Source organism: Sporosarcina jeotgali, assembly GCF_033304595.1.
Lineage (GTDB): Bacteria > Bacillota > Bacilli > Bacillales_A > Planococcaceae > Sporosarcina > Sporosarcina jeotgali.
In genome coordinates, this window is the sequence record NZ_CP116341.1 from 739384 (window position 1) to 854726 (window position 115343).

Annotated in this window: 110 protein-coding genes, 2 pseudogenes and 1 other annotated feature (2 of these 113 only partly in view); of the genes and pseudogenes, 90 read left to right on the forward strand and 22 right to left on the reverse strand. The window is 44.4% G+C overall.

The window, feature by feature from the left end; all coding sequences use genetic code 11:
* The 3 genes in view from hemE to hemY are tightly spaced (at most 25 nt apart) and all read left to right on the forward strand, a layout consistent with a single transcriptional unit that may run on beyond the window.
* Positions 1-247, forward strand: the final stretch of a protein-coding gene (gene hemE, locus PGH26_RS03345; RefSeq protein ID WP_323692616.1) for a uroporphyrinogen decarboxylase. It extends 803 nt beyond the left edge of the window; 247 of the gene's 1050 nt are visible here — the last part of the coding sequence; the start codon falls outside the window, past its left edge; it ends in the stop codon at positions 245-247.
* Between the two features lie 16 nt (positions 248-263).
* Complete coding sequence (gene hemH, locus PGH26_RS03350) at positions 264-1193, forward strand: ferrochelatase (protein WP_323692617.1); 930 nt, start codon at positions 264-266, stop codon at positions 1191-1193.
* Between the two features lie 25 nt (positions 1194-1218).
* Entirely contained in the window at positions 1219-2640 is a 1422-nt protein-coding gene (gene hemY / locus PGH26_RS03355; protein WP_323692618.1) for a protoporphyrinogen oxidase, read from the forward strand.
* Between the two features lie 808 nt (positions 2641-3448).
* Here hemY and yhfH read toward each other — a convergent pair.
* Positions 3449-3571 carry a protein YhfH gene (yhfH, locus tag PGH26_RS03360; RefSeq protein WP_323692619.1) on the reverse strand — a complete coding sequence of 41 codons (123 nt, stop codon included), beginning with the start codon at positions 3569-3571 and terminating at the stop codon, positions 3449-3451.
* 308 nt (positions 3572-3879) lie between these two features.
* Here yhfH and lplA point away from each other — a divergent pair, with 308 nt between their 5' ends.
* The 8 genes from lplA to PGH26_RS03400 all read left to right on the forward strand — a co-directional run bounded on the left by lplA (position 3880) and on the right by PGH26_RS03400 (position 15598).
* Complete coding sequence (gene lplA, locus PGH26_RS03365; protein ID WP_323692620.1) at positions 3880-4872, forward strand: lipoate--protein ligase; 993 nt, start codon at positions 3880-3882, stop codon at positions 4870-4872.
* A gap of 118 nt (positions 4873-4990) precedes the next feature.
* Positions 4991-5695: a response regulator transcription factor gene (locus PGH26_RS03370; protein WP_323692621.1), complete on the forward strand. Its 705-nt coding sequence runs from the start codon at positions 4991-4993 to the stop codon at positions 5693-5695.
* Entirely contained in the window at positions 5692-6738 is a 1047-nt protein-coding gene (locus PGH26_RS03375) for a sensor histidine kinase (RefSeq protein ID WP_323692622.1), read from the forward strand. Before PGH26_RS03370 ends, PGH26_RS03375 begins: the two co-directional genes overlap by 4 nt.
* Positions 6692-7471 (forward strand): ABC transporter ATP-binding protein, encoded by a 780-nt coding sequence (locus tag PGH26_RS03380; protein WP_323692623.1) that lies wholly within the window; start codon positions 6692-6694, stop codon positions 7469-7471. Before PGH26_RS03375 ends, PGH26_RS03380 begins: the two co-directional genes overlap by 47 nt.
* The gene (locus PGH26_RS03385; protein WP_323692624.1) at positions 7443-9377 is read left to right on the forward strand and encodes an ABC transporter permease; all 1935 of its coding nucleotides are present in this window, start codon (positions 7443-7445) and stop codon (positions 9375-9377) included. Before PGH26_RS03380 ends, PGH26_RS03385 begins: the two co-directional genes overlap by 29 nt.
* A gap of 148 nt (positions 9378-9525) precedes the next feature.
* Positions 9526-11079: a fatty acid--CoA ligase family protein gene (locus PGH26_RS03390; RefSeq protein ID WP_323692625.1), complete on the forward strand. Its 1554-nt coding sequence runs from the start codon at positions 9526-9528 to the stop codon at positions 11077-11079.
* A gap of 493 nt (positions 11080-11572) precedes the next feature.
* On the forward strand, positions 11573-13288 hold the full coding sequence (locus tag PGH26_RS03395) for a methyl-accepting chemotaxis protein (protein WP_323692626.1): 1716 nt from the start codon (positions 11573-11575) through the stop codon (positions 13286-13288).
* A 330-nt stretch (positions 13289-13618) separates the two neighbouring features.
* A complete protein-coding gene (locus tag PGH26_RS03400) occupies positions 13619-15598 on the forward strand; it encodes a S9 family peptidase (RefSeq protein WP_323692627.1) in 1980 nt (659 codons plus the stop codon).
* Between the two features lie 61 nt (positions 15599-15659).
* Here the strand turns inward: PGH26_RS03400 and PGH26_RS03405 are convergent, their stop codons facing one another.
* Positions 15660-16013, reverse strand: a complete 354-nt coding sequence (locus tag PGH26_RS03405) for a hypothetical protein (protein ID WP_323692628.1) — start codon at positions 16011-16013, stop codon at positions 15660-15662.
* 732 nt (positions 16014-16745) lie between these two features.
* Between PGH26_RS03405 and PGH26_RS03410 the strand changes: the two genes are divergently transcribed.
* Positions 16746-17039 carry a late competence development ComFB family protein gene (locus tag PGH26_RS03410; protein ID WP_323692629.1) on the forward strand — a complete coding sequence of 98 codons (294 nt, stop codon included), beginning with the start codon at positions 16746-16748 and terminating at the stop codon, positions 17037-17039.
* Positions 17040-17073: 34 nt separating this feature from the next.
* Here PGH26_RS03410 and PGH26_RS03415 read toward each other — a convergent pair whose 3' ends face one another.
* Entirely contained in the window at positions 17074-17883 is an 810-nt protein-coding gene (locus PGH26_RS03415) for a flagellin (RefSeq protein ID WP_323692630.1), read from the reverse strand.
* A 121-nt stretch (positions 17884-18004) separates the two neighbouring features.
* Here PGH26_RS03415 and PGH26_RS03420 point away from each other — a divergent pair, with 121 nt between their 5' ends.
* Together PGH26_RS03420 and PGH26_RS03425 are read left to right on the forward strand one after the other, a co-directional pair.
* Positions 18005-18391 carry a flagellar protein FliS gene (locus PGH26_RS03420; protein ID WP_323692631.1) on the forward strand — a complete coding sequence of 129 codons (387 nt, stop codon included), beginning with the start codon at positions 18005-18007 and terminating at the stop codon, positions 18389-18391.
* Positions 18392-18467: 76 nt separating this feature from the next.
* Positions 18468-18845: a hypothetical protein gene (locus tag PGH26_RS03425; RefSeq protein WP_323692632.1), complete on the forward strand. Its 378-nt coding sequence runs from the start codon at positions 18468-18470 to the stop codon at positions 18843-18845.
* Here PGH26_RS03425 and PGH26_RS03430 read toward each other — a convergent pair.
* Positions 18832-19608, reverse strand: a complete 777-nt coding sequence (locus PGH26_RS03430) for an enoyl-CoA hydratase-related protein (RefSeq protein ID WP_323692633.1) — start codon at positions 19606-19608, stop codon at positions 18832-18834. The two genes, PGH26_RS03425 and PGH26_RS03430, sit on opposite strands and share 14 nt — an antisense overlap.
* A 153-nt stretch (positions 19609-19761) precedes the next feature.
* On the opposite strand from PGH26_RS03430, the gene PGH26_RS03435 reads away from it, so the two are divergent.
* The 15 genes and pseudogenes from PGH26_RS03435 (at position 19762) to PGH26_RS03505 (ending at position 31889) form a co-directional block, all read left to right on the forward strand.
* On the forward strand, positions 19762-20994 hold the full coding sequence (locus PGH26_RS03435; RefSeq protein ID WP_323692634.1) for an EAL and HDOD domain-containing protein: 1233 nt from the start codon (positions 19762-19764) through the stop codon (positions 20992-20994).
* A gap of 77 nt (positions 20995-21071) precedes the next feature.
* Positions 21072-21926 (forward strand): DegV family protein, encoded by an 855-nt coding sequence (locus PGH26_RS03440; RefSeq protein WP_323692635.1) that lies wholly within the window; start codon positions 21072-21074, stop codon positions 21924-21926.
* Between the two features lie 18 nt (positions 21927-21944).
* A complete protein-coding gene (locus tag PGH26_RS03445; RefSeq protein WP_323692636.1) occupies positions 21945-23324 on the forward strand; it encodes an ATP-dependent helicase ComFA in 1380 nt (459 codons plus the stop codon).
* Positions 23321-23932, forward strand: coding sequence for a ComF family protein (locus PGH26_RS03450; RefSeq protein ID WP_323692637.1), 612 nt, complete (start codon positions 23321-23323; stop codon positions 23930-23932). The genes PGH26_RS03445 and PGH26_RS03450 overlap by 4 nt, the downstream gene beginning before the upstream one ends.
* An 18-nt stretch (positions 23933-23950) precedes the next feature.
* Positions 23951-24364: a TIGR03826 family flagellar region protein gene (locus tag PGH26_RS03455; RefSeq protein ID WP_323692638.1), complete on the forward strand. Its 414-nt coding sequence runs from the start codon at positions 23951-23953 to the stop codon at positions 24362-24364.
* A gap of 415 nt (positions 24365-24779) precedes the next feature.
* Positions 24780-25049, forward strand: a complete 270-nt coding sequence (flgM, locus tag PGH26_RS03460) for a flagellar biosynthesis anti-sigma factor FlgM (RefSeq protein ID WP_323692639.1) — start codon at positions 24780-24782, stop codon at positions 25047-25049.
* A gap of 35 nt (positions 25050-25084) precedes the next feature.
* Positions 25085-25582: a flagellar protein FlgN gene (locus PGH26_RS03465; RefSeq protein ID WP_323692640.1), complete on the forward strand. Its 498-nt coding sequence runs from the start codon at positions 25085-25087 to the stop codon at positions 25580-25582.
* 13 nt (positions 25583-25595) lie between these two features.
* Positions 25596-27170 (forward strand): flagellar hook-associated protein FlgK, encoded by a 1575-nt coding sequence (flgK, locus tag PGH26_RS03470; RefSeq protein WP_323692641.1) that lies wholly within the window; start codon positions 25596-25598, stop codon positions 27168-27170.
* An 18-nt stretch (positions 27171-27188) separates the two neighbouring features.
* Positions 27189-28118, forward strand: coding sequence for a flagellar hook-associated protein FlgL (flgL, locus tag PGH26_RS03475; protein WP_323692642.1), 930 nt, complete (start codon positions 27189-27191; stop codon positions 28116-28118).
* A gap of 74 nt (positions 28119-28192) precedes the next feature.
* Positions 28193-28747, forward strand: coding sequence for a DUF6470 family protein (locus PGH26_RS03480; protein WP_323692643.1), 555 nt, complete (start codon positions 28193-28195; stop codon positions 28745-28747).
* Between the two features lie 26 nt (positions 28748-28773).
* Complete coding sequence (gene fliW / locus PGH26_RS03485) at positions 28774-29217, forward strand: flagellar assembly protein FliW (protein WP_323692644.1); 444 nt, start codon at positions 28774-28776, stop codon at positions 29215-29217.
* 1 nt (position 29218) lies between these two features.
* Positions 29219-29440: a carbon storage regulator CsrA gene (gene csrA, locus PGH26_RS03490; RefSeq protein ID WP_323692645.1), complete on the forward strand. Its 222-nt coding sequence runs from the start codon at positions 29219-29221 to the stop codon at positions 29438-29440.
* Positions 29441-29642: 202 nt separating this feature from the next.
* Complete coding sequence (locus PGH26_RS03495; RefSeq protein WP_323692646.1) at positions 29643-30374, forward strand: flagellin N-terminal helical domain-containing protein; 732 nt, start codon at positions 29643-29645, stop codon at positions 30372-30374.
* Positions 30375-30717: 343 nt separating this feature from the next.
* Positions 30718-30831 (forward strand): annotated as a pseudogene (locus PGH26_RS03500) (flagellin); the annotation flags it as partial.
* 548 nt (positions 30832-31379) lie between these two features.
* Complete coding sequence (locus PGH26_RS03505; RefSeq protein ID WP_323692648.1) at positions 31380-31889, forward strand: ParA family protein; 510 nt, start codon at positions 31380-31382, stop codon at positions 31887-31889.
* 82 nt (positions 31890-31971) lie between these two features.
* Here the strand turns inward: PGH26_RS03505 and PGH26_RS03510 are convergent, their stop codons facing one another.
* The 4 genes from PGH26_RS03510 to PGH26_RS03525 form a co-directional block, all read right to left on the reverse strand.
* Positions 31972-32229, reverse strand: coding sequence for a DUF5348 domain-containing protein (locus tag PGH26_RS03510; protein ID WP_323690947.1), 258 nt, complete (start codon positions 32227-32229; stop codon positions 31972-31974).
* Positions 32226-33029, reverse strand: coding sequence for an ExeA family protein (locus PGH26_RS03515; protein WP_323690948.1), 804 nt, complete (start codon positions 33027-33029; stop codon positions 32226-32228). Before PGH26_RS03515 ends, PGH26_RS03510 begins: the two co-directional genes overlap by 4 nt.
* The gene (locus PGH26_RS03520; protein ID WP_323690949.1) at positions 33022-34284 is read right to left on the reverse strand and encodes a DDE-type integrase/transposase/recombinase; all 1263 of its coding nucleotides are present in this window, start codon (positions 34282-34284) and stop codon (positions 33022-33024) included. The genes PGH26_RS03515 and PGH26_RS03520 overlap by 8 nt, the downstream gene beginning before the upstream one ends.
* Before the next feature lie 134 nt (positions 34285-34418).
* Entirely contained in the window at positions 34419-34949 is a 531-nt protein-coding gene (locus PGH26_RS03525; protein WP_323690950.1) for a DUF6431 domain-containing protein, read from the reverse strand.
* A 111-nt stretch (positions 34950-35060) separates the two neighbouring features.
* Here PGH26_RS03525 and PGH26_RS03530 point away from each other — a divergent pair, with 111 nt between their 5' ends.
* The 14 genes from PGH26_RS03530 to PGH26_RS03595 all read left to right on the forward strand — a co-directional run bounded on the left by PGH26_RS03530 (position 35061) and on the right by PGH26_RS03595 (position 47905).
* Positions 35061-35702 carry a ParA family protein gene (locus PGH26_RS03530; RefSeq protein ID WP_323692649.1) on the forward strand — a complete coding sequence of 214 codons (642 nt, stop codon included), beginning with the start codon at positions 35061-35063 and terminating at the stop codon, positions 35700-35702.
* Positions 35689-36111, forward strand: coding sequence for a hypothetical protein (locus PGH26_RS03535; RefSeq protein WP_323692650.1), 423 nt, complete (start codon positions 35689-35691; stop codon positions 36109-36111). Before PGH26_RS03530 ends, PGH26_RS03535 begins: the two co-directional genes overlap by 14 nt.
* A gap of 2 nt (positions 36112-36113) precedes the next feature.
* The gene (locus PGH26_RS03540; RefSeq protein WP_323692651.1) at positions 36114-36632 is read left to right on the forward strand and encodes a hypothetical protein; all 519 of its coding nucleotides are present in this window, start codon (positions 36114-36116) and stop codon (positions 36630-36632) included.
* Positions 36633-36877: 245 nt separating this feature from the next.
* On the forward strand, positions 36878-37990 hold the full coding sequence (locus PGH26_RS03545; protein ID WP_323692652.1) for an S-layer homology domain-containing protein: 1113 nt from the start codon (positions 36878-36880) through the stop codon (positions 37988-37990).
* A 739-nt stretch (positions 37991-38729) separates the two neighbouring features.
* Positions 38730-38954, forward strand: a complete 225-nt coding sequence (locus tag PGH26_RS03550) for a hypothetical protein (RefSeq protein WP_323692653.1) — start codon at positions 38730-38732, stop codon at positions 38952-38954.
* A gap of 371 nt (positions 38955-39325) precedes the next feature.
* Positions 39326-39619, forward strand: coding sequence for a hypothetical protein (locus PGH26_RS03555; protein ID WP_323692654.1), 294 nt, complete (start codon positions 39326-39328; stop codon positions 39617-39619).
* Positions 39620-39673: 54 nt separating this feature from the next.
* On the forward strand, positions 39674-39829 hold the full coding sequence (locus tag PGH26_RS03560) for a hypothetical protein (protein ID WP_323692655.1): 156 nt from the start codon (positions 39674-39676) through the stop codon (positions 39827-39829).
* A gap of 568 nt (positions 39830-40397) precedes the next feature.
* On the forward strand, positions 40398-41312 hold the full coding sequence (locus PGH26_RS03565) for an ABC-three component system protein (RefSeq protein WP_323692656.1): 915 nt from the start codon (positions 40398-40400) through the stop codon (positions 41310-41312).
* A gap of 52 nt (positions 41313-41364) precedes the next feature.
* The gene (locus tag PGH26_RS03570; protein WP_323692657.1) at positions 41365-41622 is read left to right on the forward strand and encodes an ABC-three component system middle component 6; all 258 of its coding nucleotides are present in this window, start codon (positions 41365-41367) and stop codon (positions 41620-41622) included.
* Positions 41603-43309, forward strand: a complete 1707-nt coding sequence (locus PGH26_RS03575; protein WP_323692658.1) for a DUF2326 domain-containing protein — start codon at positions 41603-41605, stop codon at positions 43307-43309. The genes PGH26_RS03570 and PGH26_RS03575 overlap by 20 nt, the downstream gene beginning before the upstream one ends.
* Positions 43310-43823: 514 nt before the next feature.
* Complete coding sequence (locus PGH26_RS03580) at positions 43824-44345, forward strand: hypothetical protein (RefSeq protein WP_323692659.1); 522 nt, start codon at positions 43824-43826, stop codon at positions 44343-44345.
* 396 nt (positions 44346-44741) lie between these two features.
* Positions 44742-45008: a hypothetical protein gene (locus tag PGH26_RS03585; RefSeq protein WP_323692660.1), complete on the forward strand. Its 267-nt coding sequence runs from the start codon at positions 44742-44744 to the stop codon at positions 45006-45008.
* Between the two features lie 760 nt (positions 45009-45768).
* On the forward strand, positions 45769-47424 hold the full coding sequence (locus tag PGH26_RS03590; RefSeq protein WP_323692661.1) for an SWIM zinc finger family protein: 1656 nt from the start codon (positions 45769-45771) through the stop codon (positions 47422-47424).
* A gap of 34 nt (positions 47425-47458) precedes the next feature.
* Positions 47459-47905 carry a GNAT family N-acetyltransferase gene (locus tag PGH26_RS03595; RefSeq protein WP_323692662.1) on the forward strand — a complete coding sequence of 149 codons (447 nt, stop codon included), beginning with the start codon at positions 47459-47461 and terminating at the stop codon, positions 47903-47905.
* A 28-nt stretch (positions 47906-47933) separates the two neighbouring features.
* On the opposite strand, the pseudogene PGH26_RS03600 reads toward PGH26_RS03595, so the two are convergent.
* Positions 47934-48396 (reverse strand): annotated as a pseudogene (locus PGH26_RS03600) (DUF4188 domain-containing protein).
* Between the two features lie 403 nt (positions 48397-48799).
* On the opposite strand from PGH26_RS03600, the gene PGH26_RS03605 reads away from it, so the two are divergent.
* From PGH26_RS03605 to PGH26_RS03635, 7 genes are all read left to right on the forward strand, one after another.
* Entirely contained in the window at positions 48800-49918 is a 1119-nt protein-coding gene (locus PGH26_RS03605; RefSeq protein WP_323692663.1) for an AAA family ATPase, read from the forward strand.
* Positions 49919-50677: a DUF3226 domain-containing protein gene (locus PGH26_RS03610; RefSeq protein WP_323692664.1), complete on the forward strand. Its 759-nt coding sequence runs from the start codon at positions 49919-49921 to the stop codon at positions 50675-50677. It abuts the gene before it with no gap.
* A gap of 566 nt (positions 50678-51243) precedes the next feature.
* The gene (locus PGH26_RS03615; RefSeq protein WP_323692665.1) at positions 51244-51999 is read left to right on the forward strand and encodes a gluconate 2-dehydrogenase subunit 3 family protein; all 756 of its coding nucleotides are present in this window, start codon (positions 51244-51246) and stop codon (positions 51997-51999) included.
* A gap of 15 nt (positions 52000-52014) precedes the next feature.
* Complete coding sequence (locus PGH26_RS03620) at positions 52015-53727, forward strand: GMC family oxidoreductase (RefSeq protein ID WP_323692666.1); 1713 nt, start codon at positions 52015-52017, stop codon at positions 53725-53727.
* Between the two features lie 25 nt (positions 53728-53752).
* Positions 53753-53953, forward strand: a complete 201-nt coding sequence (gene tatA / locus PGH26_RS03625; protein ID WP_125103486.1) for a twin-arginine translocase TatA/TatE family subunit — start codon at positions 53753-53755, stop codon at positions 53951-53953.
* An 8-nt stretch (positions 53954-53961) separates the two neighbouring features.
* Positions 53962-54846 carry a twin-arginine translocase subunit TatC gene (tatC, locus tag PGH26_RS03630; protein WP_323692667.1) on the forward strand — a complete coding sequence of 295 codons (885 nt, stop codon included), beginning with the start codon at positions 53962-53964 and terminating at the stop codon, positions 54844-54846.
* A gap of 258 nt (positions 54847-55104) precedes the next feature.
* Entirely contained in the window at positions 55105-55809 is a 705-nt protein-coding gene (locus PGH26_RS03635) for a gamma-glutamyl-gamma-aminobutyrate hydrolase family protein (protein WP_323692668.1), read from the forward strand.
* A gap of 62 nt (positions 55810-55871) precedes the next feature.
* On the opposite strand, the gene PGH26_RS03640 is transcribed toward PGH26_RS03635, so the two are convergent.
* The 3 genes from PGH26_RS03640 to PGH26_RS03650 all read right to left on the reverse strand — a co-directional run bounded on the left by PGH26_RS03640 (position 55872) and on the right by PGH26_RS03650 (position 59969).
* Positions 55872-57854, reverse strand: a complete 1983-nt coding sequence (locus PGH26_RS03640; RefSeq protein ID WP_323692669.1) for a methyl-accepting chemotaxis protein — start codon at positions 57852-57854, stop codon at positions 55872-55874.
* 132 nt (positions 57855-57986) lie between these two features.
* Positions 57987-58241 (reverse strand): hypothetical protein, encoded by a 255-nt coding sequence (locus tag PGH26_RS03645; protein ID WP_323692670.1) that lies wholly within the window; start codon positions 58239-58241, stop codon positions 57987-57989.
* Between the two features lie 48 nt (positions 58242-58289).
* Positions 58290-59969, reverse strand: a complete 1680-nt coding sequence (locus PGH26_RS03650; protein WP_323692671.1) for a methyl-accepting chemotaxis protein — start codon at positions 59967-59969, stop codon at positions 58290-58292.
* A 154-nt stretch (positions 59970-60123) separates the two neighbouring features.
* Here PGH26_RS03650 and flaG point away from each other — a divergent pair, with 154 nt between their 5' ends.
* The 18 genes from flaG to PGH26_RS03740 all read left to right on the forward strand — a co-directional run bounded on the left by flaG (position 60124) and on the right by PGH26_RS03740 (position 78562).
* On the forward strand, positions 60124-60486 hold the full coding sequence (flaG, locus tag PGH26_RS03655; RefSeq protein WP_323692672.1) for a flagellar protein FlaG: 363 nt from the start codon (positions 60124-60126) through the stop codon (positions 60484-60486).
* A 13-nt stretch (positions 60487-60499) separates the two neighbouring features.
* The gene (locus PGH26_RS03660; protein ID WP_323692673.1) at positions 60500-61969 is read left to right on the forward strand and encodes a flagellar hook-associated protein 2; all 1470 of its coding nucleotides are present in this window, start codon (positions 60500-60502) and stop codon (positions 61967-61969) included.
* Between the two features lie 34 nt (positions 61970-62003).
* The gene (gene fliS, locus PGH26_RS03665; RefSeq protein ID WP_323692674.1) at positions 62004-62408 is read left to right on the forward strand and encodes a flagellar export chaperone FliS; all 405 of its coding nucleotides are present in this window, start codon (positions 62004-62006) and stop codon (positions 62406-62408) included.
* On the forward strand, positions 62405-62758 hold the full coding sequence (gene fliT / locus PGH26_RS03670) for a flagellar protein FliT (RefSeq protein WP_323692675.1): 354 nt from the start codon (positions 62405-62407) through the stop codon (positions 62756-62758). The genes fliS and fliT overlap by 4 nt, the downstream gene beginning before the upstream one ends.
* A gap of 129 nt (positions 62759-62887) precedes the next feature.
* Positions 62888-64360, forward strand: a complete 1473-nt coding sequence (locus PGH26_RS03675) for a methyl-accepting chemotaxis protein (protein WP_323692676.1) — start codon at positions 62888-62890, stop codon at positions 64358-64360.
* Between the two features lie 225 nt (positions 64361-64585).
* Entirely contained in the window at positions 64586-64948 is a 363-nt protein-coding gene (locus PGH26_RS03680) for a PilZ domain-containing protein (protein WP_323692677.1), read from the forward strand.
* Between the two features lie 123 nt (positions 64949-65071).
* Positions 65072-65641 carry a ribosome hibernation-promoting factor, HPF/YfiA family gene (gene hpf / locus PGH26_RS03685; RefSeq protein WP_323692678.1) on the forward strand — a complete coding sequence of 190 codons (570 nt, stop codon included), beginning with the start codon at positions 65072-65074 and terminating at the stop codon, positions 65639-65641.
* A 669-nt stretch (positions 65642-66310) separates the two neighbouring features.
* Entirely contained in the window at positions 66311-68818 is a 2508-nt protein-coding gene (gene secA / locus PGH26_RS03690; protein WP_323692679.1) for a preprotein translocase subunit SecA, read from the forward strand.
* 39 nt (positions 68819-68857) lie between these two features.
* Positions 68858-69959, forward strand: a protein-coding gene (prfB, locus tag PGH26_RS03695) for a peptide chain release factor 2 (RefSeq protein WP_323693458.1) whose coding sequence is annotated in 2 segments (ribosomal slippage) — positions 68858-68929 and positions 68931-69959 — 1101 coding nt in all. Because the reading frame shifts where the segments join, the coding sequence is not laid out codon by codon here.
* A gap of 374 nt (positions 69960-70333) precedes the next feature.
* The gene (cccB, locus tag PGH26_RS03700; RefSeq protein WP_431312517.1) at positions 70334-70666 is read left to right on the forward strand and encodes a cytochrome c551; all 333 of its coding nucleotides are present in this window, start codon (positions 70334-70336) and stop codon (positions 70664-70666) included.
* A 263-nt stretch (positions 70667-70929) separates the two neighbouring features.
* On the forward strand, positions 70930-71616 hold the full coding sequence (gene ftsE, locus PGH26_RS03705; protein WP_323692680.1) for a cell division ATP-binding protein FtsE: 687 nt from the start codon (positions 70930-70932) through the stop codon (positions 71614-71616).
* Complete coding sequence (ftsX, locus tag PGH26_RS03710; protein WP_323692681.1) at positions 71606-72490, forward strand: permease-like cell division protein FtsX; 885 nt, start codon at positions 71606-71608, stop codon at positions 72488-72490. The genes ftsE and ftsX overlap by 11 nt, the downstream gene beginning before the upstream one ends.
* A 37-nt stretch (positions 72491-72527) precedes the next feature.
* Positions 72528-73865 (forward strand): murein hydrolase activator EnvC family protein, encoded by a 1338-nt coding sequence (locus tag PGH26_RS03715; RefSeq protein WP_323692682.1) that lies wholly within the window; start codon positions 72528-72530, stop codon positions 73863-73865.
* 186 nt (positions 73866-74051) lie between these two features.
* Positions 74052-74702 carry a hypothetical protein gene (locus tag PGH26_RS03720; protein WP_323692683.1) on the forward strand — a complete coding sequence of 217 codons (651 nt, stop codon included), beginning with the start codon at positions 74052-74054 and terminating at the stop codon, positions 74700-74702.
* Positions 74699-75277, forward strand: a complete 579-nt coding sequence (locus PGH26_RS03725; protein WP_323692684.1) for a peroxiredoxin family protein — start codon at positions 74699-74701, stop codon at positions 75275-75277. The genes PGH26_RS03720 and PGH26_RS03725 overlap by 4 nt, the downstream gene beginning before the upstream one ends.
* A 283-nt stretch (positions 75278-75560) precedes the next feature.
* Entirely contained in the window at positions 75561-77000 is a 1440-nt protein-coding gene (locus PGH26_RS03730) for a S41 family peptidase (RefSeq protein ID WP_323693460.1), read from the forward strand.
* A gap of 107 nt (positions 77001-77107) precedes the next feature.
* Positions 77108-78277, forward strand: coding sequence for a PDZ domain-containing protein (locus PGH26_RS03735; RefSeq protein ID WP_323692685.1), 1170 nt, complete (start codon positions 77108-77110; stop codon positions 78275-78277).
* A gap of 24 nt (positions 78278-78301) precedes the next feature.
* The gene (locus PGH26_RS03740) at positions 78302-78562 is read left to right on the forward strand and encodes a CsbA family protein (protein WP_323692686.1); all 261 of its coding nucleotides are present in this window, start codon (positions 78302-78304) and stop codon (positions 78560-78562) included.
* 94 nt (positions 78563-78656) lie between these two features.
* On the opposite strand, the gene PGH26_RS03745 is transcribed toward PGH26_RS03740, so the two are convergent.
* Both PGH26_RS03745 and PGH26_RS03750 read right to left on the reverse strand, forming a co-directional pair.
* Positions 78657-78965, reverse strand: a complete 309-nt coding sequence (locus PGH26_RS03745) for an AzlD domain-containing protein (protein ID WP_323692687.1) — start codon at positions 78963-78965, stop codon at positions 78657-78659.
* On the reverse strand, positions 78965-79687 hold the full coding sequence (locus PGH26_RS03750; RefSeq protein WP_323692688.1) for an AzlC family ABC transporter permease: 723 nt from the start codon (positions 79685-79687) through the stop codon (positions 78965-78967). The genes PGH26_RS03745 and PGH26_RS03750 overlap by 1 nt, the downstream gene beginning before the upstream one ends.
* 119 nt (positions 79688-79806) lie before the next feature.
* On the opposite strand from PGH26_RS03750, the gene PGH26_RS03755 reads away from it, so the two are divergent.
* From PGH26_RS03755 to PGH26_RS03785, 7 genes are all read left to right on the forward strand, one after another.
* Positions 79807-80436 (forward strand): TVP38/TMEM64 family protein, encoded by a 630-nt coding sequence (locus PGH26_RS03755; protein ID WP_323692689.1) that lies wholly within the window; start codon positions 79807-79809, stop codon positions 80434-80436.
* A gap of 405 nt (positions 80437-80841) precedes the next feature.
* Positions 80842-84342, forward strand: a complete 3501-nt coding sequence (addB, locus tag PGH26_RS03760) for a helicase-exonuclease AddAB subunit AddB (RefSeq protein WP_323692690.1) — start codon at positions 80842-80844, stop codon at positions 84340-84342.
* The gene (gene addA, locus PGH26_RS03765) at positions 84317-88027 is read left to right on the forward strand and encodes a helicase-exonuclease AddAB subunit AddA (RefSeq protein WP_323692691.1); all 3711 of its coding nucleotides are present in this window, start codon (positions 84317-84319) and stop codon (positions 88025-88027) included. The genes addB and addA overlap by 26 nt, the downstream gene beginning before the upstream one ends.
* Positions 88024-89220: a DUF418 domain-containing protein gene (locus tag PGH26_RS03770; protein WP_323692692.1), complete on the forward strand. Its 1197-nt coding sequence runs from the start codon at positions 88024-88026 to the stop codon at positions 89218-89220. The genes addA and PGH26_RS03770 overlap by 4 nt, the downstream gene beginning before the upstream one ends.
* Positions 89221-89263: 43 nt before the next feature.
* Positions 89264-90163: a fumarylacetoacetate hydrolase family protein gene (locus PGH26_RS03775; RefSeq protein WP_323692693.1), complete on the forward strand. Its 900-nt coding sequence runs from the start codon at positions 89264-89266 to the stop codon at positions 90161-90163.
* A 78-nt stretch (positions 90164-90241) separates the two neighbouring features.
* Entirely contained in the window at positions 90242-90613 is a 372-nt protein-coding gene (locus tag PGH26_RS03780; RefSeq protein WP_323692694.1) for a YisL family protein, read from the forward strand.
* A gap of 822 nt (positions 90614-91435) precedes the next feature.
* Positions 91436-92887: an alpha-amylase family glycosyl hydrolase gene (locus PGH26_RS03785; protein WP_323692695.1), complete on the forward strand. Its 1452-nt coding sequence runs from the start codon at positions 91436-91438 to the stop codon at positions 92885-92887.
* 102 nt (positions 92888-92989) lie between these two features.
* Here the strand turns inward: PGH26_RS03785 and PGH26_RS03790 are convergent, their stop codons facing one another.
* Positions 92990-93838, reverse strand: a complete 849-nt coding sequence (locus tag PGH26_RS03790) for a DegV family protein (RefSeq protein WP_323692696.1) — start codon at positions 93836-93838, stop codon at positions 92990-92992.
* Between the two features lie 18 nt (positions 93839-93856).
* Positions 93857-94672: a Cof-type HAD-IIB family hydrolase gene (locus PGH26_RS03795; RefSeq protein WP_323692697.1), complete on the reverse strand. Its 816-nt coding sequence runs from the start codon at positions 94670-94672 to the stop codon at positions 93857-93859.
* 137 nt (positions 94673-94809) lie between these two features.
* Between PGH26_RS03795 and PGH26_RS03800 the strand changes: the two genes are divergently transcribed.
* From PGH26_RS03800 to PGH26_RS03810, 3 genes are all read left to right on the forward strand, one after another.
* Positions 94810-95595 carry a prolyl oligopeptidase family serine peptidase gene (locus PGH26_RS03800; RefSeq protein ID WP_323692698.1) on the forward strand — a complete coding sequence of 262 codons (786 nt, stop codon included), beginning with the start codon at positions 94810-94812 and terminating at the stop codon, positions 95593-95595.
* A gap of 52 nt (positions 95596-95647) precedes the next feature.
* The gene (locus PGH26_RS03805) at positions 95648-95956 is read left to right on the forward strand and encodes a metal-sulfur cluster assembly factor (RefSeq protein ID WP_323692699.1); all 309 of its coding nucleotides are present in this window, start codon (positions 95648-95650) and stop codon (positions 95954-95956) included.
* Positions 95957-96159: 203 nt separating this feature from the next.
* Complete coding sequence (locus tag PGH26_RS03810; RefSeq protein ID WP_323692700.1) at positions 96160-98295, forward strand: ATP-dependent Clp protease ATP-binding subunit; 2136 nt, start codon at positions 96160-96162, stop codon at positions 98293-98295.
* A 741-nt stretch (positions 98296-99036) separates the two neighbouring features.
* On the opposite strand, the gene PGH26_RS03815 is transcribed toward PGH26_RS03810, so the two are convergent.
* The gene (locus PGH26_RS03815; RefSeq protein WP_323692701.1) at positions 99037-99222 is read right to left on the reverse strand and encodes a DUF2929 family protein; all 186 of its coding nucleotides are present in this window, start codon (positions 99220-99222) and stop codon (positions 99037-99039) included.
* A 187-nt stretch (positions 99223-99409) separates the two neighbouring features.
* Here PGH26_RS03815 and PGH26_RS03820 point away from each other — a divergent pair, with 187 nt between their 5' ends.
* The 3 genes from PGH26_RS03820 to PGH26_RS16195 all read left to right on the forward strand — a co-directional run bounded on the left by PGH26_RS03820 (position 99410) and on the right by PGH26_RS16195 (position 102006).
* On the forward strand, positions 99410-100342 hold the full coding sequence (locus PGH26_RS03820) for a beta-ketoacyl-ACP synthase III (protein WP_323692702.1): 933 nt from the start codon (positions 99410-99412) through the stop codon (positions 100340-100342).
* Between the two features lie 79 nt (positions 100343-100421).
* Entirely contained in the window at positions 100422-101660 is a 1239-nt protein-coding gene (gene fabF, locus PGH26_RS03825; RefSeq protein WP_323692703.1) for a beta-ketoacyl-ACP synthase II, read from the forward strand.
* Between the two features lie 127 nt (positions 101661-101787).
* The gene (locus tag PGH26_RS16195) at positions 101788-102006 is read left to right on the forward strand and encodes a YuzI family membrane protein (RefSeq protein WP_488803655.1); all 219 of its coding nucleotides are present in this window, start codon (positions 101788-101790) and stop codon (positions 102004-102006) included.
* Here the strand turns inward: PGH26_RS16195 and trpS are convergent.
* On the reverse strand, positions 101963-102949 hold the full coding sequence (gene trpS, locus PGH26_RS03830; protein ID WP_323692704.1) for a tryptophan--tRNA ligase: 987 nt from the start codon (positions 102947-102949) through the stop codon (positions 101963-101965). The genes PGH26_RS16195 and trpS overlap by 44 nt on opposite strands.
* Positions 102950-103002: 53 nt before the next feature.
* Positions 103003-103223: a binding site (T-box leader), on the reverse strand.
* Between the two features lie 440 nt (positions 103224-103663).
* On the opposite strand from trpS, the gene spxA reads away from it, so the two are divergent.
* The 4 genes from spxA to pepF all read left to right on the forward strand — a co-directional run bounded on the left by spxA (position 103664) and on the right by pepF (position 108188).
* Positions 103664-104062 carry a transcriptional regulator SpxA gene (gene spxA, locus PGH26_RS03835; protein ID WP_025786060.1) on the forward strand — a complete coding sequence of 133 codons (399 nt, stop codon included), beginning with the start codon at positions 103664-103666 and terminating at the stop codon, positions 104060-104062.
* A gap of 282 nt (positions 104063-104344) precedes the next feature.
* On the forward strand, positions 104345-105007 hold the full coding sequence (gene mecA, locus PGH26_RS03840; protein ID WP_323692705.1) for an adaptor protein MecA: 663 nt from the start codon (positions 104345-104347) through the stop codon (positions 105005-105007).
* 161 nt (positions 105008-105168) lie between these two features.
* Positions 105169-106326 carry a competence protein CoiA gene (locus PGH26_RS03845; protein ID WP_323692706.1) on the forward strand — a complete coding sequence of 386 codons (1158 nt, stop codon included), beginning with the start codon at positions 105169-105171 and terminating at the stop codon, positions 106324-106326.
* Between the two features lie 53 nt (positions 106327-106379).
* Entirely contained in the window at positions 106380-108188 is a 1809-nt protein-coding gene (gene pepF, locus PGH26_RS03850; protein WP_323692707.1) for an oligoendopeptidase F, read from the forward strand.
* A gap of 820 nt (positions 108189-109008) precedes the next feature.
* Here the strand turns inward: pepF and PGH26_RS03855 are convergent.
* The 3 genes from PGH26_RS03855 to PGH26_RS03865 form a co-directional block, all read right to left on the reverse strand.
* Complete coding sequence (locus PGH26_RS03855) at positions 109009-109821, reverse strand: DsbA family protein (protein WP_323692708.1); 813 nt, start codon at positions 109819-109821, stop codon at positions 109009-109011.
* Positions 109818-110210 carry a globin domain-containing protein gene (locus PGH26_RS03860; RefSeq protein WP_323692709.1) on the reverse strand — a complete coding sequence of 131 codons (393 nt, stop codon included), beginning with the start codon at positions 110208-110210 and terminating at the stop codon, positions 109818-109820. The genes PGH26_RS03855 and PGH26_RS03860 overlap by 4 nt, the downstream gene beginning before the upstream one ends.
* A gap of 95 nt (positions 110211-110305) precedes the next feature.
* Positions 110306-111013 carry a lytic transglycosylase domain-containing protein gene (locus PGH26_RS03865; protein ID WP_323692710.1) on the reverse strand — a complete coding sequence of 236 codons (708 nt, stop codon included), beginning with the start codon at positions 111011-111013 and terminating at the stop codon, positions 110306-110308.
* A gap of 156 nt (positions 111014-111169) precedes the next feature.
* Here PGH26_RS03865 and PGH26_RS03870 point away from each other — a divergent pair, with 156 nt between their 5' ends.
* Genes PGH26_RS03870 through PGH26_RS03885 form a run of 4 tightly spaced genes read left to right on the forward strand, consistent with a single transcriptional unit; the run spans position 111170 to position 114007 of the window.
* Entirely contained in the window at positions 111170-111562 is a 393-nt protein-coding gene (locus tag PGH26_RS03870; protein WP_323692711.1) for a UPF0738 family protein, read from the forward strand.
* Between the two features lie 27 nt (positions 111563-111589).
* Positions 111590-112264, forward strand: a complete 675-nt coding sequence (gene yjbM / locus PGH26_RS03875) for a GTP diphosphokinase (RefSeq protein ID WP_323692712.1) — start codon at positions 111590-111592, stop codon at positions 112262-112264.
* The gene (locus tag PGH26_RS03880; protein WP_323693461.1) at positions 112264-113070 is read left to right on the forward strand and encodes an NAD kinase; all 807 of its coding nucleotides are present in this window, start codon (positions 112264-112266) and stop codon (positions 113068-113070) included. Before yjbM ends, PGH26_RS03880 begins: the two co-directional genes overlap by 1 nt.
* Positions 113057-114007 (forward strand): RluA family pseudouridine synthase, encoded by a 951-nt coding sequence (locus PGH26_RS03885; RefSeq protein WP_323692713.1) that lies wholly within the window; start codon positions 113057-113059, stop codon positions 114005-114007. Before PGH26_RS03880 ends, PGH26_RS03885 begins: the two co-directional genes overlap by 14 nt.
* On the opposite strand, the gene prpE is transcribed toward PGH26_RS03885, so the two are convergent.
* A complete protein-coding gene (prpE, locus tag PGH26_RS03890; protein ID WP_323692714.1) occupies positions 113974-114714 on the reverse strand; it encodes a bis(5'-nucleosyl)-tetraphosphatase PrpE in 741 nt (246 codons plus the stop codon). The genes PGH26_RS03885 and prpE overlap by 34 nt on opposite strands.
* Before the next feature lie 92 nt (positions 114715-114806).
* Here prpE and mgtE point away from each other — a divergent pair, with 92 nt between their 5' ends.
* A protein-coding gene (gene mgtE, locus PGH26_RS03895; RefSeq protein WP_323693462.1) for a magnesium transporter crosses the window boundary here: on the forward strand, positions 114807-115343 show its beginning. It continues 837 nt past the right edge of the window; only the first 537 of its 1374 coding nucleotides appear in the window; it begins with the start codon at positions 114807-114809; the stop codon falls past the right edge of the window.

Sequence of the window (115343 nt, forward strand, 5' to 3'; positions counted from 1 at the left end):
TGAAGAAGCAGGGCAGCGCGGATTAACAAAGCCGCTCCAAGGGAATCTTGATCCTACATTGCTGCTCGCGGATTGGTCCGTCATTGAAGAGCGTGCAAAAGTGATAATTGAACAAGGGGTTGCACACGGCAGCCACATCTTTAACTTAGGACATGGGGTATTCCCGGAAATCGAACCTGCCAAGCTGAAGAAACTGACAGAACTCATCCACACATACAGCGCGGAACTCCGCGCAACTAAAAACTAATCTTGAGGTGAACAATATGGGAAAACGCACAATGGGACTTTTAGTAATGGCTTACGGAACACCTTACAAAGAAGAGGATATCGAGCCGTATTACACACATATCCGCCGCGGACGTAAACCTGCACCGGAACAACTAGAAGATTTGAAAAACCGTTATGAAGCAATTGGCGGTATATCACCGCTTGCACATATTACAGATGGTCAGGCACAAGCACTTTGTGATGCATTGAACCAATCACAAGATGAGATTGAGTTCAAGCTCTACATTGGTTTAAAGCACATTACACCATTCATCGAAGATGCAGTAGAACAGATGGATAAGGACGGAATCAAAGAAGCAGTGACTGTTGTGCTTGCTCCTCACTATTCAACGTTCTCAGTGAAATCATACAATACACGTGCGAAAGAAGAAGCGGACAAATACGGAATTTCCATCACTTCTGTTGAAAGCTGGTACAAGCAGCCGAAATTCTTGAAGTATTGGGAAGAAAAGATTCGTGAAACCTTCGACGGTATGAGCGATGCAGAACGCGAGAAGTCAGTTCTGGTAGTATCCGCTCACTCCCTTCCGCAAAAAATCCGTGAAGCAGGCGATCCATATCCGGATCAGCTTGAAGAAACGGCTAAACTTCTTGCAGAAGCAGCTGACGTGAAGGAATACGCGGTTGGCTGGCAAAGTGAAGGACAGACTGGCGAGCCTTGGCTTGGACCTGATGTACAAGATTTAACACGCGAACTCAACGAGAAAAAAGGGTATACATCATTTGTCTATACGCCGGTAGGATTCGTTTCGGATCACCTTGAAGTACTTTTTGACAATGACTACGAATGTAAAGTGGTTTGCGACGAGATCGGCGCTGCCTATCACCGTCCTGCAATGCCGAATACAGATCCGCTCTTTATCGGCGCAGTTGCGGACGCAGTAATGGAGAAAGTAAACAAGTAAGCAGTGAAAAGGACGTGTGAAGGAAATGGACGAACAGCGTAAAAAGATTGTCATTGCGGGGGGCGGCATCACGGGTCTTTCTGCTGCATTTTACATGCAGAAACAAATCCGTGAGCAGAATCTTCCCATCGATGTTATTCTCGTGGAAGCAACCAACCGGCTGGGTGGTAAGATCCAGACTGTCCGACGCAACGGCTATATTATAGAACGCGGTCCAGATTCCTTTTTGATAAGAAAGAAAAGTATGGACCGTCTTGCACAAGAGCTCGGCCTCGCTGATCAGCTCGTGAAAAATGCAACGGGACAGTCATATGTACTGCTGAATGATGAATTACATCCGATTCCGGGCGGATCGATTATGGGCGTTCCGACAGAAATCGGACCTTTCCTGAAAAGTAATTTGTTTTCGCTAACGGGTAAACTTCGTGCGGCAGGAGACTTTTTCTTACCGCGCTCCGATATTAAAGGCGATCAGTCACTAGGAGCCTTTTTCCGCCGCCGTTTCGGAAATGAAGTCGTAAATAACTTAATCGAACCATTGCTCTCAGGAGTCTATGCAGGTGATATTGACCACATGAGCATGGAATCCACATTCCCGCAATTTGTAAGCGTTGAAGAGAAGCACAGAAGTCTCATCTTAGGCATGAAGAAAACGCAGCCGAAGCCTGAACAGCTGCCGAACAAAGGGCATGCTGCGAAGAAAGAGGGCGCGTTCCACACATTCCGCAATGGACTTGAAACAATTGTGGAAGCTCTCGAAGACCAGTTGCCGGAAGTGAATTTCATCAAAGGCGTCCGAATCGAAAAAATCGAAAAAGACAACAGCCGCACATTCATTACGCTCAATGAAGGTTCGGTTATTGAAGCGGATGCAATTATCCTGGCAACGGGCCATGCGGTCGCGCGTCAACTCTTCGAACCGCACGGCATTTTGCAGCAGCTGGGAGAAGTTAAAACGTCATCCGTTGCGACGATTTCACTTGCATTCCCAGCGAGTGCTGTTGTTCAAGATAAGGAAGGCACCGGGTTCTTGGTCTCCCGCAGCGGCGACTATTCGATTACAGCGTGCACGTGGCTGAATCGTAAATGGCCGACAACGACACCAGACGGGAAAGTATTGCTGCGTGCATTTGTCGGACGGATCGGGGAAGAAGCCATCGTCGATTTACCGGACGATGAAATCGAACAAATTGTACTGGGAGATTTGCGGAAAATCTTCGAAATCAATGAAGACCCTGAGTTTTCCATCGTCACACGCTGGAAGGACGACCGTCCGCAATACCGGGTCGGCCACAAAAAACTTATCGCAGATGCCAAAGAACAATTAAGCATCGCATTTCCAAACGTAGAGCTTGCAGGCGCATCGTACGAAGGCGTCGGCCTGCCAGACTGCATCGACCAGGGAAAAGCAGCAGCTGACCGTGTCATGCAGCGACTGACTCGCTGAATTGATCTATTTGAAAGACCTCACACAGCCGATTTCGGCATGTGTGAGGTCTTTTTGTTTAGTGGGCAGGTGGAAAGGGGTGAGGGAGAATGTTGTCGGACACTTAGCGGCGGTTGTCGATCACTTATGGTGATTTCTCGATCAACTTTGTGAGTTTCTCCAACACTTTTTGTGGTTTCTCCATCACTTAGCGGAATTTCTCGATAACGGGACACAATTCAAGTGCGTTAAAGGATTAATTGGCAGCGCTTCGCTTGTTTGGGGAAGGGCTATCTCCCGAGGCGCGACCCCTTTTGTGTTGTCCGACAGTTCGTGGTCATTCCCCGACACTTTGAGAGACTTCTCCGACACAGAAGCAAGTTTTTCCGTCACTCCAGGGTGTTTCTCCATCACATAGCGGAATTTCTCGATAACGGGACACAATTCAAGTGCATTGAGGGATTAATTGGCAGCGCTTCGCTTGTTTATTATACAAAGTGTTCTAAAAGCAGTATCCCTCATGTACTAATTATCAAGAGGGCAGCAAACTACCGTATACAATAGTCCGTTGATTTTAGCGCAGGATGGCGACTCCGGAGGGATCAGCGAAGCGTCAGGAGCATAGGTCGGCTGCCTTAATTTATGCAAAGAACGCAAAAATACGGCAAATCGAACTCTACGTTGTTCGATTGGCTGAAATCAAGCCCCTCGGAAAGCGTCCATCCGGAGCGGAAATCAACACCGTCTCCAACACAAAAAACTGCTGCAGAAGTCAGTATGTACTGACGTTCTGCAGCAGCCGATCAATCTACCCTATAACAGCAGCTCGTTATTCTGAGCACGTTGGACATTTTGTTTGATAGCACTCATGTTGCTCTTCGATCGTTTCACCGCAAGTAACACATTGTTTCGGAGGCAAATTCTTAAAAAATTCTACAACGTTTTCAATCATTTCTCATCCGCTCCATTCAATTTGTAGTAGTACTGCGTTATCCCGTGACGGGTGTTATGCAACAGTGGCGACAAAAAAATTTGTGCTGTTCAGCACCTTTGTACTAGCACTTCGACTTGTTACTCATAGTGTATTATAACAGATGAACTTTTGTCAATAGTTTTCTAACAATTTAGAAAAATGGTTCAATACTCATATTGTACCCTAAGTCAAATTATCCACGGGAAAACGCAGTGCACACGGGTCACGAAACTCGGAAAGTTATGATAGAATGGCTGTATGAACGATTACATAAAGGAGAGAACCCAATGCGATTTGTAGATAACCAAGGCATCACGGATCCACGGATTAACCTGGCAATTGAGGAATATGTGCTAAACACGATGGACACAGATGAGGATTCATATTTGCTGTTCTATATCAACGAACCTTCCATCATTATTGGGAAAAACCAAAACACGGTCGAGGAAATTGATACAGAGTATGTTGACGCAAATGGAATTCATGTTGTCCGCAGACTATCTGGCGGCGGAGCTGTGTACCACGACAAAGGGAACTTGAACTTCAGCTTCATCACAAAAGATGATGGACAATCCTTCCGTAACTTTAAAAAGTTCACAGAACCTGTTGTGGAGGCACTTGCAAAGATGGGTGTTAAAGCCGAATTGCTCGGACGCAATGACTTGCTGGTTGACGGTAAAAAAGTATCTGGAAATGCACAATTTGCAACGCAAGGCCGCATGTTCAGCCATGGCACATTGATGTTCGACACGGAAATTGAAGAAGTCGTCAACGCATTGCGTGTGAAAAAGGATAAGATTGAATCCAAGGGAATTAAATCGATTCGCAGCCGCGTGACCAATATTTCCGAGCATATGGATAAAGAGATGACGATAGAAGAGTTTCGGATGGAGATTTTAAAGTCGATCTTCGGCGGGGAAGAAAACATCCAATACAAAGAATTAACCGAAGACGACTGGAAGAACATTCACCAGCTGTCTAAAGAACGTTATGGCAACTGGGATTGGAACTATGGCCGTTCGCCGAAATGCAACGTGCAGCACTCCCATCGTTTCCCGGTCGGCAGCATCGATGTTCGTCTGCAAGTTGAAAAAGGGACCATTCATGAAGTGCACATCTTTGGAGACTTCTTCGGACTCGGCAGCGTTGCTGAGATTGAAGAACGTCTAGTGAATTGCCAATATGACCGTGAGTCTATTACCGCTGCAGTCAGCACTCTTGACATACCGAAACTTCTTGGCGGAATTACGCAAGAAGAATTCGTGAATCTGATTTATTAACAGTTGACAGACTTCTGCTGCCTATTCGGCAAAAGGAGTCTGTTTTTACATGGGTAAACAAGGCGATTCAAACGAATTTGCGGTATACTTAACCTACTTGTGAAAGGGGCGCGGATCTATGGAAAAGCATCGGATTTTTATCGTAGAAGATGATCGTAAAATCGCGGAACTGCTTGCAGAAACACTGAGAAAATACCAGTATGATGTAGCTGTTGCGGAGGATTTCGATCAAATCGCGTCTGAAAGTTTGTCATTCGATCCGCATCTGATTTTGCTCGACATCAATTTGCCGACGTATGATGGCTATTATTGGTGCCGCCAGCTGAGAACGCAAACGACGTGCCCGATTTTGTTCATCTCAGCACGTTCGGGGGACATGGACCAAGTGTTTGCACTCGAAAATGGCGGGGATGATTTCATCACAAAGCCATTCCATTACGATGTGGTATTAGCAAAAATCAGAAGCCATTTAAGACGGTCGTTTGGCGAGTATGCTCCAGCGCAATCAGAACGGATTGTAAAAGCGGGAACTCTGACGCTATTCGCTGAACGGATGGAATTGCAGTCAGGTGACAATGTGGTCCCGCTGCAGAAAAAGGAATGCATTATATTGGAACTGCTCATGGAAGCGGCTCCGAAAGTCGTTTCGCGTGAGACGCTCCTTGAGGAACTGTGGGATGATCAGTCGTTTGTGGATGAAAACACATTGAACGTTAACATTGCGCGTGTTCGCAAAAAACTTGCTGATTTTGATATTATTTCAACAATCGATACCGTACGCGGTGCGGGATATCGTTTTGTATTGGCGCCTGAAGAAGAATGAACAAATACAAGTTATTTATAAAAGAGCATGCAGCGTTCTTGCTGTTTCAATTGGTGCTTCTGCTGTTTATCGTTCTCCTATTTTGGCTGGATGGAGCGAGGGACTGGAGCACAGCCATCTATGCAGTCTTGATGGGGATTTTATTAACATTCGGATACTTGCTCGCGAAATTCATTACCCGGCGTTCTTTTTATGAAGTGTTTGAACGAGAGCCCGGACGCATGGAAGATGCGTTAATCGGCAGGCCTCAAACGCCGGAGCATCGAATGACGGCTCAGTATATGCGGAAATTGTACAGGCTGTATCACAGCGATGTTCAAAAGCTGGATGCGGCGCAGCATCGTCAGCTTCATTTCATTAACCAGTGGGTTCATCAGATGAAGACGCCGATTTCGGTCCTTGGACTACTCTTGCAAGAAGAGGAAATCGACCGGAAAAGTTTTCATGAAGAATTGGATCGGCTGCAGGACGGGCTGGATGCGGTGCTTGTAAATGCACGGCTGGAGACATTTGAAGATGATATGCGAATTGAACGCGTCGTTTTGGAGGACCTCGTCCGGCAAGTAGTGACGGAGCATAAACGGTTGTTCATTACAAATGGGGTATTTCCTGAAATTCATGTCGATTCTGGATTTGTCGTTGCGACCGATCCGAAATGGCTGAAGATCATGCTTGGACAATTTCTAACGAACGCAGTGAAATATACATTTGAAAAAAGAAAGAAAGTTTACGTGAGCGCGAGCAGCACCGATGAAGGGATTCAGCTGACGGTTCAAGATGAAGGAATCGGGATTCCTGAAACGGATGTGAAGCGGGTCACACGCGCATTTTTCACTGGGGAGAACGGTCGGAAAACAGGCGAATCGACAGGGATGGGATTGTATATCGCATCAGAAGTGAGCGGACGGCTCGGGCACACGCTGACAATTGAGTCGAAAGTGGACGAAGGGACAGCAGTGTCGGTGTTGTTTTCAAATGGAGAGGCGGTAGAAAACGATGGCACGAAAAATCGTCGAATTGACGGAAGTGACGAAAATCTATGAAGGCAAAGTGATGCATCGGGCACTGAACCGCCTGGACTTTGAGGCAGAAGAAGGGGAATTCATCGCAATTATGGGACCATCCGGCAGCGGTAAGACTACGCTGCTCAATCTCATTTCGACAATCGATTTGCCGACGTACGGCAGAATTGCAGTGAACGGGATTGAACCGGAAACGCTGAATCAGAACGATCTGGCATTATTCAGAAGACGGAATTTAGGATTTGTTTTTCAGACAATCAACCTGCTTCAAATGCTGACGGTAGAAGAGAATTTAGTGCTGCCGCTGACGCTCGATCGAGTGGCGGTACCTGAGATGAAACGCAGAATCGCAGCGCTCGCCGACAAATTATCACTGAACGAGATTTTATCCAGAAGACCGGATGAATTATCAGGCGGGCAGGCGCAGCGCACTGCTGTCGGACGTGCATTAATTCATGAGCCTGAACTGATCTTGGCGGATGAACCGACAGGGAATCTGGATTCGAAATCTGCACGGGATGTATTGGAATTATTATCGAAAATTAATAAATCCGCAGGCACGACGATTATTATGGTGACGCACGATCCTCTTGCAGCCAGTTATTGTGATCGCGTGTTGTTCATCAAAGACGGTGAGTTTTTCAATGAGTTGTATAAAGATGAACAGCGCCGGACATTTTTCCAGCAGATTTTGAACGTGCTGTCGTTGCTCGGAGGGAACGTTAATGACCTTTCGTCAGTTCGCATACCGTAACGTCGTCCGGAACCGGCGCATTTACGCAGCATTCTTCATGGCGAGTGCATTTTCGGTCATGGTATTTTTCCTCTATTCCATGCTGTTATTCCATCCTGCAATGGAAGAAGGATTCGTACAGGAAATTGCTTCCACTGGAATGATGATCGCGGAATTCGTGCTGTTCATCTTCTCGCTGTTTTTCTTGTTTTACTCGATGCGCGCATTTCTACAAGCCCGCACGAAAGAATTCGGTATCTTGCTGCTGCTCGGCATGGCACGAAACCAGCTGCAGCGGCTGATTTTCCTTGAAACGATGCTGATTGGCGGCGTTGCGATCATTGCCGGGACGTTTCTGGGATTTGTATTCTCAAAATTTTTCTTGATGATTGTGAAAGAATTAATTCAAGTGCCGATGCTGCCTCTTTACTTCACCTGGCAGCCATTCGTGTTAACGATCGGCAGTTTTGCGAGTGTGTTTATCATTATTTCATTGCTCGCTCCGATGTTCATCCGCACCGGGGAAGTGTATGACTTATTGCAAGGGGAAGCTGCTGAGCAAGACGCTTATTCGTCATCGAAATGGCGCGCGCTGGCGGGAATTGTGCTGCTTGCTGCAACGTATACAATGGCGGTGTACGCAACGAATACATATGTCATACGTGTCATTTATTTGCTGCCGGCAGCTGCAGTGAGCGGGACGTATTTCTTCTTCAGTGATTCACTGCCCTATATGATTCAGCTATTCAGGGCAAGGAAACGACTGTATTGGCGGCCATTCTGGCTGTTGTCGCTCTCTGAAGGCGTTGTCCGGCTGAAAGAGAATGCGCGCATGTTTTTCATCGTAACGATGGTATCGACGCTTGCGTTCATGTCCGTCGGCTTACTTGCGTCTCTCACTTCTTTTGCCAATCAATACCGGGAAATTAATCCGCTCGGACTTGTCTATAAAAGTTATCCGGGGAATGTCCTGGAGCAAATTCATATCCGCGAACTTACGAACGAGTTGAATGAAAAAGAAATTGACTACAAAATGGTTGCATTCAGAGTACTCGAACAAAAGTCTTCGTTCACCGATATGAGCGTATCGATTGTCCGGCTGTCGAGCATCAATGCACTCGGGCATACGTTCGGTTATCCGGCGGTTGACGTCAAAGACGGGAAAGCACTCTTTTTACCGCAATCCGCATCCTCTTATCAACAATTGAAAGAACGGACTGTGAATACTTCACTTGAGAAAAGCGGATTGGAAATGGAGATTTCAGGAGCTTATCCACATCAGGTATTCCCGCCAAATGCAATCGGAGCGAATGCAATCATTGTCTCAGACTCGGATTTTGAGCGGGTTTTGATGGGGGAAGACGGGGCGAGTTCATCGTTATACCGCTATTACGCATTTAATATACCGGATTGGCAGGAGACGAAAGATATTGGCCGAGGTCTTCATGAAGATGAATTACAGTCTATTTTGCTGGGTGGGGAAACCGGAACGCTGTTTTCATTCGGCAATCCCGGACTCAATTATTCCATTATCCGAACGACATTTTCACTGTTATTGTTCATGGGATTAATGCTCGCGGCTGTATTGTTCCTCGCTGCCGGCAGTTTCGTTTATTTCAGGTTGTATACGACGCTTGACCGCGACCGCAGACAATTCGACGTGCTGCGGCGCATGGGAATCACGGACAAGGAATTGAAAAAGATCGTGAACCGCCAGCTTTTGCCGCAGTTCTTCATTCCGTGGGGAGTGGCATTCGTTCATAGCGCGTTTGCGTTCCTAGCGCTGCAAGTGATTTGGGATGCTCTCGCAGAAATATCCATTGCGAAAGAATTGACGCTTGTCTTAGGCGGGTTTGCACTTCTGCAAATCTCCTATTTCTATCTGATTCGCTGGCGTTATCTGTCTCACATTCGGACACCGGAGTAATCACCGGTGTCTTTTATTATTGCGCAAAAGTGATTTAGTATTAAGGTATCTAAAAATAAAGGCTATTGAATTATTTAAATTTTTCTTATATACTAATAGTTGGATATTATGAATGACTATTCATTCAACTATGAAGGGTGGTATTACGATGAATTTGGTAGAGAAAGTTCGGGCAACCGCTAAATCACAGCCTGGAAAAACAGCTTATCACTTCACGGGTAAAGATACATCGTACGCAGAATTTGACCAATCGGTCGCACTATTTGCATCCGCTTTACAAGATTTAGGGGTTAATAAAGGGGATCATGTCGCTTTATTACTCGGAAACACACCACATTTCCTTATATCGCTATATGCAACGATGCGGTTAGGGGCAACTGCCATTCCAGTCAATCCAATCTATTCACCAGACGAAATTTCGTATATTTTGCAAGACAGCGATGCAAAAGCCGTCGTCGCGCTCGAGCAGTTACTGCCGCTCGTGGAAGCAGCATCTGTCCAGCTGCCGGCGATCGAACATTATATTGTATGTGAAACAACGGGAGAGACGAGTGAAAAGGTAAACGCGTTATCGGATGCTGCGAAAGCAAAAACGCATTTGTTCACTCATGTATTGCGAAGCGGCCAGCCTGACATGGAGCCGGTAGCTGTAGATGAAAATGAAACCGCTATCATTTTGTATACGTCAGGAACAACAGGACGCCCTAAAGGAGCGATGCTGACCCATAAAAACTTGTATTCGAATGCAAGTGACGTTGGCGAATACCTGGGATTCTCTTCTGAAGATCGCATCATTGCAACGCTGCCGGTCTTCCACGTATTCGCACTGACTGTTGTAGTCAACGCACCGCTAGTAAAAGGCGCAACGATTGTTCTCATGCCGAGATTCAGCCCTGCTGAAGTGTTCAAGGCAGTGAAAGAACAGCAGGCGACAATCTTTGCGGGCGTGCCGACAATGTACAATTTCATGGTGCAATACCCGGAAGCAACGCGCGAAGACTTTTCGTCGATCCGGCTCGCGATTTCAGGCGGAGCGTCACTTCCAGTGGCACTCCTTGAAAACTTCGAAGAGAAATTCCAAGTGAAAGTATCGGAAGGCTACGGATTGTCGGAAGCATCTCCAGTCACGTGCTTCAATCCGCTTGACCGGGAACGGGTTCCAGGTTCGATTGGAACGTCAATTTTGAATGTGAAGAATAAAGTCGTCGATGAGCTTGGAGATGAAGTCCCTGTCGGACAAGTCGGTGAGCTGATCGTTCAAGGCGACAATGTCATGAAAGGCTATTACAAAATGCCTGAAGAATCAGCGGCTGCACTGCGGGACGGCTGGCTGTATACAGGCGACTTGGCGCGGAAAGACGAGGATGGCTATTTCTATATCGTGGATCGGAAGAAAGATTTGATCATCGTAGGCGGATACAACGTCTACCCGCGTGAAGTGGAAGAAGTGCTGTTCACGCATCGCGACTTGGTCGAAGCCGCAGTGCTCGGCGTACCGGACCCTGATTTTGGTGAAGAAGTGCTTGCCTATGTGGTCGCAAAAGAAGGTGCGGATGTGACAGAACAGCAGCTGATCGAATTCTGTGAGAAGCGCCTGGCAAAGTACAAAGTGCCGAAGCATATCGAGTTTTTGGATGAACTGCCAAAGAACACAACAGGCAAAATCTTGCGCCGTTCGTTGAAAGATTTTGTGAAATCTTAAGAGGATAGATGGAAGTAGGCAGAGGATGCGGATGCATTCTCTGTTTTTTTGTTTGCGGGCGGGGATGTACCCGCTCAATTAGGCTATCGACCCGCTCGTTTCGGGGAGGTACCCGCTCAATTAGGCTGTCGACCCGCTCGTTTCGGGGAGGTACCCGCTCGTTTCGCCACTCAACCCGTCTGTTTCCGCGGCCATGCACCTTCTCCAACTCGTAAACAAGCTCGCGACCAATCAATCTCTTTCCGTTTTAAGACCAAGATTAATTGGTGTGCTCCGCTTCGCTGCGCATTTAAGGATGAATAGTTGGGTGACTGGTGCTTCATGCTGACCGCACTATTGGCATGGGGACCCGATCTATTACTAAAGCTATCCGCTCCATTCGACAAATCTCTAGTCCAGCATTGCAAAAACATTAAAGTTAACACACTTATCAAAACTCTTATAAACTGTGTCGATATAAGCGATATACTAAAAGTATAAAAGGGGGTGCCTTATGAAAAAGTCGGTGAAAGGGAAATTGAATGTTGTGTTCGGAACTATTTTAATCTTGATTCTCGTGCTTGGCAGTATCGGGGTGTTCAGTTCTTTCAGGTTGAATGAAAACACCAAGGCCATCAATGAAGGGGTTCTGCCGAAGGTTCAATACAACAATGACTTGGAGCAGACGGTGCAGCAGATGCTGAGTAATATGCAGCGTCATCTCGTCTCGAAAGACCGGCCGTTCGAAGAGAAGTATGAAGCGGAAATCGCTAGGAATCAGGAAGAGTTGGATGCGACTCAAATGGCCTATGGAAAAGTGCTTTCATCTGATGAACAACAGGCATTCGACGCAGTTCAAATACAACTAGATACATACAACAGTCAAATCAATGACTTGCTGGAAATGAGTGCAGCGGGAAACAAACCAGATGCGATTCAAAAATCCTATGAAACAGGGATCACAATCGATGCCATAAGAGGGGATCTTCTTGAACTTGAGAAGACACATAAGAACGAACTGAACGAAATTGAAAAAGAAGGACAGGCTTTGTACTTGAGTGTTTTAATAACGATGATCGGCGGTGCTATCCTGGGTCTGGTTATCGCAGGGATCGGTATACGCTATTTACAAAGTAAAATCCAGAAACCGATTTCGACCATCACGGATCGGATGAATGCGATGGCAGAGGGGAAGTTGACGTCAGAGCCACTTATTGTCGGTGATCCGGATGAAATCGGACAGCTGACGCGGGATGCCAATACGCTGTCGGACAATCTGTATCGGATAATATCTGAGCTGCAGACAACGATTACGACAATTGCCTCGACGTCCGGTGAATTGACAGCCAGTGCAGATGAAACGGCCCAAGCTTCGACGCAAATAACAGAAGACATTGTCGACATTTCAGAGGGTTCATCCGAACAAATGGAACATACGCGTTCAACGACTGAGATTGTCTCTGAAATCACGACCGGAATGGATCAGACAGCGACCGCAATCCATAAAGTGTCGGACCTTGCGATTTCTACAACGGAACAAACGCAGGACGGTACTGCGGTCATGGTGCAGACGGTCCGGAAAATCGAAGAGATTCAGAAGTCTACGGATCATACGGCCCGTGTCGTCAGTGAATTGTCGAAGAAGTCCGAGGATATCGGAAGTATTGTTCAGCTGATTACGAATATTGCAGGGCAGACGAATTTGCTTGCGCTGAATGCATCGATTGAAGCTGCGCGTGCGGGTGAGCATGGGAAAGGGTTCGCGGTTGTAGCGGGGGAAGTCGGAAGTTTGGCGGCGGAGTCTGCGAAGGCGGCGAGTGAGATTAATCGATTGATTGGAGAGATTCAGACGGAAGTGATGGGTGTGCAGGAGGCGACGACTGTGACGAAGTCGAATGTTGAAGAAGGGTTGTCGATGGCGAATCGATCCGGGGAGCGTTTCGAGGAGATTGCGAAGATGATTGGTGAGGTGTCGGCGCAGACGGAAGAGGTGTCTGCGATTAGTGAGGAGATTACGGCGAGTACGCATTCGATGAAGGCGCTTGTCGGGCAGGTTGCGGAGTTGTCGGAGCGGTCTGAGGGGAGTGCGCAGAATATTGTGGCGGCTGCGGAGGAGCAGAATGCGACGATGGAGGAGATTTCGGCCAGTGCGCATGTGCTGAGTGATATGGCAGAGTCCCTGAAGTCGATGATCGATGTGTTTGAGCTGGAAACTGGAGTAAGAGAGTAAGAGAGTAAGAGAGTGAGTGAGTAAAAGAGTAGGTGAGTAGACAGTGTTGATTTGCACTTCATGCGGACGCTTTCCGAGGGGCTCAATCTCAGCCGCTTCCTTCGCTTTGCTCAGTCCAGGGTCTTTAATCTTCGCTGATCCGCAGGAGTCGCCGCATTGCGTTTCAATCAACGGTTCATGTGGGACATGGGTTTTTCAACTCAAACGGGTAGGGGGGAAGGAAAAGAAAAAAACCAAACTCAAAACCGAAAAACCTACAGAAAAGTTAAGAAGAATAAGAGGGAAAGTGTTACGGGTGTCGAAATAGATGGCATTAGGGGAGGAATGAAGATGACAGGTAAACAGATGGTTCGGCAAGAGGATTTGTTTGAATTGAAGTCGGTGACGAATCCGGTGTTGTCTCCGGATGCTTCTGAAGCGGTTTTTGTTGTGACGCAGATCGATCAGGAAGAGAATGCGTATCATGCACATTTGTATCATTTGGATGTGGAATCTGGAAGTTCGGTTCAATGGACGTATGGGAAAGAGCGGGTCTCCCAGCCGCAGTGGTCGCCTGACGGGAAGCGGGTTGCGTTTTTATCGACGCGTGATGAGAAAAATCAGTTGTTTGTGATGCAGGCAGCTGGTGGGGAAGCGCGTAAAGTAACAGAAGTTGAGACGGGTGTTTCGAGTTTTTTGTGGGCTCCATGCGGAACGAAAATCTGGCTGACGAGTACTTTGGAAGACGGGAAAACGTTTGCGGATAAAGAGGAGAAAGATGAAAAGAAGCAGCCTGAAGCGCTTCGCGTGACGACGATGAAATATAAAGCGGATGGGGCAGGGTTAGTAAAAGAAGACCGTCATTCGCAAATCGGCTGTCTGCATATTGAAAGCGGAGAAATTACCGCATTCACCGAAGGACCTTTCCATCATTCGTTGCAAGCGGTGTCGCATTGCGGTAAAAAATTAGTAGTGGGTGTGAATCGGGCGGAAAACAAAGATTTCGACTTCCGTCAGCCGTTAGCGCTTGTGGATGTCGAAACGAAAGAAGAAACGGTTCTTGTCGATGAAGAAGGCTATTTTGGCGGTGCAGCGTTCTCATTAGATGATCGCTATATCGCTTATGGCGGATCGGACCGGACGTTTGAAAACGCGACTCACTCTGGATTATACGTCTATGATTGTGAAAATCAGACGACGCTTAATTTGACAGAAGCACTTGATGCACCGGTTGGAGATGCGGTCGTTGCGGATCATCAACAAGGACCAAATCCGCCTGAAGCAGTCTGGACGGAAGGCAATTATTTGTATTTCCAAGTGACGACGATGGGAGATGTGCGGTTGTATTTCGCAGATTTGGAAGGCAGTTTGTATCCGGCATCCCCTGAGTCAGAACATGTCTACGATTATGGTGTCGCTAAAAATGGACAGTTCGCACTTGCTGCGATTAGTAACCCAGTGAACCCAGGCGAATTGTATCGCCTGGATATTTCGACAGGTGAACGCCAAGCGTTGACTTCATTCAATGAAGACTATGTAAAAGATAAAAATCTTGTACAGCCGGAAACGGTTCAGTTAGAAGGCGCTGGAGGTTTCGATGTACATGGATGGCTCATGAAACCGGCGAACTATGAGGATGGATCCAAGGTTCCGCTCATCGTGAACATTCATGGCGGGCCACACGCGATGTACGGGAATTCGTTCTTCCATGAAATGCAAGTGCTGGCAGCTCAAGGGTGGGGCGTGTTATACATCAACCCGCGCGGCAGTCATGGATACAGCCAAGCATTCGTTGATGCGGTGCGCGGCGATTACGGCGGCGGTGATTATCAGGACATTATGGATGCGCTTGACGATGTTCTGGAACATCACGAATGGATTGATCAGGACAAGCTTGGCGTGACAGGCGGCAGCTATGGCGGCTTCATGACGAACTGGATTGTTGGCCACACCGATCGATTCAAAGCAGCTATTACCCAGCGTTCCATTTCAAACTGGATCAGTTTCTTCGGAGTATCGGATATCGGATATTACTTCAGTGACTGGCAGATTAAAGCGGATATGACGGATGTCGACACATTGTGGAAGCATTCGCCGCTGAAGTACGCTGAAAATGTGAAAACACCGCTGCTTATTCTTCATTCCGAAAATGACTTGCGCTGCCCGATTGAACAGGCGGAGCAGCTGTACATCACATTGAAAAGCATGAAGAAGGATACCGAATTCGTCCGGTTCCCGGAATCGGACCACAACTTGTCCCGCACAGGAAAACCGAACTTGCGCATCACGCGTTTGAACGAGTTGACGGGCTGGTTCGAAAAGTATTTGTGACAGAAGAAAACGCCTGTCCCGGGGGAAGGGACAGGCGTTTTTGGTGAGGAGGGATTGGGGGTTATCGTGAGCAGCATTGATTTTCTACAGGAGTTACCGATGCGTCAGCGACTCGCTTAAGATCGATTGCAGCTTCGATTTTTCGTGCAAAGGCATTTTCTAGACAGCAGGCACCTTTCAGCATTTCGCCTACAGATCGGTTGAATTCTGCCTTCTCACAAGCAGTCGATGGCTCTGCATCCTGTCCAGGGTTGTTGAAGTCATGGAAGAGTTCATATTCCCGGTACAAGATTCCTGTGAGCACGACTTCACCTAGTAAAGAGGAGACGATAATTAAATCGGCCAGTGTTTCGTCATTGATGTCAATGTTGTTGGTTGCGTTTTGTAATTCACGCAGCATTTGTGTTTGGTCCATGGTTATTCACCTCCTTTTAATGTGATGCGTCCGGACACTTCTAGTATATGCAGCTCGTCTTAACAGAGTTGGACAACCGTCCGAGGGACAATTCTTTCAACGTGTTGTGGATGTGTGATTTGCTAGATATGTCGGTAGAAGTAAGGTTGTTCGAGTCCGTCCATTACTAGTATATGCCGCTTGTTTTGCGAGAGTTGGACAACCGTCCGCGGACAATCTTCTCAATGTATCGTGGATGTGAGTTCACTCAGTATTGCTGGGATGGGAAGTTTCGATAGTCCGTACATGAGGAGTGTATGTGGCTGATTTTATGAGAGTTGGACAAGCGATCATGAGGAAATTGTCCTGCGGATGTTTTTCCAGAGTCTTTGAAATGAAACAGCAATTATTCATCCGGACATTACTACTATATGCATCTCGTTAACACATAACTGGACGAGCATCGGGAGCCAACTGTCTTGTCAATTCAAAGTACTGAAGGGAGTGCGTTTAAAGCTTGTTTCATCCGGACACTTCTACTATATTCCGAAACAAAAAAAGGTGAAGGGACAAACGTCTGTGGACAAACTTCTCAAGGTTGCTGGGAATTTCATCAAAACAAAAGCAATTGCAACCATTTAGGAAATATTGTAGGATAAACGTATTAGATAAACTGTCCAGACTTTTCCAGATTCCCTGAAGGCTTGGACTACAATTTAGGTTGCGATGGGAATCCGAATGGAGGAGAACGCTGTGGGAGTCCACAATGTAATGGAAGACGTCGTTCGTGACACGCTGCTGTCGTATAAGAATAAGATGAATCTTACATGTGACTGCGAGCAATGCTTAAGTGACATTTCAGCACTGGCACTTAACGAGCTGCCGCCCAGATATATCGCAAATTCTAAATACAGCCCGTACGTCCGCGCTACGCATGAGGCAGATATGCAGGGGGCAACCACGATTATCGCCGTCATCGCTAAGTCAGCAGCACTCGTATCGAAGAGTCCGCGCTGTGAGGCGTTTGCGCTGAAACAAGGACAATGAAAAAACACCGAAGCGCATGTGGCTTCGGTGTTTTTCATTTCAGCAATCCAAGTGATTCCTGCAGCGTGCTATTCACATGTTTAATCAACAGTTCGTCGCCCTTTTTACGGATGTCGGATCCGACGAAGTCCATCATTTCTCTCGCCATGTCCGCGTCTTCCAGCAAAGATAACGACTTGTTCAAGTTCACTTCAAAAACGCCGGCGTTTGATAAATGATGCTCGAGCGATTCCATTTGTGCACCGATTTTTGCCAGATACCCTGTAACCGTTCCGAGTGCATCGTCAATCGTACTGATCATCTTCTCTGCATCTTCTTGAGTAGCGAGGGACGCACCTCCAAGCCCGATTGCATCCGTATGGACATCGAACAGACTGATCTTCATATGCTGCGCGGCTTGCCCGCCAACTTGAAGTGTCAACTCCGAATCTTCCCCGAGAATTTTCATCGTATTGAACTCGAGTTTATCCGCTGTATCATTGATGGCAGCAAAGATCTGCTCCAGCTCTAATCCGCTTGCTACCCGGTCTGAATCCGTAAACGTTCCATTCGCAGACTGAACCGCCAGCTCCCGCGCTCGCTGCAGTAAGCCATTGACGTTGTTCATTCCTTCATTGGAAGATTCAAGAACAGACAATCCGTCCTGCATATTGCGCTGGGCTTGCGAAATCCCGCGAATCTGTGCGCGCATAGTTTCAGAAATCGCAGAGCCCGCAGCATTGTCGGCACTCGTTGCAATTTTTAATCCGCTTCCCAGATGACGAAGCGACTTCTCAATCTGCTTGTCATTCCGCACACCGCGGTTCGCTGCCATCTGAATTTGTTCGTTGCTATTTATCCGCACGTGGCACACCTCGTTTATGTAAATAATCACTTCCTCCGTTATATCGACCGAAAGTCATGAAATTGAATGCGAACTTGCCGATATACCTAGTAGACAAGAAATCAGAACGGAGGCGGAGTGGATGATCACTGTTAAACAAGCGGCTACAGCCTATCGTAAAATGAATGCCGCATCACTGCCGCCCCTCACCGCGGTATGCCAGGCACTTGCTGCGATTGACCAGCAGCTGGATGAATCCCTTCACCATCTTGGACACCAGGATGAGCGCTGGCGCGACGAACTTTTACAAGCCCAGCAATTTCTTTTCGAATTAATGGCCATGACAGACGCTTCCTCTGTAGAAGGCGAGCGGCTGCTGACGCTTTATATTTATGTCAATCAAACCTTAGTCACTGCATCGCTTAAAGCGAACGCGGATGCAATTGCAGAAGTCCAAGAGATTGTGAGAAGCCTGCATGCCGACTGGCAGCATGCTCAGAGAAAACAAATGATGACGCCGTATATTTGAAAAGCTGCCCGTGGTCGCGGCAGCTTTTTGTGTGGGGAGTTATTGCACTAGGGAAACGATCGGGTACGGAGAGTGAATGAGCGGGTACGAAGGGGAAACGAGCGGGTATGTAGAGGAAATGAGCGGGTACGAAGGGGAAACGAGCGGGTATGGAGAGGAAATGATCGGGTACGAAGGGGAAACGAGCGGGTATGAAGGGGAAACGAGCGGGTACGGAGAGGGAATGATCGGGTACGAAGGGGGAACGAGCGGGTACGGAGAAGGAATGATCGGGTACGAAGGGGAAACGAGCGGGTACGGAGAGGGAATGATCGGGGTACAAAGGGGAAACGAGCGGGTACGAAGAAAAAACGAGCGTCCACCCATAAATTCCAATCCCTCCCCCTCTAACGCACAAAAAAAACACGGATCCGCCGTCAAGCAGACCCGTGATTCCTCTTTTACCGTCCCTTAAACTCCGGCTTCCTTTTCTCAGCGAACGCATTCAGCGCTTCAATTCGATCCTCTGTCGGAATCGTAATTTCATACGCCTTCCGTTCGATCGTCAGCCCTGTCGCAAGATCCGCCTTCATTCCTTGTTTAATCGCAAATTTCGCCTGCTGCACCCCGATTGGCCCATTTGCGAGAATTTTGTCGGCAAACGCCTGTGTCTCTTCTTGCAGCACAGCATCTTCGACAGTACGCGTCACGAGTCCGCATAATGCGGCATCAGATGCGCTCATTCGCTGAGCTGTCAAAATGAGCTCAAGCGCTTTTGCTTCACCAACTAAACGCGGTAAACGCTGTGTTCCGCCGGCCCCTGGAATGATCGCAAGACCCGTCTCCGTCAACCCCATGACAGCAGACATCGCTGCAAACCGGAAGTCACATGCTAGCGCGAGTTCCATACCGCCGCCGAACGCGAAGCCATTAATCATCGCAATCGTCGGCTGCGGCAGCTGATCGATCATCGTGAACACTTCACCGATTTTATTCAAATTCCGTTTTACGTCAACGTCAGCTAATGTCTTGCGTTCTTTCAAATCAGCCCCCACACTGAGTGCGCGTTCTCCGGACCCAGTCAGCACGACCACCCGTACTTCCGGATCAATTCGAATCTGCTCGATGGTTTCCCCAAGTTCCCGGATCATGTCGTAATTAAATGCATTCATCGCCTCAGGACGATTCAGCGTCACCCAAGCAATCCCGTCCTTCTTTTCCAGTAAAATCGTTTCCAATTTATACACCCCCATGGTCATTCAATACTCTTCAAACATACCATTCTCAAGAAACTGAATCCAGAAAGAGGTTATTATTCTGGAAAAACAAACTTGCAATGTAGTTCCAATTTGCTACAATATAGGAAAATGGACTAGATAGGTGGAATCCCAGTGGACGCAAGTGTATTTGTAGGAAGACAACCGATTTTAGACCGAAATGGAAACCTTTTCGGTTATGAACTTTTGTATCGCAACAGTGAAGTGAACCGATTTCCTGACGTCAATCCCGAGAAAGCGACAATCGGTGTCTTAGTCAATACATTCCTCACAATTGGAGTGGACCGCGTCTCTGGTGCCTATCCTTCTTTCATCAACTTTACAGGTGAATTGTTAGCACAAGATCTATACGATCATTTAAATCCAGCCAGAGTCATTATTGAAGTGTTGGAAGATGTCGAAATTACGCCGACGCTGCTGACGAAACTTCGTAAATTAAAAAACCAGGGCTTTCGGATTGCGCTCGATGACTTTGTGCTGAGTAAAGAATACGAAGTCGAAAAAGGGCTGTTCCCGCTCGTCGATTTCATCAAAGTCGATTTCATCCAATCAGACCGCGCGGAACGCCAGCGCATTCAAAACTTCGTGCGTATGTATCCGAACGTTCAGCTGCTCGCAGAAAAGATTGAAACAGAAGTCGAATTCGAAGAAGCGAAAAAGGCTGGCTATACGTTGTTCCAAGGGTATTTCTTTGCCACACCTGAAGTTGTTTCAGGGGCAGAAGTACCGTCTATAGAAGAACACAATTTCCGAATCATGGATCGATTGAATACGGAACTCCCCAGTATTAAGGATGTGGCAAGTCTCATTACACAAGACATGTCGCTGACATACAAACTGCTGCGCTTCATCAACACGTATGCGTTCGGCATACCAAAGAAAATCAAGTCGATACAGCAGGCAATCATCCTGATCGGACTGCAAGAAACGAAAAAGTGGCTCTATATCATTACCATCCATCAAATGGGTGTCGGGGACGGAAAAGGGCGTATCAAAGCGCTCGTCGACTACTCCCTCGTCCGCGCAAAAATGTGTGAGCTGCTCGCAAAACGGCTGGGCCAGCAAAACTCCGATGAATATTTCTTAGTCGGCATGTTTTCCATGCTGAACGTCATCCTGCAGCGGGATTGGGACGAAATTGAACACGACATTCCGTTATCGGACGACGTCATGCACACACTTATGGGCAAGTCGACGCAGATGGCTCCGTATCTTCAAATGGCCATTGCGGTCGAACGGCTCGATTTGCCAAGAATGAAAGCGTTATGCAAAGAACTCGACATCCCGTTGAACGACCTGTGCGTGTATTCGCAAGAAGCCATCCGCTGGGGACGGCAGCTGGACTAAAAAACTTTCATTTTCGGTCCTATAGCATTTCCCTATTGTTGAGCAATTCGGTAGAATGGGGAAAGGAGTTGATGAGAGTGAACATTGCAGTCGTTACAGACAGTACGGCCTACTTACCTGAAGACTTGCGCAAGCGGCTACAGATCCACGTCGTACCGCTAGCAGTGACAATAGATGGACAAGATTATGATGAAGAAATCGATTTGACGACTGAAGAATTCTACGACAAAGTACGCGGTGACGGTCCGCTGCCAAAGACATCGCAGCCGTCCGTCGGACAATTCGCAGCGAAATTCACCGAGTTGAAAAAGGCTGGAGCAGACGCAATCGTTTCCATACATTTATCGAGCGGCATCAGCGGTACATACACCGGTGCAGTCCAAGCCGGTGAGTTGGATGAAGACCTGGACGTTCGTGCATTCGATTCGGAAATTTCCTGTTATATGCAAGGGTTCTACGCCATTCGCGCAGCGGAACTGGCACAGGCAGGAGCATCGATTGACGACATCATGAGCGAACTCGCTGACATGAAACAAACGATGCGTGCATACTTCATGGTCGACGATCTATCACACTTGCAGCGCGGCGGCAGACTATCCAGTGCTCAGGCATTGATTGGCGGACTGTTACAAGTGAAACCCATCTTGCATTTTGTCGATAAAGTCATCGTGCCATTCGAGAAAATCCGCACACGCAAGAAAGCAATGAAGAGGATTGCGGATTTACTGGCGGAAGACGCAGCAAAAATGCCGCTGGAAGCCTCGATCATTCATGGCAATCAACCCGAAGAGGCTGAACTCTGGCTGGCAGAATTGAGCGAACGTCTCCCGGACGTCAAATTCACGATCAGCCATTTCGGTCCCGTTATCGGTACTCACCTCGGTGAAGGTGCCATGGGACTCGGCTGGGTCAAACGAAAAACGAACAACTAAACAGCAGGGGGTGTGCGGATGAACAAACCATTCGATCCGGCCGTCAGAGACTTTCTGGACGGTCGCATTTGGTTGCGTCAGCACACCCCTTTTTCTGTGGAGAAAATTGACGAACATATTGAAAACGGAATGATTGAAACGATTCCTGGCGTTACGATGAAAAAAGGGCTTTTGGGTCAGCTTCACTGTAAATGTGCACGTTGTGAAAATGAAGACCCACAGTTAGTTACCACTTTCCATTGTTTGCGATGTGATGGCCCATGTGCGTATTGTCGAAACTGTCTGCAAATGGGAAGGGTATCCGTTTGTACAGAACTCATCATATGGAACGGACCGAAAACGGAATATCCGACTGAACACGCACTTGCTTGGGAAGGAACGTTGACGAAACATCAGAAGCGGGCATCTGAAGAACTGTATGAAAGCACTGTGCTAGCCCGTCCGCATCTTATTCACGCAGTGTGCGGATCTGGAAAGACAGAAATTTTATTTGAACCGATTCATAAATTACTGACAGCGGGGAAGCGGGTCTGTATTGCAGCGCCTAGAGTTGACGTGATCTTAGAACTTGAACCAAGGCTGCGTGCCGCATTTCCATCCACAAAGCTAGAAGCGCTATATGGCGGAGCGGACGTTACAGCATTCGACGCCCAGCTCATCTTAGCGACAACCCATCAGCTCTACCGATTCCGTCGCGCATTCGATGCGATTTTTGTCGATGAAGCCGATGCGTTTCCCTATACTGCAGAGAAAACACTGCAGCAAGCGGTTCGAAAAGCTGCGAAACCCGGAGCACCGATCCATTTTGTCACTGCAACACCGTCCGACAGACTACTCACGGAAATAAAGAAAACAGGTGCTGTGTCCACAATCTATCGACGCTATCACGGCCATCCACTGCCAGGACCGCGAAACGAACCACTCTGGAACTACTCCAAACAGCTATCTAAAGGAAAACTCCCGAAAGCTCTCGAGAAATGGATCATAAAACGGCTCGAACTAAACGAACCTTTCCTAGTATTCTTTCATGAAATTGAATTAATGATGAAAGCAGAAAATGCGTTTCGCCAATTAGACGATCGAATTCGAGCTGTCCATTCCGCGCATCCTGATCGAAAACAGCACGTCCAAGACTTGCGTGCAGGGAAGATACCCGGATTACTCACGACAACCATTCTGGAACGCGGCATTACCATCAAAAATGTCCAAGTGGCGGTCGTCGGTGCAGAACAATCCATTTTCGACAAAGGCGCACTCGTCCAAATCGGAGGACGTGTCGGACGAAACGTGAACCATCCGTCAGGTGATTTCGTCCTGTTCCACAACGGCATCAGTTACGCGATGGACAGCGCACGCCGGGAAATTGAACGATTAAACGCGGGAGGCGATGCGAAGTGAACCCATGCTTACTCTGTATGAAACCCATCTCAGAAATCGCTTCCTGGCAATCGTTCTTCGGACTGGAAAAGAAAAAGACACTTTGTGACGACTGTTCAAAACGCTTCGTTCGTGCCGACATAAAGGAAGATGGCTACGTACTGGATTCCGTTCATTCTCTTTACGAGTATGACGACGCCATGCGCGACTGGCTTCATCAATATAAGTTCTTGCAGGACCTTGCTCTTGCACAAGTGTTTGCCAAGGAACTGTGGCAGTCATTTTCCAGCAAGGACATCATCGTGCCGATTCCCATGCATCCCGAACGTGCACGGTTACGGACATTTTCACACGTTGAAACGTTATTGAATGAAGCAAAGCGACCTTACATCCAGCTTCTTAAAAAAACAACGACGGGTGTCATGGGAGAAAAGTCGAAACAAGAACGGCTCGATATGGAGAATTTATTTGAATTAATACCAAGTGCAGCAGTTCAACCAATTACTTATCGGCTTGTAGATGACATCTATACAACAGGAACAACACTGCGCCAGGCAGCAGCCGTCTTGAAACGAGCCGGCGCCGCACGGGTAGAAGCAGTGACACTCATACGATCCATTCAGAAATGATTCTAGGAGGAACTCAATATGGCAGAACTAAGACATTGCCCATCATGCGGCGACTTTTTCAACTACACAGGCGTCCGCGAAGTATGCGGAAAATGCGGCATGAACGAAGAACGCGTTTACGAAGAAGTGTACCGCTTCCTACGTAAACGAGAAAACCGCGCAGCCACAGTCGAACGCATCGTCGAAATGACCGAAGCAACAGAATCCATGCTCCACAAATGGGTACGAAAAGGACGCTTGCAGCCCGCAATGTTTCCGAATCTAGGCTATCCATGCGATAATTGCGGCAAGCTGACTTCCAAAGGAAAACTATGCGACACATGCACAGCCGACCTGAAATCAGACCTGAAAACCTTCGAAGCCGCAACAGAATTCAGAGAAGCCATCCAGCAAAAAGAACAAGCAACCTATCTATCTGAACGTAAAAGATAATCAAAAGGCAGTCGCAGTAGCTTTGCAAAGGCTGTCTAGACTGCCTTTAACTATTCTTGTGATTTATATTAAATGACACCAAAACCGCCTATTAGAATCCCGTTGATTGGAGTGAAAGGCGGCGACTCCTTAGGGATAAGCGAAGACTGAAGACCCCGCAGGAGCGTTAGCGACGAGGAGGCTGAAGTCGAGCCCCTAGGAAAGCGTCCGCCTGTAACGTAAATCAACACCGTTCCTACCAAAGAATTAGTTTTAAAACGTTTAAAACGGGTATGTGTAAAGCGCTGCCAAACCAGTAGGTATAGAGATGTAGTTATCGGTAAAACCGTAATTTCGTACGAAAGACCCTTCAACTACTCGGAATTCAGCCGAAATAGTAAGTAAGAGTAAAACCATTCCAAAGGAGCGAGAGCACATGAAGATTAATAACAACCCTATCCCACCTGTGAACCCGTACCGGGCGAATCAAGTGAAAAATGAAAAAGCGAACCTCGAGAAAACGGTTCAAAGCGACAGACTGGAAATTTCGAAAGAGGCAAAATCACTTTCTGAAGTAAATCCTGTGACAGCACAGCGAAACGAAAAAGTCAGCGCATTGAAAGCTCAAATCCAAGCCGGCACATATAAGGTCGACGCGGAACAGCTCGCTTCCGATCTGATCGGCTATTACCAGCCCAAACAATAAGCGGGCGCATTTAACAGGAGAAAGCAGGGAATCCCATGACAATCGAATCGATTCTAGGTCAGCTCGACCAATTGGAGAAACTTCATAGAAGCCTGCTGCGCATCGCGAACGAAAAAACGGTACTCATCAAGCAGAACGACATCAGCGGACTCGATCAGCTGCTAAAAGACGAGCAGGCCCATCTCGCTGCAATCCTGCAGACAGACAAAGCCCGCGAAACAGCAGTCGTTGCGTTTTTCACCGAACAAGGACGTCCGGTACCCTTGCAACCGACCATCACCGATGTGCTCAACATCATCCAAGAGCCGGAACACACACAGCTCAAGGAGGCGAAGGACCGTCTCCTGCACGCGATTCATGAATTGAAATGGCAGAACGATCTGAACCAGAAGCTCACCTACCAATCGCTTCAATTCGTGAATCTGTCGCTGGACATGGTCCGTCCACGGACCGAATCCGTGAACTACTCAAAAAACGAAGTGCAAGGCAATCCAACAACTAAAAAACTAGCATCATTCGATTCGCAAGCTTGAGGAGGACACAATAATGGGTTCCACATTTATGGGATTAGAAACAAGCAAACGCGGCCTGCAAACCCAGCAGTCCGCTCTTTATACGACAGGGCATAATATTAGTAATGCCAATACGCTTGGTTATTCACGTCAGCGTGTGAATATGGAAGCTACTTCAGGATTCCCGGGAGTAGGATTGAATGCTGGAACGATGCCTGGATTTCTTGGTACCGGAGTAACAGCGGGTTCTATTCAACGTATTCGTGATGGATTTGTAGATAAACAATTTAGAGATGAAACAAACAAACTAGGATACTGGGAATCTCGAACAGATGCCATTTCTCAAATGGAAGATGTATTAGCGGAACCCTCGGAATACGGATTACAGCAATCACTCACAGACTTCTGGAAATCACTTGGTGTACTTTCTACAGATCCTGAAAATGGCGGAGCACGTGCAGTTGTGGTTGAAAGAGGCGTAGCCGTTGCTGATTCTTTCAATTATATTCATAAATCATTGAAAAACATTCAAGATAATCTTGGAAAAGAGATTGGCGCTTCAGTCAACACAATCAACTCCATTTTGAAACAAGTCGGCGATTTAAATAAACAAATTACGGATGTTGAGCCTAATGGGTACATGCCGAATGATTTGTATGATGCACGAGACAACCTATTAGATCAGTTATCGCAACTCGTTCCAATTGAAGTGAAGTATGAAAAGTCCGGTGGAAACGCATTGGCTATTGCTGAAGGTAGTGTAACAGTTACGATTAAAACTAAAGGCAGTGAAGGCTTAAAAGTTGTAGAAGGCAAAGAATTTGCTCAGATGCGAACTAAGTCTGTCAATACATCTTCGGATAACGTTAACCCTAACGGAGATATTGAAGGATTCTATTTAGTGAAGCTCAATCCCGATGGAAGTGATATGAAAGTAGATAGAAATATGGTGGAAGAAACAGGAACACCAACTTATATTAGACATGAAGACTTCCTCGACCAAGGCAAATTAAAATCTCTAGTGAATTCTTTTGGTAAGGACGATGGAAAAGGACTTTATCCAGAGATGATTGATAAGCTGAACCTAATGGCTCAGAAATTTGCTGAAAAATTTAATGAGGTTCACAAATCAGGTACAGATTCAAAAGGTGATAAAGGATTAGACTTCTTCGTTCCGAGTGATGGGACTATTAGTGCGAGTACTATTAAGATTAATTCTAAAATTCAAGATGATCCAAGTAGACTAGCAGCCTCTGATTCAGCGACAGCAGAAGCAGGAAATGGAAACAATGCAAAAAATCTTGGTGATGTCTTATTCGATAAAGACATTGATCTTGGTAACGATAGCGTTCAATCCTTCTTCTCAGGTAAAATCATCGGGGAACTAGGTGTCAAAGGTCAACAAGCCATCAATATGACAAAAAATGCTGGAACGCTATTAGGCGCTGTGTCTAACCGACGCGATTCTATCAGTTCTGTATCCCTTGATGAAGAGATGACCAATATGATTTCATTCCAACAAGCATATAACGCATCTGCTCGTATGATTACTGTTGTAGATGAAACATTAGACAAAATCATCAACGGTATGGGTGTCGTCGGTAGATAATAAGGAGGAATTACTGTAATGCGTGTAACACAATCAATGCTTTCTAATAATATGCTACGTAATCTGTCTAGCAGTTATAATAAATTGGGTAAACTCCAAGAACAAATCGATACAGGTAAAAAAGTGACTCGTCCTTCTGATGATCCCGTAGTCGTGATGAAAAGTTTAGGTTATGGCATGCAAGTTGAAAAAGTGGATCAGTATCAAAAGAACTTAGGTCAAGTGAACAACTGGCTGGATAGTTCTGAGGATGCATTGGACGGAGCTGGATCGATTTTACAGCGAGCTAAAGAACTTGCAACGAACGCAGCTAACACTGGTTCCATGACGAAAGACGATCGCGATAAAATTAAAATTGAACTCAACCAGCTGCAAGAACAAATGCGAGACTTAGCGAATACCAAAGTTGGAGATAAATATCTCTTCAGCGGGACGATGACGGATAAGCCATTGTATGATAAAGATAATGGCGGATATCCTAACTTAGCAACCGATGTTCCTGCGCCTACTGGACCTATAATAGATGGATATACGAGTAATGTAGAAATTGAAGTATTCGACTCGGTATCATTACGCGTTAATACGAATGCAGCTGAAATGTTTAAAGATATTGATAAACTATTTGACGGACTTAATGCGAAAGTAGATGCAACAGGTGAAGCGGATGATAACATTAATTTCGGGGAAGCCATTTCAAATATTGATAAACAACTAGACGTTGTATTGACAAAGCGTGCCGACATTGGTGCACGTTCGAATCGTGCAGAACTCATGCACAACCGTCTGGAAATGCAAGAAGGCGCAGCGAAGAAACAACGGTCGTTAAACGAAGATGTTGATATGGAAAAAGCCATTACAGAAATGATTACTTCAGAATCTATACATCGCGCCGCACTTTCTGTAGGTGCACGTATTATTCAACCATCCTTGGTGGACTTCCTGCGATAAATTTCTAAAAAGGTAGACACTGGATATTGAAGTGTCTACCTTTTTGTTAATTAAGATAAAGGAAGGTGATCGACGTGAATATCCCGCAACTTCAAATTCAAACAACGTCTGCAAAACTAGGATTGCAAATTGATAAACCCATTCAACAAATCGAACAACCTAAATCAACACAGCAAATTGAACAACCTGCAGCTATTCTAGAAATGTCAACCACGCGTCCTCAGCTATCACTAGATACAACTGAAAATCGTGCGGACCTCGATATGAAGAGTGTGTTTAGACGAATTAGTGAAAATGCTCAATACGGGATGCAGCAAGTATCTGAAGGCACAGGTCGTCGCGCGTCAGAAGGTCAGCAACTTATGAAAATCGAAAACGGTGGCAACACCATAGCAGATATCGCAAAACAAAACACAACAACACTAGATTCACCAGTTGGCATACGATTCGTAGGCGACAGGACAAAAATCCAAACAGATATTACCCCGGGCACACTATCTATTAACGTAAGACCTCAACAGGTCATTCATAACGCACAAGTAAACAAAACGATTCACACATACACACCAGGCAAAGTATCTGGCCAAATGGAACAACACGCATCTATCCAGATTGACTGGAAAGGATAATATAGAAAGATGAAGGAGCAACCAATATGAATATTCAAACGAAATTTCACGGAGAAATAGAAATTAAAGACATTTCGCAATGGACTTTCCCAAACGGATTGCCAGGTCTAGAACAAGAGAAAACTTTCGTCTTACTACCAATAGAAGGAAACAATACATTTCAAGTGATGCAGTCAACCACAACACCCATTATCGGACTTATAGTTTCTAACCCGTTTCCATTAGTGCCCGACTATTCGTTTAAAATCGATGATTCGACAATCGAACTTCTTAACATCCAATCACAAGAAGAGTTTACGGTACTTGTAATCATGTCGTTAAAGCAACCATTTGAAACGTCTACACTCAATCTTCAAGGACCACTAATCTTTAACACTAACAATCAAAAAGCGAAACAAATGATCTTGAATGATACAAAATATAATCTACGCCATCCAATTGGTGAACTAGCAGCAAAGGGGGCGCAGTAATATGCTCGTCCTCTCACGTAAACCAAATGAATCGATTCAAATCGGTGACAACATCGAAATTCGCATTATTGAAGTAAAAGGTGATACTGTTCGTATTGGTATCGAAGCACCAAAATCAGTCGATATCCTTCGTGGTGAACTCGTTCAATCGATATCGGAAAGCAATACAGAAGCGATTTCGATTGACCTTAATGTATTCGAACAACTCAAGAATAAAAACTAAGAAGAGCCGTCCAGTGCGGTTCTTCTTTTCTTTTAAAAACTTTATTAAAACTTCTAAAAAAGACTAAACACTTACATACGTGATCCGATATTAATAGTGTAAGCAAGAGAAGGGTGGAACGGCCGACATCCTGACTCAAGCTGACAATAAAATTATCGGGTTCACAAGGACGTGAACCTCAAAACTCAAGGAGGAAAACACAATGATTATTAATCATAACATCGCAGCAATGAACACACACCGTCAACTAGGGTCAAACAACGCACAAGCTTCTAAGAACTTGGAGAAACTATCTTCAGGTTTGAAAATTAACAAAGCTGGAGATGACGCAGCAGGTCTTGCAATCTCTGAAAAAATGCGCGGACAAATTCGCGGACTAGACATGGCAGCCAAAAATGCTCAAGATGGTATTTCTTTGATTCAAACTGCTGAAGGTGCACTAAACGAAACTCATGATATCTTACAACGTATGCGTGAGCTTGCGGTACAGTCTTCAAACGATACTAATACAGCCGCTGATCAGGGTAACTTAGATGACGAATTTCAAGCTCTAAAACTAGAAATCGGACGTATTTCAACTGAAACTCAGTTTAACAAGAAAGCAATCTTGGGTGCCGATCAGACTCTTGACATTCAAGTAGGAGCAAATGCAGGAGAAAAAATCACAGTTAGTTGGAAAGCTCAGACAGCTGCGTCACTTGGTGAAGATGCTGTTGATATCTCCGCATTGGCTTTAACAGACAAGGCGACTTCACAGGCAGCAATTACGGGTATAGAAAATGGAATAGCTTCTGTTTCTAAATCTAGATCACAGATGGGTGCATTCCAAAATCGACTAGAGCACACAATCAACAACTTAGGCACATCTTCTGAGAACTTGACTCAAGCTGAGTCACGCATCAGAGACGTGGATTATGTTTTATCCGCTGCGTAAGCAACGGAAACAAACACAGTCGTCCTGACTGGTAACGGTCAGAGAGTACGATCGGGTGAATTGCTGGAAACCCCTTAAACTGTTCTTGCTACAACGTAACTGGAAACGGTCAGCGTGAACGCTTGAAAAAAGAACAGATTGGGCAATCAGCAGCCAAGCTCCTGTCTCGAAAGAGTGGAGAAGGTTCAACGACTAGGATAGACCATCTACCGCGAAAGCCATGATGATGAAATCCGTAGGGACTGCAAGAGTGAGTATCTTGCACAACCGAAGTGCCCGACCCCTACCGGAAACGGAGGGTGAAGATATAGTCTAGTCATTAGTGAAAGCTAATGTTCGCACGATGGCGAAAGAGATGATGGACTTCACAAAGAACAACATCTTAACTCAAGCAGCACAAGCTATGTTAGCTCAAGCGAATACAGCACCGCAAGGCGTGTTACAACTCCTTCGTTAATGTATTCACGGGCGTCTTACTTGGTAACAAGTAAGAGCATCACTGGGTGAATTGCTGGAACCTCCTGAGAGCTCTTCAACCACAGCGGAACTGGAAACGGTAAACGTGACGGTTTGAAAAAGAAGAGATTGGACAATCAGCAGCGAAGCCCCTGTCGGGAAACCGTGGGGAACGTTCAACGACTAGGATACACCGTCTAAGGCACACGCTATGACGATGAAATCCGTAGGGTGTTACGAGTCGTAACATTCGAAGTGCCCAGCTCCTGTTAATCTGCAGGATGAAGATATAGTCTGACCTTTATAGAAATATATAGGACGCATCGCAAGCGAACCAGCAACCACAAGGCGTACTTCAATTACTACGTTAATAAGGTTACCAAAACGCGATCCGGGCAACTGGATCGCGTTTTTATATTAATTAAATGTTTGATATCTTTATTCTTATAGGTAATGTGAGGTAATTTTTTAAGATTTCACCCAAATGAATGTTTGTAGTATTTACATAAAATGTTTTAGAAGAAGTATTTGCAAAATAGGAGTGGGAAAATGGATAAAAATAAGGCTGAAATTATTTCATTTATAAACTTAAAGGGTGGGGTAGGAAAAACCTCTACAGCTATAAATATAGCTGATAACTTTTCTAGAAAAGGCTTTAATGTATTAGTGGTGGATATGGATCCTCAATTTAATGCGACACAGGCATTGCTTAACCATCAATTTAGACACCATAAGGATAATATAAAGAAAGAACTTTTAGAAGACATACGTAACGAATTGAAGGAAAAACTAGAAGGTTCTGACGTGGAATCTGTTAGTACTGGGAGTGAGGACGAAACAGAAGACGTAAGCCAAGATGAAAGTTATAAGAAAGAAATATCATCCCAGTTGATATATAATGAATTGAAAGCAAAAGGGACAACAGTAAGAAGTTTGTTTGTCAACGAAAATATAGTAATGCCTATAGATACGCCGTCTTTAATATATAGTATTAATGTAACCGGGCACAATATTCCAGCTACTGTTTTGCACAATAAACCAGGAGTAAATCTGGGGTAATGCGCTCAGTTTTTCACATTATCTCATAATGTGAATATATATTTTCAAATTAATTCAGCTAGCGATTCGTAAGAAATACCCCTTAGAAAGGGGCATCTACTGGAATATAATCTTCTTTTTGAACGCGTACTTTATAAATCTCGTGTTCATGAAGCGTGAACACAACGTCCCCATTTAAAGTTACCAACCAATCATTATCTTTTTCTAGAAATGCAGTGAAATAATACTGATCAATCTTGACTTCGAATGAATAGCCCTGCTGGATCCAGTAGCGTGTGTGTCCTATCCATAGGCGCCATTCTTCAATAGAGTGATCATAGACCAATATCCCTCGTTTCATGATAAGCTACCATCCTCAATGGCTAACTGAACAACTTCCTCATCAATGACTTCCTTTTTCAATTGGGCTCCAAATAATAAGCTGTTAATGGTTAATGTGTTGATGGCCCTCGGCCATCCTTGTGAACGCAAGGCAATGGCTTCTATCGCATTTTCATTAAAGATTGGCATTTTAGCTCCTGCTAATGTCATGTGATGAGCGATATAGGTAACGACTTCGTCCTTTGAAAGGGCATGAATTTCGTATTTCATAATAAGACGCTGCGCTAGCGGACGATTATGCTGTAATTGTAAGCGCGTTTTTAGGTGAGGTAATCCAGATAAAATTAAGATGAATGGCGTCTTGGAATCCATTTGAAAGTTAAACAGGAGCGCAATATCTTGAAGAAAAGCATCCTTTGCCATATGCATCTCGTCCAGGATGAAAACAGGAGTCATCTTCCTTTCGACAGCCATTCTTTCGATACCTTGTTGGATTTGCCGAAAAAGATCCACCTTCCTAAATTTAGGCTCTTCTCCAAGACCGTAGATGAGACCCCGATAGAAATCCATGACGCCTCCGGTAGACAGGGGGAAATAGACGACATGATACAAGGACGGATTCAGTGATTCTGTGAACATTCTGAGGGTGAATGTCTTGCCAACACCTGGATCGCCTATCAAGAGACCGATTCCTTTTGATTTCTGTAAATACTGTAGTCCTTGTATAGCACCCTGATAATCCTCAGACTGGAAAGCTTCTGACGATCCCAATTCCTTTGAAAATGGAGTGCGTGCTAAGGAGTAAAATGATTTATACATGTGTCTTACCTCCATTCTCTTCTGAATGGATAGCTACAGAGAATGGAGAACGTGTTCTCTTTACGTGTGCGTTGTCATGTACGTTGACCAGGATTGCTTCTCCCACACGTTTATCTTCTTCAAAAATATAAACCCCTTTATCATCGATTCGTATATCAATCGACTCCCCTATGAAGCGATTGGGTACTTCATACAGTTTCTTATTTAGCGTAATTGTGCTGTCTGCTTTTACTTTCCTATGCTCACGTTTCAAGAAAATTGTATCTAGCACATCGATATCCTCAAGGAAGGTTACATGATCAAGCTGAGACTGAAAGACCTCATGAGGGGTTTGTCCTTCAAGGGAAGCATGCACTCTACGGTGATAATCTTCTTCTAGCCATCGCCAGAAGCGCTCATTTAACTCCTCTACAGAATGGACAGGATCTTTTCTTAAAAGCGGATAGAAACGTGTCTGGACGGTTTTGAAAAACCTTTCTATTTTGCCTTTACTTTGAGGATCATAGGGCTGTGTGTGTGCGAGCGTGATGCCTATTTGAGCACAGGCATACTGTAATGTTTCGGAGCGATAAATCTTACCGTTATCTGCGTAAATAATGGTTGGCTTGCCCCGTCTAATTAATGCTTCCTTTGTGACAACACGTAATCCATCAAACTTTTCCGATGTGAAAAACTGCCCGTAGGGCACTAACCTTGAACAATCGTCTATATAGGCGATCAAAAAGGTTTTTACGCTTTTCTCTTTTATCGTTAGGTACGGTCCATGGGATAAGTCTGCCTGCCATAGTACGTTTACTTTGTCGTGGGCAAATCGTTTTCTTTCCTGCGTTACTCCAATATGTTTCCCCACAAGGTTGTGTTTTTTCAATAATCGATTTATAGTAGAGTATGAAACTTCATTTTTGTTGATCTCTCCTTTCTTAATCAGTTGTTCGTAGAAGACGCTGATGGGCATATGGAGGGATTTTTTTCGTTTGTCCAGTAGATGATCCTGTTCATCTGACGAGAGCCTCCTTGATACGCCTCGATCTGCACGCTTCTTTGGTTTTAACGCTTCAAAGCCATTTCTTCGATAGTGAAGTAGCCACTCCTGTACAGTTTTAGCTGCGATTTTACGTTCACCATAATGTGGAACCATATGCATCTTTCCTTCAATCTCATTCAAATACGTCTTTGCCTCAACTTGTTGATTTACTAATGGCGCAATGAGGCCGTAACGAAACAAGGCCACTTCATCTCTTGTTTTTTCATTCATGGAATCTTCCTCCTTTAATTGGAAGGACGACCGGTCATCCATGAGTATTATTCTACATTTATCCCAATTATCCGACTATGAAAAAGGTGTGTGGGATAAATAATCTGTAAATTATCTAGTGGTTTGTGGTAGAATTAATGTGCCATAAAATATTTTGATAAGTGACCCCAGCTCCTTCGTAAGAAGGAGGATTCGCCAAAATCCAGGATCCTTTTCATATATTTTTTGGCTTCTTTTCTTTCATCGCAAGAAATCCCCGAAACACTCCCATTGTCTATGAAATAGCTATGAATCCATTTTAAATTCTTCAAATAACGTTTCAAATGAAAGTGTAGTAATTGCCGATAAGTATTGTTCTTCTTTCCATCAAGAACGCGTTTAATACGGCTAAGAATCGTAAAAAGCGTGTATTGGAAGTATGGGAGAAGAAAGTCAGGCAAGATGGAAAAACTCGTTTGACACATCAAACATTTCATACGACAAATGGGAATTCTAACGGTTAGTTCATCATTCACTCCATTTCTCCAATAGAATCCGTGACGATGGATGTTTCCATGTGATACACAATGACAATGTGGACAGTGATCAAATAGAGGAAATGCGTTGGAAATCCCTCGTTCTTGATATTCTTTTAATCCGATTCCAAAGTTATGAGAAATGATCATAAAAAAACCTCCCGAATTAATATGCAAAAAATTTAGCATATTATCTCAGAAGTGTACAGTGTGCAATCTGGAGGAATTTGAAAAAGGCATAGTCTTTTCTGATGGTTTAAAGTGAGCGTCTACAGTATTAAGGAAAACCTTGATTTAATTCCTGGAGACCTGGATTTATTTGAGTCGCTATATGGTGACACAAGTGGAAAGCATAATGTATTGGAAGATCATTTTGAAACGTATAACTTTAGGGAGAAATACCATTACATAATTATTGACTGCCCTCCCAACTGGACTATCTTAACACAGGCTAGTTTATTTGCTTCAGACTATTATATTATTCCAAGTAAAGTTGATTTATTTTCAAGTATTGGGATAGGTCTGTTAGAGAATTTAGTACAATCGACTTTTTATGATAGTAAATCTGGTATATATAAGTTTTATACAATGTACAGAAGAGACGTAGGTCGTGTGCCTATTAAGTCTCTAGGAGTGTTATTTACTTTAACGCATGAAATGCCTATTGCAAGTAAACTAAAAGAAAGACTTCAAAAGACTATACCTCAGTCATTTTTTGAAACGGAGGTTCCTTATCAATCATCCGTACCCTTAAAATTTTCCTTATATGAGGAAGGTGGTACAAAGCACGAAGCACTAAAAAATTCAATTTCAAAGGTTGTCCATGAAATAATTCAAAAAGTATCAATGAGTGAAGAATCTGAAGAGGCAAGAAAGGCTGAAAAAGTATATGAAAACAAATGAGGAGAAGAAAGATTTTATTAAAGAGTTTAGTGTTATTAATAAAAATAAGTTTTCATTACAACAAACAAAAAGTTTATATTTAGGTTTGATATATGAATTAATTTTGGATAAGGAAGTTTTTCAGAAAAACATCGAGCTAAACTACTTTATTAGTGAGGTTTTTGATATAGAGTACAGTGAGTATCTATTTAAAGCTCGCCCCTATTTAGCTTCGAGATTATTAAAAGATTTAATAAATAAATATGAGGATTTGAATATTTCATATTCAGTAAAACGTATTTCAACCTATTTAGATAGAATGGAATTTGTTCAAAGAAAAGATACAGATCCTAAAAATAAATCCAATAAATTAGAGGATGATGTAATAGGCTGGGTTAGTTCCATTAGTAAAAATAAGGAAGGGAGATAAAGATGGTTTTAAATGAAAAGGCGCAGACTGAATTTGTTAAATTTATAGAACTAGTTGATGTGAAAAAAGAATTTATTTTTAATAATAAAAAAGAATTAACTAAAGTATTTTCGTATTTATTTGTGGTTAATTCTTTAAGAAATAGGGTTGAAACTAAAAGATTTTTTAATACTGAATTTAATATGACATTCTCATTGTTGTTGGAATCTTCATTTGCATTATTCACTGGACAATGTCGAAGTGCTCTACTTATGTTAAGGTCAGCGCAGGAAGCGAACTTCAAGTTTGTACTTGAAAGAGAAAGAGAATTAATGATAATGGAAAAAACTTCGGAAAACTTTGAGGACTTAGATTATAGATTTTCAGAAACATATAAGAAATTTTCGAAAGATATTAAAGGGTGTGTTGATGAAAATCGATATCAAGAATACTATAAAACAATTGATAGAAATTTAACCTTTTATAAGAAGCTGAGTGGCGTAGTACATTCTGGTGTAAAAGTACTTCCTGTTTTAATTTAAATCGCGTGCCTGTGCGCAACACAATTCGGAAACTATTCAGTTAATTATAGTCAGTACTGGACCACACACAAATCAGACATTATTCTGAATTGTATGAGGTCCAAGTACTTGATGCTCTTGATGCTTAAAGCAATCGCGCAAATGAACTTTGACTATATTATCATTGCTAGGATGTATGTTCACCAAAAAACACGTCAATGGCACATTCATAGGACAAAAAAATTAGAATGGGGGTATGATTCATCATGAAAACATCAAAAATATTTGTTGCTGCAATGGCAATGGCGGTTGCAATGCCCGCAATCGTAGTACCCGCACAAGCAGACGAGACAACAGACGTAACGAAATTCAAGGACGTAAGTGAATTATCGGCAAGTGAGCAAGTAAAAATCAACGTATTGGTTGACCGTGGCGTCATCTCAGGATTCAACGACGGAACATTCCGACCAACGGCACCTGTAACACGTGGACAATTCGCGGCATTTATCTCAAGGGCATATGGTTTGAAAGCACCTGAAGAACCGAAATCATTCAAAGACGTTACGAAAAACGTCACGACATATGATGGCATCATCATAGCCTATCATTATAATGTCGTTGCTGGTTATCCAGATGGTCGATTCAAGCCTGAAAACTTTATCGCCCGTGCCGACATGGCAATCATGTTGGACAACATGTTGCAACAACGCGGAAACTTCAACAAACTGAAACCTGTGGATTATGCGGACCGTGGGTCTATCGGACAAAAATCATCGGTTGCTGTGCAACGCTTGAACAACTTCGGCATCATGGCACCGCGTGCGAACAACGCATTCAAACCAAATGAGCAAGGGTCACGATTGGAAACCGTATTGGCAATCTACAACATGTTGGAAGTAACAGGCGAACTAAAGAAGGATGAAGTTGTAAAACCCACTCCGCCTGTGAAACCAGAACCGCCAACAAAGCCAACTCCGCCGACAAGTAACAAGTCATTGGACCAGTTGTTTAAAGAAGGAAAAACGTTTGAATATAAAGGGTTAAAGTTCGAACGAGCACCAATGAATCAAATCGCATATGTAACCGAAGACAAAAACCTATACTTGGAAACACCTGAAGTCATGGAATGGATAAAAGAAGATATGCAAGGAATAACAAACCAAGGCAGGGGATATGGATTCAGCGTAACATCACAGCCTGACAAAATCAGCCTTGCAATACGACTCATTCTGCATAACGATGAAAACCTAACAAAAAATCAAATTATCACAGCCATTGATACAGTACTAAGTACAAACAAAAAAGTTATCGTGAATGGGTATGAGTTCAGTAAAGAAAACAGTTCCAAAACCCACTTATATGTGAAATATGCAAAATAACTGAATATGTACAAAAACTGGGTTTTTCCAATACACAAAACTCAGCAATCCAAAGAGGCGAGCCCATATATCACATCGTGCCAATGAGTCCGTCTCTTTTTTTCTTCAAGGAATATTAGAGCAGGTACCTGGACCATAAACAGTTCAGACACTATTCTGTTTATTTGTATGAAACTGTTCAGTGCTGGTTCGACTCTTCGTCTGTTACCGAATGTCCTGGCTGAATACATTATTGTAAGTATTCAAATTGTGTTTATTCAAGCTGGAACCTCTTCCCAATGAAAAAAGACACCCTATTGGATGTCTATAAATTATTTCTTTTTAGGAATCCTGCGTACCTGGACCCCACACAATTCAAACACTAATCAGATAACTGTCAACAAAAAAAGTCAAAGATTTCATATAGTGAAGTAGTCTTTAAGTTAAAATCTGGTTGCGCCTACGCATAAACTTATTCCGATAGAGTTTGCCAGATGGGTGTGCAATATCCAAAGCTCTCTTTCTGTAAATATAAATAGGTGGGGGCATTTAGTGATACTTCCTTTGTCAGTGGTTTCCCCTTTGGGAAATTGACAAAGAGCCGTTGTCTAAAATGCGTCCTTAACGTCATGAAAGCTATCTTATCTCTTCTTCCTTTTGCAATAATTAGAACATCTGGCACTTTTGTGTCGTAAATCCCGACAATACATTGGAGAAAAAGCCACCCCAACCGATATAAGAGAAAAGGGAGAGGAACCATATGAAAAAAGATACTGAGGAAGAAGTTGTCCGCCTAAAACAGCAACTAGAGAAACTAAAACAACAGGATCAGATTTTATCGGAGATTGAGAATCGACTATACGAAATGAAAAAGATCGCCGAATACGCAACACAACACCAACTGTCTCCTGAGGAATCTAATCGTCTGAATCATGAAATGCATAAGCACCAAACGATGGTAAATGAATTGGAGCTTTTGATGTGAATAGATTGCCACTTTAAAGATGCTGAGTACCTGCTCTCCACATAATAAGTATCCACAATTTGTTTAATGCAGCTTCAAAATGCTACCGGAACCTTTTTCATCTTTCTAGGACTCTCCGGTTGGGCGCTGTCAATTTTCCCTCATTAAAGTATATACATAGTCATGATGCCGTCTTTTTCAAGAGGGTATTTTTATTTTCTCTAAATTGCCTAATTTAATCTCCGGAATGATACCGAAATGATACAATAGGCTTATCGAATAGAAATGCTATGTCGTAAGCTATAAGGTAGAGGAGTGTGAGGGTATGAAAGCATTTCGGATTATAGGATTCAGGAGTTAGTGCAATAGGCGGAAGCATCGCAAAAGTCGGCGTGAATCTGGCAGGAGCTGTTGTCGGCAGTAAGTTTCCTGAAGCAGGTGCATACATAAAAGAAGTGGGGGATACGGTTGTTCATTCATCCCGGAAAGTTATTTCGAATGTGACTCTTTTTGCAGATTGCACCATGACCGGTGTGTACGGAGTCGTTGCAAAGGATACGGTTAAGAAGTCGGAAGGCTGGAAAGATGTCAAGACGGCTTCTGTGGATACTGCGAAAGGGGTTATAAGCGGTGTTGTTTACACAGGGAAGAGTGTCGGGCAGACGGTAAGCGGAGTTATGCGATAGAACCGTGATGAATAGACAAGCGGTTAACGTAACCTGGGTAAGACGGTTATTGTAATGACAGTTGGGATCGGCGTGCTGGATATCATTGATGCGAAAACTGTTGAAGCGGTGGATCTGGACACACGAAATATGTCTCTTGACGGCAGAGTACTTGGGGTTACTGGCGTACCGTTTGAAGCGAATACGATCGACCAGGGGCTGACGGTGTGATTACCGGTTTGTCCCGTACATTCGATTCTGCGTTTGACGTCCAACTACGTGAGGATATGTTGCAGTTTCCGGATACTGTCCATATAGGAATAGCCAATATGATAGTTTCAGGTCCAGGTACCCTGAAAGTTTTGTTTGTGAATCTGGATGAGCTTATATGATTGGACTTGATCATCAGTACTTTGGATGAGGATAAGGGGATTGAAGCAGTCTATTTAGAAGAGACATCGGATAAATTGTATGGTAAGATATAAGAAATAGAATGTGTGTTCTAATTTTTGTGTAAAAGAAACTCTGTACACCGAACAAATCAGAAATAATTTAGAAATACTTCTGGTTTGTTTGATGCGTAGCCAAAAACGGATCTACCTCATACTGTCGTGTTTTTAAGTTGATTTACACTCTCATTCATCATTTTCGTGGTGAAGCACTTTTATTTTTCTTCAACATATATCACCTTCTAAATAGGCAATTCAGGAGTCTTTTTCCTATTTCCAGACTTAATTTTTCAATGTAATCTAGACGAAAAGTTCATTTATATTCTTCTGTTGTAAAGGATGTGGAAGGTTTGAATTTAGAATGGTATGAAATGTGCTATAACAGTAAATTAACAGAACTAGATGGAACTTCTTTTGAAGCGTTTTTTCAAAAAGTTATGGTTCAGATTCATTCGGAAGATTTTACAAACGCCATGCCCTGGGGAAGACTTGGAGATCGTGGAAATGATGGTTATCTCATTCCCGAAAAAGTGCTATTCCAATGCTATTCGCCTCATAACATTAATGCAGCAAAGACCATACAAAAGATTGACACTGATTTTGAGAAAGCAAGAAATTATTGGGGAGATCACATTAAAAAATGGATTTTGGTAATTGGTGGACCTTATGTGAAAAACGATATACCTACACCCATATTGAATCATCTACTTACACTAAAGGAAGAGCATAAGGACCAAGTTGAAATTGAGTGGTGGTCAACAGAGTTATTAAAAACAAAGGTGCTTGACTTACCTGAAGAAAAGCTTATTTTGTTATTCAAACGTCCTCCTTCCACCCAAGAAATCTATGCGATTCGAGTTGAGGATGTTGACCCAGTATTGAATCAGCTTAAAGGACTGTCCATGATGATGCCATCTAGCATAGATGAGGATCTTACACCTGTACCCGTAAACAAGGTTCAGATAAATAAGTTAAATGATGCGGCAGAGGGGCTTATTAAATCTGGGAGTAAGCAAGCGGCATTGATCGATAAGTACATCGAGTTATCCGGAGAGGAGGATATATTCACTGAACTAGCATCGAAAGTAAATGCCGAATATCGAAGGTTGAAAAAGAAGTATCCGAATGATCCCAACGTTATTTTTATGAACTTGCTAACGTACACTCGGTACGACAAAGCGACTACTGATAAAGATCAAGCGGTATACTTAACGATCCTTGCTTATCTGTTTAACAGTTGCTCGATATTTGAAAGAGAGCTATGATATAGTGTTGTTAAGCAAAGAAATCAGGTTAGAAAAGGAGTTGAGGGAGACGATGTTTTTACCGGGGAAATATGTACATCCAGAAAGAACTTTAGTGTCTATTGGGGCTAAAATCATCTATCTCCTTCAACGGCCGCAAAGTGTTACAAAGTTATGGAATGCCTATAAACGTATGCAAGAGGATGAAGAATTACCAATGGTGTCATTCGATGTTTTTGTTAATGCATTATGTTTTCTGTATGCGGTTAATGCCATCGAAATGAAGAATAATACGATTAGGAGGAGTGAACATGCTAAAAAGAATATATAGCTCCCTTCCATCCTTTAAACCTGTTAAATTTCATGACGGATTAAATATAATTGTTGCTGAAAAAAACAACCCACTTTCCGGTAAATCAACAAGGAACGGAGCTGGGAAATCAACAATAGTCGAAATTCTTCACTTCTTATTTGGTGGTAACGTGGATCCGATTTTTAAATCGAAGGAATTAATTAATCATTCTTTTTCGGTTGAATTTGAAGTGAATAACAAAGATTTTACAATTACTAGATCAGCAAAGCAGGCAACGAAGTTTTCCTTAAGGGCAACTTTGGAAGAGCAAGAAGTAAATCGGGTTTATTCGAAAACCGAAATAATTGATTTGTTAAGACGAGAATTCTTTTGGGATATGCCAGAAACTGTTTCGTTTAGAAGTACTCTATCTTACTTTTTAAGAAGGGATGCTGATGGTGGGTTTTTAGAACCTACGGAGTTTGTCAAACAGCAAAAGGCCGGCGATAAGAAAAAAACACTTTCTTACTTATTAGGATTAGATACAAACCTACCTCAAGAGTGGGAAGATTTAGAGATGAAAACGAAAGATTTAAATTCCTTAAAAAAAATCATGAAAAATGGAATGATTGATTCCATTAAAATGGATTCAAGTTACTTAAAGAGTGAAAAAATCGTATATGAGGAACGCGTAAAGAACTTAGAGGAAGAAATAATGAAGTTTGAAGTGCTACCCGAGTACAGGAATCTTGAACGAGAAGCAAATAATATTACAAATAAAATAAACGAGATCACAGACCGAAACTTTTTCTTAAATAAAGAACTAACCGTGTTGGACCAATCCTTAGAATCGGAACAGCACATTAGTGACAAATTTAGTACGAGAGAGATGTATGAGGAACTGAATATTCTTATGCCAGATGCGGTGTATCAACGTTTTGAAGATGTTGAGGTCTTCCATGAATCAGTTGTGCGAAATCGTAGGGCATACCTATTGGAAGAAAAAGAAGAGATCGTTGGTAAGCTGAAAATAAATCATGATCAGATTGATTGGTTTGCCAAAAGAAGACAGGAAATTATGGTCATACTTCAAAATAAAGGGGCAATTGATCAGTATTCAAAACTTCAAGATGAGTTGAATAAATTGAAAACAAGCTACAACGAAATTGTAAAACAATTAAAAACGCTGGACGAGATTACAAATATTAAAACGGAGTTAACAACTGGTAAAACCAGGTTGATTAAGAAAATAAGAGATAATCAGGCTGAACAGGAAAGTCTTATCAAACATGAGATTTTATCGATTAATCATACCTTAGAGGAGTTATATGGGACAAATCATGGTACCCGTTTTTCGATAGATGTGAATGAGCGAAGTGGATTAGTTGTAACCTTGAGCAAACCTGATAAAAAGAGTCGGGGTATTAACAACATGTTGATTTTTAGTTTTGATATTATGTTAATTGAAATGAATAAAAAGTTAGGCAGATCTTTGGACTTTCTTTTTCATGATAGTCATTTATTTGATGGAGTTGATACAACTCAAACAAGGATAGCATTATTGTTAGCAGCAAGAAAAACGAACGAGCTTAATTTCCAGTATATCACTACTGTGAATAGCGATATTTTTTCCTTGATTTCGGATGAACTTAAACAATATAAAGTGGAATTAAATTTAACGGATATTGAGGAGTCAGGCGGCTTATTAGGGATTCGCTTACAATGATTCAGACGGATTGTCATAATGTAATTTTTAGCGGTGTGTGACAAAACTATTTATTTTTTAGGCTATTTATTTTTTCCTGGAAAGTCATATATTCTAAAGGATGAATGATACGTAATAGTGAGGTGTTTTCTAGAGCCTCTTCCAACCATCCGATGAACGAATGCGAAGAATGCAAACAACTTTAAAACGAGAACGACTATTTTGGAAAAAATGTCCAATATCCTCTTCCTAATGTTTCGCTCACCCGTTAATCCGCTTACAATCCGATGGAATTAGTCGCCCTGCAAGAAAAAAGTGTGAATTTTTCATAATCTCTTCCAAAGAGTTACAGCTACCTGTGCATGAAACAAACTTGTATGTTTAAACATTCATGTTTGTTTCGCCGCAAGCATCATATTTATCTGGATGATATCCAAGAAGCAAAAGGACGCTTGAGGAAGTATGCGGCTGACTATACAGACATACGCTTCTTGTATATACTGTGGAAGTAAGCATGATGTGAGGAGGGATGACTATGAGCATTGATTATAAAGGCTTCATGGGACTTGAAACTCCGACGTTCAGCGCAACTGACAAGTTGTTGGCGGCTGTCTTTCAAGAAGTTCTGGAAATGCTGGAATGCGAGCCCTCGGCGTATAACGATATCCAGCATCTTGTAGACAGGCAGCGAATTGAACGTCCTGAATATGATTATTTCTGGGACTGGATGAAAGGGAAAGGGTTTGCCTTGCTGGCATCACTCGACAGGCCACTTCCGAATTCTGAAGAACTTGCCGACTTTTTGGATTATCGAAGGGGAGTATTGGAGCTAGATCGCTCGAATGGGGACATGAATATGATGATCGTTTCCATCTCCGAACTTCTGGTTGCAACGAATGCTTTTTTATCCGCCTTCTTTGAGACTTCGGCGAGTATCGAACTATCAGGAAGCTCTATTCCAATTGACAATAGAAGTAACACTACAACAAATAATAAATGGATTGTCGTTAAAAGCTCTGCTGAACCCTATGCAGAGCTTTTGTTATATGCACAATAATAATGAGGAGGAGAGATAATGGAAGAAAAGAATTGGCAGGATGCGTATGTTTTTGCCAAAACCAAAACGCAACTTTTGAAGGCCGTATTAGATGAAATACATATTGCACAATAGGAGCAGGTGCCTTGACCCCATACAAATCGGACACTACTCAGACGACTATGCTGTAAGGCAATTGAGCATAAAGTTTTTAAGGTTATTGTAAATGCAGAAGATTTCAGCTTAAAATGTTGAAAGTAATATAGTGGGTTGCGTGAGTGGACAAAAGTAGTTATAGGTTCTGATATTTTCCATACCCATACATAGTTATCATCACCACTCTGCTAATTTACATAGTGGTCTTTTCTATATAGGAGACGAAATTAAACAGAGAATATATATGAGAGGAGCGTCCCGATGAATGATGGGATACCCGATGAATTAGAGATCGCCAAACAACAAATGGTATTGTGCAAACTGCAGGACCGTCTGCTTGAGAAGATTGAAATCAGATTACATGCGATGAAAAAGATTGCTCGTTATGCGTCAGAGCATGAGCTTACTCTGGTGGAGAGGACACAGCAGAATAAGGAACTCGAAGAGCATCAGTCGATTATAAAAGGTTTAGAGCAGGAGTATGAAGAATTATTGAAGCAATGGAGAAACGACTTACCCTTGCAGTGACGGTTCCTTATGTTTAATCCTTACCTTCAAGAGAGTCGATGCTATTGAAGTGAGGGTGCAAGAAACGTTACTTACCACTGACGATAGACGAGCTAGGACCGGCTAAGGTGCTGGGTGTAATTACACTTTGTTCTTCGTGTTCGGCTTCCGATTTTTGTTAGCGTCCCGTCCCTGAAAATATTTACAAGCATCACATTTCTTTCTACTTATGATATTGACTAGATGAAAATACCTTCACCTCATTTAGAACTTACTTATCATTATATATCAACAGGAGCATGCGTTCTATTTTGAGATTGACGATCTAAATTACTCTTTGCAAGCAAGGATGCCAATAAAAAAAGAATCCAGTCATTGCGTTGACTGGATTCTTTTTCAAGGTTCTTCCGGAACGTTGTAATGATTAATTTTTGCAACCATTTTTATCGCACGTGACTCGTGAGCTAGTATTACTCCAGTGATTTGATTGAACAGTGGTATCGGTACCACAACCAGTCTTCCCGCCTTTGATACCACTATGGACGATGCTGGTAGGTGTGTGTTCAACTGCTATGTAATTTCCCTCCTTTACAAAAACATAGTTAAGAGCATAACATGAACGTTGAAGAATAATTCAGTTAATATCTCTTATTAAGAGTATGTTAAATTCATATAGTAATGTCAAATTTAAGTGTATGTTGTCGGTTAATAATCTTAGCTTCTGAAATAAGATACCTGGACTTCACACAATTTTTCCAACTACAAACGAGGAGAGGTGCCAATGAAACTTCAAGACTTCCAATTCTATGTCGACAGGATGATTGTCGATCGAGGATATGACTATTATTCAAGTGGGTTAGTCAAACCTATGGATTCCAAGGGCGCTGCATACCGGTTTCAAGTGAAAGGTAGTGATGAGTATGAAGTGATCATCACGCTCAATCCTGAGGGAGAGATTTTGTCCTCTTGTTGTGAGTGTCCCTATGATTACGGACCTGTTTGTAAGCATGAGACGGCAGCCTATTTTGAACTGATGGAACAGATGCATGAATCAGATGACGAACCGGACGTTTCCGCTGGATTTCAGGAACCGCTGAGCGTGGTCGAAGTACTGGAGGGGTTACGGAAAGACCAGCTGGTGAGCATACTAGTAGAGTTGGCAGAAGAGGACGCAATCTTGGAAAGCCGACTGCTAATGACGTATTCAGAAGATGCCGGCAAAGCCGATATGCAAAAATGGATTCACTCAATCGTGAACAAATATACGGGCAGGGCAGGATATATTGAGTATCATGACACAAATGAGTTTGTTAGTGAATTGGGTGAATGCCTGGTCCGTATTGAAGATGATGCGGATGGAATCGGGGCATTGGATCAAGCTTTTGTGTTGCTGGAAGAAGCAATCAGCGCATTTCAATATGCGGATGATTCAGGAGGAGACATTGGCTGCCTAGTCGAGGATACACTTGCGACAATGGAGGTAGTTGCGGACGATGCAGTTCGGTTCAAACCTGCCTCGCGCCAAGAGGTTTTTGACAAACTCCTATCAAGAAGTGAGCATCCGATGTTTGAAGGATGGAACGAGTATCAAATTGCCATGTTGAAAGTCTGTGCAGATGTTGCAAATAATCCTGAACAGATAGAAAGTGTTCGTCGAAAAGTCATATCGATGATTGACGAAACCAGCACGGACTACTACCGACAATACCGAAATGAACAACTCACCCGCCTGATGTTCACGATGATTGAAAAGGACGGTTCAGAGATAGAAGTTGATAAGTTTATCCGCAACCATCTGCAGTATCCTTCGTTCCGTGAACAATTGATTCAGAAATACCTAGCCAAGAAACAATTCGACGAAGTCATCCAGCTAGCAGCAGACGGGGAACAGGCTGATAAGTACTTACCTGGACTAGTGAAGAAATGGAAAAGGTTTCGATATTCTGCATACAAATCGTTGACTATGGAAACGGAACAGTTTTCACTAGCGAAAGAATTATTCTTGGATGGGGATTTTGCATTTTATCAGGATTTGAAAGAACTTGCAGCGGATCCGGAGCAGTTATATATCGAGCTGAAGCAGGATGTACAAAATGGATCTGGCTGGAAGTCGATAGGCCTGTTTCAGAGTCTGATCAAAGAGGAAAATGATCTAGCTGAAATGCTGACGTTCGTGCAGATGAATCCAGGGTATGTCGAAGAGTACGCAGATAAGTTGATCGGCCCATATGAGGATGAAATCCGGAAAATCTATAAAAATAGTATTGAACATGCGGCCAGTAGAGCTTCAAATCGAAACGGCTATCAAAGTATATGTCAGATGATCAGACGGTATGGAAAGCTAGTCGGAAAGAAGGACAAGCAGACCATTGTCGACGAGTTGAGGAAAGGGTATCGAAGAAAACCTGCGTTCCTGGATGAACTGAGCAAACTATGATGAAGGACAGGCGGGCATAGGGAGAAGGAATCGTATGAAACTGGAAATAAAATCTGTAGACGACTCAAATCGACTGGAAGTTCTCACCTTGCAAGTACTGCCTGAACAGCGGGGGTTCATCGAGACGCCCGAGGAATGTCTGAAAGAAGCGGAGGAGTGGCCGGAATTCAGGCCGGTCGGTTTGTATTCGGACGGAATGCTCGTAGGATTCGCAATGTACGGGGCACTTCTAGACAACGTAGGCGGGCGGAATGTGTGGCTGGACCGGCTGCTGATTGATGCCCAGCATCAGCGGCGAGGATACGGGCGCCGGTTCACCGAACTGCTGATTGCGCGGCTAGAAGTGGAATACGGGAAACAGCCGATATACTTGAGTGTCTATGAGGAGAATGCGAGCGCGAGAAAACTGTACGAGTCACTCGGGTTTCAATTTATCAATGAGTATGACGCAGACGGGGAATTGATTTATCGAAAAAAGTAAACTCAACTCAATAAGAAAAGCGGCCTCCCTACCGGGAAAGCCGCTTTTTTGCCGTCTGTTGTTCAAGTGTAATCGGCATGTACTCCGTCACTTTGCCTAGCCCATATTGGGGCGTGTTGACATATACGGATTCATATTGACCTTTGGAAATTTTATACGTTTCATGGTAGATACCGACTGCATCATTCTTGGAGGTAAGCCGGTTGAACTTTCAGGTGCTTTCCGTTCTTCGAATAGGCGAGCAGATCGTCGAGGGACCGCCAATACTGGATCAGTGCGGTAGTGCGCAGCTCGAAGTAATTTTCGGCGGAATGAAAACCAAGTTCTTTTTTATGTGTATACAATTCTTTTATCATGCCTGGCATTGCAAGAAAAACAGGCAGCCATCTGTGGACGGAAAGCCTTTTATTGATACGCATACCGATGATAAAGACCACGATGTCCTCCGAGTTGTCGGCTGTATGCCTGCCGTGTAAAATAGATGATGGCATGAAGTTAATCCTCCTTCGCTTAGTCCTGTACCGCGTTTTTATCCACCACTATATCTCGTTTTCATCCCGCGTATGGTCACTAATTGATTTTTGTAGTGTTGAAAGAATGAGAATGGATAAGCATCTTACAGGGGGAAGCTAGGTATTTATGATCTGTTTGTTGATTCTTGCACAGTTTGAATCACCATTGAACTTTGTACACGATTTATTTAAGAATTTATCTCGGATTACCTATTAGTTTAATGTACAAACCACTTCTACAGCGAAGGCTAAGTAATTCAGGTATAATAATATCTAAGAAAAGCAAGTGTCTACCTTTGTCGTTTTTTTATTATCGAAAAAGACAGTGGTTTACGTAATAATGCGTTATGATTAATAAAAGTGCTTTACAAGGAGGTTGACGATGAGCCAGCTAACATCTGCACATATTAAATATTATCGCGGACTGCAAGATATTGATATCAAGGAACTAACCGCTGTCAATATTTTTGTTGGTGAAAATAACAGCGGTAAAACATCTATATTGGAAGCAATTCAATTAATGTCCAACCCACTGTCATTGAGAGAATTTCGCTCGGTATCAAGAATGAGAGAGCGCTTTTTTGTTGGACACAGATATACCTCATCTGAGGAATTGATCTCTTGGATGTTTTCATTAAATCGGGATAAACAGCGTGAAAATATTTGTTTGGCATTCGAACTGGATTCAAATTACTTTAACTTAAAATATTCATTGCATGAAGAAGAATACATTGTTATCGGAACGGATAACTTATCAACTGATACCAATGAAGTGCAAGAGGACACGTATTATAGGGAAGATACAGTAAAACAATTAACTATCGATGTAGAAGTTAAAAAAAATCAAAAAGAAGCTATTACTGAAAAATATATTTTTAATGAATTTAAACCACAAGAGTTCCAATTACTAGAACAAAGAAAAGAGATATTTTCATCCTCTTTTATTTCGGCCATGGATCACCGCATACAACCTTTATCACCTTTGCTTGTGAATGAATTGATTAAAAGTGGAGACAGACCCAAATTTATAGAAGCCTTACAACAATTTGACCCTCAAATCAGTGGGATTGAACTATTGATGGATACAACATCTCGTCGAAAGTCTGCTCCGGTACCTTACATTCAACACGAAACGCTTGGATTAGTTCCTGTATCAATATTTGGAGATGGTCTAAGAAAAGCATTATTAATCGCCTCTCGGATAGTGCGTTCTGAAAATAGTGTACTTCTAATAGATGAACTCGAAACTGGTATTCATACGAAGTTACTCCCGACCTTTTTTAAATGGGTTATTCAAATGTGTAAGGACTATAATGTGCAAATTATTGCGACGACACATAGTCTTGAAGCTTTAGATGGTATGCTTCAAGCCAATTCTAATGATGTCAATCGGTTAACTGTTTATCGGTTGGAAAGTGATGAGGAAAAGACGAAAATTCGTCATTTTACAGGGGATCAGTTGAAAAAGTTACGCTATACGCTTGGACAGGATGTGCGATAAATGAAGAAACATTATTACTTTATCGTAGAGGGTGTTCATGATACCGCTGCAATTGGTCGGTTTTTAAAACAGTTTAATCTTTCGCGTATTCAACGGATTGAAAAGCTAGATCCTTTTTGGGAGCGGACAATTCCGAAGTCATTTCCACATGAGGGAGATTTACTTAAAAGGGTGCCAGTTCCGATGTATTTCCAAAATGATGTGATATCTGTCGCTATACAGACGGCGGGTAGTGATTCTCTTATTGCAGCTACATTTAATGGATTGGTAAATATCGATTATGACGAATTATCCGGGATTGCAGTTTTTTGTGATGCGGATGAAAAAGTAGCTGAAGAACGCTTTGAACAAGTTTATCAATCATTACTAAAAAGTTCCGAATATGAAATGAAGGTATTTATAGAAAATGTACAATTTAACCGAATAAAACATCATCCTACAAAGTTTGGGATTTTCGTATTTCCAAATAATGAGGATAGCGGAACACTGGAACAATTGCTATTGGAGGGGGGAGAAGCTGCATACCCCGACTTGTTACATTCTGCGAAGAAGTATGTGGACGAAGTATCAGCTATATATAAACGCAAATGGACACAATCAAGTGAAGTAAAAGTTTTGTTTGGCGTTGCTGCAAATATATTAAAACCAGGTAAGGCAAACCAAGTCTCAATACAGGATAATGATTGGATTGGAACGAAAACTATTGAACAGACAAATCAAATCAAATTAAAAAAATTTTTATCGGATATCCTTCAATAGAAGGTTAGGCAGAAGAACTGGTGTTATTCAGTTCTTTTCTTTTTATCAAAATTGTTCTACAAACTATCTTGCTAACAGCTTGCCTAACATATCTGTTAAAAACAAGATAGAAGGATGGGATTTTTTTTAAGGGATTTGCAACGTAAGAAACTTTCGAGTTTGGTTAATAGTTGTATTAGCAAATAGTATTCAAAATTACTAGTTGTTTACAAATCCTTCATCAATGCATTATATAGCTGTCGTCACAGGCAACCATAAGAGAGCATTTAAAAAGTTTAATACCAGTTATGAATTTATCGAAAAAAATAAACCCAACTCAATAAGTAAAGCGGCCTCCCTACCGGGAAAGCCGCTTTTTTTGCTGTCTGTTGTTCAAGTGTAACCGGCATGTACCCCGTCGCTTTGTCTAGCCCATATAGGGGCATGTTGACATATACGGACAACCTTTTTAATTGAACCAATATCCTACATAACTTTCCCCAGACTCTCAGGAAAATTCCAAGAAGAGACTAAATCGCTAACCAACTGGTCAAACTGGCAGTAACGAAGCTATAGGAGGAGAACATGTGGACAATCCTAAAAAGGGTACTTCCAGAAGAGACTTTTTGAAAACAAGTGGTATTGCAGCGGGGGCGCTCGTCGGCGGCGGGGTGCTCGGCGGTCTTGTCGGCTATAATGCGAAAGGCGGGAACGGCAAGTCGGGAGGAGAACAGACAAAAGATCCTGCGAACAAGCATGAGATGCAGACACGGGGACTGATGTTCTTCCAGAATCCTGAAGAATTCAATGTGCTGTCCCAAGCGACTGAAAGGATTTTTCCTGAAGACGACCTGGGGCCGGGTGCCATTGGCTTGGGCGTCCCTTATTTCATAGATAACCAGCTTGCGGGCAACTACGGCAGCAATGCGAAGGAATATATGCAGGGACCGTTTTTCAATGGGGAAGCGACACAAGGCTATCAGAGCCGGCTGACCCGGGCTGAAATCTTCCGCCAAGGAATTGCGCTGATGGATGAGGAAGCCAATAAACGCTTCAAAAAGAACTTCACCGATCTTGAAGGCGGACAGATGGATGAAATCTTGACGGATTTCCAAAAGAATCAGATCGATATGAAAGGTGTTTCATCCGAATTCTTCTTTAAACTGCTTCGGCAGGCCACGCTGGAAGGTGCGTATGCGGATCCGATCTACAACGGGAATGCCAATATGGAAGGGTGGAAGATGAAAGGGTTCCCAGGACATCAGATGGCGTATATCAATGTAATAGAAGATGAGAAGTTCCAGGTCATTGAACCTAAATCGATTAGCAGCATGCAACATTAAGGAGGATGACGGACGTTGGCAAAAACACTTGATAAAGTAGATGTAGTAACGGTAGGAGTCGGTTGGACAGGCGGTATCATTGCGGCTGAATGTGCAAAGCAGGGCATGAAAGTCCGCGGATTGGAGCGAGGAAAAGAACGGGGAACGAAAAACTATGCAATGATTCACGATGAATACCGGTATGCGATCCGCTACGAACTGATGCAGGATCTCTCACGGGAAACGATTACGTTCCGCAACAATTTGAAGATGCGTCCTTTGCCAATGCGGCAGATGGGTTCTTTCCTGCTGGGGGAAAATCTCGGGGGAGCGGGCACTCACTGGAATGGGATGACGTATCGCTTCCTGCCCTATGATTTTCAAATCAAGACGGAGACGGAGAAGAAGTACGGGAAAAACAAACTATCTTCCGACTACCTCCTGCAGGATTGGGGGATCACTTATGATGAGTTGGAACCTTATTTCGATAAATTCGAGAAGACGATCGGACTGTCAGGAGAAGATACGAATCCATTCTGGGGGAAACGTACATCGGACTTCCCGACGCCTCCTATGAAAAAGACCCCATTATTGAAAAAGTTTGAGAAAGCGACGAAAGACCTTGGGTATCATCCCTATATGGTGCCTTCCGCTAACCTTTCGGAACCGTACGAGAACCCGGATGGCTCAAAAATCAACGCCTGCCAGTATTGCGGATTCTGTGAACGGTTCGGCTGTGAGTATGGTGCAAAATCCTCGCCCGAAGTGACAGTCGTTCCAGCAGCGCTCAAAACTGGAAATTACGATATCACGTTCCACGCAAACGTCGTGGAAGTCTTGAAAAAAGGAAACAAAGTAACTGGTGTCCGCTATATCGACACGCAGACTGGCGAAGAATTCATCCAGCCGGCAGATGTCGTTGTCCTGACAAGTTACATTATGAACAATGCGAAATTGCTGATGGTTTCGGACATCGGAGAACAGTATGACCCGAATACAGGAAAGGGCACGCTCGGGAAAAATTATTGCTACCAAATTGAGCCAGGGGCAACCGGGTTCTTTGACGACCAGATGAATGTGTTCATGGGAGCGGGTGCTCTTGGAATGACAATCGATGACTTCAATGGCGACAGCTTTGACCATTCCAATGAAGGGTTCATTCACGGGGCAAGTATTTCGTTCACACAATCGGGAACACGCCCTATTTTGAGTAATCCTGTTCCGTCCGATGTACCTGTATGGGGAGCGGAATTCAAGAAAGCGTCCATCGAAAACTATACACGATCACTTTCCGTATTCGGCCAAGGGGCTTCCATGCCTCATAAGAATAACTACTTGGCACTCGACTCGAATTATAAAGACAGATACGGCGTCCCTCTTTTACAGATGACGTATAACTTCACCGAACAGGACCGCAATCTCCATAAATTCATAACGGATAAAACAGTGAAAATCATGAAGGAAATGGGCGCGAAAAAAACTGAGGGCGGTAATCCACTGACTGATTATGATATCGTGCCGTATCAATCGACACACAATACGGGCGGGACGACGATGGGTGCCGATCCGAATACGAGCGTCGTCAATAACTATTTACAGCATTGGGATATGGAAAACCTGTTTGTCGTCGGAGCAGGAAACTTCAATCATAATAGCGGGTATAATCCGACAGCTACGGTTGGGGCACTCGCGTATCGTACAGCGGAAGGAATCCAAAAATATCGTGAAAAGGGCGGCATGCTCGCCTGATTGACAGAGGAGGTACAGGACAGCGATGAATCTAGCAGCGATTGGCGTACCGGGTTTAATTATCATTCTTGTGATTGTCCTCATATTGTTCGGGCCTCGCAAATTGCCTGAAGTCGGTTCGGCGGTGGGTAAGACATTATCCGAGTTCAAAAAGTCAGCAAAAGACATTATGGAGGATGACGAAGACAAATCTGCCGTCAAGAAAACTTCAGACACTGAGAAGTAGGTGAGACGATGGATCCGTATGGAGATCATAATCGGAAAATATTAAGTCCTTTGGACAAGATAGATAAGATGAAACCGGAAGCCCCCACAGAGACGAAGCCGACTGCAGTCGATGCGGAAGTTCCGCAAACACCGGAGATACCGAAGCAGGAGGAACCGCAAAGCGAATTACCTGATGTGCAAGAAGGGGAAAACCCCAGTCTTGTGGAGCATTTAAGTGAACTGCGGAAACAGCTGATCAAAAGCTTGGCTGTTTTCCTGCTGTTCTTCATTGCAGCATTCAGTACTATCAATGTATGGTTCCCTTATATCACGCGGGGATATAAGCTGATTATTTTGAGTCCGATGGAAGTGATTTCGTTTTACACAACCATTTCAGCTGCACTCGCATTTGGACTTTCAGTTCCATTCCTTTGCCATTTCTTATGGCAGTTTGTGAAACCGGGGCTCAATGAAAAGGAGAGTCGTTTCCTGAGTCTTTACTCACCTGCGATCCTTCTATTATTCGTTACCGGACTGGTATTCGGATACTACGTGGTGAACCCGCTAAGCTATAACTTCCTAGTCAATCTTGGGAAGATGAATTTCGATGTAATGGTATCAGCACAAGAGTATGCCCGCTTCCTCCTATTGACCACGATGCCGATCGGGTTACTTTTCGAATTACCCGTCGTTGCGTTATTTCTCTCAGCAATCGGCATCCTCACTTCAGGTTCCATGAAAAAGGTGAGGAAATGGTCGTATGTAGTGCTCGGCGTCATCTCGGCGCTAATAACGCCTCCAGACTTTTTCAGTCAGCTTATTATTCTTATTCCGATGATCGGTTTGTATGAAGCGAGTATATTCCTCGTCATGAGAACTGAAAAGCGTCTGCAGGCTGTCGATGCAGCTTAGGACTCAATCTATTCAGATTGTGCATTAATTCTCGCAAGAAAAGCCAGTCACCTAAACTCTGTGACTGGCTTATTTTATGGTCCGGTTATTGGGCATGGACATATGCCTCAATGCTACGGAAGGTTTTATTTAAGGACATATTGTCCGAATAGTTATTATGATTGAATCCATTTTCTTTCGGGAATAGGAACAGGCACGCCTGAAACCGATTCCTTTCAAGGTAGGACGGTTTCAACTATTCCGAAGGGGGATTGCATCATGAAACCAATTATAGGCATTACATCTGACATAGACGAAAACGGTGAAACATTCCTGAAAGCTGACTACAGCAGGGCGGTTTTGCGCGCAGGAGGATTGCCGGTTGTCCTTCCGGCAGGGCTTGAAGATATTGAAGAAATCTGCGGCCGAATTGACGGCTTGCTATTAACGGGCGGGGAAGACGTGAACCCGCTTCTATTCGGGGAAGAACCGAAAAAAGAGCTTGGCAAGATTGCACCTGAACGGGATACGATGGAGATGGCACTTGCGAAGTGTGCAATGGGCAAGGATATGCCAGTGCTCGGTATATGCCGTGGCCATCAGATTTTGAATGTGGCTCTTGGCGGCACGATCTATCAGCACATTTACACGGATTTGGAAGGACCGTTATTACAGCATAAGCAGCAGGCGGACCGGAATTACCCAACTCATACTGTACAAGTTTCAGAAGGTAGCCGTTTGTCAGAATTCGCTTCATCTGCAGAAATCCTTGTGAACTCTCTTCATCATCAGGCCGTGAATCTGGTGCCTGAACCGTTGAAAGTTATAGCGACTGCGAAAGACGGAATCATCGAAGCGTTAGAAAGTACGAAACATCGCTTTGTGATGAGTGTCCAATGGCATCCGGAGGCTTTGTCAAACCGAGCGGATGAAACTTCATTGAACTTATTTAAAGGTTTGATTAACGCTTCTAAAACGTTATAACGTAGCGAGTGGATAACCAAAAGGGACTGCCAGAAGATTCGGCAGTCCCTCTTTGTAATCTTTTATACTTTAAACCGGTCAATCGCATGACTCAACTCTTCACTTAAGTTCGTCAGCGTCTCCGCAGCATACGTTACGGACTGAATCGCACGAAGTTGCTCCTCCGTAGAAGCACTCACTTCCTCACACGCTGCTGCCGTCTCCTGAGAAGTCGCCGCCATCGTTTGAATGGTCATGGCAACATCATCTTTATGATTCGATACCGCTGAAATCTCGATTGAAATCGTGTCAATAGATGCTTGCATGTCTTCCATTAAAGCAGACAACTGACCAAATGTTGTTTCCGTTTCTTGAACGACAACACCTTGGTCCCGGAACGTCGTAATTGTTTCTTCCATTTGCTCCGTTACTAGACGTGATTCTTCTTGCAACTGCTGAACCGTCGATTGAACTTCTTTAGTAGCCTGTGCAGATTGTTCCGCAAGCTTGCGTACTTCTTCCGCCACAACCGCGAATCCTTTCCCATGTTCACCTGCACGTGCGGCTTCAATACTTGCGTTCAATGCGAGTAAATTTGTTTGGGATGAAATATCCGTAATCGTATCCATGACGCCGCCGATCGCTTGTACTTTCTCACCAAGGGTTGCAATGGCTTCGTTCATCGACTGCAAGTTAATACCTGAAGACTTGAATGTATCTTGCAACTGCGCCATTTGGGTTTGTCCGTTTGCATTCATACTTCCAGTACGTTCAGCGATTTCCGTCATCGATACGGCGCGTTCTGTAATGCCGTTAATCTGCCGGCCGAGCTCATCTGCACGTTCAGTTACTGTTTCTGCATCTTGTGCAGACTTCGATGCACCTTCAGCGATTTCATTCACCGCGTACGCAACTTCGGAACTGGATGCATTCGTTTCTTCTGCCACCGCACTTAAACTTTCGGAGTTCGTGCGTACGTTATCCGCAGATTGATTCACAACCGAAATGATGCCATGCATACTCGTAATCATCTCGTTGAAATTGTCACTCAGTTGGCCGATTTCATCTTTTGTTTGAATATCTGAGTGCGTCGTTAAGTCGCCTTCAGCAACGGCATCCATTGATTTTCGAAGACGCCCGATCGGCTTTAGCAATTTACCGATGATGAAAAACAGGCCGACTGCGACGATCGCTAACGTGATTGCAGAAATGATAAGAATGGAAGTTCTGAGCTGTTTCGCCATCACCATCAAGTTTTTCTCCTGATAAACGGTTCCCACTTTCCATCCAAAATGAGGTAACGTGGCAAAGACACTAATGGACGCATCTCCTTTATCATCTTTATATGTAAAGTCTCCGGATTCATACATATACATGTCTTCTACATAGCCGAGATTCATCATATTTTCACCGCTTTTCGTCGGGTGAGAAATTGCGGTGCCTTCTTTGTCGTATAGAATCGGATATCCGCCATATGCAATTTCGATGGAGTCTAACGCCTCTGACATGGAAGTCAATTGAATATCCACGCCTGTCACACCTGCTAGCTTGTCACCTATAATTACGGCTTTTGAAGCGGTGATGACCATGTTGCCGGTCGCTTCATCGATATATGGTTTAGACCATTGAACTTTGTCCGGATTCTCCGAAGCGAGCTGATACCATTCGCGGCTTGTAGGATCGAATCCCGTCAAATCGACTACAGGAGAAATTCCTGTGTATTTTGAAGGGAGTGCGTAATAGACCGATGAAGCGTCCGGATACTTGCTTAAGAACTCTTCAAGCTTCGCAATCAATTGCTCCTCGGTTACTTCTTTACCTTCGGGCCCTGTAAAAGCGGATAAGGTTTCAGATGTCCCTAACAAATCCAAACCTTTACTGTATTGACCCAGAAAATTCTCCACCGAAATGGCCATCTGATCGGAAAGACCTGTGCTTGACGATATGACATTCTCTAATGAACGCTTTTTAACCTGGCCGTTCAACATGTATGCCATGAGTAAAATACCGATTAAAAATAGAACGATTGCTGCTGAAATTATTTTTGTCTTTAAAGACTTGAACATGAAAAAGTCCTCCTATGTAAATTACTTATACTAGTTATCTTCGGCAGTATCCGCATGAAGTTGAGTGGGATGTTTTGTATCAATGAAAAAAGAGATTGCCAAGATATCTGGCAGTCCCTTCTTGTAGATTATTTACACTTTAAATCGGTCAATCGCATGGCTCAACTCTTCACTCAAGTTCGTCAGCGTTTCTGCGGCATCTGTCACAGACTGGATAGCCCGAAGCTGTTCTTCGGTCGAAGCACTCACTTCTTCACACGCAGCTGCTGTTTCTTGCGACGTCGCTGCCATCGTCTGGATCGTAGAAGCGACATCATCTTTATGATGCGATACAATTTCGATCTCAGAAGAAATCGATTCAATAGATGCCTGCATATCTTCCATCAACGCGGATAACTCTGCAAAAGTCGTCTCTGTTTCCTGAACGACGATGCCTTAATCCCGGAACGTCGTAATCGTTTCATCCATTTGCTCGGTCACGAGACGTGATTCTTCTTGCAGCTGTTGAACAGTTACTTGCACATCTTCAGTCGCTCGTGCCGATTGTTCCGCGAGTTTCCGAACTTCTTCTGCTACGACTGCGAACCCTTTTCCGTGCTCTCCAGCGCGGGCTGCTTCAATACTCGCATTTAATGCTAACAAATTCGTTTGTGATGAAATATCCGTAATCGTATCCATCACGCCGCCGATTGCTTTCACTTTTTCGCCAAGTGTCACAATGGCTTCATTCATCGATTTCAAATTCATGCCCGATGACTGGAACGTCTCTTGCAGCTGCGCCATTTGGGTTTGTCCATTCGAGTTCATATCCCCTGTACGGACTGCAATTTCATTCATGGAAACAGCACGTTCTGTAATTCCGGTAATTTGCCGGCCAAGTTCATCAGCACGTTCAGAGACCGTTTCCGCATCTTCTGCAGACTTTGAAGCACCTTCAGCGATTTCATTCACCGCATGTGCCACTTCTGAGCTGGAAGCATTGGTTTCTTCTGCCACTGCACTTAAACTTTCGGAGTTTGTCCGGACGTTTTCAGCGGATGAATTCACCACGGATATAATGCTGTGCATATTTGAAATCATGCCGTTAAAGTTTTCACTTAACTGACCAATTTCATCTTTGGATTGGATATCAGATTGAACAGTTAAATCTCCGTCTGAAACTTCGTCCATCAACTTCCGAAGGCGTCCGATCGGTTTCAGCATTCTGCCGATAATGAAGTACAATCCAACGGCAACAATCACCAGCGTAATAAGTGAAATGACAAAAATGGCATTCCGCAACTGAGTAGCCATTCCCATTAGTTTGTTTTGTTCGTAAACAGTACGGACTTTCCAGCCGAATTCAGGAACAGTGGAATAGACAGCTACTGTTTTAATTCCTTTTTCATCTGTGAATTCTAGATCCCCGCTGTCTTTTTCGTACATCGGTTTAATGTACGAGACATCCATCAAGTTCTCTCCTGCTTTCGTAGGGTGGGAAATTGCAGTTCCTTGCTGATCATAAAGCGCTGTGAAACCTTCATAAGGAACTGTTGTGGAAGTTAACAGTGCATTGATGGCAGTGAGCTCCAAGTCGATAGCAGCCACGCCTTTAATGCCCCCGTTTTCTTCTATCGCGTACGATCCTGTAATCATGAAGTTTCCACTCGTTGCATCCGTATAAGGCGCTGACCATTGGACAACTCCCGGAGCCGCAATCGCTTTTTGATACCATTCACGGGACGTCGGGTCATAACCGGTTAAATCTGCTTCAGGATAAAGAATGGTGGACTTGTCAGGGGTTGCGTAGTAAAGTGCAACAGCATCTGAATACGTGTCCAGATTATCTTTCAGCATGTCCAGCAAGTGGGCTTCCGTAACAACTTTCCCATCTTTTCCGGTATAATTGGCAATCGTTTCGGATTTAGCAATCGTCGTAATCCCTTTCGTATACTGGTCGATGAAATTATCGACTGTGAAAGCGGTTTGTTCCGCTAAACTTTCGCTGGAATCTATGACACGTTCCTGGGAAAGTTTTTTGACCTGGTCGTTTACCATATAAATCATAAGAATAATTCCGACTAAAAAAAGTGCAAGTGCAGCAGCGATGATTTTCGTTTTCAATGATTTCGCCATAATCGTAATCCCCTATCTAAAAATTCTGGTATTTAGTATTTCTTCGGCTGCTAAGAGAAGAAGTTGAGTGGGATTTCTAGGAAAGATGTTAACTTTGATAATAGAGAACCGATATAATAAGTAATTGAGAGCGATATCTGAGGAGGACGGAGAAATGGTCAGTCAAATAGGGGGAGGCCAAGACCGGCAGCATGCAGTCGGGCCGACGGATGCAGCAGCACCCGGAATTGTGACAAAAGTTGAAGCCATTCACGACCAAGCACAGCAACAAGCATCTAGAGAACGTGATTTACCTGTAAAAGAAGCCAAAGAACTCACAGCAGGCATGAATAAGTTTCTAGAAAGCGTAGACACCCAGCTGCGGTTTAAAATGCACGACGAATTGCACGAATACTATGTGACGATCGTAGACTCGAGAACCGAAGAAGTCATTAAAGAAATCCCGTCCAAAAAACTAATGGACATGCACGCGGAAATGAAAAAGTTCCTAGGACTGATGATCGACCGTAAAATCTAAGGAGTGATTGGATATGAGAATTGGTGGACTGGCGAGTGGTATTGATACTGAATCGATTATTAAGGATTTAATGAAGGCTGAGAGAATTCCGTTAGATAAAGTTACACAAAAGAAACAGTATTTTGAGTGGCAGTTGGATGACTATCGCAGTGTGAGTAGAGATTTATTCAAGTATAAAGACAACCTTTTTGATAATTATGCATTGGGCAGAAATTACAATCAAAAAAATGTATCTGTTTCTGATTCTGATATTGTTTCCATTAAATCGAAGTCAAACAATGATGACTTTACAGGATCTATAGTGGTTAAACAATTAGCTAAAAGTGCTACTATTCAAGGTAATGCAATTCCTGATTCAGAAAATTTGAAAGCGGGAACGTTTTCCGTCAAAACGCCTGATGGCAAAACCCAAGACATTGTGGTTAAACAAGGTGACACCGTAGAGAATGTGATCAAGCAAATCAGTGAAAAAACTGGAGCCCGTGCTTTTTATGACAGTGCTTCAGGAAAAATTGGATTAACGTCTAAACAAAGCGGCGGAGTTGAAGGGGCAGCAGGTCAACCCAGCGTCGAAGGATTTATTGAACTCAGTGAAGTAGACGACAGCGGTGTTTTAGAAAGTTTAGGGTTATCGAGTATTCCAACTAACCAAAAAACTGCAGGTATACATGCTATCGCTTCGTATAACGGGTTAGACATAGAGAGGAATTCTAACACTTTCGATTTAGACGGGCTAGAAGTTACACTGAAGACTAAGAGTGATAAACCTGTTACTTTTGAAGTAACAACTGATACTGAAAAGATTTATGATAAAGTAAAAAGCTTTGTAGATGACTACAACAAAATAATTGAGGATTTAAATGCGAAAATCCGTGAACCAAAGTTTCGGAATTTCCAACCGTTATCGACTGAGCAAAAAGCAGATATGAAAGAAAAAGAAATAGAGCTCTGGGAAGAAAAAGCTAAAAGCGGAACATTGCGTAACGATCCAGAAATATCAAGTCTTTTAAATGAGTTAAGAACAATGCTAACGGAATCAGTAGATATTGGAAATGGTCAATCTATCAGTTTGAGTGAAATAGGAATCACAACTAGTAAGAACTACTTAGACCACGGTAAATTAGTTATCGATGAGACTAAACTAAAAGAGGCTATTTCAAAAGATTCTGGTGCTGTTGCAAAATTATTTAGTAATACTGGTGAAACCCCTGGGGAGTTAGGGATTGCACATCGAATGAAAAAAACTGTTGAAACTAGTCAAAAAACAATTAAGGATAATGCAGGGTCTGCCGGCGCCAGCACGAAATCCTTTGATTTAGGTAGAACTTTGGACAATATGAACAAACAAATTGAACGTTTCGAAGACCGGATGAAAATGGTGGAATCTCGCTACTGGAAACAGTTCAATGCCATGGAAAACGCAATTCAACGCGCAAATGCACAATCAGCAAGTCTTATGAGTGCACTCGGTGGCGGTGCTTAATTGAAACAGGTATTACAAAAGGAGAGTCTTGTAAATGGTCATGCATAATCCGTACGCTACGTATCAAAATAACTCGGTTACTACGTCGACGCCTGGGGAACTTACATTAATGCTTTATAACGGATGTTTAAAGTTTATTCAACAAGCAAAACGAGCTGTAGAAGTGAACAACCTTGAAGACAAGAATGTTGCCGTGCAAAAAGCACAGGCGATTATCTCGGAACTGATGATAACCTTAGATGTTACTGCATTCCCAGCTGCGAAAGACATGCTTGTCTTATATGAATTCGCGAACAGCCGACTCATAGATGGCAATATTAAGAATGACAGTGCGTTATTTGACGAAGCTGCGGGAATCATGACCGAGTTCCGAGATACATGGAAACAAGTCATTCAATTGAATCGTCAGAAGCAATACGGCAATGTGAGTGAAATATGATTCGACCGGAGCTTGTTCAGTGGAAAGACGCTACGGAGCGGATGCTGACACTTTCGATTTCAAACAATGAGGATCAGCGTGATATCATGATTGCTTCTATTGAAGCGATACTAGATGAGCGAGAGAAACTGCAGCCTTACATCCAACCTCCTTTTTCATCAGAAGAAGAAGTATACGGGAAAGAGCTCGTTGCTCAAGAGCTGAAAGTCGCTGTGAGATTGGAAAGCTATCTGAATGCAATTCGAAAAGATCTCTCAACGTCCCAGACGAAAAAGGACAGCGTTCGGAGTTATGTCAATCCATACAGCAAAGTTGCCCGTGACGGTACGTTCTATGATACGAAACAATAAGCAGTACCCGGTGAATGTTGCATTCATCGGGTTTTATTGACGCGTTAGAGTGGACCTTTATGCCTAATTCCAATGAATAGTATACGGGTATGAAAGTATTAATTTAAAGAAGAATCTAGGAGTGATTGGATGACGATTGAACAACTTAAACTAGCAGACTGGATACGGAAAAACCATCTTCTGTATATCGGCTTTGCGACTGGCGGCGGCCTCGGCTTGCTTGCGCAGATTCTCTTGGGATCCAATATGCAGACGATCCTATCGATTGCCATTCCGTTTGCAATCGGCACTGCTTTTTATATCGCGTTTCGAATGACGAAACAGCCTTGGCTCACACAAAGCCTGCCATACATATTGTTACTATCCACCTTCTCTGTGCTGTTAAGTATTATTTTATTGGTTGGCGCAAATTTAGCTTCTGTCGGGATCATCTTTTTCCTGCTTGTCCTGGGTGCTATCCATGGTCGGATGCTCATCATGGGCGTTGCCTATGTACTCAGTTTGGGTGCATTGATTTTAAATAACATGCTGTTTACCGCTCCTGAGCTTATCGCGGGAAGTGGATTGAATCTAGTGCTGGTCCATTACTTATGCGGTGTGATTCTCATACTGGTCGTCCGTCAAAATTCCAAGAACTTTACAGAGCTTGAACGGTTCACGGCGTTGACTGCTGCTCAAATGAAAGAAGAAGAGGAACTGGCTGCGAAGTTGAACCAAACTGTGGATAAGATTACGGAGAATTTAAGCAAGCTTCGTGGTGCTTCCGGGACATCCCTCGCTTCACAGCGTGAAATGCTGACAGCAATTCAAGAAGTGAGCGGGGCCAGCCAGCACCAGGCGGATCACATATCGGATATTGCGGAACGCTCTGAAAAGACGCATGAATCAATTGAAAAGATTTCAACTGGACTTTCAGTGCTTGTGCAAAAAGCTAATGACGCGGGAGAACTCGCAGGTGAAGGAAGTTCGCGAATTGCTGGGCTGAAAAACGGAATTGATGCATTCGCTGACTTCTTTGAAGAACTGAATCGTACGTTCTTAGTGCTTTCTGAGAAAATTGCAGAAACTAATGCGTTTGCGGGTTCCATTAAAGAAATTACCGACCAGACGAATTTGCTTGCGTTGAATGCTTCCATTGAAGCCGCCAGGGCAGGGGAGCACGGAAAAGGATTCGCGGTTGTTGCGGATGAAATCCGTAAGCTCGCGGGTATGACGGATGAGACGTTATCGAAAATCGATACGAATTTATCTGAAGTGAATACATTCAACGAGCTGGCAGTGACGAAGTTATCGGCAGGTCAACAACAAATTTCTGAGCAGACGGAAGTCGCGGATTCATCCAACACGACGTTCACTGCATTGCACGGAGAAATGCGTGACTTGCAGAAAGAAATGAAGTCATTCATCGAAGCGTTCAGAGAAATCACGGTGAACACGGATAATGTTCGCGGCCGTACGATGGAATTTGCGTCCGTTATAGAAGAAAGCACCGCTGCGATTGAAGAGCTGGATGCGACCTTGACGCATCTTGTCGACGAACAAAGTGAAATCGACGCGTATTTGCAAGAAACGCATAACGAAGCTCTTAGCCTCCGAGGATAATCGGTTACCGTTCTGCAGATGATGGACGGTTTTTATACATGAGCAGAAGGTCAGCAACATAGTGTAAACGACGCCGACATTCTTGAAATCAGGTTTGGTAATGCGTCGGTTCGGTAATAGTAGAAGACGGAGCGCTAAATTAGGATTCCGGTAAAATAATGGGCGCGAAGCTGGTAACTATTTGGTATACTGAAGGGACTAGAGAAGTGGATGGAGTGTGAGTATATGCACTATAAACGTGATGAAGCTTTCAGATATTCCTTTGATGAACCAATCCCTGCAGCATTCAGTATTTACCTTAAAAACAGTGACCGTCCCGGAACCGGAACAGGTGACTCCAAGTTGCTGGATATCAGTCCAGGCGGAACCCGAATGGAAACGTCTTTTGATATTCCAGTAAATCGAGACGAAGTGGCTCTCAAACTGCGCTTCCGCTTATACCAGCAGCCAATTGAGACAGACGGTGTCATTGTCTGGAAAGAAGCGGTCGGGGCACGCTGGATATACGGCATAGATTTTGATGAGAACGAATCCGTAGCTGAAACCATCGTCAATGATCTAAAGCTGCGCAGACAAGCTGAGCGGTAAGCAGCTGGAAAAGCGCTTCGGCAGTATCCGACAAAGTTCTTTTTAATTTTCACTTAAAAAAGAAGGGTTTTAGTTGGGCAATGGAGAAGATAGAGATAGGGTCAAATTAAAGGAGGAGTTTATATGTTAGACTTCAACATTCGTGGCGAAAACATCGAGGTTACTCCAGCAATCCGGGAGCACGTCGAAAAGAAAGTCAGTAAACTGGAAAGGTACTTCACTGAGTCTTTGAAAGCAACAGCTCATGTGAACTTGAAAGTATACAGCGATAAGCAAACTAAAGTTGAAATTACAATTCCAATGAAAAATTTGACACTCCGAGCAGAAGAACGTCATAACGATTTATACGCAGCCATTGACTTGATTGTCGATAAGCTTGAGCGTCAAATCCGTAAATATAAAACACGCGTGAACCGCAAGTTCCGTGAGCGCGAAGGCGTTGGCGCATTCTTACAGGCAACAATGGAAAACGATTCGAATGAGCAAGAGTATGCCGATGACGAAAATGAGTTCAACGTAGTGCGTACAAAACAGCTCGATTTGAAGCCGATGGACCAGGAAGAAGCAATTCTTCAAATGAACATGCTGGGTCACGATTTCTTCATCTTCACTGATGGTGAGTCTGATGCCACAAACATCGTCTACAAACGCCGTGATGGCAAGTACGGCTTGATTGAAACTGAAGCTAATTAATGTTTGGAAACCGCCTGTTACTTTGGGCGGTTTTTTTGTTGGGGAAATTTAGTTTGTGGTTGAACGCTCTATTAGCGAGGGGAAGCGCTCCATTCAGCTGGGTAAGCGATCCATTGAGTCGGGTAACCGCTCGATTCACCTGGCTAAGCGCTCCTTTTGCTAGGCTATCCGCTCCATTCGCCTGTTTAAGCGCTCGATTCACATGCTTTCTTGATTGAGAGAGGTGGAGGTGATCGAGCAATCCGGTACTACTTTTACTCCCGCGGCATTATTCCTATTCCAATTCTATCCCAACTCGCGACAAATCCATCTTTCCCCGGTTAAAACCAAGATTAATTGGTGGGCTCCGCTTCGCTGCGCATTTAGGGATGAGGTAGGGTGGGAAAAGGGTTCTCTCTACCGCAGCTTGTTGTAAAAGGTGTCCCCACGCATCATAGGTGATCAAGCAACAAGCGGATCCGCTCAAGCAAAGATAAAACTGATCAAGCACCACCAAAACACACTCAAGCCGACCCCAAAAAAGCTCAAGCACACACCCAATCCGCTCAAGCCACCCACCCCAACCTCCACCCCCAGTACAAAAGTCGGAAATTTCGTTGCATTGCATTTGCGCCTGCCCATTCACAATGTTAAAATGAAGGGTGAACTTTGTGAGGATGTGACCAAATTATGCTAAGCGTATTGAATAAAATGTTTGATCCGAATAAACGTGATTTGAAACGACTAGAAAAGATTGCTGATCAGACTGAAGCCTTTGCTACTCAAATGGAGCAGCTTTCGGATACTGATTTAACTGCGAAAACGGCAGAATTCCAGCAGCGCGTGAACAATGGAGAGAGTCTTGACGACATTCAGCCGGAAGCATTTGCGGTTGTGCGTGAAGCAGCGCGCCGTGTTCTCGGCTTGTATCCATTCCGTGTTCAAATCGTGGGGGCTGCGGCTCTTCACGAGGGAAACATTGCGGAGATGAAAACCGGTGAAGGTAAGACGTTGACGTCAACGCTTGCGGTGTATTTGAATGCTCTAGATGGCAAAGGTGCACACGTTGTCACGGTCAACGAATACTTGGCTTCACGTGATGCTCAGGAAATGGGAAAGCTGTATGAGTTCCTTGGACTGACGGTCGGCTTGAACTTGAACAGTTTGAGTAAAGATGAAAAGCGTGATGCGTATCTTGCAGACGTGACGTATACGACGAACAATGAGCTTGGCTTTGACTATTTGCGCGACAACATGGTGCTGTACAGTGAGCACAAAGTACAGCGTCCGCTTCATTATGCAGTCATTGACGAAGTTGACTCCATCTTAATTGACGAGGCGCGAACTCCGCTTATTATTTCAGGGCAGGCTGCTAAATCAGCAGAATTGTACCGTTTGGCGAACCGTTTCGTGATGACTTTGAAAAAAGAAGAGGACTTTGCGTATGATGAAACGACTAAAGGCGTAACGATGACCGAAGCGGGGATTGAGAAAGCGGAGCAGGCATTTGGAATCGATAACTTATTCGACTTGGAGCATGTGACACTCAACCACACGATTAATCAGTCATTAAAAGCGCATGTAAGTATGCATGTTGACGTAGACTATGTCGTACAAGAAGGCGAAGTTGTCATTGTCGATTCATTCACAGGCCGTCTGATGAAAGGCCGCCGTTACAGCGATGGACTTCACCAAGCGATCGAGGCAAAAGAAGGACTTGAAGTCCAAAACGAATCGATGACGCTTGCAACGATTACATTCCAGAACTATTTCCGGATGTATGACAAGTTGTCTGGTATGACGGGTACTGCGAAGACGGAAGAAGAGGAATTCCGCAACATTTACAACATGAACGTTGTAGCGATTCCGACCAACCGTCCGATTTCCCGTGATGACCGTCCAGATTTAATCTTCTCTTCAACGGAAGGGAAGTACAAAGCGGTTGCGGATGATATTAAAGAGCGGCATAAAAAAGGCCAGCCGGTTCTTGTCGGTACGGTTGCGATTGAAACGTCTGAGATCATTTCGAACTTCTTGAAGAAGTACGGCGTGCCTCATAACGTGTTAAACGCGAAAAACCACGGTCGTGAAGCCGAAATTATCGAGCAGGCAGGTCAGCCGGGTGCGGTTACCATCGCAACAAACATGGCTGGTCGCGGTACGGATATCAAGCTTGGAGAAGGCGTACAAGAAGTCGGCGGCCTTGCAGTTGTCGGTACCGAGCGCCATGAATCTCGCCGTATTGATAATCAGCTGCGCGGACGTTCTGGTCGTCAAGGGGACGCGGGTATTACACAGTTCTATCTGTCTTTAGAAGATGAATTGATGCGCCGTTTCGGTTCGGAGCAAATGAAAGGCATGATGACGAAACTCGGTATGGATGATGAAACACCAATCCAGTCGAAAATGGTCTCGCGCTCCGTCGAATCTGCTCAGAAACGCGTGGAGGGGAATAACTTCGATTCTCGTAAACGATTGCTTCAATATGATGATGTGTTGCGCCAGCAGCGTGAAATCATTTATAAAGAGCGTAATGACGTACTCGAATCAGACAATGTACGTCCAGTTCTGGAAGCGATGATTGAACGCGTGATTGAAAATGCGGTAGCGATTCATACAACAGAAGAAAAACAAGAAGACTGGGCATTAAAAGCTCTTGTCGACTATTTAGGCGCGAACTTCTTGCCTGAAGACCAGCTGACGGTTTCAGATTTAGAAGGTAAATCGGCACAGGAACTTACGGATTTCATCAAAACAGAAGTGTTGAAGCGTTATGATGAAAAAGAAGAGGAAATGTCCGAAGAAAAAATGCGCGAGTTTGAGAAAGTTGTCCTGCTTCGTGCCATCGATACAAAATGGATGGATCATATCGATGCGATGGATCAGCTGCGTCACGGAATTCACTTGCGTGCATACGGACAAAATGATCCGCTTCGCGAGTATCAAGCAGAAGGATTCGCGATGTTTGAAGAAATGGTGAACGCCATTGAAGCAGATGCATCGAAGTACGTCATGAAGGCGGAAATCCGCAACAACCTGGAGCGTGAAGAAGTGGCAAAAGGCCAAGCGGTGAATCCGAAAGAAGATGGCGAGAAACAAGTGAAGAAACCGGTACGCCGTTCAGTTAATATCGGACGCAACGACCCATGCCCTTGCGGCAGCGGGAAGAAATATAAGAACTGTCATGGTCAAGAGTAATCTGGCCGTGAACCTGAATTTTTGGAGGAACAAACTATGATGGAATTATCAGATGTACGCAACGAGCTCGACAAAACAGCTAAGAAATTAGTGGACTTTAGGGGGTCTCTTTGACTTAGAAAACAAAGAGGCACGTATGCAGGAACTCGATGAAATGATGATGGACCCGACGTTTTGGGATAACCAAGATGCAGCGCAAGTCGTCATTTCTGAATCGAACGCACTCAAAGACAGCGTCGGTGAGTTCCATGCGATGAACGACGAACAAGAAAATCTGGAAATGACAGTCGAACTGTTGAAAGAAGAGCCGGATGAAGAGCTCCAGGAAGAACTCGTGAGCGAATTGAAAGCATTCTTGAAGCGTATGGAAGACTTCGATCTGCAGATGCTTCTAAGTGAAGAATATGACAGCAGCAGTGCTGTTCTTGAAATTCACTCAGGCGCTGGCGGTACGGAGTCTCAAGACTGGGCATCGATGATTTTACGGATGTATACACGCTGGGCTGAGCAGCACGGATACAAAGTGGAAACACTGGACTATCAGGCAGGCGACGAAGCTGGTGTGAAATCTGTAACGCTTTCCATCAAAGGTCACAATGCGTATGGTTACTTGAAAGCTGAAAAAGGCGTTCACCGTCTTGTTCGGATTTCACCGTTTGACTCATCAGGCCGTCGACACACGTCATTCTCTTCTGTTGAAGTGATGCCTGAATTCTCAGGTGACGTAGACATCGATTTGAAGATGGAAGACGTTAAAATTGATACGTACCGTTCGAGCGGTGCGGGTGGACAGCACGTTAACACGACAGATTCAGCTGTCCGCATGACCCACCTTCCAACAGGTGCAATCGTAACGTGTCAAACAGAGCGTTCACAGATTAAAAACCGTGAACGTGCGATCAACTTGTTGAAAGCAAAAATTTATCAAATCCGTGTCGAAGAAGAAGAAGCGCGCCTTCTCGAAATTCGCGGCGACCAAAAAGAAATCGGCTGGGGAAGTCAGATCCGTTCTTACGTCTTCCACCCGTACTCAATGGTCAAAGATCACCGTACCAATGAAGAGACAGGTAACGTAGGTTCTGTGATGGACGGCGAAATTGATCCGTTCATCAACGCATTCTTGCGTTCACGTATTTCTTAATACAGCAAAAACAGCGAGGCTGTCCTCGAACGTCATGAAAATGACAATCGAAGGCAGCCTCGTTTTTTACTATGATTCAATTGAAAATTCGATTCACTTACACAGAATTGTCATGTACTGGCGGCGAGCGTGTATTCTTTGCCTAATTAAGACAGAGAGCAGTTATACGTGACAGTCGTAAATTTCAGCCCGATTATTTGCTGAAGTTTTGTCAAAACAGGTTTGATTTTCGGGAAATAGAGAATACTAAATAGAAGGAGTTCGCTCCATGTTGGGTATTTGTCATGACTCTGTCACGCGTTTAAAGCGAACTAGGCCATTTTTTGCTATACTAAGGAAGCACGTAATTCATTTATTCGAAGGAGGACACATTCATGAAAATGAAAAACAAATTCTTAGCGACGATCTTTGGCGCTGCACTTGTACTTGGTGCTTGTGGCGGCGGCGGAGATGACAAAGCTGGAGACAAAGATTCAGCATCTGGAAATGTAGACGCTGAAAAAGTATTCCAAGCGAACTGTGCATCTTGTCACGGCGGCAACTTGGAAGGCGGAGCAGGTCCTGCTCTTGCTAACATCGGCGGAGAGCTGTCTGAAGACGAAATCCACGACATCATCGAAAACGGTAAATCCGGCGGAATGCCAGCTGGTCTTATTAAAGGCGAAGAGCTTGACGCTGTTGCAAAATGGCTTTCTGAAAAGAAATAAGCTGTTTTAAAAAATGCTGATTAATTTGTAACACAACGAACAGAGACGCTACGGCAGTCTCTGTTTTTTTGTGCAGTTAAAATGAGCTGAATTTCGACAGCAACTCGCTCTTAAACTGTAAAAAATAGGATTGAACATTACAGGATTGTTGAAACGCGGTGAACGTTTTGGAGGAAATGAAATATTCCTGTAATACAGTGTAGGTTTATATCTGTTATACTTAAAAAGCTGAAGAAAAGTTTTCGATCAGGTGGTTACAAAAAATGATTAAAATGAAGAATGTGTACAAAAAGTATTCGAACGGTGTCGTTGCCGCGAATGGTATAAATATCGACATTGACCGCGGTGAGTTTGTTTACGTCGTGGGGCCGAGTGGTGCAGGTAAATCGACATTCATCAAAATGATGTATCGCGAGGAAGCTCCAACCAGCGGACAGATCTTCATCGACGGAACAGACCTGAGTACGTTGAAAAACAAGGAAATACCCTACTTGCGAAGACAGATTGGTGTCGTTTTCCAAGACTTTAAATTGCTTCCAAGATTGAATGTTTATGAGAATGTGGCATTTGCGCTAGAAGTGATTGAAGAAGCACCCGCTGATATTCGTAAAAAAGTAACTGATGTTTTAGCGCTTGTCGGATTGTCCCAAAAAGCGAGAATGTTTCCTAACGAGTTATCAGGCGGAGAACAGCAGCGAGTGTCGATTGCGCGTTCGATTGTCAATGAGCCTAAAATGGTGATTGCAGACGAACCGACAGGAAACCTCGATCCGGATACGTCGTTAGGCATCATGAACATCTTCGAAAAAATCAACAACCGTGGGACGACCATTGTGATGGCGACACACAACAAAGATATTGTGAACAAAATCCGTCATCGCGTTTTATTAGTAGAAGGCGGAATGATCACAAGAGATGAATACGAAGGGGAATACAGCTATGAAGGGTAGAACGCTTGGCCGTCACTTCCGGGAGAGTTTTAAGAGCCTCGGACGAAATGGCTGGATGACGTTCGCCTCCATCAGCGCCGTTGCGGTAACGCTTCTGCTTGTGGGCAGTTTCATTGTTATGATGATGAACTTGAACAAGATGGCGGATAATATCGAGAACGACGTAGAAATTAAAGTGGTTGCGGACGCTGCAGCAAGTGATGCGGCCGTGAAAGAGTTACAAGACAAAGTTCAGAAGATTGATGGAGTCGCAAGTGTTGAATTTGCGTCGAGAGAAGACGAACTGGACAAAATCATTAAATCCTACGGTAAAGAACTCTCACTCTATAAACAAAGTAATCCACTAGGAAACGCGCTATATGTAAAAGCGGCGGATCCTCACGATACGGCTGCAATTGCAAAAAAGATCGATACATACGAGTACACAGCTGATGTTGTCTATGGAGCAGGAAAAGTCGAGAAATTGTTCAACGTCGTAAAAATCAGCCGGAATGTCGGATTGATTTTAATCGTAGCGCTGCTGTTTACGGCAATGTTCCTCATCTCCAATACAATTCGTTTGACGATCATTGCACGTGGTCGAGAGATTGAAATTATGAAACTAGTCGGAGCGACAAATAACTTTGTCCGAATTCCGTTTATTTTAGAAGGTGCTTGGCTGGGGATCCTCGGATCGATTCTTCCAATGGCTGCTATCGCCATTGCCTACCAGCAAATTTATGCATACTGGCAGCCTAAATTGGTGAATGAAATGTTCCAATTGCTCCATCCTGTACCGTTCATTATCCAGGTAGATGGTCTGCTGCTGTTCATGGGTGTGTTCATCGGCGTATGGGGCAGTATGATGTCCGTACGCAAATTCTTGAAAGTCTAACTAGCCGATTTGTATTATTGAAAGGGGAACTGGGACTGTGAGAAAGAATAAGGGAATCTTGCTATCTGCAATGGGTGTGTTGCTGCTTTCGACAACATTATCTGGAACAGCAGCATCTGCAAGCTCGTTGAAAGATATGCAAGATGAACAAAAGGTGCTGCAACAAAAGCAAAATGAGTTGAACAAGGGAATTCAAAACAAATCCAACGAGATTAATAAAAAGCAAACTAAGAAACAATCCATTATGGAACAAATTACGAAGTTGAATGGTGAAATCGAAGCGAATAACGAAAAGATCCGCGACGTTAAGGAAAAAATCAGTCAGACAACTACTGAAATCACGGAACTTCAAGCTTCTATTAAAACATTAGAAAAGCGGATTAAAGAACGGGATGAAGTTTTAAGAGAACGTGTTCGTACGATGCAGGTGAAGGGCGGAGACGTCAGCTACCTGGACGTGCTTCTTGGCGCGAACAGTTTTTCAGATTTCATTGACCGATTCTCTGCAGTTTCCACATTGATGGATGCTGACCGTAAAATCATGCAGCAGCAAGAAGACGACATGAATCAGCTGGAAAAAGAGAAGGAAATGGTAGAAACCAAACTTGCTCAGCAAGAAGAACGCAAAAACAAACTGACAGACTTGAAGAAAAAATTCGAAGCGCAAAAAGTTGAGAAGGACAAGCTGGTCGATCAACTAGAAGCTGAACAAGCCAAACTTTCTACTGAAAAAGCGGACTTGGAAAGCGAATTCGATGAAACTCATGAACTTTCTGCAGACCTTGTGAACAAGATTAGTGCAGAGCAGGATCGTTTGGCAGAAGTTGCACGTCAAGCAGAATTGCAGCGTAAACGTGATGCGGAAGCAGCTGCTAAACGCCGCGCTCAACAAGCAGCCAGTAATTCATCAAGTTCGTCCTCATCGAGCAGTCATGAAACAGCTGCACCGCCTGTTGCGAGCGGTACATGGACCAGTCCGGCAAGAGGACCGCTTACATCATCATTTGGATGGAGAATGCACCCGATCTTCCATACACAGAAACAGCACCGCGGACAAGATATCGGAGTTCCAGTCGGGACTACAGTCGTTTCTGCAGCTGAAGGCGTTGTATCCCATGCAGGACCGATGGGCGGATTCGGTAACGCGATCATGGTTACCCATTCAATTGACGGACAAATCTTTACGTCTGTTTACGCACACTTATCGAATATCGGTGTGAGCACAGGACAGCACGTAGGAAAAGGTCAATTCATCGGTAAATCGGGAAATACAGGAAATTCAACAGGGCCTCACTTGCACTTTGAAATTCACGTAGGCAACTTCTCTGCCTCTGGACCAAGTGCTGTGAATCCATTACGTTATGTATCATTCTAAGTAACGACTTATATATCTATTGCCGGTTTTTCCCTGTAACAAACATCTTGGCACCAGGGAGCACCGATTACACAAAAGGCCCGCAGCCATGCGGGCCTTTTTCTTTAGGAACTATAAGGGCATTTTGTGGAGTTGACTGGCATTTTACGATACCATGAGAGGTATACTGGACTAAAGGAGATTTCAATGCCTGTCACAGACTATTTTTTACTATGGAAGGTCACGGTGCCTTCATCTTGGATTGCAGCGGTCATCGGATTTATCCTGGCATGGCTTGCTGTTAAAATGAAATTCGGTAAACCCGTCGCAGATCTTTTTATCGACGCGCTGTTTACCACTATTATTGTATGGAAGCTGTCCGTAATTGTAACGGACTTTGAAACGGTACGTCGTGCTCCACTGGCTATTCTCTATTTCAATGGAGGTACGTTTGGATTTCTAGCTGGGCTGGTTGTCGCTGCGGTGGTTATTCTCTTATCTCGGAAACCTAAGCCGCCAATGATGAGCCAAGGTCTTTTGCTTGGAATCGTAACTGCCCAAGCAGGCTATCAAGTGATGATGGCTCTGTTGAATGAGAGTGCGTTCTTAATTGAAGGAATCACAATTGTCGTATTTGGGATGCTGGCAGTGCTTTCATTTGTTCATGCACAAAATGAACGTATACCTATTGTCTACGGAGCAGGATTATTTGTAGCTGCCCACGCATTCATTGGAGCCTTGCAGCCCGTCGGATTTACAGGCATTCCATTCACAGCAACAGTGCTTGCATGCATCTTAGCAGTACTAGTTACTTGGCGCTTCACACAACGTAAGGAAACAGATGGAGGGATACAATGAATAAAAAGTGGATTGGGTACGCAATCGCAATTCTCTTGATCGGTACGATGATCGTGATGATGGTGAAATCGAATTTGGATAAACCCGAAGTCATTGACACAGCTTCTACTGAAGCCATGTCTAAAAATACTGCGGGATCAGGACTGGATCAGGGCGACACACCGCCAGACTTTGAGCTTGAAACGCTGACGGGAGAAAAAGTCCGTCTTTCAGACTTGAAAGGTAAGAAAGTCATTTTGAACTTCTGGGCAACCTGGTGCCCGCCATGTAAAGCAGAAATGCCGCATATGGAAAACTTCTATAAGAAATTAAAACCGGAAGACAACGTGGAACTCGTTTCCGTCAACCTGACCTCTGCAGAAAATCGCGGACAGAAAGCCGTCGAAGAATTCGTAGATGCGTATAAGCTAACATTCCCGATCCTTCTCGACACAGAAGAACTTGGCATGACAGACTACAAAGTCTTCTCCATTCCCACCACCTACATCCTCGGAACCGACGGCACCATCGACAACCAAATCGTCGGTCCTATGGACGAAGCAATGATGGAACAGCTAGTGAAGGATGTTAAATAAACGGTTTTGAACTAACTCTTTTTCTTTACTATCTTTTATTCAATGAAGATAATATTTCCAACCGTACTCGTTGATTGAAACGGAAGACGGCGACTCCTGCGGAATCAGCGAAGATCGAAGACCCCGCAGAAGCGAAGCGCCGAGGAGGCTGAGATCGAGCCCGCGGAAAGCGTCCGTCTGCAGTGTAAATCAACCCCGTTAGATCTAATTTCAAATACCGGTTCCAGCTTGTCGTAACCTACTCCCTTCTTTCATATAGTGGAAAGAGGAGGGGATGGTGACGATGCGCAGGAGCCGGATTTTTGCGTTTGGTATTTTAGCCGCAGTTGCGGTTTGTCTCGTAATGGTGTTGGACGGCTGTGGGAAAAGTGAGGAGGCGACCCACGACTCAAGTGGGAAATTTGGAGTCATCGACGAAGCGTACGAAGTCATTACCGGAAACGCCGTGTATCAGCTGAAAGACAACGACTTGATTGAAGGCGCGTTACGCGGAATGGCGGACGTAATCGGGGATCCGTATTCCACGTACTTAACGAAAGAAGAAGCGGCCTCCCACAAGGAATCACTCGCGGGGGAACGTGTCGGGATCGGTGCAGAAATCACGCGCACGAATGGCAAATTCATTATTGTGTCTCCTGTCAAAGGATCACCTTCAGAAAAAGCAGGATTGCTTCCGTATGACGAGCTCGTGCAAATTGACGGAGAGCGATTGGATGGATTGACGCTGAAAGAAGTCGTCAAACAAATCCGCGGCAAGCAAGGGACGTCTGTGAAACTGGTTGTCTATCGTCCGGAATCTGGGAAACACGTGGAAATGACAATTGAACGCGATGTCATTCCTGTTCACACGGTGTCTTCTGAAATATTAGAAGAGCGAGGCAAGAAAATCGGCTACATAGGGTTGACAATGTTTGGTGAAGACAGTGCAAAAGAGTGGCAGGCAGCGACTGAGATGCTCGTAAAGGACGGTGCGGAAGCCTTGCTGATTGACGTCCGCGGAAATCCAGGGGGCTACTTGCATGCGGTTGGAAATATCGCAGGGAGTATGCTTCCGGAAGACACGGTATTCGCCTATATGGAGGACGTAAAAGGGCAGCTGACGCCCCTTGTGACAGAGCAGCCAAAAGAGCTGAAGTTTAATCCGAAATTGCAAGTCATTCCAGTGGTTTTATTGCAAGACAAAGGCAGCGCTTCTGCAAGTGAAGTATTGAGCGGCGCCCTTCAGGATCTCGGCCGCGGCTTCATAGTCGGAACAACGAGTTTCGGCAAAGGAACGGTCCAGGAGACGATGAAACTGTCAAACGGCGGTGAAGTGAAACTGTCGACCCATAAATGGCTGACACCCAAAGAGCGCTGGATTCACACAGAAGGAATTGCGACGGACCTTGAAGTGAAGCAGAATAGCTTGTTCTCTGAGCATTTGAGAGTCATTGCAGAAACGTATAAAGAACAGCAATTCCATGAAGATGTCGCCTATGCCCAGCGGATATTGAAAGCACTCGGATATGATCCGGGACGGGTGGATGGGTTCTTTGATGAAGCAACGGGTGAAGCCATTGCTAATTTCATGGAGCATGAAAAAGTGGATGCATCTGGAGATATGGACAGCAAGTTCTTCCAGACGCTGAAAGCGAGCGCAGAAAAGTATCGGAACGATCAAGAGAATGATAAACAGCTCGCGATGGCGCTCGGATATTTGCATCACGAATTATCTGGAAAGTGATCGATTTGCCCTACGCATAAATAACAGTCTGTCACGACTATCCATTCCATTCCAATCTTTGTTACAATAGAAGGAAACAGCGGGATTGGAATGGAGTGTGATAGAACGTGTCTGAGAATTGGTTGTTTGACATTTTACAAGCAGCAGCAGTCTTTTTCCTGAATCCACTATTCTGGCTGATTCTCCTCGTTGCGGTTGCGCTCGGGTACATGAGGGTGAAGCGGGAACGGAAAGACTTCAACATTCGGAAGCTGCCGGGGCTCACGGAATTGAGACGGCTCGTTGCAGATTCATGGGTGCATGCCCTCCTATTATCAGTCCTGTTAAGCGGGATCGGATTCGTGGCGGATGCAGGATGGATTGTCTTATTTTCGATTGTGATGATCATTGTACTCATCAGTTTTTATTACCAGTGGGGATCACCGATTTATACAGCGGCGATTGCGTTTTTTGGATTGGCTGCGTGGCAGAAATTCGGCGGATCGTTTTCGGTTCACGGATGGTCGCTGCAAGACGTGGATCTGCTTGACCAGCTGGCGGTAACGATTCCTGTCATTGCTGGACTTTTGTTAATTGCAGAAGGAATGCTGATTCGAAAGTCTACTGTGAAATACGCATCCCCCCATTTAGAGAAGACGAGCAGAGGCCTTCGTGCAGCTGTCTTCAAAGTGAAAAAGATTTGGCTGCTTCCGGTACTTCTGTTAGTGCCTGGAGATATGATTTCTGCATATGTGCCTTACTGGCCGCAGTTTACACTCGGTGCAGAATCGTTTAGTTTTGTGCCAGTGCCAGTGCTGATTGGCTTTAGCCAAATTGCACGCAAGCGGTTTCCGGATGAGCTCTTCCCGAAATTCGGTGTGTTGGTGATTTGGACGGGCGTCGCTGTTACGGTACTCGCGTTCGGTGCTCTTTATGAACCTATGATCGGCTGGGGCGCATTGGTTATGGGTGTCCTGCTTCGATCAGTTCTGACATTAGTCACAGCTGTTCAGGAACGGAGCGGCGGTTATGCAGCTTCGCCGAGTGCGAAGGGTGTTGTGATCGCAGGCGTTCTTCCTGGATCACCTGCTGAAAAACTCGGATTGCAGCCGGGGGAAGTCATTCGTGCGGTGAACGGAATGCAAGTTGCGAATGATAAAGAATTGTATGACGCGATCCAAGTGAATGCCGCCCATTGCCGTTTGCAAGTGGCGGATCGAAACGGAGAAGTCCGTCTTATGCAGCAAGTGCTGTACCGGCATGATCATTATCAGCTCGGATTATTATTAGTAAGATAATAGATAAAAAGGAGGCGGTGCTGTGTGGAAAGTTTAGCGACAAAATTGGTTATGGCGTTGTTCATTCCTGGAATTCTCGTTGTGTTCTTCACGCGGGTTACGTTTCATCAGCTTGTCGGATTAATCTTGACGATTGCACTCATCGCCGCCTCTGTTTATGCAGGTTATACGCATAACTGGATGCTGTACGTGGCAGATGCGCTGTCGCTGACGGTTGGATTCTGGTATGCCAATCGAATGGTTGCAAGCGCACATCGGCGGTCTAATGAAAATCTTCATGAATAACGAAAAAGCCTTGCACACGCTGCAGGGCTTTTTCATTTCTTCTATTCTATAAGTATGAGAACCGGGATTTTTGGGTATGATAGGTTCAAAGGGGTTACATGAACAAACTGTAGACCGCGAGTACACCAATCGTTCCGAGGACGACGGTCATTAATCCAAATCCGGAGACTGCTATGAGAAATGCAGTTGCGGCACCGATTAACCCGAATAAGAGATTGCCTTCTTGTACATAGAACACTGCCGGGAAAATGAGAGCGCCGAGCACAGCGTAAGGGATGTTGCTTAAAATTCCCGTAACGAACGGCGGCAGCTTTTTTCCATCGAGGATCGTGAGCGGAATCATGCGCGGAATGTACGTCACAAGCGCCATTCCGAATAGCATCCACCAATAAGTCGGGCCCATCAGTTCTCCTCCTTTTCAATGACAGGGATAGACCTGCGTCCGTATTTTGAATAAATGAGTTCGATAATGATTGAAGAGAGCAAGGTCGATGCCAAAATTGCCCACCCTGTCGATAATAATTCGGTATAATAAAAGAAACAGTGCAGGATTGCCGCAAGACTCGCGAGCAGCACTACTTTCCGATTGCCTTTCATAGATGGGACAAGCAGTGCGATGAAGAGCGCATAGAGTGCGATGGACATGGCAGCTTGCAGGAATAACGGCAGGTTCGCGCCGATGACATGTCCTACAGCGGTGAAAACGACCCAGCTGCCGTAAGCGATCACGATGACGCCGAATGCATGAGCACTTGACACTTTGTCTTGTTTACTCGTTGCAATGACGGAAAACGTTTCATCCGTGACTCCGAATGCGTATGCAGCTTTGACGGGTTTTGGAGCGGGCTGCATCTTTTCATTCAGCGAAGCCGTCATTAGAAAGTGACGGATGTTTACGATGAATGTATTCATGACGATTAATAATGGATCGACGCCAGCTGTGATGAGGCTGAGCGATATGTATTGGGCTGCGCCAGCAAAGACGAAAATACTCATTGCGGTCGCTTCGATCAGCGAAAGCCCAGTAGTCTTTGCAAGCAGGCCGAATGTAAGCGCGACGGGGAAATACCCGATGGCGATGCTGAGACCGGCGCGGAGGCCGTTGTTGAATTCACTGCGTTCCATTTGCATCCCAGCTTTCATATGATTTTCAATACTAGTGATTATACTACATCTGCTAAAGACAACAAGACTGAATTTTTAAATGGTTATAAAAAGAGAGATTAAGGTTGGGGTGACTCGAGATGCAAGAATGGTTAAGTGTGGATAAAGTTATCGAACTCGCAGAGCAATATAAGGCATTCGGTCCGTTCATCGGCATTTTACTGCCGTTCATCGAGTCATTCCTGCCTTTTTTACCGTTATTTGTGTTCGTCTTCGCGAATTCCGCAGCGTACGGATTATGGTTAGGCTTCATCCTATCCTGGGTCGGAACGACGGTCGGTTCCTACGTGGTGTTTTTGATTATCCGGAGATACGGGCAAAGCCGCTTACTGAACTTCATGACACGCCATAAAAAAGTGAAGAAGCTGATTTTGTGGGTGGAGAGCAATGGATTCGGCCCGCTGTTCTTGTTCATCTGTTTCCCGTTTACGCCATCCGCGCTCGTGAATCTGGTTGCAGGATTGTCGAATATGCGGAAGACGTATTATTTGATGATCTTAATGGCAGGGAAGTTTGTCATGATTTTCATGATCAGTTTCGTCGGCTACGATTTGAAAGCATTGCTGACCCAGCCGATCCGATCCGCAATTGTCGGCGCTGTGATTTTGATATTATGGTTCGCCGGCAAGTATTTTGAGCGGCGTTTGAATAAGAAGGTCGAGCGGCACGCGCGGGAATGGGACGGGAAAAAGCATTGGGAGGACAAGTAATAGCAGTGCAGTGCGCTTCGCCTGGCGAAGCGTTTTTTTATTTGGATTAAACATCTTGTGGCACGCTTCAGGAATTGGGGGCGGGTGCTCATAAAAGTTATGAAACGCTCATAACGTCGGGGAAATGATCATAAATCTCGCGAAGTGCTCATAACCGTGGAAATGCGATCATAAATCACGAAATGTGATCATAAGACTTTTAAACTGATCATAAACCTCAAAAAACCGCTCATAACCACTTCACGCCGCGCGCTATGCCCCTCAATCCTTCATCCAGCAACCACACAAATGAACCATTTTCAGAAGTGCGAACATTTATTCGCAAAAGCACCTCTCAGACTTTGATTCTTCTAGTGAAAACCATTACAATGAGAAGACTAGTAACGAAGAGAGAGGGGCTATCTGATGACGCTGCGATTTATAACGGGACGGTCAGGGACAGGGAAGACCTATACGATAGAGCAGGAAATTGTACAAGCACTGCAGGCAGATCCGCTTGGCGCGCCGATTGTGCTGATTGTGCCGGACCAGATGTCGTATTCGCTGGAGCATAGTTTGGCTGCGCAATTCGGATTAAACGGCATGGTGCGTGCGCAAGTATTGACGTTCAAGCGGCTGGCATGGCGGGTGCTGCAGGAAACAGGCGGGATTACACGTCGCGAAGTGGACGGATTCGGATATCGGATGCTTATCCGCAGTGTGCTGGAAGAAAATCGTGAGGATTTCAAGTTATTCCGACAAGCGGCTGATAAGCGCGGATTCACGGAGCAGGTAGAGGGTGTGTTGAAAGAGTTCAGCCGGTATTGTCTGGATCACACAACACTTGCACAGCTGCATACCCAGCTCGCTGCAGCATCAGCGCCGCGTTCTTTAGTTGATAAAGCAGGGGATTTGTCATTGCTGCTGGAAAAAGTGGAAGAGCGATTAGGGTCAGCATATGTCGATAGTGAAGGGCATTTAGCGATGCTTGCCGGTCAGGTCCAGTTTTCTTCCTACATTCAAGAAGCAGACATTTACATAGACGGTTTCGAATTATTGACGAACCGGGAGCATGAAATTATCCGTGAGCTATTAAAATATGCAAAACGGGTTACTGTTGCGCTGCCGACGGATGAGCAGGGAGAAGCGACAGAGGATCACGAGTTGTTTTTCAGTCCGATGCGCACGAAACAAATCATTACAGAACTTGCGCGTGAGGAATCAGTAGAGATTGAAGCAGAGATGAAATTGACGACCGCACGCCGATTCCGAAATCCCGACGTGCTGCATCTCGAAGCTCAATTTGATAAATATCCAGCCGCCCAGCAAGTCAGCAGCGGAGATGTTCGGGTTATTGAAGCAACGGATCGCCGAGCTGAAATGCATGCCGTAGCCCGTTCGATTCGAAAGCTTGCGATGTCGGGGAAACGATACAACGATATGGCGATTTTGTATCGCCAGCCGGAAGTCTACGATGAATTGATCGAAACCATTTTCCCTCAGTATGATATTCCGGTCTTCATCAGCCAGAAAAAGCCGATGCTTCACCATCCGCTTATTGAATTTACGCGTTCTGTGCTGGAAGCAGTCACTGGAAACTGGTCCTACGAAGCAATTTTCCGTGCGGTGAAAACGGATTTGTTTTTCCCCCACGGAGAAGACCGTCAGATTTGGCGGGAACGTGCCGATCGGCTGGAGAACTATGTGCTGGCACATGGAATCCATGGCCACCGGTGGTTTGACGATGTACGATGGCGGGTGAAAAAGTATCGCGGCCTGGAGCTGCATACCGAAGTTCAGACAGATGAAGAACTCGCAATGCAGGCAGAGCTGCATAGTGTCCGGGATTTGATCCGCGGTCCTCTGGAAGGTCTGGGGAAGAAGTTGAAAGCTGCACAAGACGGCAGACAAGCGGCAGAGGCGCTGTTTGCTTTCATGGAAGAACTCCATGTCTATGATAAAATCATCGATTTGCGTGCTGAAGAGGAGCGTGCAGGGCGATTGCTCGGTGCGTCAGAACATGAACAGGCGTGGACAGGATGGATTAATATCCTGGATCAGTTTGTGCTCATGTTTGGAGATGTCAAGATGTCGCCGAAAGATGCTGTGAGAGTTCTGGATGAAGGATTCGATACGCTGGAGTTTGCTCGGATTCCGCCATCTCTGGACCAAGTGACGGTAATGACGATTGACCTTGCAACGTTTTTAAGTATTGACGAAGTGTTTGTCATTGGAACGAATGACGGCGTGCTGCCGCAGCGAATTGACAACGAAGGACTCATATCCGATACGGATCGGCAATGGTTTGAAAGGGTCGGATTTGAACTTGCCCCTTCTGCAAAATCCCGTTTGATGGATGAATCCTATAAAGCGTATCGTGCGTTCACTGCAGCTTCTGAAGGATTGACCGTGTCGTACCCCATTGCAGATGAAGCGGGAAAAGCATTGATTTCATCGCTTTATATCCCAAGACTTGGTCAAGTGTTCGAAGGGTTACAGACAGAAATTGCGGTTACCGATCCATTGGATTTATTGGAGGATGCGGATGAACTGCCTTACATCAGTCATCCAAGATCTGCATTGCCTTATGCCTTTGCCCAACTCCGCCATGCTGAAACTGAGGGAGGGGTATCGCCAATATGGCAGGCAGTCATTGCGTATTATGAGGACGATCCGCTTTGGTCATCGATTCTTTCTGGCATCCAGGGAAAACGGAAGCACGGAACAGATACCGAGCGTTTGACACCGGATTTAACACATGGTTTGTACGGAGAAACGATGTCGTCCAGCGTATCACGCGTGGAATCTTATTACAGCTGTCCATTCCAGCATTTCGCGACCTATGGACTTGGGCTGCGCGAGCGCTCGGAATTCACGTTGGAAGCACCGGCGATTGGAGATTTGTTCCACGCTGCATTGAAATGGGTATCTGACGAAATTATGAGGACCGGTGCCACGTGGGCAGGGTTAACGAAAGAAGATTGCTTCCGTTTAGCACGAGAAGCTGTGGATGGCATCGCGCCTTATTTCTTCCATCGGATTTTACTGTCGACGAGCCGGCATGTCTATATTAAACGCAAGTTAACCCGCATTATTCAGCGGACGCTGTTTGCGCTTCGCAGTCAGGCAACTGCTTCCAGCTTTGAACCGATTGCTGTGGAAGTTGGATTCGGACCGGGCGAGCAGATGCCGCCTCTGTCTATTCCTTTAAAACGAGGAGGCCAGATGAATTTACGCGGGCGAATTGACCGAGTCGATGCATCGAATGTCAAGGATAAAACCTATATCCGTATTGTCGATTATAAGTCTTCTTCGAAAGCTCTCGATTTGACTGAAGTGTATTACGGATTGTCGCTGCAAATGCTGACGTATCTGGACGTAGCGCTCGAGCATGCTGACGAATGGCTGCATGTTCACGCGGATCCTGCGGGGATGCTGTATGTCCACGTCCATAATCCGATGGTGCGAAGCGTTCAGGAGCTGGCGGAAGAAGCGATTGAAGAAGAGATGTTGAAATCGTTTTCGATGAAAGGCTATGTGCTGGAGGATTTATCGGTCGTCAAAGAAATGGACAGTGATATTGAACGATCGTCCAAAATAATTCCTGCCCGTGTGAAAAAAGATGGTTCGTTCTATGCGACCTCTAAAGTACTCGCACCTGACGATATGCAATTACTGCGCGGGGCAGTCCGTTCCCGCCACCGTCAAGCGGGTGACGCGATGCTTGCAGGAGATGCACGGGTCTATCCATATCGATTGAAAGAGCGGATGCCGTGTAACTACTGTCCGTACCAAGGAGTTTGTCAGTTCGACACGACGGATCCGGACGCAAAGTACCGGAATTATGCAGAACTTTCTGCGAAAGAATCGCTTGAAAAAATGCGGAAGGAGGTTGAAGGCGATGCACATACCACCGAAACCGAGTGATGTAACGTTTACAGATGACCAGTGGAAAGCAATTTACGCATCTGGCCGGGATATTCTCGTTTCTGCTGCAGCGGGATCTGGGAAAACGAAAGTGCTGATCACGCGTCTGATTCAAAAAGTTTTAGATGATAAAAATCCGATTAACGTGGATGAATTGCTTGTCGTGACCTTCACGAATGCTGCAGCTGCAGAAATGCGGCATCGAATGGGATCAGCCCTGGAGGAAGCAATCGCATTGCACCCAGAGTCTTCGCATCTGCGCAAACAGCTGAGTTTATTAAACAAAGCACAGATTTCTTCCATGCACTCATTCTGTTTGAATGTCGTGCGGCAATACGCGTATTTGCTTGATATCGATCCGGGATTCCGAATTGCGGATCCCACGGAAGCGGCGTTACTGCGAGACGATACGATTGCAGATGTGCTGGAAGACGCCTATAGCGCCGAAAATCCCGAAGCGGTGTATCGTTTGGCGGACAGTTTCACGTCTGACCGGAATGACCAGTCTTTGGAATTATTAATCGATCGGCTGTACGACTATTCCCGTGTTCATCCTGAACCTGAATCGTGGCTGCTGCAAATTCCTCAGCAATACGAAATTGGCGATGACATTACTATCGATGACTTGGAATTTATCGGACCGTTGAAATCGGCCATACAGCAAAAGCTGGAAGAAGCGGCCGCACTTGCAACGGATATGCACCGCATTGCAGATTTGCCAGATGGACCAACTGCTCTCATAAAGACGGCAGAAGCGGACTTAGTGTGGATCAACGAAGCCATCCGTTCAATTTCAACAGGCACTTGGGAACAAACGCACGCGTTTTTCCAACAGCTGATCTGGGTGAAAGCAGGTGCTGTGAAAAAAGATTCGTGTGATGAAGAACTCGCAAAGCGCGCAAAATCGTTACGAGATTCCGTGAAAAAGCTGGTCACAGGTATCAAGGACGCCTATTTCGTCCGGACACCTGCGCGTTTGCTTACAGAGATCCGTTTAATGGCACCGATGATGCATACGCTCATTGAGCTGGTCATAGAATTTGGTCATCGCTATCGCACCGTTAAATCGGAGAAAGGGATTGTCGACTTTTCCGACCTCGAGCATTTCGCGCTGGATATTTTAACGAATCGTGAAGGTGACGTTCTGGTCCCATCTGATATAGCTATAGACTATCGGTCGAAGTTCAAAGAAGTGCTCGTCGATGAATACCAGGATACGAATTTACTGCAAGAAGCGATCGTCCAGTTCGTAAAAAGCGGGTCGGAATCAGACGGCAACTTGTTCATGGTAGGGGATGTGAAGCAGTCCATCTATCGTTTCCGTCTAGCTGAGCCGGGCTTATTCTTAGGCAAATACGGACGATTTACTGAAGATGCGATAGATCAAGGATTGAAAATCGATTTGAACGCGAATTTCCGGAGCCGTAAAGAAGTGCTGGATGCGACAAACTTCATTTTCTCTCAAATCATGGGGGAACGAGTCGGAGAAATCGAATACGACGAAGCGGCAGAGCTGAAATACGGCGCGCGTTATCCGGAGACTGAAACGGCAGCACATTTGACCGTCCTATACTCAGAAGAGGAAGAGTTTGAAGACGAAATGGCGGAGGACTTGGAGAATCTGAAGAGCTCTCAAGCAGAAGCCCGTTATATGGTGAAGAAAATCAAACAGTGGATGGCAGACGGACATGAAGTGTGCGATGCATTCAGCGGGGAAAAACGTCCAATCCGTTATAGCGATATTGTTGTTCTTATGCGTTCAATGACGTGGTCTGCTGAAATTGCAGAGGAATTCAAGCGGGCAGAAATTCCTGTGTACGTAGAGTTGTCCCGCGGCTATTTCGATGCACTGGAAGTAACGATTATGTTGAATACGCTGCGGGTGATCGATAATCCGTATCAAGATATTCCGCTCGCGTCCGTTCTGCGTGCACCGTTTGTCGGCATGACGGAGAATGAGTTAGCACAAGTGCGGCTCGCTTCGAAAAACGCACCGTTTTATGAAGCGCTGAAGACGTTCATCGCAACGAAGGGATCTGGAATGGCGCCTGAAACACAGCAAAAGCTGCAGCGATTCTTGCTTGCGTTTGAAGAGTGGCGGAATCTAGCGCGCAGGGGTTCATTGTCAAAACTCATTTGGCAGGTTTACAGTGATACGAACTACTATGAAATGGTAGGCAGCATGTCGAACGGAAAGCAGCGTCAAGCGAATTTGAGGGCGCTGCATGATCGTGCGATTGAATATGAGAAAACCTCATTCCGCGGCTTGTTCCGCTTTTTGCGTTTTGTCGCTCGGATGCAGCGGCGCGGAGATGATCTCGGAGCCGCCCGTTATTTGAGTGAAAAAGAGGATGTCGTGCGCATTATGACGATTCACTCATCTAAAGGATTAGAATTTCCGAATGTGTTTGTCGCTGGGATGGGCAGGCAGTTCAACAAAATGGATTTCAATGAACCGTATTTGTTTGACCAGCATTTCGGACTTGCGGTGAAAGCGATTGATCCGGATAAACGGGTTATGTATACATCGCTGCCGTTTTTAGCGATGAAAGAGCAGAAAGAGCTGGAGATGCGTTCTGAAGAAATGCGTATTTTGTATGTTGCGATGACACGGGCAAAAGAACAGCTGGAGTTAGTTGCGACAGTGAAAGATATCGAAAAGTCGATGACGAAGTGGCAAGATGCACAGCTCGTTGAACCCGGGCAGCGGTTACCGGATTACATGCGTTCGCGTGCGAATGGCTATTTGGATTGGATTGGGCCGGCGGTTGCGCGCCATGAAGACTTTGTAAAGTTCGGTTCGACGCAAGGTGCACTGGTGAATGATCACCCTTCAAAGTGGAACATCAATGCACTCCCGGTATCCTATTTCAGTGAATCCTTGGTTGAGCCAGAGTCCAGGGAGGATTTATCAGAAGCAGAAGAATTGTCGATCCCAGCTGTGGATGACTCTCTTCTTGTGGAAGTGAAGAGACGGTTTGATTATCAATATCCGCACCTTGCATCTGTTAACAAGCGGTCGAAAGTTTCAGTGACAGAATTGAAACGGGTTGCACAATTAGAAGCAGAGTCGGCGCTGAATGATCCATTTGCGAATCGCGATGGGGAAGTGAGCCAGGCTTACTTGCACGAGCGCCCTGCTTTTTTACAGCAGCGATCGATTAGCGCAGCTGAAGTGGGAACCGCGATGCATACAGTGATGCAGCATATTGACCTGTCGAAAACGAATGATGTTGAGCGCGTTGAAGCGCTTTTGAATGATCTGGTGAATCGACAATTGCTGACCGCAGAAGAAATAAAGGCGATAGACCGGGAGGCAATTGTCCAGTTTGTGAACTCATCGGTTGCGGTTCGGATGCAGCAGTCCGCACGGGTGCTAAAGGAACTGCCATTCACGTATGCATATGATGGAGCGGATGGAGATTCGCAGATTCTCCAGGGAATCGCGGATTGCTTATTTGAAGAACCTGACGGATGGGTGCTGCTGGATTATAAGACCGATCGATTAAAAGGACGGTTTCCATCTGAAGAAGCGGCTGATCAGGAAATGCAGTCGCGCTATCGCATTCAGCTCAGTTTATATAAAACTGCAATTGAAGCAATTACACATGTAAAAATTAAAGAAATGCTGCTTTATTTGTTTGATGAAGGTCGGGCATTGACAGTTCAGGAGGAGACAGTTTGACTAGACTACCAACCGGCGATGCCGGACGGATTGAAGCGCTGGATATGCTTCGAGGATTTTCTTTACTAGGTATTTTCATCGCAAACATGCTCGTTTTTCACTCTCCCTATATGTATATGGATCCGTATAGCTGGTTCGCGGACAATGGTGAGGGACTGCCGTTCATGTGGGTTGATATTTTCATAGAAGCAAGTTTTTATCCGATATTTGCGATGCTTTTCGGGTATGGACTAAGTATGCAGTATGAAAAGTCATTGCTGCAGAAATCACCATTTGGACCTGTGGCAGTGCGCAGAATGTCGATTTTGCTTTTGTTCGGGCTCATCCATGGGTTCTTCATCTGGTCAGGAGATATTTTGTTCACGTACGCCATTATGGGCTTCGTCATGATTGCACTTGTCCGGGTTCCACCCAAGTGGTTGTTTTTTGGAGCAATTGCGCTTTATGCCGTGCCGAACGGCTTGATCACTGGATTGTTGTACCTAGCTGAACAATTCGATACAGGCGCTGGGCTATCCGAGTTTGCAGACATTCAGCAGCTCCAGGAATCAATTGAAGTATATGGGCATGGAAGCTACGCAGCAGCCCTCGCGTTCCGTGCAAAAGAATGGGTAATGATAAGCGGTTTAAACCTATTCTTAACGCCAGTGATGATTTTGCCGCTTATGATGATCGGGGCAGCGTTTGCGAAGTGGAAAATTTTTGAACGTGCGAAGGAATTGAAAAGCCGTTTAGTTGTCGTGGGATTAAGTACACTGATCATCGGCTTATTATTAAAGGCATTGCCATTCTTGATTGGACCTGATCCATCTATGCAGCTCGTTCAAACGTATTTCGGCGGACCGCTAGTTGCGATTGGATACGGGGCATTGGTTCTGCTGCTTTGTACAACTTCATGGTTTACGAAAGTATTCCGCCCCATTGCCAAAGCAGGGCGTATGTCCATGACAACGTATATTGGTCAATCCGTCATCGCGACGCTCATCTTCTATCACTATGGATTCGGCATGTACGGCAAAGTAGATATTATGACAGGAACGCTTATGGCTGTCGGAATCTTTGTCGTTCAAGCGCTGCTCGCAGACTTGTGGCTATCCCGCTACAAGATGGGACCTATCGAATGGGTATGGCGAATCGGAACGTATGGCACAATTTTATCGAATAAAAAGGAGAAACGACGAGACTTGTCGTAACAGTACGTAATGCAAACCAATGATGGAAGGGATGGACTACTCAATGAAACTACTTTCGTTCAAGTATGACGGGAAGACATTATTCGGACCTAAAGTGAAAAAAGAGGAAGCGGTATGGGATGTACAGAAAATTGCTGAGGCAGTTGGCGTGCAAAACTTCCCAGAGTCGATTGCAGAAGGCGTAGCGAGCGGCATGGATTTTGTCGAACAAATCCGTAATTTATGTGAGCAAGCGCGCGTGCATGAAGATATGAATGCGTTCAAGTATTCCTACGAAGCAATCGAATGGTTATCTCCAATTCCACGGACTCCTAAAAACGTCCTGTGCGTCGGTAAAAACTACGCGGATCACGCATCCGAAATGGGCGGAGAAGGCGCTCCGGAAAAAATGATGATCTTCACGAAAGCACACACTGCAATTGCAGCGGACGAACAGAAGTTGTCAGTCCATGAAAACGTAACAAATCAGCTTGACTATGAAGGGGAGCTTGCAGTTGTCATCGGAAAAGGCGGCCGCAATATTCCAAAACAGCTCGCATACGATACCGTTTTCGGCTATACGATTGCAAACGACTTGACTGCGCGTGATTTGCAGGCCGAGCGCAAGCAGTTCTTCCTAGGAAAAACACTTGACGGCAGCTGTCCGCTTGGTCCATATATCGTAACGAAAGACGAGATTCCGAATCCGCATAATTTGTCCATTGTGACAAAAGTGAACGATGATGTCCGTCAAAATGGCAATACCGGTTCTATGATCATTCCAATCGATGAAATCATTTCGGAACTTTCCAAGTTTGTCACACTTGAGCCGGGCGATGTCATTTTGACTGGGACTCCAGCAGGTGTGGGGAAAGCAATGGATCCGCCAAGCTACTTGAAAGCTGGGGACACTGTGAAAGTGTCTGTTGAAGGTATCGGAACACTCGTGAACTACTTCGAGTAAGAGTCCCTTATTTTGCCTGGCTTATGATGTATGGTAAGATAATACATGCATTTAAGACAATTGAATGAGGTGAATAACTTGGATCTTTTAACAAACTCAACACACTTGCATATCTTTTCATGGGTTGTTGGCATTATCGTATTTCTAATTGCTGCGACGCAACCGCTTGACTCAAAAGGCCGTAAAATTTTGAAAATGGTATTACGTGTATTCTACATTTTGATCATTGGTACTGGATTAGCACTGTTCATTAAATATATGAGCGGTGACGCTGCGTTGTATGGCGTGAAATTCCTATTTGGTATTTTGACAATCGGAATGATGGAAATGGTACTTGCACGTCAGGCGAAGCACAAGCCCGCTCAACTATTTTGGATTTTGTTTGCCATTTCAGTATTGATTACTGTAGGACTTGGTTTCCACTTGCCGTTTGGTATCAAGCTCTTCTAATATTCTTTGTCGATGGACGAACGAAGGAGGGTTTCGAATGGTCGGATGGACGGTATTGCTAGCTGTTTTCGGTATCATGCTTCTATTCGCACTCTCTGTAGTGGTCACAGCACGGAGAATGAAAGCGACGGAAGACAATGATGAGTTCGAGTGAAATCAGGAACCCGCTGAAACGTTTCAGCGGGTTTTGTTATGCCGTTTTCACAGGATTGACTTATTTTTGAATGCTGGTTTTAGTTTTCTTCATAAACCATGGCGACGGATAGTGTGGTTTGGTAATATTAAGTGATGAGTTATGATCAGAATTTGTGATTTATGAGCGGATTGCGCGGGTTATGATCATAATTTGAGATTTATGAGCGGATCGCGCGGTTTATGATCAGATTTTGTGATTTATGAGCGCGTCGCGCGGGTTTATGATCACATTTCGGGATTTATGAGCGGATTGAGCGGTTTATGATCACAATTCGAGATTTATGAGCGGATCGCGCGGTTTATGATCACAATTCGAGATTTATGAGCGTTACGCGCGGGTTATGATCACAATTCGAGATTTATGAGCGTTACGCGCGGGTTTATGATTAGATTTCGAGATTTATGAGCGGGCCGCGCGGGTTATGATCATAATTTGAGATTTATGAGCGGATCGCGCGGTTTATGATCAGAATCCGAGATTTATGAGCGGATCGCGTGAGTTATGATCAGAATTTGTGATTTATGAGCGCGTCGCGCGGGTTTATGATCAGAATTCGAGATTTATGAGCGGACAGCACTAGTTATATTCAACACCCCATGGATTTATTGTAGAAGGAGGCTTTTTTAGTGAACGTCAAACGACTGATGAGTATAACGATGATGGTTCTTTTGCTGGGAACGACGGCACTTCCGGGCTTGGCTTCTGCTAAGGCTGAGCGGACCTTGAAAGACGAAAGTATATATGATTTATTGGTTGACCGTTTTAATAATGGGGACGGACGGAATGATGCAGACACCGATACTCAAGATCTGTCTGCATTTAACGGAGGCGATTTCTCCGGGATTTCCCTTCGTTTGCAGCATATTTTAGATATGGGCTTTACCGCCGTTTCCATTGGGCCTGTTTTCCAGACCGCGTCTTATGACGGCAATGAAGTGCTGGATTACACGAAGTTCGAGAAGCATTTTGGCACCGAAGAAGACTTTAACGCGATGCTCGATGAATTGCACGATAAAGACGTTCGTGTCATCGCAGACTTCCCATTAGCGGGAGTGAGCAAAAATCACGTATGGGCCAGCAAACTTCCGTTTACTCAAGGTGAAGGAGATACGATTGATTGGAAAGCAGATGATGCGGACGTTCAGAAAACCCTTCTAGAAACTATGGTGGACTTCGTGAAAACGTATCCGCTGGACGGGCTTCGTTTAACGAAAACGGAAGGGTATTCAAAAGAAGTCCTCAACCAATTTATAGCTGCATTGAAAAAGGCATCACCTGATTTGTATGTATTATCTGGTGAAGAAACTGAAGCGGATGTGGACTCTCAGCCAAACGATGCTTCCATCGAGGCTTTGCGTCAATCCTTCGTAAAAGTGGATCCGGATTCTTCTCCGATGAACCAATTTGAAACGAGCAATCCGAGTGACTTGATTGAATTTGATCAGTTAACGGGTCCGCGTTTCACATACGACATCGTTGAACAGCGCATGTTCCCTCCAACACGCTGGAAAGTAGCCGTCACTGCGCTATTTACGTTACCTGGAATTCCAGTTATGCCTTATGGCACTGAAATTGCAGTGAACGGAAAAGAAGCACCTGAAAGTCATCCATTGTTCAACTTTAAGACGGATATGGAACTGAAAGAACTCATTGGGAATTTGAATTCACTTCGGAACCAATCGAAAACACTTCGAAACGGTGACTTCAAAATGCTGCACAACAAAGATGGATACATGGTCTATAAAATCTACGACGAAGATGAATCGTGGATTATTGCTATCAATAATACATCTGAAACACAAAGTTATGAACTGGATCCCGACGAGATTGGAAGCAAAAAGCGTCTGCGCGGACTGCTGGACAGCGACCAGATCGTAGAGACTGAAGATGACAAATACCACGTTGTTGTGGATCGCGAAATGGCGGAAATCTATTTGGTGAAAGACGATAAAGGGTTCAATATCCCTTATCTGATTGCGTCGATTATGGTCTATGTTTTATTCTTAAGCTTCCTTTGGGCAGTTTGGAGAAGAGGCCGTAAAGCACGTCAAGAACGAAAAGCAGCAGCGAAGAAGTAAGAATGAAGAAGAGCGCATCATGTGCTCTTTTATTTTAAGAAAATGTACCACCAAAAAAGCAGTCCAGTCTCCCATGATGAATTCGGAGGACTGGGCTGTTTTTTATTGTTTATTCAAGAAAAATACTGAGAGTGTTCCAGGACCGGCATGTGAACCGATGACCGAACCAATCATATGAATTTGAATTTCTTTTGGATGGAACTTTTCTTCGATCAAGTCCCGTAACTCGTTAGCTCCAGCTTCGTCGTCACCGTGACTTATGGCAACCACTTGCTCGGAGACATGATCTCCGCGTTCTTCCATGAGCTCTAAAATTCTGCGGAACACTTTTTTACGGCCGCGATGTTTTTCAATGGGCACCAATCGTCCGCTCTCTACATGAAGTAACGGTTTGATGTTCAATAGTCCGCCGAAAAATGCACTTGCTTTCGACACTCGGCCGCCTTTAGCGAGGTAATCGAGATCTTCAACTGTGAACAGATGCTCCATATTGCCCGCCATTTTGCGAACTTTGCGTTCGATGGACCGCACGTCCTCTCCGGCGTCCCGCAGGCGAACTGCTTCTTGGACAACTAACCCACAGCCAAGGGACGCACAACGCGTATCGACTACAATCAAGTTCATGCGCGGGTTGCCTTCTTTTACCTGATCGCGCATCATGACAGATGTCTGATATGTACCCGACAATTCGGAAGAGAACGCGATGTAAATTCCATCTTCTCCAGTCTCGGCGAATTCTTTCCACAAAGCGAGAACCCGGTCCGGTGAAACTTGGGATGTTTTCGGCTGCTTGCCAGCACGAATTGCTTGGAATACTTCTTTCGAGTCGATATCCACAATATCTTGATATTCTTTCCCGTCCAGCAGCACTGTCAACGGCAGTAATGTAACATTATGTTCATCTAAATACGATTTCGGCAAGTCGCATCCACTGTCTGCGAAAATTTTCATGGGAATCCTCCAATCGCTTTATGAAGTTTTTAAATTCAATCGTTCTTGTAACATTATGGCAATGCCGTCTTCATTATTCGTAAGTGTGATTTCGTTCGCAATCGACTTCAGCTGATCAATCCCGTTGCCCATTGCAACCCCGATTCCTGCATAATCGATCATTTCTAAATCGTTATCTTCATCTCCGAACGCAATAATTCGTTCTTGCGGTATACCAATCCACTCCGAAACTTTGGAAATTCCGACCGCTTTGTTCAGGCCATGACGTATGACCTCAACGATTTCCCACGGAGCCCCCCAGCGTCTATGCTCAATGACTTCCGCATGGACTTCCTCCAAATGCTTGCGAATCGGATCTGCCATTCCATCGCCGCCTTGAATGAGCAGACTCGTAGGATTCACTTGTAAAGATTGACGAATGTCACCTTCTTGAATCTTCGGGCTTCCCGAACTGAAGATATCGAGGAGATGCTCGTCGTGGTACTGCAAATAGACGTCATCCATTACTTCTGCTACGATATTTTTCAGGTTAAAGTCCTGCATCGCATCTATAACGTCTTTGACAACTGGTAAATCAATCGTTTCATGGAAAGTTTTCCAAGTCCGGTCAGTAGGGTGATGAACGAACGCGCCATTGAAGTTTACGATTGGCGTTTTCAGTCCAAGCTGACGGTAATAAATTTCACTGGAACGATAGGGGCGTCCCGTCGCAATCATAATCTGATGGCCTTCCGATTCCGCTTGTTTCAATGCAGCTAGCGTTTTTTCAGAGATTACTTTTTTATCATTTAATAACGTTCCGTCTAAATCGAGTGCGATTAAATGTGGTTTCATGACAAAACGCCTCCTTCCTCATTCAAGTGTATCCTTTTGGAAGCATGCAAGTCAAAAAAGTAATTACACGTGCGCAACTTTTGTTTTTTTAGAAAAACATTGGTATGCTCAACTAAACTAAAAACGAGGTGTCGCGGATGATTATCAGAGAAGAACAATGGGGTACCGAAGGACAGCATGCCATCCCTTTATTGCATATTGTGGATGAATATCAGGAATCATCTGAGATGCCAGTCGTCATCTTTTTCCACGGCTTTACAAGCGCCAAAGAACATAATTTGCATTACGCATTTAATCTTGCGAAAAAAGGCGTTCGTGTGCTATTGCCCGAAGCGCATCTTCATGGCGTCCGCTCCGAATCATTAGACGAAGTCCAGCTCAGTTTGCGTTTCTGGGAAATTGTACTGACTTCTATAGAAGAAGCAGGAATCTTACATCACCAATTGAAAGAAAAAGGCTTGTTAGAATCTGGCCGAATCGCGTTTTCAGGAACGTCAATGGGAGGAATTATAACACTTGGCTGCCTTGCTGCCTATCCTTGGATTCAAAGCGCTGCGGTTATGATGGGAACTCCGGGATATGTGAAACTCACAAAAGGTCAAATGAAGCAATTTGAAAATAAAGGATTTAAACTTCCGATGAAAGACGAAGATGTTGAAAAATTATTGAAGACTCTCGCTGAATTTGACTTGACTCTGCATCCCGAGCGTTTGAATGATCGGCCGGTCTTTTTCTGGCACGGCATGAACGATACAATGGTGCCGTTCGAACCGACACGCCATTTCTATAAAGCGGTCAAAGAGCAATACAATTCGCATCCGGAAGACTTTGAATTTATGGTGGACGAGCATGCTGGCCACGCAGTTTCAAGACCTGGAATGCTTCGTGCGGTGGAGTTTCTTGCAGACCATTTGAACGATTGAGTTCATTTTGCTATGATGAGTACAACGAATTGAAATGGAAAGGGGAATTCCAATGGCTGATGAAATGAAAGAAAGCATGATGGGCGCACTTGAAAACGTTATTGACCCTGAGCTTGGTGTAGATATTGTCAATCTTGGTCTCGTCTATGATGCAGAATTGCTTGAAGGCGGAATCGGTAAAGTGACCATGACACTTACATCAATCGGTTGTCCGATGGGACCGCAAATTGTTGCGAACGTGAAACAAGAACTAATGGAACTTCCAGAAATAAAAGAAGTTGAAGTCGACATCGTATGGAACCCGCCTTGGTCGCGTGAAAACATGTCCCGCTATGCTAAAATGGCACTTGGAGTCCGATAAATAAACAAAAAATGATCCGATTAGTGAGTTTTTCACTGATCGGATTTTTTGTCGTTTTATCCGGGTCCGCTTAGGGGAATACTAGTTATTGAGACCTAAGCTTTTGACTTTACACATACGAAAAAGCGAGGTATACTAGTATTAGTCAAAGATAGTCAAAGTCAAATTAACTAACAATAATAATGAGGTGAGGGTTCATGAGAATGGACGGCGTACAGGAAGATCAGCGTTCCCCATTAGAGCAATTTGGGCGCAACCTAGTTGAAGATGTGAAAAACGGAAAAATGGATCCGGTTATTGGCCGGGATGAAGAAATTCGCAATGTCATCCGGATTTTATCTAGAAAAACGAAAAACAATCCCGTGTTAATCGGTGAACCGGGTGTTGGTAAAACGGCAATTGTGGAAGGATTAGCACAGCGGATTGTGAAAGGTGATGTGCCAGAAGGATTGAAAGACCGCCAGATTCACGAACTCGATATGAGTTCCTTAATTGCAGGAGCAAAATATCGCGGTGAATTTGAAGAACGTCTTAAAGCAGTGCTGAAACAAGTGAAAGACAGCAACGGTGAAATTATTTTGTTCATTGATGAAATCCATACGATCGTCGGAGCAGGCAAAACGGAAGGCGCTATGGATGCTGGTAACATGTTGAAACCGATGCTTGCACGCGGTGAATTGTATTGTATTGGTGCAACAACTTTGGATGAATATCGGATGTACATCGAAAAAGATCCAGCACTTGAGCGGCGTTTCCAGCAAGTAATGGTACGCGAACCATCTGTTGAAGATACGATTTCCATTTTACGCGGATTAAAAGAGCGATTTGAATTGCACCATGGTGTTCGCATCCATGACCGTGCGCTGGTCGCGTCTGCAACGTTGTCAGATCGTTATTTGACAGAGCGTTTCATGCCGGACAAAGCAATTGACTTAATGGATGAAGCGAGTGCGATGATCCGTACTGAAATCGATTCCATGCCGCAAGAGCTTGATCAAGTGACTCGTCGTATTTTACAGCTGGAAATTGAAGAACAAGCATTGACGAAAGAAAAAGATGCCATCAGTCAGAACCGTCTTGCTGCCTTACGTGACGAATTGAAAGAATTGAAAGAGTCTTCATCAGGAATGCGGGAGCAATGGGAAAACGAAAAGAAAAAGCTCCAGGAAGTGCAAGACGTGCGCGAAAAGTTGGACCGTTATCGTCGTGAATTGGAAGACGCGGAAAACAAATTCGACTTGAACAAAGCTGCCGAATTGCGTCATGGCAAAATTCCGACATTGGAGCACCGACTTCATGAATTGGAGGATCAGTTCAAAGGTGAGGAAGAAAACCGATTGATTCGTGAAGAAGTGACGGAAGATGAAATCGCGATGATTGTGGCACGCTGGACAGGGATTCCAGTGACGAAGCTGATGGAAGGCGAACGCGAGAAATTATTGCGCCTTGCTGATACATTAAAAGAACGCGTCATCGGTCAAGATAATGCTGTTCAACTTGTAACTGAAGCCGTATGGCGTGCGAGGTCAGGCATTAAGGACCCAGATAAGCCGATTGGATCGTTTTTATTTTTAGGACCAACAGGTGTCGGTAAAACGGAACTTGCGAAAACACTTGCAGGTACATTGTTCGACTCTGTGGATCATTTCATCCGTATCGATATGTCAGAGTATATGGAAAAGCATAGCGTGTCCCGACTTGTCGGAGCGCCTCCAGGATACATTGGCTATGAAGAAGGCGGGCAATTGACGGAAGCGGTGCGACGAAATCCGTATTCTGTTGTCTTGTTAGATGAAATTGAAAAAGCCCACCCAGATGTCTCTAATATTTTATTGCAAATCCTGGATGATGGCCGTATTACGGATAGCCAAGGCCGGCTTGTAAGCTTCACAAATACAGTGGTGATCATGACGTCAAACATTGGCTCGCAGTATTTAATGAGCGGCCAATTCGAGTCTGAAGAACATGCGGCCGAAGATTTAGTCATGGCGGAGCTGCGTAATCACTTTAAACCCGAATTGTTGAATCGGATGGATGATATTATCATCTTCCATTCTCTATCAGGCAATGCGTTTGTTGAAATCGCTCGGAAGATGCTCGAGGACCTTGTGCGCAGATTGGACGGTCAGGACATTCCATTAACGTATGAAGAACCTGTACTCGACTGGGTCGTTGCTGAAGGAACAGATGCTGATTTCGGGGCACGGCCATTGAAACGGTTCATTCAACGGTATGTGGAAACAGCGGTGGCTAAGGAAGTCATCAAAGGTAATTTGGAAGAAGGGCAGCGCCTGCATCTTCGGATGGAAGATGGAGCGTTAGTTGTGGATACGTTATAAATAAGGGGGCAAGTCACTTTTCGTGTAATGCGATGAGTGGCTTGTTTTTTTTGTGTGAGGCTGAATGTGGTGTTTTTAAGTCAAAAAGAGGCGGGTGTCCACCACTGGGAAGCAGTTCTCCATCACTCAAGCTCGTTTCTTGATCACTTAAGTAAATTTCTCGATAACAGGACACAATTCAACAGCGTTAAGGGATTAATTGGGTGCGCTTCGCTTGTCTAGGAAGGGGCTATGTCACTATGAAAACCGCCTATCCTACAGATCGTGCTGGTTGTCCGACACTGCCAAGCAGTTCTCCATCACTCAAGCTCGTTTCTCAATCACTAAAGCAAACTTCTCCGACACATAGCGGAATTTCTCGATAACGGGGCACAATTCCACTGCGTTAAGGGATTAATTGGGGGCGCTGCGCTTGTCTAGGAAGGGGCTATGTCGCTTTGAAAACCGCCTATCCTACACATGGTGCTGGTTGTCCGACACTGGCAAGAAGTTCTCCATCACTCAAGCTCGTTTCTCAATCACTTAAGCAAACTTCTCCGACACATAGCAGAATTTCTCGATAACAGGACACAATTCAATGGCGTTAAGGAGTTAATTGGAAACACCCAACTAGTTTATAGAAACATGATGCCACTGCAGCAAGAACGCAATCATACTAACCATCCATCCATTCAACGCAAAACATCCATTCAACGCAAAAAAAACAGCAAAAGGGAAATTTCCCTCTTGCTGTTATAAGGATCAATGTTCTGCAACTGGCTCGTCCGGGATAATCGCTGTAATTGCGAAAATCACAATAGACAAAACGAGTGAGACAATGATTCCAGTTGTAAATTCAAACGTTGGCACGTTCGCAATAGCGCCTGCTACATAGTTGAGCATGGAAACTAAAAGGAATGACCAAACAAATGTCATGATGAACTTCATTGAAATCACCTCTAGAATACTTTTTCACCTTTCATCATATCATAGCGCCGCACGTTTCGAAACTTAATTTACAACGCGGATAAAAGAGTTTGACGGTTTCGTGTCTCCATTGTTGAAAAAATTCACGATATCTACTATGATTGATACCAGGTACTAACAATAGATAACAAGGAACGGGGTATGAGCAATGGGTGTAGGACTTCTAAGTATTGGCAAGTATGTCCCTGAACACGTGCTGACAAACGCAGATCTTGAAAAAAGAATGGATACATCAGACGAATGGATTCGTACGCGCACAGGAATTGAAGAACGCCGAATTGCAGATAATTGTACTGATACATCAGATATGGCTTATGAAGCTGCAAAAGAAGCAATCGAAAAAGCAGGAATCGAGCCTGAACAAATTGGAATGATTTTGGTTGCAACGGTTACGCCTGATCAACCGTTTCCGTCTGTATCAACAATGCTCCAAGCACGTCTTGGTGCTAAAAATGCCGCTGCAATGGATATTTCTGCAGCATGTGCAGGGTTCATGTACGGAGTGGTTACAGCGAAGCATTTCGTGGAAGCCGGCACACACGATTACGTCCTTGTCGTAGGAGTTGAAAAACTTTCTAAAATCACGGACTGGAAAGACCGCAACACAGCAGTTCTCTTCGGAGACGGCGCCGGTGCAGGAATCGTCGGTAAAGTTAGCGGAGACCGCGGTATTCTTGCGTTCGAGCTCGGAGCTGACGGAACAGGCGGCGAGCATCTTTATCAAGACCGTTATTTGAAGATGAATGGCCGTGAAGTGTTTAAGTTTGCGGTTCGTCAAATGGGGCAATCGGCTGTTAACGTTATTGAAAAAGCAGGTCTGTCAAAAGAGGACGTTGACTTCCTAATCCCTCACCAGGCAAACATTCGAATTATGGAAGCATCACGCGAGCGTCTAGAACTTCCTCCAGAAAAAATGTCCAAATCGGTTCATAAATACGGGAATACTTCCGCAGCATCGATTCCGATTTCATTACACGACGATATCGAAGAGGGTCGCGTGAAAGACGACGACATTCTCGTACTTGTCGGTTTTGGCGGCGGCCTCACTTGGGGCGGCATTTGCATGCGCTGGGGCAAGTAAGTTAACTGGAAAAACAGCACACTAAACCATACAGATGGAAGCAACTATGCTATCTATGAAACGAAGGAGAGTTCAACTAATGGAAAAGCGACGCGTAGTCATTACCGGAATCGGGGCCGTTTCCCCGGTAGGAAATACGGCGGAGGAGTCATGGCAGTCCGTTCTTGACCGCAAGTCTGGGATCGGACCGCTGACACGTCTCGATACAGAGTTATTCCCAGTGAAAGTAGCTGCGGAAGTGAAAGACTTTGACATCGAAGAGTACTTGCCAAAGAAAGAAGCTCGTAAAATGGACCGTTTCACACATTACGCAATGGCGGCTTCCATCATGGCGATGAAAGATGCAGGTCTTGAAGAGCTGGATGCAGAGACAGCGCTCCGTACAGGGGTCTGGATCGGATCAGGAATCGGGGGAATGGAGACACACGAAAAGCAGTTCCTGACATTCCAGGAAAAAGGCTATCGCCGCGTCAGTCCGTTTTTCGTACCCATGATGATTCCGGATATGGCTTCCGGTCAAGTCTCAATTCACTTCGGTGCAAAAGGCATAAATTCATGTACGGTAACCGCGTGTGCGTCAGGCACAAACTCAATCGGAGATGCATTTGAAGTGATTCTCCGCGGTGATGCAGATGTCATGATCACAGGGGGAGCCGAGGCTCCGATCACGACGATGTCTGTAGCAGGATTCTGTGCAAACACAGCGTTATCATTAAATCCGGATCCAAACACAGCATCACGTCCGTTTGATAAAGAACGCGATGGCTTTGTCATTGGTGAAGGTGCAGGAATTCTCATCTTGGAAGAGTATGAGCACGCAGTAAAACGCGGAGCTAAAATCTATGCAGAATTAGTGGGGTATGGGTCTACAGGGGATGCACACCACATTACAGCACCCGCACCTGAAGGCGAAGGCGCAGTCCGTGCCATGCAGCAAGCGATTCAAAAGGCAGGAATCACTCCTGACGAAATTGGCTACATTAATGCACACGGTACAAGTACCGCATACAATGATTTGTTTGAAACGATGGCGGCAAAAACTGTATTCGGAGACCACGCATACAAACTTGCGATCAGTTCAACGAAGTCGATGACGGGTCACTTGCTTGGTGCTGCAGGCGGACTCGAAGCAATCTTCACTGCGAAAGCGCTGCAAGAAGGAATCTTGCCGCCAACAACGAATTTTGAAAATCCGGATCCAGAGTGTGATCTCGACTACATTATTGACGGTCCACGCAAAGCGGACGTCACGTATGCGATGAGCAACTCTCTCGGGTTCGGCGGTCATAACGCCTCTCTTATTTTCAAAAAAATCTAATGGTCTCAACAAAAAGAGCGCTTCTCGGATACTCTCCGATGCAGCGCTCTTTGCATTATACAATTGTCAGTCTTAAATTGTGCATAGCTCTCATATAGTAGGACAAAACTAAAAAAGGATCGATGTCATGACGCGACTGTTCTTTTTCCTGATAAGCTACGGCCTCATTGTAACGACTTGTACGACGATGATTACGTATTTGAATTACACTTCTATGGGATTCGATATGCAGACTGTCGGGCTTTTCATCCTGCAATCAGCAGATTTTGCACTATTTATTGGCGCCATCGTCATGCTGTTGCTTACCGTTTACGTCCGAGTCCCATCGCGGCTTCCATTTTCGTAAGTGTTGCTGATGCAATTGCGTCCGCTTTCAAAGCGCCTTCATCCAGAATCTCATCCAGCTTATCCGACCCCATCAGTTCGTGGTACTTCTCTTGAATCGGTGCTAAGTGATTGATGACGCTCTCCGCAACTCCTGCTTTAAACGCGCCGTAGCCTTGGCCATCATACTTAGCAACAAGCTCTTCAACAGCAGCGCCAGTTAGTGCAGATTCGATAATCAATAAATTCGAGACACCAGGCTTATTCTCGACATCGAAACGGACAACTCCTTCCGAGTCTGTCACAGCGCTTTTAATCTTCTTCTCAATTTGTTTCGGCGTATCCATTAAGAAAATCGTTGCTTTCTGGTTCGGATCCGATTTACTCATCTTTTTCAATGGATCCTGCAGCGACTTAATGCGCGCGCCGACTTTTGGTATGCGCACTTCCGGAATCGTCAGTACATCTGCATAACGGCGGTTGAATCTCTCTGCTAAGTCTCGTGTTAACTCCAAATGCTGTTTCTGATCTTCTCCGACAGGGACAACATTTGTGTTATAAAGAAGAATGTCAGCTGCCATAAGCGGCGGATACGTTAGCAATCCAGCAGAAACTCCATCTTGCCCATCAGATTTATCTTTAAACTGTGTCATCCGTTCAAGTTCTCCGATGGATGAAGTACATTGCATAATCCATCCTGCCTGCGCGTGTGCAGGTACTTCTGATTGAATGAAAAGTACAGACTTCTCCGGATCAATTCCACTCGCAATATACGTGGCTGCGAGCGAACGGATTGCTTGTTTCAGCTCGTCTGGATCTTGCTGAACCGTAATGGCGTGCTGATCCACGATACAGAAAATGCACTCCGCCTCATTCTGCAGCTCGATAAATTGCCGGAACGCTCCAATGTAGTTTCCTAATGTGATAATGCCTGTCGGTTGAACACCTGAAAAAATAGTTGTCATAGCCGTTTCCTCCTTAAATGTAAACACAAAAAACACCGACACATCCCTATATAAATAGGGACGGTCGATGTGCAGGAACCGCGGTGCCACCCGAATTGCCCGAAGGCCACTCAAAACCCCTTAACGCGGGGGAACGCAGTGGAAAAGTAGTGGTATTCTACTCATTCAACCGAGCTCGGGAGCCCATTCCTCCTAACCGCTTCACCTGTTCACACCACCCACAGGCTCTCTTAAGAAGCTAAATTAAAAGTACTTATTCCGTCTAAGCCGTTCTTATAATTGGAGTAATTATAATATGCATATTCAAGGAATGCAAGTCCTATTCCGTTTTAAAATGAATTCTACGGGAATACTCTAAATAATCAACGAAAGTTCATATCAATTTGGAACCTTTTGGAGTTTGAAACGTACTAGTAGACAGGAACACATTTTCACTTCGAATTTGTAATTGATAATACGAAATGAAAAAATTTGATGTTTAATCTCTTTCTAAAATGGGAATAACAGAAGAGATTACATAAATACAGAGTTGAGAACTGGCGATTATTGCGGAATTGTTACAAATAAGAAGCACTTAGGAAATATTTTTTAAAAAGTGTATTCATTGAGAACAAATGTGTGTATAATAGTCAATATGAAGATTAATTTAAAATAATTCTAATGTAAAAAAGTAGTCACCATTATAAGAAGCCGATTGAAAGGGAGTGTCAGCAAATGGGCGTTACATTATTTACATCACCAAGCTGTACATCATGTCGAAAAGCGAAAGCATGGTTAGAGGAACATGAAATTCCTTACGAGGAGCGTAATATTTTCTCTGAACCTCTAAATATTGATGAAATCAAACAAATCCTGCGCATGACCGAGGATGGAACGGATGAAATCATTTCAACTCGCTCAAAGATCTTCCAAAAACTAAATGTTGACGTTGAAAGCCTGCCGCTTCAACGATTATATGAATTAATTCAAGAACACCCAGGTCTTTTGAGAAGACCAATCATCTTAGATGAAAAACGTCTTCAAGTAGGGTATAATGAAGATGAAATACGCCGCTTCTTACCAAGAAAGGTTAGAGCCTATCAGTTACTAGAAGCACGTCGCATGGTAAACTAACGAATACTTATAAATAAGCTGATAGGGGATGTCATGGTGAATGCCGTAAACCTATCAGCTTTTTCCATTCTCCAAGGTTCCGTGCACGATGCGTTAGATGAATTCTACTCAGTAACTTGGCGCAGGCAGCGGCTTTTCTTCGCTAAAAAAATTTTGTCTGCATTCTTCGAGGCAAAACCCTTTCGTTACTGGTGAATTGAACATATAGTAGAAGAAGCATCGCGGGAACGAAAAAAAGAAGTTGGACGTCACGTCTACTTCAGGGGAAAGGAGAGAAAAATCATGGAAATCGAGAGAATCAATGAGAATACGGTCAAATTTTACTTGTCCTATATGGATATCGAAGAGCGGGGCTTTACTCGTGAAGAAGTGTGGTATAACCGCGATAAGAGTGAGGAATTGTTTTGGGATATGATGGAGGAAATCGATTCGGAGTCTGACATTGAGTTTGAGATTGAAGGACCTTTATGGATTCAAGTACATGCAATGAGTGGCGGGATTGAAGTTCTAGTTACTCGTGCGCAGCTCCCTGAAGATGGAGAATCGACGGAATATCCTTATGGCATTGACGATCCTCGGAAACTCTTCCAGCCTGAACTTGAAGCATCGATTGACTCTTCGGAGTCGACAAATGAGCCTGTTGCAGAAAGCAGAATGGCAACAGCGCGTGAGTTGTTCGTTTTCAAAGAATTTGATGATTTAATCCCTTTGGCTTCTCAACTTTCTAACTTTGACGAAACGACTGCATTGTATGCATTCGAAGAGAAGTATTATTTGTATATAGATTATAGCTCATCAGATAAAGAAATCTCTGATAAAATAGATGTTGAAAGCATTATCCTTGAATATGGAACGCCTACGAACTTAACCATCCATCGTTTGAAAGAATATGGAACGGAAGTTATGGGCTCCAACGTATTCCAAACGATTGAATCCTATTTTTAAATGAAGTTGAGCCACCTTCCGAGGTGGCTTTTTTGGTTCGAAATTCCCCTGCTTTCCAACGTTTAAATTGGTAAACACCATATGTGCTCAATTGAAAGATACAAAAACTATGTTTTCAATTGCTATTTTGACTGAAAATTCGTAAACTATTCAGTGAAGGAGTGATTGATATACTAACAGCCAACTTAACTGATGGCACACCCGTTGTTTTGGATGATACCGTCAAACGAGAACATCTGAGAACGTGGCGCACCCATCAACAATTTAATTGTCCACAATGTGGAGAACGCGTGTTATTGAAAGTAGGATCTATCCGAATTCCGCATTTTGCACATGAAGTGGACTCGGCTTGTTCAGCCAGCTTTTCAGAAGGGGAGTCGGTCTCTCACCTTCAAGGAAAGCAGTTGCTGTATTCATTTTTTCAGCGCTTAGAGAAACCTTCTGTGCTGGAACCTTACCTTCCTGAGCTGGCACAACGACCTGACTTACTTGTACAGCATGACGGAGAATCGATTCCGATTGAATTTCAATGCAGCCGGTTACCTGAAGAAGTGAAAAACAGCCGAACTGAAGGCTATCGATCTTTAGGAATGGAGCCTTTATGGATTTTACAAACTCCTGAAAAATATCGTGAGCGCCCTGAAGGCATGGGAATCTATAGTTTTTCAGCTTTCTATCAACTGTTCTTTACAACGAGCTTATCCCCTGAACATACACTGCTCACTCTATCCCCAGATACAAAGCAATTTCATTATTTTAGTCACCTACTTCCTATTGATGGAAATCGCTTTATCGCGATTCATCGCAAATTGCCAACCGAAATCCAAACGTTTCCATTCGCTCGTCCGAAACTTCCTGATAAAGAAATTCTTCTGCATTACTATAAGTCTTACAAAATACATCGAACAACTTACTTGCAACGTTCGATTTTTTTGAATCGGCGTGGCATTCAGGATCCATTTTTACGTCACTGTTACGAACTTAAATTACGTCCAGCTGAACTGCCGCTGTGGATAGGTGTTCCTGTAAAAGGGAATCGTGCATTTTCCGTTCATGATTGTGAATGGCAGCTTGCCTTAATTTACTTATTGCGTCGTTTTGAACTTACGCCTTCAAAAGTCCCTGTGCAGCGATTGCACAAATTTGTACATGCGTATACAGGCTGCAGTGAGCTGCAGGTTGAATCTTGTGTGAGATATTTGCAATTCCTCCAAAGAATTGAATGGAAAAAGAAGGACTCCATCCCGAATGAGCGAATAGAGAAAGAGATTGTTCACATACTTCTAGAGAGATTCCTTGCAATACAGATAGAAAATTGAGAAAATGATAAAAGATTCGATTCCCGAATTATTGGGATCAAGGAGGAATTACATTGGCAGAGAAATTACTCACGCGTGATGAAGTGAATGTAGAAGAAACATGGAACTTAGAAAATATCTTTGAAAGCGATGCTGCCTGGGATGTAGAATACGCCGAAATTGAAAAGCTTTCATCTCAAGCGGAATCTTTCCAAGGAACATTGAATGATGGACCGGAAGCGCTTTTGAAAGCACTTTCTTATCGCGATGAACTCTCGCAGCGATTAGGTAAACTGTATACGTATTCACATTTGAAAACAGATCAGGATACAACAAATAGCACGTACCAGGCGATGGACAGCCGAGCAAAGTCTTTGGCTGTAAAAGTATCGACAAAGCTTTCATTTTTCTTGCCGGAATTACTTTCAATTGACGAAGCGCAGCTAGATCAACTAGTGGAAGAAAACGAAGGACTTTCGTTATACAAACAAGAAGTGAAAGAATTAAACAGCATGCGTCCGCACGTACTTCCTGCAGAACAAGAATCACTGATTGCTCAAATGTCTGAAGTAGCACAAGGTTCCTCTAAAACGTTCAGCATGTTGAATAACGCGGACTTGACGTTCCCGACTGTGAAAAATGAAAAAGGGGAAGAAGTCGAGCTATCTCAAGGCCGCTTCATTAACTTCCTGGAAAGCCCCGACCGCTCAGTACGCGAAGAGGCGTTCAAAGCGATGTATGCCACGTACGGTTCGTTTAAGAACACATTTGCTTCTACACTTTCGGGCAATGTGAAGACGAACAATGTCAACGCAGCAATTCGTGATTATGCGTCAGCTCGCGATGCTGCTTTGTCTAATAACCATATTCCAGAGCAAGTGTATGAAAATCTAGTGAATACAATTTCCGACAACGTTGGATTGTTGCACCGTTATATCGCACTTCGTAAAAAAGTGTTTGAATTGGACGATCTGCACATGTGGGATCTGTATGCACCGCTCGTGAAAGACCTGGATATGAAGATTTCTTATGAGGATGCTGCAAAGACGATGCTAGAGAGCTTTGAGCCGATGGGTGAAGAGTATCGTTCAATCATTAAAAAAGGACTTGAAAGCCGCTGGGTAGATGTCCGCGAGAACAAAGGGAAGCGCTCAGGTGCTTATTCTTCAGGATCTTATGGCACAAATCCATACATCTTAATGAACTGGCAGGACAATGTGAATAACATGTTCACGCTAGCACACGAATTTGGCCATAGTGCACACAGTTATTACTCGCGCGCCAACCAGCCGTATATCTATAGCGGCTATTCAATTTTCGTAGCGGAAGTCGCATCAACTGTAAACGAAGCGCTGCTCAATGATTACTTGCTGAAAACAACGGATGATGATCAAAAACGCATCTACTTGTTGAACCATTGGCTGGACGGATTCCGCGGAACTGTCTTCCGTCAGACGATGTTTGCTGAGTTCGAACACAGAATTTATCAGTTAGATCAGCAAGGTGAGGCATTGACAGCAGAGAAGCTCACAGAAGAGTATTATGCTTTGAATGAAAAGTATTTTGGCGGAGCTATGACTGTGGACGAGGAAATCGGATTAGAATGGTCACGGATTCCACACTTCTATATGAATTATTATGTGTACCAATATGCAACGGGTTACAGTGCTGCAGTAGCCTTAAGCCATCAGATCCTGAACGAAGGCGAACCCGCTGTAGAGCGCTACGTAACAAACTTCCTGAAAGCCGGATCATCAGATTACCCAATTGAAGTGTTGAAGAAAGCGGGAGTCGATATGACAACGACTGCACCAATTGAGGAAGCATGCCGCGTATTCGAGGAACGTTTGAATGAGCTGGAAGACTTGCTTGCAAAACAATAAGTGAGAATTATACTATATTAAAATATTAAACAAACAGACCTTCATGGGAAGATGCCATGAAGGTCTGTTTTACTGTTTAAAAAATAATCCTTTAAGTAAGCGTTTTCAAAGGTGTCATATGTGACAGATCCATGAAATTGTTTGTGAAATGTTGATGTAACAATTATTTTGTGATAGATTTAACTTGTGAATGAAACTCACAAACCAAACATACACCCCTTTTGTTTGAACGTGAACATTTTTCCCATTCCCTTTATACGAGCACCGCTCCCCCCCAGGAGCGGTGCTCTTTTCAATTTGAAAGAGGATCTTGCGTGTCTGTGGAGGGAAACGGTGGGGATAACTCGCGGGAAGTGATCATAAGTTTGAGAAAGCGCTCATAACCCGGGAGAAGTGATCATAAACCCGAGAAAGCGATCATAACCCAGAGAAAGCGCTCATATCCCGCGAAAAGTGATCATAACCCAGAGAAAGAGCTCATAACCCACGGATAGTGATCATAAACCAAGGAAAGCGCTCATAACCCGCGGGAAGTGATCATAAACCAGGGAAAGCGCTCATAACCCGCGGGAAGTGATCATAACCCAGAGAAAGCGCTCATAACTCAGGGGAAGTGATCATAAACCAGTTAAAGCGCTCATAACCCACGAAAAGTGATCATAACCCAGAGAAAGCGCTCATAACCCGCGAAAAGCGCTCATAACCCAGCCAAAGTGATCATAAGTCCAAGCAAGCCGCCCATAACCCCCAGCATAACCTCACCCAAAAACAAAAAAACAGATGGAGAAAACCTCTCCACCTGTTTCCTATCTCAAATCTCTCAGCGCTTGCGCCATAAGACTTTATCATTAATGAATATGCGTTCTACTTCTTGTTTCAACAAAAGTTTTTTGAGTTCCCGTTCGCTCTCTTTTTCAGGGACGCCATAGATAGCTGCGATTTCACCAGTTGCGAGCATTTCGAAACGGCTGAACAACTCTTCCAGTGAAGGCGCGCGATCCCGGATGATGGGGGACCCTGTCAGCTCTTCAAGAATTTGCTCGTAGATTTCATAGCTGTATGAACCATCCACCATGAGTCCCTCGTCTTCAATGTTTTCATTGAAAAATACAAAGGTCGGGGATTTTACTACGTCCATCTCTTTGGCTAAATGAAGATCGACTTGTAAGGATTGCAGAACATTCTTAGAGAAAAAGTCGCTTATGAATTCTTGTTTGTCCAAATTTAACTTCTCAGCAATTTCAACGAGTACTGCAAATGATTTAACGTTACGTGACTTGAGAAATGAATACTCGAATAGTTTTGTTAGAAATTTAAAGCCAGCACGTTTTCCCTGGAACTCAGCCGCTTTGATGGCAATACTGGGGAACGCAGGATGTGCTTTTTCAAATGCACTTGACTCTTCACACGCATCATCAACTAAAGGCAATGCTTTATAATTCATTTTAGGCAGAGATGTGAGCAGACCGATGCGCAAAGTGAAATACCGTTCGTATTCAACTTGCAATCTTCTTAGGATTGGTTGCAGCGCCCAGCAATCCTGACATAAAGGGTCAAGGAAAACGTATAATTCGATTGGCCGAGGATGTGCAATCGGCTGCTGTTCAACTTCTGCGAAAGTTCTTCGATTCACTGATCTCCCTCCTCGTTCCGATTCACCATGTGATTGGCAGTTAAGACGAGGCGCTGATAATAGATTTCACGAAGCGGTCCATCGAGACCGACCTCGTCCATTGCTTCAGCCATGCAGGCAAGCCAAGCTTCTGCACGCTTTGGTGTGATGGCAAATGGCATATGTCTAGCTTTCATCATCGGATGTCCGTGTTCTTCTGTATATAAATTAGGTCCGCCCAAATATTGCGTCTGGAATTGCTTTTGTTTGCGAGCGGTCTCTGTCAGGTCAGGCGGGAAAATGGGAATTAAGTCCGGGTGAACCGCCACTTTGGCGTAAAACCGGTCGATGAGTTCCGACAAACGTGCTTCACCGATCTCCTCATAGGGTATCAAAGGCTTTCGTGTCATGAATGTCATTCTCCTTTGTTGTTACTCTGTACTTCTATTTTATCAACCACATAAAACATTCACAAATAAATAGCTTTCGTTCGGCCGATTCATTCTTACACCGTATACGTATTATAGTTGTTCATGACCTTCGTGACGTAGTTTTGTGTCTCACGGAAAGGCGGAATTCCACCGTATTTACGAACATTTCCGGGACCGGCGTTATATGCGGCAAGCGATAGTTTTAAGTCGCCTCCAAATTGATCGAGCATTTGTCTTAAGTATTTCGCGCCGCCCATAATATTTTGTTCGGGATCAGATGCATTCGAAACACCCAGGAATTTTGCGGTGCCAGGCATGAGCTGCATGAGTCCAGTTGCTCCGGCATGGCTGACCACATCTTTATTGAAATTCGATTCTTGTTTAATGACCGCGGCAATCAAAGCAGGCGGGACATCGTATTTTTTTGCAGCTTTACTAATCAAAGGTGCATATGCCGTGTTCACATTGCCTCCGTTATAGGCGAGCGGCGGGCGGCTGGCTGAAACTTGGTCAATGTACTGGGTCGCATCAGTAAGCGAATTGACAGATGGAGTTGTAAAGAACGCAAACGGATTACTTCCTTGCGGCGATTGAATACTGCCCAGTGTTGTCGCTGAGAAGCTAGAAAGTGAATCAGAAATTGAGCTTTCATTCGTCATTTCATTTAACAACGATTGAAAGAAATCTGTCCCTTCTGTGTTCGTTTCAGTTGCAGAGTGAACAGCTCCAAGTGACTGCAGAGTATTCAATTCGAACAGCGTACGAATCATTTTCGTGTCCATGCTAATCGATCCTTTCTGATACTTACTATCCGTGGCAATTCTAGTTCTTCTTTCAGTATATCAATTTCATGGCTGAAAGCACAATCCTGACTGCATCAGAGACGACTCTATGGTAAACTATTCATACTGACTGATAGGGGAAGGGAAGAGGGAAAAGTGCGTATTGAACATCGAATAACTGAAGGGCAATTAAAAAAAGAAACCGTTTGTTTTACTTATGACGGAACGGCAGAACAGCTTGGAGACTCTCCTTCTGGGAAAATGATTACAGATTCAGATGCACTCAGTTTCGTGTATCTATTCGAAGATGGAGAAGAATATCGTTACCTCCATTTTACGCAGCAAGTATGGCCGCTCATGCAGCAGCTCATTGAGATGGATAATGGGGATCCCTTAATAGTGTGTGAAAACGGGACTGTACAATTAAAAGGATTTACTGAAGAACTGACGATGCTGGTTTTCAATATAGAAGGCAACGGAAATTACGGAGAAGAATTCATGCTTGCTGTGGAGCAGGCGTTCAAAGAAACCCTGCACCAGCATAGCTGACAAGAACGGAACGGAGGAGGCATTTGTATGAGAATGTGGAATGACTTTCTTGCTCCCTATAAGCAAGCAGTTGTGGAGCTTAAGGTGAAGTTGAAAGGCTTGCGGCACCAATACAAATTGGAAGATTTGCATGCGCCAGTCGAGTTTGTGACAGGCCGCGTTAAACCGCTTGCCAGCATTTATGACAAAACTCTTGAAAAAAACATTCCATTCGAGCCATCTCCAGAACTTGCTGCTGAAGTCCCTGACATTGCAGGACTTCGGATTATGTGTCAGTTTGTCGATGATATCGGCAGTGTAGTTGGCATGCTTAGACAGCGGAATGACTTAAAGATAGTCGAAGAGAGAGATTACATATCGAACAAAAAACAGAGCGGTTACCGTTCGTATCATATTATTATTGAATATCCTGTCGAGACGATTCATGGGGAAAAGACAATCCTTGCTGAAATTCAAATAAGGACTCTGGCGATGAATTTTTGGGCTTCAATTGAGCACTCTTTAAATTATAAGTACCAAGGGGAACTGCCGGATGTGATTCGACAAAGACTTGAAGGAGCTGCCGAAGCCGCTTTTCGATTAGATGAAGAAATGTCATTAATCCGAGATGAAATTCATGAAGCACAGTCGTACTTCAGTTCGTTTAAAGAAACGGAAAAAAGAGATATTCAAGATACCTCATGGAAGGGGGAACCAGAATGATGAAGTTTGTGATCCAATCACGCGGCGATGAGTTATCCAACCGTTTGATGGCGGAAGCAAAAGAATATTTAGTGGAGTTTGGTCTGGAATATGACGAGGTTGAACCGGATATCGTACTTTCAATCGGCGGAGATGGAACGTTATTGCATGGTTTTCATAAATACGTCCACCGGCTGCACGAAACTGCGTTTGTCGGAATTCATACAGGACACCTTGGATTTTATGCGGATTGGAAGCCGGAAGAAATCGAGAAATTGGTCATTATGATTGCACGGAAAGACTACCATGTCGTACAATATCCTCTTTTGGAAGTGGAAATTTCCTATACTCATTCTGAGGAAAAGTCTACCTATCTGGCATTGAACGAATCCACTATCAAGTCACCGGAAGTCACACTTGTAATGGACGTTGAGTTAAATGGAGAACATTTTGAGCGATTCCGCGGAGACGGGTTATGTATGTCTACACCATCAGGTTCCACTGCTTATAGCAAGTCCCTGAATGGTGCGATTTTGCATCCTTCATTGTCATGCATGCAACTGACTGAGATGGCGTCCATAAACAATCGTGTCTTCCGTACTGTTGGCTCACCTTTAGTTTTGCCATCGCATCATTCATGTTTACTAAAACCGGTAAAAGGACCGGATTTCATGGTAACCGTGGATCACTTGCAATTGCTTCAAAAAGATGTGAAATCCATCGAATATAAAGTGTCAAAGGAACGCATTTCGTTCGCTCGTTTTAGACCATTTCCGTTCTGGAAGCGTGTGTCCGAATCGTTTGTCGCAAGTGATGAGGAAAAATAATCCGTCGCCGCTGTTATTGAAGTTCGTTTCAGAAGAACAAATCCTTTTAAGAGACTTTCTAAAGCTGAAAGGCATTTCCAAAAGAGCGCTGACGGCTGTTAAATTTGAAGGCGGGCGGATTTTAGTAAATGGAGCGGAGCGAACAGTGCGCTGGATGCTTGAGCGGCATGACCAAGTGACTATTGAATTTCCGCCTGAAGAGATAGGGGATGGCTTGACGCCTGAACAAGGAGTGCTTTCAATCCTAACCGAAGATGATTCGATTCTAGTCGTGGAGAAACCAGCAGGACAGGGAACGATTCCTTCCAGAAACCAGCCCCATGGAACATTGGCGAATACAGTTTTTGGAAAATACCTGTTGGACCAGCATCCGGCGACAGTCCACGTCGTAACACGGCTGGACACAGACACGTCAGGTGTTGTCTGTATCGCGAAAAATCGTCATATCCATCATCTTATGAGCACGCAAATGCAACAAACAGGTTTCGACCGACGTTATATAGCTTTCGTGCGGGACTGGATACTCGAAGATGCGTTTACGATTGAAATGCCGATTGGTCGAAAAGACGGCAGTATTATTGAGCGGATGGTTCGTGATGACGGCCAATATGCACGTACAGATGTCCGGGTTACAGATCGTTTTGAGTTGAATAGCAGGCGATATACAGCAGTTGAGCTCCAGCTGCACACGGGGAGGACCCATCAAATCCGCGTGCATATGGCGCACGTCGGACATCCGCTGCTTGGGGATGACTTGTATGGCGGTCCGTGTGACTTAATCCAGCGGCAGGCTCTTCATTGTGCATCCATTTCGTTTAAACATCCTTCTACAAACGAGAATGTCACGTATGCGAGTGAACTTCCGAAGGATTTGTTAAGCCTGATTCCAACACAAACGAGATTTCAAGAGGAGTATTCGGTAAACTTTTCTGGTTGAAACGGCTGCTTGGACGCAACCGATACAATTTCAAGTTCTGGCCATCGGAGTGCTGTCAGTTTACCCCCAAATACACATCCTGTATCAATATTAATCGTATGATGTTTAAATCGGGGTTCTCTTACCGGTGTGTGTCCGTAAACAATCCATGGAGTTCCATGATAGGACTTCGCCCAATCACGTCGTTCAGGACGTCCGTCTGATAATGTTTTTCCAGAGATATCTCCATAAAGGACAAATGTGCGTACGGTACTGGACGGAGGAGCTCCTATCAATTGCGCAGAGAGCCCGGCATGTGCGATGATAAGTTTTCCGCTGTCCAGCTCGTGATAAAGAGGCAGCTCTTCGTAGAACTGACGATAACGCTTTAGCGTTTGGGACCGTTTCTCTTTGGATAAAGAGTCAAGTTCGGCAATAGTTGTTTCTAACCCGTGTGTTTGCTGCACATTATTCCCTTTTGCGTAGCGGTATAATTTATTGCAATGATTTCCCGGGGAATAAATGAGCTGGTTTTTATCCTGCATCGCAAACAAAAGCTGCATCACTTGCACAGAAGACGGTCCTCGATCCATGCCATCTCCGACGAAAGCCACTTGTCTGCCAGATGGGGGGATTGGAATTCCGGACTTCAGGGAATACCCAAGAGTGTTTAGTAACTCCAGCAGTTCATCGTAACAACCATGTATGTCACCGATTATATCGAACATATGATTTCACTCCTTTTTACGAAGTATTAGTAAAGTACACAAGTAGTATACAGGAGTAGTGCCTATTGGCGAAAAGAAAGGAAGGTGTAGCCATGGAAACTACAGAAGACCGCAAAGAAGAAGTGGATTTTGACGAGGAGAAACTAAAGGGAGATTTAGAACGGCAAGATATTAAAGCGTTCCGTGATGAGTACTTGCTGCTCCATCCTTATGATCGCGCAATCTTCTATGAAGAAGCCGGACCGGAACTTCGGAAAACGATGTACTACTTCCTGTCACCTAAAGAAATGGCAGAGATTTTTGAAACAAGTGAAATAGATGAAGACGAATACGAAGAGTTCCTTCAGGAGATGGAGGCGACGTATGCTGCAGAGATGATTTCCTACATGTTTGTGGATAACGCGGTCGATGTCCTGAAAGAACTCGATAAGTCTCAAAGTGTCAGTTATTTGACGTTAATGAACAAAGACGCTGCTGCTCAAATCAAAGAGCTATTGCATTACGAAGAACATACAGCGGGTTCAATTATGACAACGGAGTACGTAACGGTACCCCAAAATTCCACAGTACGGTCGGCAATGAACATCTTGCGCATTCAAGCTCCAAGTGCTGAAACAATTTATTATGTG

Bases quoted from the DNA above. Each gene is read 5' to 3' on its own strand.
- hemH (WP_323692617.1), top strand. From the start codon at position 264: ATGGGAAAACGCACAATGGGACTTTTAGTAATGGCTTACGGAACACCT.
- hemY (WP_323692618.1), top strand. From the start codon at position 1,219: ATGGACGAACAGCGTAAAAAGATTGTCATTGCGGGGGGCGGCATCACG.
- yhfH (WP_323692619.1), bottom strand. From the start codon at position 3,571: ATGATTGAAAACGTTGTAGAATTTTTTAAGAATTTGCCTCCGAAACAA.
- lplA (WP_323692620.1), top strand. From the start codon at position 3,880: ATGCGATTTGTAGATAACCAAGGCATCACGGATCCACGGATTAACCTG.
- PGH26_RS03370 (WP_323692621.1), top strand. From the start codon at position 4,991: ATGGAAAAGCATCGGATTTTTATCGTAGAAGATGATCGTAAAATCGCG.
- PGH26_RS03375 (WP_323692622.1), top strand. From the start codon at position 5,692: ATGAACAAATACAAGTTATTTATAAAAGAGCATGCAGCGTTCTTGCTG.
- PGH26_RS03380 (WP_323692623.1), top strand. From the start codon at position 6,692: ATGGCACGAAAAATCGTCGAATTGACGGAAGTGACGAAAATCTATGAA.
- PGH26_RS03385 (WP_323692624.1), top strand. From the start codon at position 7,443: ATGACCTTTCGTCAGTTCGCATACCGTAACGTCGTCCGGAACCGGCGC.
- PGH26_RS03390 (WP_323692625.1), top strand. From the start codon at position 9,526: ATGAATTTGGTAGAGAAAGTTCGGGCAACCGCTAAATCACAGCCTGGA.
- PGH26_RS03395 (WP_323692626.1), top strand. From the start codon at position 11,573: ATGAAAAAGTCGGTGAAAGGGAAATTGAATGTTGTGTTCGGAACTATT.
- PGH26_RS03400 (WP_323692627.1), top strand. From the start codon at position 13,619: ATGACAGGTAAACAGATGGTTCGGCAAGAGGATTTGTTTGAATTGAAG.
- PGH26_RS03405 (WP_323692628.1), bottom strand. From the start codon at position 16,013: ATGGACCAAACACAAATGCTGCGTGAATTACAAAACGCAACCAACAAC.
- PGH26_RS03420 (WP_323692631.1), top strand. From the start codon at position 18,005: ATGATCACTGTTAAACAAGCGGCTACAGCCTATCGTAAAATGAATGCC.
- PGH26_RS03425 (WP_323692632.1), top strand. From the start codon at position 18,468: ATGAGCGGGTACGAAGGGGAAACGAGCGGGTATGTAGAGGAAATGAGC.
- PGH26_RS03445 (WP_323692636.1), top strand. From the start codon at position 21,945: ATGAACAAACCATTCGATCCGGCCGTCAGAGACTTTCTGGACGGTCGC.
- PGH26_RS03455 (WP_323692638.1), top strand. From the start codon at position 23,951: ATGGCAGAACTAAGACATTGCCCATCATGCGGCGACTTTTTCAACTAC.
- flgM (WP_323692639.1), top strand. From the start codon at position 24,780: ATGAAGATTAATAACAACCCTATCCCACCTGTGAACCCGTACCGGGCG.
- PGH26_RS03465 (WP_323692640.1), top strand. From the start codon at position 25,085: ATGACAATCGAATCGATTCTAGGTCAGCTCGACCAATTGGAGAAACTT.
- flgK (WP_323692641.1), top strand. From the start codon at position 25,596: ATGGGTTCCACATTTATGGGATTAGAAACAAGCAAACGCGGCCTGCAA.
- flgL (WP_323692642.1), top strand. From the start codon at position 27,189: ATGCGTGTAACACAATCAATGCTTTCTAATAATATGCTACGTAATCTG.
- fliW (WP_323692644.1), top strand. From the start codon at position 28,774: ATGAATATTCAAACGAAATTTCACGGAGAAATAGAAATTAAAGACATT.
- csrA (WP_323692645.1), top strand. From the start codon at position 29,219: ATGCTCGTCCTCTCACGTAAACCAAATGAATCGATTCAAATCGGTGAC.
- PGH26_RS03495 (WP_323692646.1), top strand. From the start codon at position 29,643: ATGATTATTAATCATAACATCGCAGCAATGAACACACACCGTCAACTA.
- PGH26_RS03505 (WP_323692648.1), top strand. From the start codon at position 31,380: ATGGATAAAAATAAGGCTGAAATTATTTCATTTATAAACTTAAAGGGT.
- PGH26_RS03510 (WP_323690947.1), bottom strand. From the start codon at position 32,229: ATGAAACGAGGGATATTGGTCTATGATCACTCTATTGAAGAATGGCGC.
- PGH26_RS03515 (WP_323690948.1), bottom strand. From the start codon at position 33,029: ATGTATAAATCATTTTACTCCTTAGCACGCACTCCATTTTCAAAGGAA.
- PGH26_RS03520 (WP_323690949.1), bottom strand. From the start codon at position 34,284: ATGAATGAAAAAACAAGAGATGAAGTGGCCTTGTTTCGTTACGGCCTC.
- PGH26_RS03525 (WP_323690950.1), bottom strand. From the start codon at position 34,949: ATGATCATTTCTCATAACTTTGGAATCGGATTAAAAGAATATCAAGAA.
- PGH26_RS03535 (WP_323692650.1), top strand. From the start codon at position 35,689: ATGAAAACAAATGAGGAGAAGAAAGATTTTATTAAAGAGTTTAGTGTT.
- PGH26_RS03540 (WP_323692651.1), top strand. From the start codon at position 36,114: ATGGTTTTAAATGAAAAGGCGCAGACTGAATTTGTTAAATTTATAGAA.
- PGH26_RS03545 (WP_323692652.1), top strand. From the start codon at position 36,878: ATGAAAACATCAAAAATATTTGTTGCTGCAATGGCAATGGCGGTTGCA.
- PGH26_RS03550 (WP_323692653.1), top strand. From the start codon at position 38,730: ATGAAAAAAGATACTGAGGAAGAAGTTGTCCGCCTAAAACAGCAACTA.
- PGH26_RS03560 (WP_323692655.1), top strand. From the start codon at position 39,674: ATGACAGTTGGGATCGGCGTGCTGGATATCATTGATGCGAAAACTGTT.
- PGH26_RS03570 (WP_323692657.1), top strand. From the start codon at position 41,365: ATGTTTTTACCGGGGAAATATGTACATCCAGAAAGAACTTTAGTGTCT.
- PGH26_RS03575 (WP_323692658.1), top strand. From the start codon at position 41,603: ATGCTAAAAAGAATATATAGCTCCCTTCCATCCTTTAAACCTGTTAAA.
- PGH26_RS03580 (WP_323692659.1), top strand. From the start codon at position 43,824: ATGAGCATTGATTATAAAGGCTTCATGGGACTTGAAACTCCGACGTTC.
- PGH26_RS03585 (WP_323692660.1), top strand. From the start codon at position 44,742: ATGAATGATGGGATACCCGATGAATTAGAGATCGCCAAACAACAAATG.
- PGH26_RS03590 (WP_323692661.1), top strand. From the start codon at position 45,769: ATGAAACTTCAAGACTTCCAATTCTATGTCGACAGGATGATTGTCGAT.
- PGH26_RS03595 (WP_323692662.1), top strand. From the start codon at position 47,459: ATGAAACTGGAAATAAAATCTGTAGACGACTCAAATCGACTGGAAGTT.
- PGH26_RS03605 (WP_323692663.1), top strand. From the start codon at position 48,800: ATGAGCCAGCTAACATCTGCACATATTAAATATTATCGCGGACTGCAA.
- PGH26_RS03610 (WP_323692664.1), top strand. From the start codon at position 49,919: ATGAAGAAACATTATTACTTTATCGTAGAGGGTGTTCATGATACCGCT.
- tatA (WP_125103486.1), top strand. From the start codon at position 53,753: ATGAATCTAGCAGCGATTGGCGTACCGGGTTTAATTATCATTCTTGTG.
- tatC (WP_323692667.1), top strand. From the start codon at position 53,962: ATGGATCCGTATGGAGATCATAATCGGAAAATATTAAGTCCTTTGGAC.
- PGH26_RS03635 (WP_323692668.1), top strand. From the start codon at position 55,105: ATGAAACCAATTATAGGCATTACATCTGACATAGACGAAAACGGTGAA.
- PGH26_RS03640 (WP_323692669.1), bottom strand. From the start codon at position 57,854: ATGTTCAAGTCTTTAAAGACAAAAATAATTTCAGCAGCAATCGTTCTA.
- PGH26_RS03650 (WP_323692671.1), bottom strand. From the start codon at position 59,969: ATGGCGAAATCATTGAAAACGAAAATCATCGCTGCTGCACTTGCACTT.
- flaG (WP_323692672.1), top strand. From the start codon at position 60,124: ATGGTCAGTCAAATAGGGGGAGGCCAAGACCGGCAGCATGCAGTCGGG.
- PGH26_RS03660 (WP_323692673.1), top strand. From the start codon at position 60,500: ATGAGAATTGGTGGACTGGCGAGTGGTATTGATACTGAATCGATTATT.
- fliS (WP_323692674.1), top strand. From the start codon at position 62,004: ATGGTCATGCATAATCCGTACGCTACGTATCAAAATAACTCGGTTACT.
- fliT (WP_323692675.1), top strand. From the start codon at position 62,405: ATGATTCGACCGGAGCTTGTTCAGTGGAAAGACGCTACGGAGCGGATG.
- PGH26_RS03675 (WP_323692676.1), top strand. From the start codon at position 62,888: ATGACGATTGAACAACTTAAACTAGCAGACTGGATACGGAAAAACCAT.
- PGH26_RS03680 (WP_323692677.1), top strand. From the start codon at position 64,586: ATGCACTATAAACGTGATGAAGCTTTCAGATATTCCTTTGATGAACCA.
- hpf (WP_323692678.1), top strand. From the start codon at position 65,072: ATGTTAGACTTCAACATTCGTGGCGAAAACATCGAGGTTACTCCAGCA.
- secA (WP_323692679.1), top strand. From the start codon at position 66,311: ATGCTAAGCGTATTGAATAAAATGTTTGATCCGAATAAACGTGATTTG.
- cccB (WP_431312517.1), top strand. From the start codon at position 70,334: ATGAAAATGAAAAACAAATTCTTAGCGACGATCTTTGGCGCTGCACTT.
- ftsE (WP_323692680.1), top strand. From the start codon at position 70,930: ATGATTAAAATGAAGAATGTGTACAAAAAGTATTCGAACGGTGTCGTT.
- ftsX (WP_323692681.1), top strand. From the start codon at position 71,606: ATGAAGGGTAGAACGCTTGGCCGTCACTTCCGGGAGAGTTTTAAGAGC.
- PGH26_RS03720 (WP_323692683.1), top strand. From the start codon at position 74,052: ATGCCTGTCACAGACTATTTTTTACTATGGAAGGTCACGGTGCCTTCA.
- PGH26_RS03725 (WP_323692684.1), top strand. From the start codon at position 74,699: ATGAATAAAAAGTGGATTGGGTACGCAATCGCAATTCTCTTGATCGGT.
- PGH26_RS03730 (WP_323693460.1), top strand. From the start codon at position 75,561: ATGCGCAGGAGCCGGATTTTTGCGTTTGGTATTTTAGCCGCAGTTGCG.
- PGH26_RS03745 (WP_323692687.1), bottom strand. From the start codon at position 78,965: ATGGGCCCGACTTATTGGTGGATGCTATTCGGAATGGCGCTTGTGACG.
- PGH26_RS03750 (WP_323692688.1), bottom strand. From the start codon at position 79,687: ATGGAACGCAGTGAATTCAACAACGGCCTCCGCGCCGGTCTCAGCATC.
- PGH26_RS03755 (WP_323692689.1), top strand. From the start codon at position 79,807: ATGCAAGAATGGTTAAGTGTGGATAAAGTTATCGAACTCGCAGAGCAA.
- addB (WP_323692690.1), top strand. From the start codon at position 80,842: ATGACGCTGCGATTTATAACGGGACGGTCAGGGACAGGGAAGACCTAT.
- addA (WP_323692691.1), top strand. From the start codon at position 84,317: ATGCACATACCACCGAAACCGAGTGATGTAACGTTTACAGATGACCAG.
- PGH26_RS03775 (WP_323692693.1), top strand. From the start codon at position 89,264: ATGAAACTACTTTCGTTCAAGTATGACGGGAAGACATTATTCGGACCT.
- PGH26_RS03790 (WP_323692696.1), bottom strand. From the start codon at position 93,838: ATGAAAATTTTCGCAGACAGTGGATGCGACTTGCCGAAATCGTATTTA.
- PGH26_RS03795 (WP_323692697.1), bottom strand. From the start codon at position 94,672: ATGAAACCACATTTAATCGCACTCGATTTAGACGGAACGTTATTAAAT.
- PGH26_RS03800 (WP_323692698.1), top strand. From the start codon at position 94,810: ATGATTATCAGAGAAGAACAATGGGGTACCGAAGGACAGCATGCCATC.
- PGH26_RS03805 (WP_323692699.1), top strand. From the start codon at position 95,648: ATGGCTGATGAAATGAAAGAAAGCATGATGGGCGCACTTGAAAACGTT.
- PGH26_RS03810 (WP_323692700.1), top strand. From the start codon at position 96,160: ATGGACGGCGTACAGGAAGATCAGCGTTCCCCATTAGAGCAATTTGGG.
- PGH26_RS03815 (WP_323692701.1), bottom strand. From the start codon at position 99,222: ATGAAGTTCATCATGACATTTGTTTGGTCATTCCTTTTAGTTTCCATG.
- PGH26_RS03820 (WP_323692702.1), top strand. From the start codon at position 99,410: ATGGGTGTAGGACTTCTAAGTATTGGCAAGTATGTCCCTGAACACGTG.
- fabF (WP_323692703.1), top strand. From the start codon at position 100,422: ATGGAAAAGCGACGCGTAGTCATTACCGGAATCGGGGCCGTTTCCCCG.
- PGH26_RS16195 (WP_488803655.1), top strand. From the start codon at position 101,788: ATGACGCGACTGTTCTTTTTCCTGATAAGCTACGGCCTCATTGTAACG.
- trpS (WP_323692704.1), bottom strand. From the start codon at position 102,949: ATGACAACTATTTTTTCAGGTGTTCAACCGACAGGCATTATCACATTA.
- spxA (WP_025786060.1), top strand. From the start codon at position 103,664: ATGGGCGTTACATTATTTACATCACCAAGCTGTACATCATGTCGAAAA.
- mecA (WP_323692705.1), top strand. From the start codon at position 104,345: ATGGAAATCGAGAGAATCAATGAGAATACGGTCAAATTTTACTTGTCC.
- PGH26_RS03860 (WP_323692709.1), bottom strand. From the start codon at position 110,210: ATGACACGAAAGCCTTTGATACCCTATGAGGAGATCGGTGAAGCACGT.
- PGH26_RS03865 (WP_323692710.1), bottom strand. From the start codon at position 111,013: ATGGACACGAAAATGATTCGTACGCTGTTCGAATTGAATACTCTGCAG.
- yjbM (WP_323692712.1), top strand. From the start codon at position 111,590: ATGAGAATGTGGAATGACTTTCTTGCTCCCTATAAGCAAGCAGTTGTG.
- PGH26_RS03880 (WP_323693461.1), top strand. From the start codon at position 112,264: ATGAAGTTTGTGATCCAATCACGCGGCGATGAGTTATCCAACCGTTTG.
- PGH26_RS03885 (WP_323692713.1), top strand. From the start codon at position 113,057: ATGAGGAAAAATAATCCGTCGCCGCTGTTATTGAAGTTCGTTTCAGAA.
- prpE (WP_323692714.1), bottom strand. From the start codon at position 114,714: ATGTTCGATATAATCGGTGACATACATGGTTGTTACGATGAACTGCTG.